Genomic DNA, 115,343 nt, shown 5'->3' with positions numbered 1-115,343 from the left:
TGAGTTCAGGCTGGAACGCACCTACCCACCGAGGGAACTTATTACCCAGTGGAGGGAATCCGACCTGCAGTTTATCCAGCGCATCCTGGCTGAGGACGGTATCTGGTTCCGCACCGGGGTGAACACCACCACCGGGCTCGATACGGTGACCTTTGCTGATAGCCAGCTGCAGTACCAGTTTCATGTTCAGCTTCCCTACCGGGAGCCGTCGGCGCTCCATGACGGTGCGGTCGAGGCCGTGTGGGATGCGCGGGTATGGCACAACACCGTCACCGGCAGCGTGGTTACCCGAGACTACAACTACCGCACCGCCACCACACCGATGGATGCTCGTGCCGAAGTGCGCAACGAAATGGCGACCACTGGCGAACACTACCGTTATGCCGCTCCTTACCGCGAGGCCGGTGATGACACCAGCGCTGAACCGGAGACCGAAAGCGGGGCGTTTTATGCCCGCATTCATCATGAGCGGGAACTGAATAAAGCCATCCGCCTGCATCTGTTCAGCAACGCCAGCCACCTGACGCCGGGCATGGTGCTGGAGACCGGTGACAGCGACGTGCCGGAGCTGAAAGAGGGGATGGTGATTACGCTCACCACCTTCCGCGCCGCCCGTGACACCCGTCTTCATGTCTCAGTATGGGGGATGCCTTACAGTGAGCAGTACTGCTTCCGCCCGAAAACGGCGCCGCGCCCGGCGATTGCCGGGACGCTGATGGCCCGCGTGGAGAGTGAAGAGAAGAATGACCCGTATGCGCACCTGGACAGCGAGGGCCGTTACCGGGTGAAGCTGGACTTCAGCCGTGAGGACGCAGAGCCCGGCAACAACTATCTGTGGATACGACAGGCGAAGCCGTATGCCGGGGAAACCTATGGCTGGCACACGCCGCTGATTGACGGTACGGAAGTGGGGATTGCCTTTGACGGCGGCGACCCGGACAGGCCGTACATTGCCCACGCTTTTCATGATTCAGAGCATGCGGACGTGGTCACCCGGGATAACCGCAGCCAGAACATTCTGCGGACAGCAGGTCGTAATGAACTGCGGATGGAAGACCAGCGTCAGGCAGAGCATATCGCGCTCATTACGCCGTTTGGGGCCACAGCGCTGAACCTGGGTCACGTCGTGGATGCCCGGAATGAACCCCGCGGTACCGGGTTTGAGCTGCGTACCGATGAATTCGGGGTTATCCGTGTGGCGAAAGGGCTGCTGGTGACGGCGACGGGTCAGACCAAAGCCGAAGGCGATGTGCTGAGCATGGATGAAGCCCTGAGAGAAATCGATATGGGCCGTCAGCGTCTGGCCCAACTGGCGGATGCAGAACGACAGGCGCTGGCGCTTGAAGCGGATGTGGCCAGCCAGATAGCGATGTTCAGTGAACGACTGAAACCGCTGAACGAGGTGATCCACTTCACGGCACCGGAAGGCATGGCGTTTACCAGTGATGAACACCTGCAGCTGACCGCAACCGACAATATCGGCGTCAATGCCGGTGGGGACATCAGCATCGGTTCACTGGGCAATACCGCGCTGCTGGCAGGACAGACCCTCGGGTTGTTTGCACAGAGCGGAAAGCTGAGTCTTATTTCTGACCAGGGCCCGGTACGGGTGCAGGCACAGAACGGTGCCCTGCATATGAGTGCGGCGCAAAAGCTCAGCATCAGCAGCATGAGCGACATCCTGTTTGCCGGCAAAAAGAAGGTGACGCTGATTGGCGGTGGCAGTTACGTGAAGATAGAGGCGGGGGGTATTGAGTACGGAACGGCACATACATACACACGTAATATCAAGCGCACGCATAAGCTGCGGCCAGCGAGCCTCCCTTTCCAGGCTATCGCAGGAAGTGGCATTTGCCTCAGTTGCCTGATGAAAGCAGCGATAAATGGCGACACTTTTGTTATTCGGGGGGAGTCATGAATATGAGTTTTACACTGTCTGCTTTGCTTCTTATGAACTCTCCGGAGCATTCGCTGTTTGCCCTAGTGGATGGTCTGCAATTTGAACGTTATTTCGGGAACGAATTGGAAGTGCAGCAACACAAAATTCTGCCTTTATTTGATAAATATCCGGATTCACGAATTGCTTTTGCGGGGCCATGGATTATGCAAATGAACCACTGTATGGCTGAATGGGAACGTTTAAATGAACTCGAAGCACAGTATCCAGCTGTTTCCTGGCTGCTTTCCAGGGCAACTTTACAGGAGTTGGTTACTCATTTTCAGAACGTAATGAACGTCATGATGCCTGACGGGAAGGTTGCACTGATGCGGTTGCAGGATCCACGGGTTCAGATTCGTATGGGCGAATTACTGGATGACGAACAACATCACAAATTAACCCGACTCATTGATGAGTGGCTGTCGCTGAGCGACGGCAGGATCTATTCACTGAAGAAAAAGGATTTCATATGCTGACATTCTCAGAGGAACAATGTGCAACGACCAGCCAGATGGAGGATGACGCGTTTGTCAGAGATACCGCCAGAAAACTTAAATCCCAGTATCCGGTGATTGTTGAATCAGACGATGTTTTTTACCCCCGGCTGAAAGCTGCACTGGCATTCGCCAATACGATCCCCATAAAAGAGATGAAAGCCCGGCGGGATTTTTTATTTCTGGAAGCTTTTTTTGTCAGTTTTTATTGTGTTCCTGAAGCGGATAATTGGTTGAGAACCTCTAATGGCTATTCGGCAGACCAGCGTCTGGAAGATCTGAAACATATTCTGATAAACAGGGAGAAGAGAAAATCATGGTAATGTTCCCTATAAATCCTACCGGGATGGCAGGGATGGCTGGCGCTGCTGGCGGCGCGATTGGTGCGTCATCGTATCCCGGAGCACAGCGTGCTCCGGCTCCCTGGGATTCAGATGACGGAAGCTGGGGAACAAGCCGTTCCCAATCCCCTTATAGTGGATTCACCTGGCAGGGAAAACGTTATGATCCCATTTTGAATCAGCCCATGGAAGTCAGTGCAGAAATGCATGGTAATTATTGGGAAGATGATATGGATTACAGCGAATCCGTGACGTACGAAGATGTTGGTTGTAAGACGACCATAACGGCAAAAAGTAAAAGCTGTCTGGCCTGCCCGCCGGATGGGAAGGTGGCGCCGATGGTGCGACGTTGTTCTCGCTGGAGTGAAGTCACCATCAGTTATCAAACCCGTATTTGTGGCACGTACTACAACCCTGAAACGAAACAGATTCAGGAGTTCAAATATTGTGGGGTGTCGTTTGACGGCTGGAAGGAAGCGTTGTGTCAATTTTGGGAAGCCAAGGCACGGTATGATCAGTTTTTTGACGTGTTTGGCGATCCTAAAGGATGGTGGAAAGGGTTTAAAAGTGGATTAAGTCAGGCTGCACGCCACCAGGCTGTTGCGACAGTGAATCAACCATTAAAAGTCGTCTGGGTTTTTATGCAACCAGTTAGCTATCGTTATTTTTCTAAAATGTTTAAAGACTTTAAAGATATAATTACAAGATGGGTGCCATGATGAGATTATCAGCGAATGCATACTATGAAGATGATCGCCTTCCTAGTGTTGAATTATGTCTGGATGAATTATTCTTTGTTTCTGAATTGTTAGATGTGTTATTAGGAACAAAAAAAAGATGGTATGAAAAGGGATACTCAAGAAAGCAGGCGTTAGAGCATGTGGTGTTCAATCATGACAAGGCTGAACCGAAGGTCGTTGAAAGATGGAGTAGTCGAATAAATAAAGAATATCCATTAATAATCGATGGCGTATGGGATGGTGAGGTTGATAGTAAGATATGTTCTATAAACTATATAAAAAAGCATGTTGATAATATAAAAAAGACCAACTTAGATATTAGTATTACTTGTGGTGAAACGGAAGTGAGTACAAATAAGGTTGTTGGTTTTTTAACTTCATTGGTGAATAATAAAGAACATATGTATGCATCCATAAATACAAATGGATATTGGAATAATGATGAGAATGTATTTCCCGACCGAATTCCTGTCGGATGGATGATTTATATTCCTGTTGTATTGCTGCCAGAGCTAATACCTGAGGCAGGTAGAGTAGTACCTGTAGTAGCTGCTGGAAAGCAAAAAGGAACTATTGTTGTCTCAACTACAGATATCTTTGATGGACGAAATAAAGAGCATATTAGTAAAGCTAATGATATGGAAATAAAACTTTTGGATCTCGGTTTGTTACCTCTAATGACTGAGCTGTAATTATACCTGTCCCTGGAACTCATCACCCAGTGGCGGGAATCCGACCTGCAGTTTATCCAGCGCACCCTGGCTGAAGACGGTATGCGCACCTGGACAGCGAGGGCCGTTAAGCCGGAAGTCAGTAGCGTGCTCAATGAGTGGCAGAAGATGCCGACCAGCAAATCATTTCCACCCTGCGCGCAGCATGCAATGGTGATAAAAGCATTAAAAAAGAGCGAAAAGGCAGGTTTATTATCGCTAATAGATAAGTAGATTTTTGCGCTTTATTACCTGAATGGTGGGAAGGTTATGCTTGAATCAGCCCGTCTAAAGGCAGTTTTACCTGAAGTGATAAAGGGGACGCACTCACTGGCTGATGTGCTGGCTCACTTTGAGAATGGATAATACCGAAAGGCAGTAAAGATTTTAAACCAGGAAAGTACAAGTGTTCGGCTAAAACGGAATAAAGATGATGGGATTTTTTAAAACCTTTAGCAAACTTGATAATGCTGTAAATCACGGCTACGCCCTCTGGGGAAAATGGATTTGGGGAAGCTTGCTGGCGATGATTCTGGCATACGGTGGGTGGTTAATCTGGGCATCCATCTGGGGACCACCGACTGGAGGGGTAACGCTAATTATTCACAGTGAAATTGACAGGCCAATTATGGGATTCAGTGTGAATGGCGTTGCTGGCCCAAATGCGTCTGCATATAAAAAAAATCCTTATTCAGGTGGCGGAGGAGCAGCTACTTGTTGCGGTAGCATCAGTGGGAAAACAGCAGAAGTCATCTGGACATTAAGCACTACACGTGCTCAGTATGATGCAGGACTTCGCAAAGAAACTCGTCGTGTGATAATGCCTTTGCCAGAAAGAAAGTGGGGAGAGAATGATCTACATGTACACTTTTTGCCTGGAGATAAAGTGCTACTGGGCTGGAGCGATAATGCCTGGTCGCCTTATGAAAAACGCCTCGATACTCCTGGTAAGGCTGCAAAGGAGGAGCAAAATTGATGGATATCGAAAGTATTATTGCAGCTGCAAATCGTGCTCAGCAGGCAGAGGATGCCGGACTGGGAAATTGTTCAAGTACCGTTTGTAAAGCAGGAGCATAACTGATGGGGCTTTTTAAAACCTTTGGTAATGTTGATAACGCAGTGAATCGCGGCTACGCGCGCTGGGGTAAATGGATTTGGGGAAGTCTGCTGGCGATAATCCTGGCATACGGCGGCTGGTTAATCTGGGCATCAATATGGGGACCGCCAACCGGCCCGGTCACATTAATTATTCACAGTGAAATCGACAGGCCAATTCTGGGTTTTAGCGTGAATGGTGTAGCGGGCGCTAATTCGGCTGCACATAACAAAAATAATCCATATGCTTCGGGGCCTGGTAAATCAACCTGCTGCGGCAGTATCAGTGGGAAAACTGCTGAGGTTATCTGGACGCTAAGTACTACCCGAGCCCAATACGATGCAGGGCTGCGCAAAGAAACCAGACGTGTTGTGATGCCATTGCCAGAGAGAAAATGGGAAGAAAATTATCTTCATGTTTACTTCTTTCAGGATGATAAAGTTCGTTTATGGTGGGGAACCGGGTTTATAAGCCCTAAAGCTGACGCTATTTTAATCAACCCCAACGCACGGGAATAATAATGGCTATCGAAAGTATTATTGCAGCTGCAAATCGTGCTCAGCAGGCAGAGGATGCCGGGCTGGGAAATTGTTCACGTACCTGGCATGTTGGTTTCTTTTTTGATGGCATTCATCGCAATATCGAGCAGGATGCTCCAGAACAACGTGTTAGTAACGTAGCTCGATTGTTTAGAGCGCATCCAGACCTCAAACGAAATACATCTCATGAAACATACGATGCATTTTATATTTCTGGCCTTGGAACTCCATTTCAGGAGAATCTCACGTCGAAACTTCATACTATTATGGATGGTGCAAAAAGTTCTGCGTTGGATGATCTCAAAGATCAACCCAAAGAGATGATGAAAGATGCCGGCATGGAGTTAATTAAGGGGGGGGGTGGGAGATTCTAAAAGATTCAGGAAAAAAATTGATTAACCCCACTGAGTGGAAGAAACTGACGACTGATACTGCTAAAAGCGCAGCCAAAAGGACGTTTATAGAAGCGACCCCTTGGTTACGCGATAATCCCACAATTGCCGATATGCTGGTTACTGGGGTTGATACAAGAATTATTTCCACAAAAGTGACGTTTGAAGAGGCATTCAAAGAGGCAAAAAATAAAGGCCCGGTAACCATTAAACTAATCTCCCTTTCTTTTTTTGGCTACGATCTTGGTGCAACACTTGCGCGTAAATTTATCGATACCTTGCTTAGTGATGTTTTTGAGAAACAAGGGGATAAATACTACTATCAGAAGATACCTGTAGATATTATCTTTACCGGATTATTTGATTGCGCACGTCATACTCCTGCCAGTAGCAATAATGGTGTGGACTGGTTTGTTTCCGCCTTTGGTGGACCGATAAGAGGCATCAGTGTTTTACTGGGTGATAAATCCATTGACCAGGAGTCGGCATTACCTGAAACCGTTAAAAATGCGCTTCATCTTGTCGCTGCTCATGAAAATCGCCCCTGGCGTAGCCTCTATTGCCGGGGTGGGAGTAATAACAAGCATAAGGAAGAACTGTTGCCTGGCTGTGCGGAAGACATAGGCGGCTGTCTTAAACCGAATGAGCAAAAACCAAGTGCGGAACTCTGTCGGGTAGCATTACACCGGATGTACCGGGCGGCGACCATGGCAGGAGTTCCTTTTCCAGACCTACAAACGCTCGACCAAATTGATACCGACGTAGCTGCCTATTTCGTTATGCAGGATAAGGTTGAGAATAAGTCAGTCGCACAATGGACGAAACGTTACCAGCAAGCGGTTCCTTTTAAAACAGTCAATATCGGTGCACAAAATCGTCACCTGGACAGTTATATAGAATGGCTGGGAAAACAATATTATCAGTATCGTTGTGAATGCATTCGATATGAAAAACTGCGTGGGAATGTTTTGGCTTCAGCCGGAGCATCCGCCGGGTTGCTGGGCATATCGACACAAGCTAAAGAATCTGCGGGCAACTATCAGAACGAACTGGATATTCTGAAAAAAAACTGGGGATGGCTGGAAGATGTCCATGATGCAGCAATCAAAATGAAAAACAGCATGGAGCTCAATCCTGATGATATGCGTCTCGAGATTGTGCCTGATATCTATGGGCCAGCATTGAGGCGAGCGAAACGTTTTCTCGATTATGCCAATGCAGCTTACCTCGGTCAGCCTCAACCTTTTCCCGAAGATAATGCCCCTTCTGAAATGTATGCCTGGTTTGTACACGATATTCAAAGAGTGGAAAAAGGTGCGTCGATTTCACAGGACTTTTTGGTCATTCGTTCACTGGAAAATCCTGAAGCATAGCCTCGTTTAGCAACACCAGCCACCTGACGCCGGGCATGGTGCTGGAGACCGGTGACAGCGACGTGCCGGAGCTGAAAGAGGGGATGGTGATTACGCTCACCACCTTCCGTGCCGCCCGTGACACTCGTCTTCATGTCTCAGTGTGGGGGATGCCTTACAGCGAGCAGTACTGCTTCCGCCCGAAAACGGCGCCGCGCCCGGCGATTGCCGGGACGCTGATGGCCCGCGTGGAGAGTGAAGAGAAGAATGACCCGTACCGGTGTCGATACACGATTAAATTCGGCAAAATTACGTTTTGAGCGTTTTTTTGAACGAGCCAAATCAAATAGTCGGGTAATGCGTTTCGTGCTCATGTTGGTGATAACGCGCACCATTATGGCGCGAAGCGAGCCAGTGAAGAAGTGGAGTATTTCAAGCGTGATAAGCCTGACTGGGTAGATGTGGGCGTCAGTGAGAGCAAATTTAGAGCGCTGGAAAATTTTAAGGAAAAAAATCTACAATAGATGGTTGGCCTGACATAAGTAGTACCAGTAAAAATCCTGCACTAAAAGGCAAATTTGATACTTTTGACAAATCCATGCAGGCTGTTGAAATTCCACCTGGCACGGTTATCTATCGTGTGGTTGATCCATCGTCGAGTGATAACAATATCTGCTGAATGCGTAAGGCTGAATTTGACAAGCTGACCAGTAAGAGTGACTGGCGGCGGCGTTTTGCTGTGTGGAAGAGTTGGAATGAGAATGGTGAGTTTGTCACCTATACCATTCCACCTGGGCAGCCCCTGAAGGTCTGGGAGGGACGTGCGGGCACGCAGATTAATCGTGAAGCCCCCGAATACTCACTGGAAGGAGGTGCTGTGCAGATTGTACTGGATCCGTCACAACTGAAAAAAGAGTACACCGGATCGAGGCAGAAAACAGGCTGGGGATATGGTGATGCGGCTAACGATCCTGCTTATCCGTATCAGGGATTACCAAAACTCGAAAATATCCATAACTGGTATGAACCAAAGGACAAAAGCTAATGGCCATCTTACATCCTCAGGAATGTTATTTACTTGAAAAATTTATTTCTCCTGAACATTACGCTGCCACGCGTGATGCAATTATTGCTTATATCGATGCTCATGAGGAAGCCTTTGCTCGCTATTTACGAGAAATGCCGTTAAACAGCCGTAAGCTTCCTTTGTGGCAACAGGCCGATATGGTGTGGGGGGATCGTGTTCTGCCCAATATTCGCTCTGCCAGAGAGCGTTATACAGAAGCATTTATTCTGCGAACCCATAATGACGTCAAGGCATTTAACATCGGTCATACCATGAGTAATATCAACAAAGGCATTGCCGAATGTTGGGATGGCTGGATGACAAAAGAAGAAATCGAAACGATATCTGAATTAGGACGTATAGCGTCAGTGCTGGATCGAAGGTTGTCAGTAACAATTAGAGGTAATTGGGATGAGGGGGATTTAACATATGATGGTTACGGTGACGAAGGTTACGGTATTTATAGTTACGATGATATTCCAGCCAAAATCCCACGTTATGAACTTGATACATCTATTCGCATAGAGTTAGGTGATAATCCCGAGGTGACTGGAATTTATTTGCCTGATATCGATTATGCGCCAGCTCGATTTATTTCAGCAAATTACGGGCAACCGGCATCAGCACTACAAGGTGTTCAGCGAAGTGAATACGTTTCTAGTGATGGGAAACGGAGCTATAGCTGGAAAGACTCTGAATGGGCCAAAACAGGCTGGACGCTGATCCGACGCATTGAAGGTGAATTTATTGATGTACCGCCAGAGGGTTTTTTCCCTGAAGGCAAGCCTGAAGAATTATACAACTGGCCGCAACGAGAAAAAGAACTCTTGCAGGAAAAAAGAGTGCGCATCACTTGCTGGAGTGGGGATGTCGCGCCATTCGATGGACGTTGGGCGAGCATCGTCAATGGAACGACTCAATACACTCATACTCGCGTTGGACAGGTGATGCCGGAATTTGAAGATAAGGACGGCAAGTACCACCAGTCCTGTTGGTCTTTGCTTGAAAGGAATGATGGCGGCAGTGTAATGATATCTAAGCCATAAATTTGGTAATAGTGTTTTACCAAAACTCGAAAATACCCATAACTGGTATGAACCAAAGGACAAAAGCTAATGGCCATCTTACATCCTCAGGAATGTTATTTACTTGAGAAATTTATTTCTCCTGAACATTACGCTGCCACGCGTGATGCAATTATTACTTATATCGATGCTCATGAGGAAGCCTTTGCCCGTTACTTGAGAGAGATGCCACTAAACAATCGCAAGCTGCCTTTGTGGCAACAGGCGGATATGGTGTGGGAGAATCGTGTTCTGCCCAATATTCGCTCCGCCAGAGAGCGCTATATCGAAGCATTTATTCTGCGGACCCATAATGACATCAAAGCATTTAATATCGGTCATACCATGAGGTATATCAGCAAGGGTATTACAGAATGTTGGGATGGCTGGATGACGAAGGAAGAGATCGAAGCGATATCTGAACTTCAAGGAATTGCATCCAAATTGGATGGCCGATTATCCACTACGTTGGATGCAACCTGGGATGAGGGTGATTTAACGTATGACAGCGAGCGCTTCTTTACTAGTGATGATATTCCTTCCAAGTTACCTAGGTATGAACTTGATCCTGCGGTTCGCATAGAATTAGGGGAGAACCCTGTACAGACAGGAATTTACCTACCAGATATTGATTTTGCACCAGCCCGATTTATCCCGGCAGATTTTGGTGAACCACCTGAAGCAAGACAGGGAATACAGCGAAGCGATTATGTTAGTAGAGATGGTAAACCTAGCTATAGCTGGAAAGACTCTGAATGGATCAAAACGGGTTGGACGCTAATCCGTCGCGTCGAAGGTGAATTTATCGATGTTCCGCCTGAAGGTTTCTTCCCCGAAGGAAAACCTGAAGAATTATACAATTGGCCACTGCAGGAAATAGAACTCTTGCAGGAAAAAAGAGTGCGTATCACCCGCTGGAGCGGTGATCTTGCTCCATTCGACGCTCGTCGGGGTACTACACTTAACGGTACGACACAATACACACAGACTCGCGCAGGACAGGCCATGCCTGAGTTTGAAGATAAAGGCGGCAAAATGCATCGTGCCTGCTGGTCGCTGCTTGAGAGGGATGATGGCGGCAGCGTGTTTACTGTGTCTCCAGAAGAGGAAGGTTGCTCATGACGCACACTTCGCCCTCACTATGTGAAATGCTTTACGGCAATTTTGTCGGTGATCTCGATCTTCACCTGGTCAGCGAAGAAAATCAGGTCATTCTGTCAGTTCTGGATAATATGCAACGTATCCTTAACTGTAGAGCAGGAACGCTGGCACACATTCCAGATTATGGTTTGCCAGATATGACCACCATTCTTCAGGGGTTGCCCGGTACCGCGCATAAGCTGATGTCCACACTCTCAGAAGTACTGCTCAAATACGAACCACGCCTGAAATCGATTAACGTGGTGTTGCTAGATCAGAAAATTCCCGGGGAACTGCATTATGCCATTGATGCTGAGCTGAAGGACATTGGCCTCGTGCGTTACGGCACCGAGTTTATGCCGGAAGGACGGGTTCTCCTGCGACATCTTAAGCAACAGCAGTATCTTGACACGACGACCCGTTTATAAGGCCAGAGAATACCATGTCAGTTAAATCACAGTTCCTCAAAAAACTACAGGCCAGACAGCCAGTCCCGGTCTCATTTGCCAGCAAGACTCAGGCGGATATTGCGGAATTTCGCCAGCGTATAACGCAACTTCAGGAACTGATGGACGCGTGGCTGGTGGATACCGGACTGACTGTAGAGGCGTTCATGGCATCCGTCACTGACCTGCTGGTGGAAGGCGGGGCTTTTGACATTGCCGGTATCGTCCTGCGTGTCGAGGACCGGGCCATAAAGTTTATGCCACTATTTTTGTACGGTCAGGGCGTGACCGGGTGCGTGGAGGTGACTTTTCATGATGGAGAACGCATGACTCCACTGGGGCGTTTATTCATGCGGTCAGGTATCGAGAACGACTGGACCTTTGCTCCGTCTGGGGCTCTATCCCGCCCTGGGCAAAGTTTTGATGAAAGTACATTTTATGGTCTGGCTTTAGTACTACTGCCATAGCGGGTACTGAAAGATGACTTGTTATCTTTACGTTGAGTCATTGCATATTTTTCTGACGAAACAGTTAATAGCTTTCAGATTATTTACCCCCAAAGTAGCGAAATAAATCACGGATATGGAAATGAGAAAATTAATCCTCCTTCTGATATTAGGAATGCTGTTTACGGCACAAGCCGACGCTGCGCGTGGAAGGCAGCCCTGCTCAGGCTCAAAAGGCGGGATATCGCACTGTACATCAGATGGCAGTTTTGTCTGTAATGACGGGAGCCTGAGTCAGTCAAAGCGATTTTGTTCCGGTTATGGTTCCTCAGAAGTGGGCAATCGGGTAAAAACGTCCACTTACACTCCAAAAACGCAGACGAAAAAGATGACAGCGGTGAAAAAGCAGAAATTGCAACCCGTTGCAGAAAACGACGAACCGGTCAGGGCACAACCCCGACAGCCCACATGCGCTCCCCTGTACATGGCTAATAAGCCCGGCTATACCCATTTACCGATTTGTTCAGGAAATCAGTATTAATACGATATGGTAAAGCATATTTTCCCGTTGTACAGATTAAATAATCAGGATTAAAAAAAAGGGAATAAATTAAAAAATGGCACGAAGAAAAAAAGATAACAATGCTGCGAGTATTATTCTGGTTATTCTTGGTGTGATTGCTTGGGGTGTTTATGTTGCGATAAGAGCATTAATTAATCTTAATGAGCGATTCATTGAGTCTGTATCGAATCCGGCTGGCATTATTGCTCTGTTCTTTGGTTTATTAATTGCCGTTGCGCTCATAGCGCGGATTCTCATTTATCGTGGGTTCAGGAAGAAGACAACGGAGCTCGAGCAGGCTGTGTCGGACCTGGCACAGAAAGAGAAAGCCTTTGACGAAACCGTCAGTACAGAAGTGGCTCGCGGTCTGTATCAGGGAAAGAAACAACTTTCCGGCCAATGGGATGATTTTCACAATGCCAGAAATAAAGCCTCCCGGGCACTGCAGCGTATTGTGGACTCCGCGTATAAATTCAAAGTCAAAACACTGCTTTCCGGCACCACGATAAATAACTGGCAAAGCAAGTATGACCAGCTCAGGAAGGAGAGAGGCGCTTACGCCGATATCAGCGAGAAAATCACTTTTCTGGAACTTGAAGATAATGCCGACTGGGAAGACGTAGAACAGCAGTTTCTGCATAAGGTCGCCCTGCTGGAAAAAGCGCAGGAAGAAAAAGAATATCAGGTAGAGCTTAAGCGTCAGATCCGGGAAGAGAAACAGCGACAGGATGAGCTGGAACAGCAGCAGCGCGAAGCGGAAGAGGAGGAGCAACGCCTTGCAGAGCAGCAGCGTTTACTGGAAGAAGCTCTGCTCGCCGCTGAAGGTGCTCACAGGGAAGAGCTGGAAAGACAGCGTCTGGAGCTGGAGCAGAAAATCCGGGACGTGCATCAGCAGTATGAACGCGCCAAATCCATGGCCCAGCTCACGAAGCAGGGACACGTATATGTGATTTCGAATATTGGCTCCTTCGGTGAAAACGTATTTAAAATCGGTATGACCCGACGACTGGAGCCTATGGAGCGCGTGAAAGAACTGAGCGGGGCAGCCGTGCCGTTTGATTTTGACGTCCACGCCATGATTTCCTGCGATGACGCCCCTGCGCTTGAAAAGACACTGCATGACCATCTGGAAAGATACCGGATTAACCGAGTCAACCTGCGTAAGGAGTTTTTCCGGGTCGAGCTCAGCCGAATAATTGATGAGGTGGAGCGTCATCACGGGCAGGTCGAATATATTGCTGACCCGGTGGCGCTACAGTTTCTGCAGAGTCTCGAATATGCAGAAAGCGAAGCCGCATAAACATTAATTTCGTCTGGTTCCAGCCACATCAAATGGATATATGGTCATGAAAGACATCACCCCGCGTACAATCAAAACCGGCGGCGACCCGCGCACGCTGCCGGACTATGCCGCTCTGCGCGATGAGCTCAGTAAGCTGACACATCCGGCTCGCCCCGATGTGAACTGGCAGTACGTCGAAAAACGCTGTCTCTCACTGTTTGAGCAGAACGGCGTGGAGCTACAGACGCTCTCCTGGTATACGCTGGCTCGAACGCAGCTGGCCGGGCTGCCCGGGCTCAATGAAGGGCTGGCGATACTGGAGGCGCTGATAAGCCACCAGTGGGGGACGCTGTGGCCGCAGCCGGTTCATGCCCGAATGGAAATCCTCAGCAGCCTGAGCCAGCGTCTGCAGCAACGGTTGCGCTCGCTTGCATTCAACTACAGCGACCTCAGAGAGCTCTATCAGGCTGAGCAACGCCTCACCGCGCTGGGGGAGGTGCTGCAGCGTCTCGAGCTTAAGCATCTCAGCCAGCTCGAGACGTTGCGTGTTCAGGTGCACAGCAGCGCAGTCCGACTGGAAAACAGCGATGGAGCGACGGTCCCAGCCAGCAGTCCGGTAGAGGAAAATATCGCCCGGAACGAAGCGGCAAAGTGGGTATACGTCGCGCAGCCGGAACACCGGGCGAATGTGGAAGTCCAGACGGCAATACCCGTTCAGGTGAATAGATGGAAATTCTTCATCGCCGGGATGTGTACCATGCTGACGATAAGCGCACTTGCAGTGTGGGGCTGGCAGTATCTTAACTACCCTGACCCGCTACAGGCTCAGCTTGCAGCCTCACTGTCACCCCTCCCAGCACCTCTTTCATCTGAACAGCTTAAAACGTTGCGGCAGCAATCTCCGCTACCGCAAACGGCGCTTGCGCAAACGCAGCAGCAGCTTGCCCTGCTGGATAAATTGCCTCCCGACTGGAGCATTACCTATAGTCGAAAACTCACCGAGCAGGCGGAGATACTGTGGCCGGAGCAGGCTAAGCCACTTGTAAAGCATTGGCAGCAACAGCGGAATGCCGCGGCGTTACCGGATGAACAACTGAACGGCTGGCACCAGGGCATGGCAACGCTGGAGACGCTGAGTCATCGCCTGAATGGCCTTGATGAGCAGAAGGGTAAATACATGACCGTGAGTGAGTTGAAGTCAGTCGTTTTTGCCGCCATGCAGTCATTTAATAAGTCGATACCGGCCGAAGAACAGCTGCGAAGGCTGTCGCAGACTCCTGCAGGAGATGCGCTTCCTGAAGCTAACAAGACGCAACTTGAACTGCATTTCAAACAGCTGTTAATGCGCTATGCCCAAATAAAACAGGATGCTTCTGCTCAATAGGTTGAAGGCGCAGTTTTGCGAAAAAGAGAGGGAGGTCAAAGTGTCCCCTGCAGGAATCGAACCTGCAACTAGCCCTTAGGAGGGGCTCGTTATATCCATTTAACTAAGGGGACGAGGCGGCACGAGTATAGCGTTATTTGCACTTTGCGTTAAGCGCATCGCCGCCTGACTGCTCAAAGAGTCACCGTTCAGCCCGTTTTTTTGCTGATTTATCCTCATTTTGCTGTGCCTTAAGCTCAGCTTTGCGTTTGTTCGACATGTCGTTACGTATTTGAGCATGGCTTAACAGCGCAAAGATAAACGTACCGCCGCAGATGTTTCCCGCCAGCGTCGGAAGGGCGAAAGGCCAGAAAAAATCGCTCCAGTGAAGCGTGCCGTTAAAGACCAGATAGAGGATTTCAACGGTACCAACCACAATATGCGTGGTGTCCGCCAGGGCAATCAGCCAGGTCATCAATATGATCACCACAATTTTGGCGCTCCCCGCCGAGGGAAACATCCAGACCATCGTGGCAATAATCCAGCCGGAGATGATGGCATTCGAGAACATCTCGACTGGGGTGTTTTTCATCACGTCCATGCCAATTTTCACAAAGGCATCCCGAGTGGGTTCATCAAAAATCGGCATATATTCAAATGCCCATGCCGCGATGCCGGTGCCGATCATATTACCCAGCAGGACCACGCTCCAAAGCCGCATCAATAAACCAAAATTGCCGAGGGTTGGGTTTTGCATTACCGGCAAAACGGCGGTCACCGTATTTTCGGTAAACAGCTGCTGGCGGGCCATGATGACAATAATAAAGCCGAAGGTATAGCCGAGGTTCTCCAGTAAAAATCCACCGGGGACGCCTTCCAGCTGGACATGAAATATCCCTTTTGCCAGCAGAGATGCGCCCATTGAGAGCCCGGCAGCGATGGCAGACCAGAAGAGGGCCATGGCATCGCGCTCCATCTCTTTTTCGCCATCCTGGCGTATATGCTCGTGGATGGCCATCGCGCGGGAGGGAAGGCGATCTTCATCAATTTCTATCTTCTCGCCGCGCGCTTTCTCCTCGCTTTCAATTTCAAGTTCCTCATTGCTCTCACCAATTTTTTCTTCACCAATGTCTTTCATATCTGCTCCCGGAGGTTGATCTTTTTGTTAAGCGTAGCGGCTTTTATCAGATTGCCTGTGGGGATGCTCTTAAATTGGCGGCAATGACAACAAAGGCGATACATCTCTTTCAAAGTCATTATAAAATTGGCAGCGAAACGAATTCCAAAAGCCAGGCTATGCTGAGATCAGAGTCACGGTGGTTACTGCCCGTAATTGTGCTCATAGACATCGGTAAACGTGCTGTTACAATCGCTTGCACGTTTACAGACGGAGCGCCAACGGCTCCGTTACGGATGGCAATCAACGATAGCCATACTGAACAGGGAGATATTTATGAAACTTCGGCTGTCGGCGCTTGCGCTTGGCGCGACGATGCTTGTGGGCTGCGCCAGCTCCGGTGAGCAAACGGGACGCTCCGATCCTCTCGAAGGATTTAACCGCTCCATGTATAACTTCAACTACAACGTACTGGACCCGTATGTGGTTCGTCCGGTGGCAGTAGCATGGCGTGATTATGTTCCGCAACCTGCGCGTAACGGGTTAAGTAACTTTACGAGCAACCTCGAAGAGCCTGCGGTAATGGTGAACTACTTCCTGCAGGGTAATCCGTATCAGGGGATGGTGCACTTTACCCGCTTCTTCCTGAACTCCATTTTGGGGATGGGCGGCTTTATTGACGTCGCAGGCATGGCGAACCCGAAACTGCAGCGTGAACAGCCGCACCGGTTCGGCAGCACGCTGGGACATTATGGCGTCGGATATGGCCCTTACGTGCAGTTACCGTTCTACGGTAGCTTTACGATCCGCGACGATGGTGGCGATATGGTGGATACGCTGTATCCGGTCCTGTCGTGGCTGACCTGGCCGCTGTCGGTGGGTAAATGGACGGTGGAAGGCATTGAAACCCGCGCGCAGTTGCTCGACTCTGATGGTCTGCTTCGCCAGTCTTCCGATCCATACATTATGGTGCGTGAAGCCTACTTCCAGAATCATGACTTTATTGCCAACGGCGGTAAGCTGAAGCCGGAAGAGAACCCGAACGCGAAGGCGATCGAAAACGAACTCAAAGATATCGATTCGGAGTAAATAAAAAAGGTGAGCGATGCTCACCTTTTTTGATTCAAGCGCGATTAGAACGCATAGTTGAAGTTCATGCCGTACAGCCAGGCTTTACCTTCGGAAGAGAACTCATAAGGACCTTCCTTAAAGTTAACTTTTTGACCGTGCATATAAGAGATGCCGGCATCAACAGAGGCGTCTTTGTTGAATGCATAAGTCGCACCCGCGCTCAGCCAGAAGCGGTCCTGATCGGGAATGGAAATAGAACGTTTGTCAGCGGGTACCGGACTGTCATCGAAGGCAATACCGGTACGGAAGGTCCAGTTGTCATCCATATAGTAGGTAGTCCCCAGCGCGATGCGGTAAGCATCACGGAAACTTTCATCTTTATAGAAGAGCGTGTCGCCGTTGCTGTTGGTCGCCTTAAGTTCCTGGAACTGGCTCCAACTGGTGTAGGTCAGGCTATAGTGGACAGCCCACTGTGGAGCCACTTTGTTATAACCTGACAGTTCCCACATTTCAGGGAGGTGCAGGCTCAGAGAGCCGCCAGTGGTTTGGCCATTGGTTCCCATCGGCAGACCGAAGTTGCCGAGGATCTGGTTATAAGCTGAAGGGAGGCTGCTCTTGTAATCGCCATCAAAGTCGATTTTAACTTCGGAACGGTAGGTAAAGCCGTAACGGTTGTTTTTATCGATTTCATAAAGGATACCGGCGTTCCAGCCAAAGCCCCACTCATCACCCTTCAGATACGCGATCTGAGTGTCTGCCGGGATACCCGCAACTTGACGCGCCAGGGCTGGCGGCAGTGCGCCTGAGCCCGCGACGACTTTGCCCAGGTCGCCCGCGTAGCGTTCGATCTTCGCTTTTGCATACACAGCGTCAAAGCCAACGCCAAAACTCCAGTGGTTATCCAGACGGTAAGCACCGCTCAGGTTCAGGTTCAGAGTTTCCAGGTCGGTTTTACCGCCGAAAGCCCCAGCTGCATAGTCGTTATTGAACTCGGTTGCTAAACCGTAGTTTGAGGTTACGGATGCGCCCCAGCCGAACTGGTCGTTAATCGGCGCCACGAAGTGCATGTTTGGAACCCATGCCGTTGGGGCAATGTTATCCGCTTTCAGATTGGCGCCTGTCGGTGAACGGCCAGAGATATCAACCCCTGGATCGACAAAAATAGCACCGGCAGAGAATGTCGGACGATCAAACATCATGATTAAAGCAGGGTTGCGACTCGCGTTACCCGCATCATCAGCAATAGCGCCTTCCCCGGAATACGCGCGGCCAAGGCCAGAGGAAGAAAATTCGTTTAACTGAAAGCCCGCTGACCAGGCGGAAGTGGAGACGAGTGCCACTGCGACTGCCAGCGCAGTCTTGTTGAACAGGGTTTTCTGGCTCATGACCATAACCTCATTGAGTTATTTTTATTCAATAATTGTTACATACCGTAACAGGAGCGCGAAGTGTAGGGTCTGAGGTATGACAGACAAATCAGACCAGTGGCCAGAGTATAGGTCCGACCAGCCTGAATGTTGCAAGTTTGTTTATTAATATTTTCAAACATGTTTCGTGAAACGAGATCTGGTTGGCAAAATTGTGACCATCGCGACTCACCCAAAAGGGTGGTTTTTGTTTTAGATCATTTTTTAGTGTGATATTGGTCACTTATCCGATTTTGCGCCATTAACGGCTGGAGAGAGCCCGCGCCGGGGCGTAAAATAGCAGCATCGTGTTTATCTCGCGCGCTGCGCGAATACAGAGGAAATTGAGCTATGAGTAAATGCAGTGCTGATGAAACCCCGGTTTGCTGCTGTATGGATGTTGGTACCATCATGGACAACACCGATTGCACCGCCTCTTACAGCCGCGTATTCACCAACCGCGCTGACGCGGAAGAAACCCTGGCCGCGCTGAGCAAGCGTGCGCGTGATGTTGAATCCGATCCATGTGAAATCAAGTCTACCTTTACCGAAGTGGAAGGCGGCGTGAAGCTGGACATCGACTTCGTCTTCGCCTGCGAAGCAGAAACGCTGATTTTCCAGCTGGGTCTGCGTTAATTTCTGCGGCCTGATGCCCTTACCCCGACCCTCTCCCACAGGAGAGGGCGCAAACATTAAAAACGGTAACCTACGGGTTACCGTTTTGCTTTTACCTCGGAGCATTTTCTTTTTCTTCTCTGTGTTTTAGCTCGCACTTTTTCGTTTCCCTGATTGGCTGAATGTAAAAAAATGGTTAAGACTATTATCAGGTCAGACCACTTTATATTTGCGTAAATTTTTTACAGGGGAGTGTTATGAGTCAGGCATTACCGCTTATTACCCGTCAGGGCGATCGCATTGCCATAGTCAGTGGATTGCGCACGCCCTTTGCGCGTCAGGCAACGGCGTTTCATGGCATACCGGCCGTCGACCTGGGGAAAATGGTAGTGGGGGAGATGCTGGCTCGCAGCGAAATTCCGCCGGAAGTTATCGAACAGCTGGTTTTCGGCCAGGTCGTACAGATGCCCGAAGCCCCCAATATTGCGCGGGAAATCGTCCTCGGTACCGGGATGAACGTGCATACGGACGCCTACAGCGTTAGCCGCGCCTGCGCAACCAGTTTCCAGGCCGTGGCTAACGTTGCCGAAAGCCTGATGGCGGGCACGATTCGCGCCGGGATTGCGGGTGGGGCAGACTCCTCTTCGGTGCTGCCAATTGGGGTCAGCAAAAAGCTGGCGCGCGTCCTGGTGGATGCCAACAAAGCCCGTACGACGGGTCAGAAACTCAAACTCTTCTCGCGTTTACGCCTGCGCGACCTCATGCCCGTACCGCCTGCCGTCGCGGAATATTCCACCGGCCTGCGCATGGGCGATACCGCCGAACAGATGGCGAAAACCTACGGCATTACCCGTGAACAGCAGGATGCCCTGGCGCATCGTTCACATCAGCTGGCGGCAAAAGCCTGGTCGGAAGGCAAGCTGACCGACGAGGTCATGACCGCCTACATCCCGCCCTATCGCGAACCGCTCGCTGAGGATAACAATATTCGCGGCACCTCAACGCTGGCGGATTACGCCAAACTGCGTCCGGCATTTGACCGCAAGCACGGTACGGTGACGGCGGCGAACAGTACGCCGCTGACGGATGGTGCCGCCGCCGTGATCCTGATGACCGAATCCCGCGCGAAAGAGCTGGGCATCACTCCTCTGGGCTATTTGCGCAGCTATGCCTTCACCGCGATTGACGTCTGGCAGGACATGCTGTTGGGACCGGCCTGGTCCACGCCGCTGGCGCTGGATCGCGCGGGGCTGACGCTGGCTGATTTAACCCTGATTGATATGCACGAAGCCTTCGCCGCACAAACCCTGGCAAACGTACAGCTGCTGGCAAGCGAGCGCTTCGCGCGCGATGTGCTGGGCCGCGCCCATGCCACGGGCGAAGTGGATCAGAGTAAATTCAACGTGCTTGGCGGGTCTATCGCCTACGGACATCCGTTTGCCGCCACGGGGGCGAGGATGATCACGCAAACATTACATGAACTCCGTCGCCGCGGCGGCGGGTTTGGCCTTGTTACCGCCTGTGCGGCGGGCGGCCTCGGCGCAGCAATGGTTCTGGAGGCTGAATAATGGATATGCCATCTGCATTTAATCTGACGGTTCGCCTCGATAACGTGGCCGTTATCACTATTGATGTGCCTGATGAAAAGATGAATACCCTGAAGGCCGAATTTGGCGTTCAGGTGCGCGCGATGCTAAAGCAGATCCGCGACAACAAAGCCATTCGCGGCCTGGTGTTTATCTCCGCCAAGCCGGATAACTTTATCGCCGGGGCCGATATCAACATGATTGCACGGGCGCAAAGCGCGCTGGAAGCCGAAGAGCTGGCGCGTCAGGGCCAGCAGGTGATGGCCGAGATCAACGGCCTGCCGATCCCGGTTATCGCAGCGATCCACGGCGCCTGTCTGGGCGGCGGACTTGAGCTGGCGCTGGCCTGCCACAGCCGCATTTGTACCGACGATGCGAAAACCATTCTCGGCCTGCCGGAGGTGCAGCTGGGCCTGCTGCCCGGCTCCGGCGGAACGCAGCGGCTGCCGCGCCTGGTGGGCGTCAGCACGGCGCTGGAGATGATCTTAACCGGTAAACAGCTGCGTGCCCGTCAGGCGCTGAAAGCCGGTCTGGTCGATGACGTCGTGCCGCAGTCCATTTTGCTGGAGGCCGCCGTTGAGCTTGCGCTGAAAGGGCGTCAGGCAAAACGTCCTCTGCCGGTTCGCGAGCGCGTGCTGGCCGGCCCGCTGGGGAGAGCGTTCCTGTTCAACATGGTGAGCAAAAAGACCGAACAAAAAACCAAAGGTAACTACCCGGCGGCAAAGCGGATCCTGGAGGTCATTGAGACAGGGTTGGCCCAGGGAAGCAGCAGCGGCTATGCCGCGGAGGCCAAAGCCTTTGGTGAACTGGCGATGACGCCGCAGTCCCGGGCGCTGCGCAGCATCTTCTTCGCCAGCACGGACGTGAAAAAAGATCCCGGCAGCGAGGCTGAACCCGCACCGCTGCGCGCCATTGGCGTACTCGGCGGGGGGCTCATGGGCGGCGGTATCGCGTTTGTTACCGCCAGCAAAGGCAAACTGCCTGTACGCATCAAAGACATTAATCCTAAGGGAATCAATCACGCGCTGCAGTACAGCTGGCAGAGCCTTGATCAAAAGGTCAAACGCCGCCATATCAAGGCAAGCGAGCGTGATAAAACCCTGGCGATGATCTCCGGTACGACGGATTACAGCGGTTTTGCGCGCCGCGACCTGGTGATTGAAGCCGTATTTGAAGATCTGGCGCTTAAGCAGCAGATGGTGGCAGACGTTGAGCAACGCTGCGCGCCGCACACCATTTTCGCCTCCAATACGTCGTCATTACCTATTGGCGATATCGCGGCAAACGCCGCGCGTCCGGAGCAGGTGATAGGGCTGCACTTCTTTAGCCCGGTCGAAAAAATGCCGCTGGTGGAGGTTATTCCCCACGCGACCACCAGCCCGCAAACCATCGCCACGGTGGTCAAGCTTGCCAAGAAGCAGGGCAAAACGCCGATCGTGGTCGCAGATAAAGCCGGCTTCTACGTTAACCGCATTCTGGCTCCCTACATTAATGAAGCCATGCGGCTGCTGACGGAAGGCGAGAAGATCGAGCACGTCGACGAGGCGCTGGTAAAGTTTGGTTTCCCCGTTGGCCCAATCCAACTTTTGGATGAGGTGGGAATAGACACCGGCACTAAAATTATACCTGTACTGGAGGCGGCTTATGGCGATCGTTTTAGCCCGCCTGCAAACATTGTTTCTGCGATTTTGAAGGACGATCGCAAAGGCAGAAAAAATGAACGCGGTTTCTATCTTTACGGCGCGAAAGGGCGTAAAAGCAAGAAACAGGTCGACCCTTCGGTTTATGGGCTTATTTCGACCAGCGGTCAGGGAAAACTGTCCGCCGTTCAGTGCGCTGAACGCTGCGTGATGATGATGCTCAATGAAGCGGCGCGCTGCTTTGGTGAAAAGGTCATCGGGAGCGCGCGCGACGGCGACATCGGCGCGGTATTTGGCATTGGTTTCCCGCCGTTTCTTGGCGGCCCGTTCCGTTATATGGATACGCTCGGCGCGGGTGAAGTGGTTGCGATCCTGCAGCGTCTGGCGTCGCAATATGGTCCGCGGTTCACACCGTGTGACGAATTATTGCAGATGGCGGAACGAGGCCAGACATTTTGGCCTGCAAGGGAAACTGTCCTCGTAAGCTGAGGTCAAAGAAGGGTAAATCCTAAAGTAAATGAACCTGTTCTGGCGATTTTGTAAACAGATATTGACTATACTTACGCCATTGAGGTAAAAAACAGCGTTTCATTCACCGAATGGATCAGGCACAATGCCCGGCCATCGGGTTTTCTACCTCATAGCATCTATCGCGGGTAGTTAACGCCGGTGATTCTGGTTAACAAAAGCGGTGCAATATGCAAGTTTTTATCATGCGTCACGGCGACGCGGCACTCGATGCCGCCAGTGACTCAGTACGTCCTTTGACCGTCTGTGGCTGCGACGAATCTCGTCTGATGGCGAACTGGCTTAACGGTCAAAAAGTGGACATCGAGCGCGTTCTGGTGAGTCCGTTCCTGCGTGCAGAACAGACGTTGGACGTGGTAGGGGAGTGTATGAACCTGCCGTCCAGCGTGGATGTTCTTCCTGAACTCACCCCTTGTGGCGATGTCGGCCTTGTCAGCGCTTATCTTCAGGCGTTGTGCAATGAAGGTGTCGCTTCCGCGCTGGTCATTTCCCACCTGCCACTGGTTGGCTATCTGGTATCTGAGCTGTGCCCGGGCGAGACCCCGCCGATGTTCACGACATCTGCCATTGCCAATGTTTCTCTCGACGAAACGGGCAAAGGTGTCTTCAACTGGCAAATGAGTCCGTGCAACCTGAAGATGGCAAAAGCGATCTGACGTGACGTGCGATAGGGCGGGGAGCAATCAGCTTCCCGCCGTGCTGTCAGGGCAACTCTGGCGGCTGCCACTCTTCTACTTCTATCAACACCAGCAATGCGGCATCTCCGCCGTACTCTTTCGTTGCCTGATGAAACGCCATCACGTGCGGGTGCTGAGCCAGCCACAGCGGCGTCTGCTGCTTAAGGATATGTTTACCGTGGCCGTGCATCACGCAGGCGCAAAAAACATGCTCGCGGCGACAGGCGGCGATCAATGCCCCCAGCTCCTGTTTGGCCTGCATCTGCGTTAACCCGTGCAGATCGAGAAACAGCTCCGGCGAATAATCCCCGCGACGTAATTTTTTCAGCTCAAAATGGCTGACGTCTTCGCGCACGTACTTCACCGCGCCCTGCGTATTCAGCAGCGGCTGAAATTCATCTGAAAAATAGTGGCTATTATCCGCCTGCTCCTGCAGCAGCCGTTTGACCGGGACTTCAGTGATTTTTTTACGCTGCGGGCGATGGACAATGGTGTCCTGCGCGATTTTACGCGTCCCGGTCATGAGCTGCCTGAACAGCGCCTGATCCTCCTCGCTGAGCGATGTTTTCTTTTTCATTCGTCATTCTCATCTCGTATTTCCGACAGTGTACCCGACTAAACGCATTTTTTAACCTCAAGCGGGACGCGTCATTGCTGATTTATCGCCGTCTTCATGGCAAACTAGCCGCCGAAAATTATGCGAGCATGCCCTGGAGGAAAGAGTGGATAAAATTTTTGTCGATGAAGCAGTAAACGAGCTGCATACCATACAGGACATGTTGCGCTGGTCGGTTAGCCGCTTCAGCGCTGCCAATATCTGGTACGGCCACGGTACCGACAACCCGTGGGATGAGGCCGTGCAGCTGGTGCTGCCGTCCCTCTATCTGCCGCTGGATATTCCGGAAGACATGCGCACCGCGCGCCTGACCTCCAGCGAAAAACACCGCATCGTTGAGCGCGTGATCCGCCGCGTGAACGAACGCATTCCGGTCGCCTACCTGACCAACAAAGCCTGGTTCTGCGGCCACGAGTTCTATGTTGACGAACGCGTGCTGGTGCCGCGCTCGCCGATTGGGGAGCTGATCAACAACCACTTTGAAGGCCTTATCGGCCATCAGCCGCAGCACATTCTGGATATGTGTACCGGCAGCGGCTGTATCGCTATCGCCTGCGCGTACGCCTTCCCGGAAGCGGAAGTGGACGCCGTCGATATCTCCACCGACGCGCTGGCGGTCACCGAGCACAACATTGAAGAGCACGGCCTGATCCACCACGTCACGCCAATTCGCTCTGACCTGTTCCGCGACCTGCCGACGCTGCAGTACGATCTGATCGTCACCAACCCGCCGTACGTCGATGCGGAAGATATGTCGGATCTGCCGAACGAATATCGACATGAGCCGGAGCTGGGTCTGGCGTCAGGATCTGACGGCCTGAAGCTGACCCGCCGCATCCTGGCCTGCGCGCCGGATTATCTGACCGACGACGGCGTTCTGATTTGTGAAGTGGGCAACAGCATGGTACATCTGATAGAGCAGTACCCGGATGTGCCGTTCACCTGGCTTGAGTTCGACAACGGCGGTGACGGCGTCTTTATGCTGACCAAAACGCAGCTGCTCGACGCGCGCGAACACTTCAGCATCTATAAAGATTAATCCAGCGGGCTTCGGCCCGTTTCACAACGCTCAAACACAAACAACAACATCGGAGCCGTGATGGCAGGAAACAGTATTGGACAGGTATTCCGCGTGACCACCTTCGGCGAGTCGCACGGGCTGGCGCTGGGCTGTATCGTTGATGGCGTACCGCCAGGCATCGAGCTGACCGAAGCCGATTTACAGCACGACCTTGACCGTCGTCGCCCGGGCACCTCTCGCTACACCACGCAGCGTCGCGAGCCGGACCAGGTCAAAATTCTCTCCGGGGTCTTTGAAGGCCGCACCACCGGGACCAGCATTGGCTTGCTGATCGAAAACACCGACCAGCGCTCCCAGGACTACGGCGCCATCAAAGACGTCTTCCGTCCGGGCCACGCCGACTACACCTACGAGCAAAAGTACGGCTTCCGCGACTATCGCGGCGGCGGACGTTCTTCCGCGCGTGAAACCGCGATGCGCGTCGCGGCGGGCGCCATTGCTAAGAAATACCTGCAGCAGAAATTTGGCATCGTTATTCGCGGCTGTCTGACCCAGATGGGCGACATTCCGCTGGCGATCAAAGACTGGGACCTGGTTGAGCAAAACCCGTTCTTCTGCGCCGATGCCGACAAGCTTGAGGCGCTGGACGAACTGATGCGCGGCCTGAAAAAAGAGGGCGACTCCATTGGGGCGAAAGTCACCGTGGTGGCGGACGGCGTCCCGGCGGGCTGGGGCGAGCCGGTGTTTGACCGTCTCGACGCCGACATCGCCCACGCGCTGATGAGCATCAACGCGGTGAAGGGCGTAGAGATTGGCGACGGCTTCGACGTGGTTGGGCTTCGCGGCAGCCAGAACCGAGACGAAATCACGAAGGCGGGCTTCCAGAGCAACCACGCGGGCGGCATTCTGGGCGGTATCAGCAGCGGGCAGCAGATTATTGCCAACATCGCGCTCAAGCCAACCTCCAGCATCACCGTGCCGGGCCAAACGATTAACCGCGATGGCGAAGAAGTTGAGATGATCACCAAAGGACGTCACGATCCGTGCGTGGGGATCCGCGCGGTGCCGATCGCAGAAGCGATGCTGGCGATCGTGCTGATGGATCACTTCCTGCGCCAGCGCGCGCAGAATGCGGATGTGACGACCACCATTCCACGCTGGTAAACATGAAAAAAACCGCAATTGCTCTGCTGGCGCTGCTCGCCAGTGGAGCCAGTCTGGCCGCGACGCCATGGCAAAAAATCACCCATCCGGTCGCGGGAAGCGCGCAGTCTATCGGCGCCTTTTCGAACGGCTGTATCGTCGGCGCGCAGGAGCTTCCGCTGCAGTCGGATACCTATCAGGTGATGCGTACCGACCAGCGCCGTTATTTCGGCCACCCTGACCTGGTATTGTTCATCCAGCGACTGGGAAATCAGGTGCACAACCTGGGGCTGGGGACGATGCTGATTGGCGACATGGGCATGCCTGCCGGCGGGCGCTTCAACGGCGGGCACGCCAGCCACCAGACCGGACTGGATGTCGATATCTTCCTGCAGCTGCCGAAGACGCGCTGGAGCTCCGCCCAACTGCTGAAGCCGCAGGCGCTGGATCTGGTGGCGAGCGACGGCAAGCGCGTGGTGCCGTCCCTGTGGACGCGGGACATATCCAGCATGATCAAGCTGGCGGCGGAAGATAACGACGTTACGCGAATTTTTGTTAACCCGGCCATCAAGCAGCAGCTCTGCCTGGATGCCGGAACCGATCGCGACTGGTTGCGCAAGGTGCGTCCGTGGTTCCAGCATCGTGCGCACATGCACGTTCGCCTGCGCTGCCCGGCGAACAGCCTGGAATGTGAAGATCAGCCGCTACCACCGCCAGGCGATGGCTGTGGGGCAGAACTGCAAAGCTGGTTTGAACCGGCAAAACCTGGAACCTCTAAGCCTGAGAAGAAGACACCGCCTCCGCTGCCGCCTTCCTGCCAGGCGCTACTGGATGAGCATGTACTTTAATGGATAATTTCGTCGATCTGTTTATGGTGTCACCGCTGCTGCTGGTGGTGCTGTTCTTTGTGGCGATGCTGGCCGGTTTTATCGATGCTCTTGCGGGCGGCGGCGGGTTGTTAACCGTCCCCGCGCTGCTGGCGGCGGGCATGAGCCCGGCGCAGGCGCTGGCCACCAACAAGCTGCAGGCCTGCGGCGGCTCGCTCTCGGCGTCGCTCTATTTTATCCGCCGCAAGGTGGTGAGCCTGGCCGACCAGAAGCTTAACATCCTGATGACCTTTATCGGCTCCACGTCGGGCGCGCTGCTGGTTCAGCATGTGCAGTCGGATATTTTACGCCAGATCCTGCCGGTTCTGGTCATCTGCATCGGGCTTTACTTCCTGCTGATGCCAAAGCTCGGTGAGGAAGACCGGCAGCGTCGCCTGCACGGCCTGCCGTTTGCCCTAATTGCCGGGGGCTGCGTCGGTTTTTACGACGGTTTCTTCGGCCCGGGGGCCGGCTCGTTTTACGCGCTGGCGTTTGTGACGCTGGCCGGGTTTAACCTCGCCAAATCCACCGCCCATGCCAAAGTGCTCAACGCGACCTCGAACGTCGGCGGCCTGCTGCTGTTTATCATTGGCGGCAAGGTCATCTGGGCAACCGGGTTTGTGATGATGGCAGGGCAGTTTCTCGGCGCGCGCGCGGGCTCGCGCCTGGTATTAAGCAAAGGGCAAAAACTGATTCGACCGATGATCGTTATCGTCTCGGCCGTAATGAGCGCCAAACTTCTTTATGACAGCCATGGACAGGAGATCCTCACCTGGTTGGGGATGCACTAATGAACAGTACGCATAAATACGAACAGCTGATTGAGATTTTCGACGGCTGTTTTGCTGACGATTTTAATACCCGTCTGATTAAAGGCGACGACGAACCGATCTATCTTCCTGCTGATGCAGAGGTTCCGTACAACCGCATCGTCTTTGCCCACGGCTTTTATGCCAGCGCGCTTCACGAGATTTCGCACTGGTGCATCGCCGGGAAAGCGCGTCGTGAGCTTGTGGACTTCGGCTACTGGTACTGCCCGGACGGGCGCGACGCCGCGACCCAGGGGCAGTTTGAGGACGTTGAGGTGAAGCCCCAGGCGTTTGACTGGCTGTTCTGCGTGGCGGCGGGGTATCCGTTTAACGTCAGCTGCGACAACCTCGAGGGCGACTTCGAGCCAGACCGTATCGTCTTCCAGCGCCGCGTGCACGCGCAGGTGATGGAATATCTTGATAAGGGCATCCCGGAACGCCCGGCGCGCTTTATCAAGGCCTTACAGAATTATTACCACACGCCGGAAATCACGGCGGAATGCTTCCCGTGGCCGGAAGATCTTTAACAGAGGAAAGAAGATGATCGCAGAATTTGAAGCACGCATTCTGGCGTTAATTGATGACATGGTGGAACACGCCAGTGATGATGAGCTGTTCGCCAGCGGTTATCTGCGTGGTCACCTGACGCTCGCGGTAGCCGAGCTGGAAGCGGGTGACGATCACTCTGCCGACGCCGTTCATGAGGAAGTGACCCGCAGTCTGGAGAAAGCCATTCTGGCCGGGGAACTCTCTCCGCGCGACCAGACTCTGGTGCTGGGCATGTGGGACAATTTGTTCGAGCAGGCTAAACGCTAGGTCATCATATTTCGCCCGGTGGCGCTGCGCTTATCGGGTCTACGAATATCCCCTCTCCCTGTGGGAGAGGGTTTGGGTGAGGGGACCAGACCGCACCCTATTTAACCGTCTTCCCCTTCAGCAGTTTCCGCACCCACAATCGATTGGGATTCAGTCCCGCAAGCGTAACCCTGTCCAGCGGTAACGGCTCGTTGCTCATTTGCGCGGCTAACGCTTCGGCCAGCAGCGGCGCAGAGCACAGCCCGCGGGAGCCCAGGCCGCCCAGCATATACAGCTCCGGATAGACCGGCGCGCTGACCGCTTTATCCCGGTTATCAGCAAGATCCTCATAGACCTCAAGCGTTGCCTCGTAGTCCGGCACGTTTCCCATCATCGGCAGGTGATCGCGGGTGGCGCAGCGCACGCCGCAGCGCGCGTCACCCGCGCTGACGTCAACCTCTTGCGCCCACGCCGCGTCCGGGAAGCAGTCAATCAGGCGCTGACGGTTTTGCGTCTGATCCCCCTCGCTGTAGCGCATTTCCGCCTCGCCGCGATGGTAGCTTGCCCCGATGCAGTGATGGCCGTTAGACGGGTTTTGCGGCGTCAGATAGCCGTCATAGCACAGCACCTGACGCAGCTGGCCGAGCTCAGGCGTGGTCGGGATATGGCTCACCTGGCCGCCAACCGGATACACCGGCAACGTCGCTGTCTGGGCAAACTGGCTGATGTGATGCCCGTTTGCCAACACGACGCTGGCATGGTTTGCCTCCTTGCCATCAGCAAAACGCAGGTGCCAGCGTTCTGTTCGGGACAGTGATTCAACCTTGTGGCCATACCGCACCGTCAGCCCGCGCGACTGCGCCAGGGCAATGACCGCCGCGGTCAGTTCAGCCGGGCACAGCCAGCCGCCGAGCGGATACTGTATGCCCCCACACCCGGTTTCCACGCCAGCGGTGTCTTTCACCTCCTGCGCGCTTACCGCGCGGGCGATCTCTTCGGGCAGGCCCAGCGACAGCATCTGCGTGATTTTTTGCTGGCTCTTTTCATCCCAGCCGAGCTGCGTGACGCCGCACCAGCTATGGTCGAACGCCACCGGGAGCGCGTCATACAGGCGACGGGCGAAGGTAAACGCCGCAGGGAAAAACCGGAACAGGGCCGGGTCGTGCGCGCTTAAAAGCGGATAGAGCGCCCCCTGACGGTTGCCGGACGCGCCGCTTGCTGGCGCATCGTCAGCACAGTAGAGCGTGACCTGCCAGCCACGCTGGAGAAGCGCGAGGGAGAGCAGGGCGCTGGCGATGCCTCCACCGACGATTGCCACCTCGCGGGCTGCGCTGGCGCGGCGAGCAAACCAGGGGGACTGAGCGGGAACGTCCAGCGTCTGTTCCATCCTGCCGACCAGCATGTCGCGCTTGCGGCCAAAGCCCTTGGTCTTCTGCATGGTAAAGCCCGCTTCCTGCAAGCCACGGCGAACAAATCCTGCCGAGGTGAAGGTGGCAAGCGTTGCGCCGGGGCGCGCCAGTCGCGCCATCGCGCTAAACAGATGCTGGCTCCACATGTCCGGGTTCTTCGCGGGGGCAAAGCCGTCAAGGAACCACGCGTCCACCGTCTGATTCATCGAATCATCGAGCGTATCGGTCAGGTCATTGATGTCGCCAAGCCATAAGTCCAGCGTCACGCGCCCGCCGTCCAGAATCAGACGATGGCAGCCGCCGATGTGTGGCGGCCACTGCGCCTGAAGCTGCTCCGCCCAGGGCGCAAGCTCAGGCCAGCGCTGGTGGGCAAGCCGCAGATCGTGCGCGGTAAGCGGGAATTTTTCGAAACTGATGAAATGTAATCTTTGTAGCGTAGCCTCAGGGTGAGCAGCGTGGAACTGATTAAACGCCTGCCAGAGGGTTAAAAAATTCAGCCCGGTGCCGAATCCACTTTCCGCGACCACAAACAGGCTGCGCGGGTGCGCCGGGAAGCGGGTGCTGAGCTGGTTTCCATCGAGGAAAACATAGCGAGTTTCTTCGAGTCCGTTATCATTAGAAAAATAGACGTCATCAAAATCTCGGGAAACAGGTGTACCCTCAGCGTTGAATTCGAGGTTGGCGGGTTGTATAGCGTTTTGTTTCACGTAAGTTACTCGTCTGACAGGCAGTGGCACGATCTTAACGATGTGAGTCCATCGGTGCAAATTTCCGCAGAAAATGTCTGATCGGACTTGTTCGGCGTACAAGTGTACGCTATTGTGCGACTCGAAACTTACTATAGTGCGACTTACAGAGGTATTGAATGAAACGTGCAGTGATTACTGGCCTGGGCATTGTTTCCAGCATCGGTAATAACCAGCAGGAAGTCCTGGCATCTCTGCGTGAAGGACGCTCCGGGATCACTTTCTCTGAAGAGTTTAAAGATTCAGGTATGCGCAGCCACGTATGGGGTAACGTCAAACTGGACACCACCGGTTTGATTGACCGCAAAGTGGTTCGTTTCATGAACGATGCCTCTATTTACGCTTATCTCTCCATGCAGGAAGCGATCAAAGATTCCGGCCTGAGTGAAGAGGTTTATCAGAACAACCCGCGCGTGGGTCTGATCGCCGGTTCCGGCGGCTCGTCAAAAGCGCAGGTATTCGGCGCTGACGCAATGCGTAGCCCGCGTGGTCTGAAAGCGGTAGGTCCGTACGTGGTTACCAAAGCCATGGGTTCTGCGGTTTCCGCGTGCCTGGCAACCCCATTCAAAATCCACGGTGTGAACTACTCCATCAGCTCCGCGTGTGCGACTTCCGCGCACTGCATCGGTAACGCGGTTGAGCAGATCCAGCTGGGTAAACAGGACATCGTATTTGCTGGCGGCGGCGAAGAGCTGGGCTGGGAAATGGCCTGTGAATTCGACGCGATGGGCGCACTGTCCACCAAGTACAACGAAACCCCGGACAAAGCCTCCCGTACCTATGATGCGCACCGCGACGGTTTCGTTATCGCCGGCGGCGGCGGTATGGTTGTGGTTGAAGAGCTGGAGCATGCCCTGGCGCGCGGCGCGCACATCTACGCTGAGATCGTGGGCTACGGTGCAACGTCTGACGGCGCCGACATGGTTGCGCCATCCGGCGAAGGCGCGGTGCGCTGCATGAAGATGGCGATGCACGGCATTGATACCCCAATCGACTACCTGAACTCCCACGGCACGTCTACTCCGGTAGGCGACGTGAAGGAGCTGGGTGCGATCCGCGAAGTCTTCGGCGACAACAGCCCGGCGATTTCCGCAACCAAAGCCATGACCGGTCACTCTCTGGGTGCGGCTGGCGTGCAGGAAGCGATCTACTCTCTGCTGATGCTGGAAAACGGCTTTATCGCGCCAAGCATCAACATTGACGAGATGGACGAGCAGGCTGCTGGCCTGAACATCGTGACCAAACCAATGGACGCGACGCTGACCACCGTCATGTCAAACAGCTTCGGCTTCGGTGGCACCAACGCCACGCTGGTTATGCGTAAGCTGAAAGCATAAGCGTTTGAATGTATAGTATAAGGGAACCGGAAGGTTCCCTTTTTTTATGCCTCAACACGGAGTTATGCATGACGGCCGCTATCCCGGATAAACGTATCCCTTCCGGTAACCTATCCCTTTTCCGTATCGCCTTTGCGGTATTCCTGACCTACATGACCGTAGGTTTGCCGCTGCCGGTGATCCCGCTGTTCGTCCATCAGGAGCTAGGCTATGGCAACACCATGGTCGGCATTGCGGTGGGCATTCAGTTTTTAGCCACGGTATTAACCCGCGGATACGCCGGACGGCTGGCAGATCAGCACGGTGCTAAACGCTCGGCGATACAGGGGATGTTTGCCTGTGGGCTGGCGGGCGGGGCGTGGCTGCTGGCGGCCCTTTTGCCGCTCGACGCCGCCTATAAATTTGCGCTGCTGGTGCTGGGCCGCTTAATCCTTGGCTTCGGCGAAAGCCAGCTGCTGACCGGCACCCTGACCTGGGGAATGGGGCTGGTGGGGCCTGCGCGTTCCGGCAAGGTCATGTCCTGGAACGGCATGGCCATCTACGGCGCGCTGGCCGCCGGCGCACCGCTTGGACTGCTCATCAACATCCAGTTTGGATTTGCGGCCCTGGCGGCAACGACCATGGTGCTGCCGCTGGTAGCGTGGGCGTTTAACGGCTCGGTGCGTAAGGTGCCCGCGCACAAAGGGGAGCGTCCTTCCCTGTGGAGCGTGGTTGGTCAAATCTGGCAGCCGGGCCTTGGCCTGGCGCTGCAGGGCGTGGGGTTTGCGGTCATTGGCACCTTCGTCTCGCTCTATTTCATGAGCCGCGGCTGGGCGATGGCCGGTTTTACGCTGACCGCATTTGGCGGCGCGTTTGTGCTGATGCGCGTGCTGTTCGGCTGGATGCCGGATCGCTTTGGCGGCGTGAAGGTGGCGGTGGCATCCCTGATGATTGAGACCGTGGGCCTGCTGCTGCTGTGGCAAGCGCCGGTTGCCTCCGTTGCGCTGCTGGGTGCCGCGCTCACCGGCTGCGGCTGCTCGCTGATTTTCCCGGCGCTGGGTGTGGAAGTCGTGAAGCGCGTTGCCCCGCAGGTGCGCGGGACGGCGCTCGGCGGCTATGCGGCGTTTCAGGATATCTCGTACGGCGTCACCGGCCCGCTGGCCGGGGTGTTAGCCACCTCGTTTGGCTATCCGTCCGTCTTCCTGGCCGGTGCGATTTCAGCGGTCGTGGGGATTGTGGTGACGCTGGTGGCGTTTCGCAGAACGTGAGCCGTTGTTGCCGGGGGCGGCTGCGCCTTGCCCGGCCTACGGTTCGAGCCGTTGTAGGCCCGGTAAGCGCAGCGCCACCGGGCAAATCCTCAGGCAACCAGCCAGAAAATCGCCAGCGCAACAAGCAGTGCAATAAACATCAGTCCCGGACGCGCAGAGAGCGTTCTGAACGTCTCGGCGACCGGCGCAAACAGCGGGCTGTAGATCGGCTGAACGTTTCTTACCTCGGGCACGCCGCCCTCACGTTCGGCGCGCCGTACGAAGATTTGGTTGAGCAAATCCTGCACCTGGGCGGTGGTCAGCACCGTCTGCGGCGTGGCCTGCCAGTTTTGCTGGGCGTAATCCCGAATCACCTCGAACTCGTGCGGCTCAAGCGGCTGCTTCAGCGCGGCCTGCACGGTATGCAGGGTAGGGGCGCTCTGGGTGCTGAGCGTCTGGCGCGCCTGAAGCCAGGTCACCAGATGGGTAAACTGTTTGGCCGGGATCAGCTCGCCCGCCTTCACGCCGGACAGCTCCAGCATGGATTGCCAGATGAGCTTCGTCGGCTCGCCGGTAGCCGCGGCCAGCTTGGTCACCATCTGCTTGAGCGTGTTGTGCTCGGCGGGCAGCAGCGGGCGCTCGGTCGCCGGGCGCACCTGAGGCTGTGGAATCGACAGCTCGTTGTTCTGCAGCAGCGTCAGCACGGTTTTAAGCTGGTTGGGCGTCAGCTGGCCAAGGGCGGTCTGACCATACTGCTGGCGGATAAAATCACTCACCGCCTGGCGGTTATTACCCTGGCCAAGCAGCTCCGTCAGCTGAGCGACAATCTGGCGCGTGGTGTGGTTTTGCTGAGCGGTCGTAATACGCTGGTTCAGGTTTTGCTCGGCCGCAGGGAAATGGCGCGACTGCAGCGGCGCGTCGTTTCTCACGCCTAAATCATGCTTTACCCCGGCCCAGACCTCTGCGTTTTGCTGTGAAGTCAGGGCAATCAGGCGCGTGATCAGTCGCTCCAGCACGGTGCGCTGTTGCGTGGAAAGCGGCTGTTCACCGGCAACGTTTGGCGTGACGGGGCCTTCACCCGGAGGGCGTGGCGGCGTACCTGAAATGGGCTGCATCGTCAAAAATCCTTAAAGTCAAAACTCAGCGTAAACCTGGCAGACGTATATGCCTGGCGGCCAGATTATGGCACACTTGGCAGGTTTTCTTCCTCTCAAACAGGTACTCAGACGTGAAAATCCTCGTTGATGAAAATATGCCTTATGCCCGCGAGCTGTTTAGCCGCCTGGGTAACGTTAAGGCTGTCCCTGGTCGCCCGATCCCGGTCAACGAACTGGATGACGCAGACGCGCTGATGGTGCGCTCGGTGACCAAAGTAAATGAGGCATTGCTCGCCGGTAAGGCGATTAAGTTCGTTGGTACCGCTACGGCAGGGACCGATCATGTGGACGATCGGTGGCTGGCGCAGGCCGGGATTGGTTTTTCCGCGGCGCCGGGCTGTAACGCGATTGCCGTCGTGGAATACGTTTTCTCCTCGCTGCTGATGCTGGCCGAGCGCGACGGTTTTGCGCTGAAAGAGCGCACCGTGGGGATTGTTGGCGTGGGTAACGTCGGCGGCCGCCTGCAAAAGCGCCTTGAGGCGTTAGGGATCCGCACGCTGCTGTGCGATCCGCCGCGCAAAGACAACGGCGACGACGGGGATTTCCGCTCGCTGGACGAGCTGGTTGAAGAGTGCGACGTGCTGACTTTCCACACGCCGCTGTTTAAAGAGGGGCCGTATAAGTCGCTGCATCTGGCCGACGCGGCGCTGATCCGCCGTCTGAAGGCTGGCACTATTCTGATAAATGCCTGCCGGGGGCCGGTGGTGGATAACGCCGCGCTGCTGGCGTGTCTGAACGAAGGACAAGACCTCAGCGTGGTGCTGGACGTCTGGGAGCCGGAGCCGGATCTCAACGTTGAGCTGCTTAACAAGGTGGACGTAGCCACCGCCCATATCGCCGGTTATACCCTCGAAGGGAAAGCCCGCGGCACGACGCAGGTCTTCGAAGCCTACAGCGCTTTTATCGGCCATCCGCAGCAGGTCGCGCTGGATACCTTACTCCCCGCGCCTGAGTTTGGCCGCATTACCCTGCACGGTCCGCTCGATCAGGCAACGCTGAAAAGGCTGGTGCATTTGGTGTATGATGTGCGCCGCGATGATGCGCTGCTGCGTAAAGTGGCGGGGATCCCGGGTGAATTTGACAAGCTGCGCAAGAACTATGTTGAGCGCCGCGAGTGGTCTTCCCTGTATGTAATGTGCGACGACGCGTCGGCGGCGACGCTGCTGCACAAGCTGGGGTTTAACGCCGTTCATCATCCGGCGCATTAATGTCTTCTTAATGCTCCCTGTTGGATACTCCGACAGGGACGCTTTTTTATTTCTGGAGTAAACCACCATGTCTGAAGGCTGGAACATTGCCATTTTAGGTGCCACGGGTGCCGTGGGCGAAGCCCTGCTCGAAACCCTTGCCGAGCGTCAGTTCCCGGTGGGCGATATCTATGCGCTGGCGCGTACCGATAGCGCGGGTGAGCATCTGCGTTTTAACAGTAAATCCGTGATGGTCCAGGATGCAGCAGAGTTTGACTGGACCCAGGCGCAGCTGGCGTTTTTCGCCGCGGGCGCTGAAGCCACTGCCGCGTACGTTGAAGAGGCGACCAACGCGGGCTGCCTGGTGATCGACCTGAGCGGCCTGTTCACCATGGAGCCGGACGTGCCGCTGGTGGTGCCGGACGTGAACCCGTTCGTGCTGGCTGACTACCGCAACCGTAACGTCATTGCGGTACCGAACAGCCTGACCAGCCAGCTGCTGACCGCCCTGAAACCGCTGATCGACGACGGCGGCCTCTCGCGCATTACCGTCACCAGCCTGCTGTCCGCCTCTGCTAACGGCAAAAAGGCCGTCGACGCGCTGGCCGGGCAGAGCGCGAAGCTGCTGAACGGCATCCCGATTGACGAAGATGACTTCTTTGGCCGCCAGCTGGCGTTCAACATGCTGCCGCTGCTGCCGGACCGCGAGGGTTCCGTGCGCGAAGAGCGTCGTATCGTCGATGAAGTGCGTAAAATTTTGCAGGACGATGGCCTGATGATCTCTGCAAGCGTCGTGCAGTCCCCGGTCTTCTACGGCCACGCGCAGATGGTCGGCTTCGAGGCGCTGCGTCCGCTGGCGGCGGAAGAAGCGCGCGATGCGTTTGGCCGCGGTGAGGACATTGTCCTCTCTGAAGAGAGCGAGTTCCCGACCCAGGTGGGCGATGCCACCGGCAGCGCGCATCTTTCCGTTGGCTGCGTGCGTAACGACTACGGTATGCCTGAGCAGGTTCAGTTCTGGTCGGTTGCCGACAACGTTCGCTTCGGCGGCGCGCTGATGGCGGTCAAAATCGCTGAAAAACTGGTGCAGGAGTACCTGTACTGATGTCAGACCTGGAACAAAAGCCGGTCCATAGAATTGCCCTCGGCATCGAGTACGACGGCAGTAAATATTATGGCTGGCAGCGTCAGAATGAGGTGCGCAGCGTCCAGGAAAAGCTGGAGAAAGCGCTCTCTCAGGTGGCAAACGAGCCGATTAACGTCCTGTGCGCGGGACGTACGGACGCGGGCGTTCACGGCACGGGGCAGGTGGTTCACTTTGAAACCACCGCCGTGCGCAAGGACGCCGCCTGGACGCTGGGTGTAAATGCGAATTTGCCTGGTGACATTGCGGTGCGCTGGGTGAAAGCTGTGCCGGATGATTTTCACGCGCGGTTCAGCGCCACGGCGCGCCGTTATCGCTACGTCATCTACAATCAGCGCCTGCGTCCGGCGGTGTTAAGCCAGGGCGTGACGCACTTTTATGAACCGCTCGACGCTGAACGCATGCATCGTGCGGCGCAGTGTCTGATTGGTGAAAATGATTTTACGTCGTTTCGTGCGGTGCAGTGTCAGTCCCGCACGCCGTGGCGTAACGTCATGCACATTCACGTCAGCCGTTTTGGCGCGTATGTGGTGGTGGATATCAAAGCCAATGCCTTTGTACATCATATGGTTAGGAATATTGTGGGTAGCCTGATGGAAGTGGGCGCCGGACACCAGCCGGAGAGCTGGATTGCAGACCTGCTGGCAGCGAAGGACAGAACGCTGGCGGCAGCCACGGCGAAAGCGGAAGGGTTGTATCTGGTGTCGGTAGACTATCCGGATCGGTTTGACCTGCCAAAACCGCCAATGGGCCCGCTATTTTTAGCGGACTAAACAAAGGTGCAATTAGGGCTTAGACAATATGGACGTAATTCGTTTTTTAATTGATTTCATCCTGCATATTGATGTTCACCTGGCGGAGCTGGTCGCGCAGTATGGCGTCTGGGTTTATGCCATTCTGTTCCTCATTTTGTTCTGTGAAACCGGGCTGGTTGTTACCCCGTTCCTGCCGGGGGATTCACTGCTGTTCGTTGCCGGGGCGTTATCGGCGTTACCGACTAACGATCTGAACGTGCATCTTATGGTGGTGCTGATGGTCATTGCCGCGATTATCGGTGATGCGGTCAACTATACGATTGGCCGGGTATTCGGTGAGCGGCTTTTCAGCAATCCTGATTCGAAAATTTTCCGTCGCAGCTATTTAGATAAAACCCATGCGTTTTATGAACGCCATGGCGGAAAAACCATTATCCTTGCGCGCTTTGTGCCTATTGTGCGTACATTTGCACCGTTTGTGGCGGGAATGGGGCATATGTCCTATCGTCATTTTGCGATGTATAACGTCGTGGGGGCGCTGCTGTGGGTGCTGCTATTTACCTATGCCGGCTACCTGTTTGGCGATCTTCCGATCGTTCAGGAAAATCTTAAGTTACTGATTGTAGCGATAATTGTGCTTTCCGTACTGCCTGGCGTTATCGAAATCATTCGTCACAAACGTGCGGCGGCTAAGCAAGCGAAGTAAATGCACGCTGGCGGTTCGACCACTTTTTTATCCAAAGTTTCGGGCTGTTATGTTTTAATGTGCAACATTCATGGTCTGTTGGAGGCAAAAATGGCATTATTCGCCTCTTATAGCAAAACTGGCATACGACCAGGTTCAGGCAGAAAGGTTATCAATGAGCTGGATTGAACGAATTAAAAGCAACATTACCCCAACGCGCAAAGCGAGCATTCCTGAAGGGGTATGGACGAAGTGTGACAGCTGCGGTCAGGTACTGTATCGCGCAGAGCTGGAACGCAACCTTGAGGTGTGTCCGAAGTGTGACCACCATATGCGTATGTCGGCGCGCAACCGCCTGCATAGCCTGCTGGACGAAGGCTCTCTGGTAGAGCTGGGCAGCGAGCTTGAGCCAAAAGACGTGCTGAAGTTCCGCGATTCCAAAAAATACAAAGATCGTCTGGCCTCTGCACAAAAAGAGACCGGCGAGAAAGACGCGCTGGTCGTCATGAAAGGCACCCTGCACGAGATGCCGGTTGTTGCCGCTGCGTTTGAGTTCTCCTTTATGGGCGGCTCAATGGGCTCCGTGGTCGGTGCGCGCTTCGTGCGTGCCGTTGAGCAGGCGCTGGAAGACAACTGTCCGCTGATCTGCTTCTCTGCCTCCGGCGGTGCGCGTATGCAGGAAGCGCTGATGTCGCTGATGCAGATGGCGAAAACCTCTGCAGCGCTGGCGAAGATGCAGGAGCGCGGTCTGCCGTACATCTCCGTGCTGACCGACCCAACCATGGGCGGCGTCTCCGCGAGTTTCGCGATGCTGGGCGACCTGAACATCGCTGAGCCAAAAGCGCTGATCGGCTTTGCCGGCCCTCGCGTTATCGAGCAGACCGTTCGTGAAAAGCTGCCGCCGGGCTTCCAGCGCAGTGAGTTCCTCATTGAGAAAGGCGCCATTGACATGATCGTCCGCCGTCCGGAAATGCGCCTCAAGCTGGCGAGCATCCTGGCGAAGCTGATGAATCTACCCGCGCCGAACCCGGATGAGCCGCGCGAAGGCGTGGTGGTACCGGATCAGGAACCCGAGGCCTGATAACTGAAAAGGGCAGGGCCGGTTGGCGCTGCCCTTTTGCTTTCTAATCTGTTAATGACAACCGGGCATTATGGAAAATAAAAGCATTCCCCAAGCCACGTCGCCCCTGGCCGCGTGGCTTTCTTATCTGGAAAACCTGCACAGTAAAACCATCGATATGGGGCTTGAGCGCGTGAGCCAGGTTGCGGCGCGTCTTGATGTGCTCAAACCGGCGCCTTTCGTGTTCACCGTCGCGGGGACCAACGGTAAAGGCACGACCTGCCGCACGCTGGAATCCGTCCTGATGGCGGCAGGTTACCGGGTTGGCGTTTACAGCTCTCCACATCTCGTCCGCTACACCGAGCGGGTGCGCGTGCAGAACCGCGAGCTGCCGGAATCCGCGCATACGGCGTCGTTCGCGGAAATTGAAGCCGCACGCGGTGAGATCTCATTAACCTATTTTGAATACGGCACCCTGTCGGCCCTGTGGCTGTTCAGGCAGGCTCAGCTGGATGTGGCGATCCTTGAGGTTGGTCTCGGCGGACGTCTTGATGCGACCAATATCGTGGATGCGGACGTGGCGGTGGTGACCAGCATCGCGCTGGATCATACCGACTGGCTGGGTCCCGATCGCGAAAGCATTGGCCGCGAGAAGGCCGGCGTTTTCCGGGCAAACAAACCCGCCGTGGTGGGCGAGCCGGATATGCCGCACACCATCGCGGACGTGGCGAACGAGAAGGGCGCGCAGCTGCTGCGCCGGGGCGCTGACTGGCGGTATGAGATTCAGGATAACGGCTGGCGCTTTAGCGATGCGCAGGGCGCCCTCGACAACCTGCCGCTGCCGCAGGTGCCACAGCCGAACGCGGCCACCGCGCTGGCGGCACTGCGCGCCAGCGGGCTCGCGGTTAGCGAGCAGGCGATCCGCGACGGCATTCAGAATGCTATTCTGCCCGGCCGTTTCCAGATCGTCAGCGAGTCACCGCGCCTGATTCTCGATGTGGCGCATAACCCGCACGCGGCGGCGTATCTCGCGGGACGTCTCAAATCGTTACCAAAAACCGGGCGCGTGCTGGCGGTTATCGGTATGCTTCATGATAAAGATATCGGCGGGACGTTGGCCTGCATGGAGAGCGTGGTCGATAGCTGGTATTGTGCTCCTCTGGAGGGGCCGCGCGGCGCGACGGCCGAGCAGCTGATGGAACATCTCGGCAAAGGCGGAATCTACAGTAGCGTGGCGCAGGCCTGGCATGCCGCGATGGCGGATGCTAAACCAGAAGATACCGTGCTGGTGTGTGGTTCATTCCACACGGTGGCACATGTCATGGAAGTGATGGATGCGGGGAGAACCGGTGGCGAGTAAGTTTCAGAACCGTTTAACAGGAACCATTGTGCTGGTCGCGCTCGGGGTGATTATTCTCCCGGGTCTGCTCGACGGGCAGAAAAAGCATTATCAGGATGAGTTTGCCGCGATTCCGCTGGTGCCGAAACCGGGTGACCGCGATGAGCCGGACATGCTGCCCGCGGCAACGCAGGCGCTGCCTGCTCAGCCACCGGAAGGGGCGGCGGAGGAGGTGCGCGCGGGCGATGCCGCCGCACCGTCGCTCGATCCGTCTCGCCTGGCGGCCGCGAGCAGCAGCGATATCGATCCTGTTCCGGTCGAGCAGCCTAAACCGGTTGAAAAACCGAAGCCGGTTGAGAAGCCGCAGCCGAAACCTCAGCGGGATAAAGCCGCAGAGCAGCTGGCTGCCGCGTCAGAGACCCCACCGCCGGCAAAACAAGACGCGGCACCGACCGGAAAAGCCTACGTGGTGCAGCTTGGCGCGCTGAAAAATGCCGATAAGGTCAACGAGGTCGTGAGTAAACTGCGCAGTGCGGGATACCGTGTTTACACTTCACCTTCCACGCCGGTACAGGGTAAAATTACCCGTATTCTCGTGGGGCCTGAAGCATCGAAAGACAAGCTGAAAGGGTCACTTGGTGAGCTGAAGGAGATCTCCGGCCTGAGCGGCGTGGTGATGGGCTACAGCGCGAACTGATAAGATCTCACCCCTCACCCTAACCCTCTCCCCTGAGGGGCGAAGGGATGGTTTGCTCCCTCTCCCTCTCCCTTGAGGGAGAGGGCCGGGGTGAGGGGGAGTAGACGTTCATAGAAACGTCAAAACGACCGGGGGCGTTGATTATTTTTTCAGCGCCTTTTTTATTTACGCGCGGGAAGGAAATCCCTACGCAAACGTTTTCTTTTTCTGTTAGAATTCGCCCCGAACTGGATGACAGGGCGTTAAATCGTGGGACATATATGGTCTGGATTGATTACGCCATCATTGCGGTGATTGGTTTTTCCTGTCTGGTTAGCCTGATCCGTGGCTTTGTTCGTGAAGCGTTATCGCTGGTGACCTGGGGTTGTGCTTTCTTTGTCGCCAGCCATTACTACACTTACCTGTCTGTCTGGTTCACGGGCTTTGAAGATGAACTGGTCCGAAATGGAATCGCTATCGCGGTGCTGTTTATCGCAACGCTGATAGTCGGCGCTATCGTGAATTACGTGATAGGTCAGCTGGTCGAGAAAACCGGTCTGTCAGGAACGGACAGGGTGCTCGGGATCTGTTTCGGGGCGTTGCGAGGCGTGCTGATTGTGGCCGCGATCCTGTTCTTCCTGGATACCTTCACCGGGTTCTCCAAAAGCGAAGACTGGCAGAAATCGCAGCTCATTCCTGAGTTCAGCTTCATCATCAGATGGTTCTTTGACTATCTGCAAAGCTCGTCGAGTTTTTTGCCCAGGGCATAAACCCTGAGATGTGGCTTAACGAGGAAAAGACGAATGTGCGGTATTGTCGGTATCGCCGGTTTCATGCCGGTAAACCAGTCGATTTATGACGCGTTAACGGTGCTTCAGCACCGTGGGCAGGATGCTGCGGGTATCATCACCATTGATGCAAACAACTGCTTTCGTTTACGCAAGGCGAATGGCCTGGTAAACGATGTGTTTGAAGCCCGCCATATGCAGCGTCTGCAAGGTAATATGGGGATCGGTCACGTTCGTTATCCTACTGCTGGCAGTTCCAGCGCCTCTGAGGCACAGCCTTTCTACGTCAACTCACCGTATGGCATCACCCTTGCTCATAACGGCAACCTGACCAACGCGCACGAGCTGCGTAAAAAGCTGTTCGAAGAGAAACGTCGCCACATTAACACCACCTCTGATTCTGAAATCCTGCTCAATGTGTTCGCCAGCGAGCTGGATAACTTCCGCCACTACCCGCTGGAAGCAGAAAACATCTTTGCTGCCATTGCCGCGACCAACCGTCAGATCCGCGGCGCGTACGCCTGCGTGGCAATGATCATCGGTCACGGCATGGTCGCCTTCCGCGATCCAAACGGCATCCGTCCACTGGTGCTCGGCAAACGCGACCTCGGCGATGGCCGTACTGAATATATGGTTGCCTCTGAGAGCGTGGCGCTGGATACCCTGGGCTTCGAATTCCTGCGCGACGTTGCGCCGGGCGAAGCGGTCTACATTACCGAGAAGGGCCAGCTGTTTACCCGCCAGTGTGCCGATAACCCGGTCAGCAACCCGTGCCTGTTTGAATACGTTTACTTTGCTCGTCCGGATTCCTTCATCGACAAGATCTCCGTCTACAGTGCCCGTGTCAACATGGGCACGAAGCTGGGCGAGAAGATTGCCCGTGAGTGGGACGATCTCGACATCGACGTCGTTATTCCTATCCCGGAAACCTCCTGCGATATCGCCCTGGAGATTGCCCGCATTCTGGATAAGCCATACCGTCAGGGCTTCGTGAAGAACCGCTACGTTGGCCGCACCTTTATCATGCCGGGCCAGCACCTGCGCCGTAAGTCCGTGCGCCGCAAGCTGAACGCCAACCGCGCGGAATTCCGCGACAAGAACGTCCTGCTGGTGGATGACTCTATCGTTCGCGGCACCACCTCTGAGCAGATTATCGAGATGGCGCGCGAAGCGGGTGCGAAGAAAGTTTACCTGGCCTCTGCCGCGCCGGAAATTCGCTTCCCGAACGTGTACGGTATCGATATGCCAACCGCCAACGAGCTGATCGCTCACGGTCGTGAAGTGGATGAAATTCGCCAGATCATCGGTGCCGACGGCCTGATTTTCCAGGATCTGAACGATCTCATCGACGCCGTGCGCGCCGAGAATCCGGAAATTCAGCAGTTTGAATGCTCCGTGTTCAACGGTATTTACGTGACTAAAGACGTTGACCAGCAGTACCTCGACTATCTTGATTCGCTGCGCAATGACGACGCCAAAGCCGTTCAGCTGCAAAACGATCTCGAAAGCTTAGAGATGCACAACGAAGGTTGATGCGCCTGCAGGTGAGGGCGTATGCCCTCGCTTGCAACTCCCCGCAAAATCCTGCACAGTCTGCCCTGAAATCAGTAAGGGCGAAAATCATGAAACGACTCATTGTTGGGCTCAGCGGCGCCAGCGGCGCCATTTACGGCGTACGTCTGCTACAGATTCTGCGTAACGTGGCGGATGTCGAGACCCATCTGGTGATGAGCCAGGCGGCGCGGCAGACCCTCTCTCTGGAAACCGATCTCTCCCTGCGCGATGTTCAGGCGCTGGCTGACGTGGTTCACGATGCCCGCGATATCGCCGCCAGCATCTCCTCTGGCTCGTTTAAAACCGCCGGCATGGTTATCCTGCCCTGTTCAATTAAAACGCTCTCCGGCATTGTGAACAGCTATACCGATACCCTGGTAACCCGCGCGGCGGATGTGGTGCTGAAGGAGCGGCGTCCACTGGTGCTCTGCGTGCGGGAAACGCCGCTGCACCTGGGTCATCTGCGCTTAATGACGCAGGCAGCCGAGCTGGGGGCCGTCATCATGCCGCCGGTCCCGGCGTTTTACCATCGCCCAGCCTCGCTGGATGATGTGATAAACCAGACCGTTAACCGCGTGCTGGATCAGTTCGACATCGAACTGCCTGAAGATCTCTTCACCCGCTGGCAGGGAGCCTGATTCTGTGCACAAGCAGCGTGCATAAAAAAAGACGTTGCCCTGTTTCAGGGCAATTATGCAACGGCGATCATATCCTCGACATTTAATTCGTTTTTTCCCTTTTTCTCTCTCCGGTTCGTTCGGCAGACCTGCTATCTTTCACCATTAAGGCAATATCGCAACGTTTTATTAACATATTTAACGTCGAAGTTTTGACCCGACGGCAATGTGGCATAAGACCTGCAAGATGAAGCCTGCAACACAACACACAACACAATACATAATAAAATCACGGTACTTGAGGGTAAATGTATGAAGAAGACGGTTCTGGCTCTGTCTTTGCTCGTGGGGTTAAGTGCGGCAGCAGGTAGCTACGCAGCGCTTCCACAGACGGTTCGTATCGGTACAGACGCAACCTACGCGCCATTCTCTTCTAAGGATGCGAAAGGCGATTTCGTGGGGTTTGATATCGATCTGGGAAATGAAATGTGCAAACGCATTGCGGTGAAATGCACATGGGTGGGCAGCGACTTTGACGCGTTAATCCCGTCGCTGAAGGCCAAGAAAATCGACGCCATTATCTCTTCTCTCTCCATCACCGAAAAACGCCAGCAGGAGATTGCCTTCTCTGACAAGCTGTACGCCGCGGATTCTCGCCTGATTGCGCCGAAAGGCTCCCCGATTAAGCCTACCATCGACTCGCTGAAGGGCAAGCACGTCGGCGTGCTTCAGGGCTCGACCCAGGAAGGCTATGCCAATGCCAACTGGCGCGAGAAGGGCGTCGACGTGGTGGCTTACCAGAACCAGGATCTGATTTACTCTGACCTGGCGGCAGGCCGTCTGGATGCGGCATTCCAGGATGAAGTCGCCGCGAGTGAAGGCTTCCTGAAGCAGCCTGCGGGGAAAGACTTCGCGTTTGCGGGCCCGTCGGTGAAAGACAAAAAGTACTTTGGTGACGGTACCGGGATTGGCCTGCGCAAGGATGATACCGAGCTGAAAGCCGCCTTTGACAAAGCCTTTGCAGAGCTGCGTAAAGACGGTACTTACGACAAACTGGCTAAGAAATACTTCGACTTCAACGTCTACGGTGAATAATGCCTGGCGGTGACGCACCGACACGGTGCGTTACGGGAGCGGTTGAACCAATACGATGCAAGTATTGCACCGTATTGGATCGCTTTGTGCATACTTACGCATTTATAATGCAAAAATTCCCGCCTGAAGGGCATTAATCTTTGCCTGACAGAGGGGATTAATGGCACATTAGCACCACCCCGTCGTCGTAAAAATCCCGTATGAAGACAGTTTGTTGAGGACAAATATGAAAAAACTCGTGTTGTCACTATCTCTGGTACTGGCCTTTTCCAGCGCCACCGCGGCATTCGCAGCCATACCGCAGAAAATTCGCATTGGTACCGATCCAACCTATGCGCCGTTCGAATCGAAGAATTCAAAGGGTGAACTGGTGGGTTTTGACATCGATCTGGCCAACGAGCTGTGCAAACGCATCAAAGCAGAATGTACCTACGTTGAGAACCCGCTGGATGCGCTGATCCCATCCCTGAAAGCGAAAAAAATCGACGTAATCATGTCCTCCCTCTCCATCACCGAAAAACGCCAGCAGGAGATTGCCTTCACCGACAAGCTCTACGCGGCCGATTCTCGTCTGGTGGTGGCAAAATCGTCTAACATTCAGCCAACGCTGGAGTCCCTGAAGGGCAAACGCGTCGGTGTGCTGCAGGGCACCACGCAGGAAACCTACGGCAACGAACACTGGGCGCCGAAGGGGATTGAGATCGTCTCCTATCAGGGCCAGGAAAATATCTACGCTGACCTGACGGCGGGCCGTATTGACGCGGCATTCCAGGATGAAGTCGCTGCAAGCGAAGGCTTCCTGAAAACGCCGCCAGGTAAAGATTACAAGTTTGGCGGCCCGTCCATTAAGGACGTGAAGCTGTTTGGCGTGGGCACCGGTATGGGCCTGCGCAAAGAAGACAACGAGCTGCGTGAGGCGCTGAACAAAGCGTTCGCTGAAATGCGCGCTGACGGCACGTACGACAAGCTGGCGAAAAAGTACTTTGATTTTAATGTTTACGGCGGCTGATCGCCCCGTCAAATAACGTGCGGCCCCTCCCGCAGCGGGAGGGGATAAGACACGGTTCCACCACTCACGATACGACAGGGCTCGCGGTATGCTGTACGGATTTTCTGGCGTTATTTTACAGGGCGCGCTTGTCACCCTTGAGCTGGCTATCAGCTCCGTGGTGCTGGCGGTGCTGATAGGTCTGGCGGGCGCAGGGGCAAAGCTTTCGGCTAACAAACCGCTGGCGCTGATTTTTGAAGGCTACACCACGCTTATTCGCGGGGTTCCCGATCTGGTGCTGATGCTGCTTATCTTTTACGGTCTGCAGATTGCGCTGAACAGCGTCACGGACGCGCTGGGTATGGGACAAATTGATATCGACCCGATGGTGGCCGGTATTATTACCCTCGGTTTTATCTACGGCGCCTACTTCACCGAAACCTTCCGCGGCGCTTATATGGCCGTGCCGAAAGGCCACATTGAGGCGGCAACGGCATTTGGTTTTACCTCTTCACAAACGTTTCGTCGGATCATGTTCCCGGCCATGATGCGCTATGCGCTACCGGGTATCGGCAACAACTGGCAGGTTATCCTCAAAGCGACGGCGCTGGTCTCGCTGCTCGGCCTGGAAGACGTCGTGAAAGCGACTCAGCTGGCGGGCAAGAGCACCTGGGAGCCGTTCTATTTCGCGGTGGTCTGCGGCGTGATCTATCTGGTCTTTACGACCGTCTCCAACGGCGTGCTGCTTCTGCTCGAGCGTCGCTACTCCGTGGGTGTGAAGAGGGCTGACCTGTGATTGAGATTATTCAGGAATACTGGAAATCGCTGCTGTGGACGGATGGCTACCGCTTTACAGGCGTTGCGATCACGCTCTGGCTGCTGATCTCCTCCGTGGTGATGGGCGGTATTCTGGCGGTGTTTCTCGCCATTGGCCGCGTGTCGAACAATAAATTTATCCAGTTCCCGATCTGGCTGTTTACCTACGTGTTTCGCGGTACGCCGCTGTACGTGCAGCTGCTGGTGTTCTATTCGGGAATGTACACGCTTGAGATCGTAAAAGGCACCGAGATGCTGAACGCGTTCTTCCGCAGCGGTCTCAACTGTACGGTGCTGGCCTTAACGCTCAATACCTGCGCCTACACTACCGAGATTTTCGCCGGGGCCATTCGCTCTGTGCCTTACGGTGAAATTGAAGCGGCGCGGGCGTACGGTTTTTCCTCCGTGAAGCTTTACCGCTGCATTATTCTGCCGTCGGCGCTGCGCATCGCCTTACCGGCGTACAGTAACGAAGTGATTTTGATGCTGCACTCCACCGCGCTTGCCTTTACCGCGACGGTGCCGGATCTGCTGAAAATCGCGCGCGATATTAACTCCGCGACCTATCAGCCGTTTACCGCGTTTGGCATTGCGGCGGTGCTCTACTTAATTATCTCTTATGTATTGATTAGCCTGTTCCGTAAGGCTGAAAAACGCTGGTTGCAGCATATAAAACCTTCTTCGACGCACTGAGAAAGATGATGGCTGAGAACAAATTAAACGTTATTGATTTGCACAAACGCTACGGCGAACATGAAGTGCTGAAAGGGGTGTCGCTGCAGGCTAACGCAGGCGATGTGATCAGTATCATCGGCTCATCCGGCTCGGGTAAAAGTACCTTCCTGCGCTGCATTAACTTCCTCGAAAAGCCGAGCGAAGGCTCGATTGTGGTGAGCGGGCAGAATATTAACCTGGTCCGTGACAAAGACGGCCAGCTGAAGGTCGCGGATAAAAACCAGCTGCGCCTGCTGCGTACGCGCCTGACGATGGTGTTCCAGCACTTCAACCTCTGGAGCCACATGACGGTGCTGGAGAACGTGATGGAAGCGCCGATTCAGGTGCTGGGCCTGAGCAAGCAGGAAGCCCGCGAGCGCGCGGTGAAATACCTGGCGAAAGTGGGTATCGACGAGCGCCAGCAGATAAAATACCCGGTGCATCTCTCCGGCGGCCAGCAGCAGCGTGTCTCCATCGCGCGCGCGCTGGCGATGGAACCCGAGGTGCTGCTGTTCGACGAACCGACCTCCGCGCTCGACCCGGAACTCGTTGGCGAAGTGCTGCGCATCATGCAGAAGCTGGCCGAAGAGGGCAAAACGATGGTGGTGGTGACGCACGAGATGGGCTTCGCCCGTAACGTCTCGAACCACGTCATTTTCCTGCATCAGGGGAAAATTGAAGAGCAGGGCCACCCGGATGAGGTCCTGGCGAACCCGCAAAGCCCGCGCTTGCAGCAGTTCCTTAAGGGATCGTTGAAGTAGGTAGGCCGCGGTGCCGCCTAATCGCCCGGTGGCGCTGCGCTTACCGGGCCTACTGGCTGGGTGTTCTCCCTCTCCCCGTGGGAGAGGGCCGGGGTGAGGGCATCAGGCCGCACCACACTCCAGCCGATACACCCAGTCGTCGTAACGCACGCCGTCAATCTCATATGCCTTTTCCAGCACCTGCGTGCGCACAAACCCCGCCTTCTCCAGCACCCGCACCGACCCGCCGTTGTCCGCCAGCACGTACGCGTTAATCGCCTTCACGCCGGTCTGGTTAAACGCGTAATCACACACCGCGCGCAGCGCCTCGCTGGCGATACCTTTTCCCTGCGCGGCTGGCACCACCGTATAGCCGATATCGGCCTCTTCACGATTCTCAGGGCTGATTTGCAGCCCGATATCGCCAAGCGGTGTCTCCTCATCCCGAAAACGGATCACGAAAACATGCTCGGCCATCAGGCGCGCGGCAAACACGCGTCGGGTCTCTTTTTCCGGCGCGATGGCGGCCATGTAGCGCATGATGCGGCGATCCTCACGCAGCGAGCGGAAGAAGGCCCAGTCGGTGGGTTCGAAAGGGGTGAGGTGAAGCCGGGGAGTGGTGAGGGTAGCCATTGTTACGCCATTTCTTCGGAACATGGCCTGTCACTGTACCATATTCACCGCACCACATCCCCCAGCGCTTCCTCTAATTCATACCAGCGGAACGCAAACCCGGCCGCTTCCAGCCGTTTGGGGAGCGCCCGTTGGCCGCCTAATACCAGCACGGACGCTTCGCCCATCATCAGGCGAATCACCGTGGCGGGCACGCGTAATATCGCCGGGCGGTGCAGAGCACGTCCCAGGGCATGAGCAAACTGTTCATTACGCACCGGATACGGCGCAACCATGTTAAACGGCCCGCGCAGATCGTTATCCAGCAGCCAGAGAATACCGTTGACCATATCGTCGATATGGATCCACGCCAGATACTGACGGCCGTTGCCAATGGGGCCGCCGAGTCCCAGCTTAAACGGCGGAAGCATTTTGCCCAGTATGCCGCCTTTCGGCGCAAGCACCACACCGGTCCGCAGCAGGCAGACGCGGGTACGATCGCTCTGCGCCGCACTGGCGATACGCTCCCACTGGGCGCAGAGCTTATGGGTAAATTCGTTATGGGGCGGCTCTTCCTCGGTCACCACCACCTCGCCGAGATCGCCGTAATAGCCCACGGCCGAGCCGGAAATCAGCACCGAAGGCGGCGTGTGGCTGTTGCGGATCAGCTCGACCAGCTTTTCGGTAATGTTCCACCGGCTGCTGCACAACAGCTGTTTTTGCTCTTCCGTCCAGCGCTTGTCGGCGATGGGTTCACCCGCGAGGTTAATGACGGCGTCAAAGCCGTCCAGATTTTGCTGCTCGGCCAGATTTTTCCAGATATCGACACCGGCCCCCAGCACCTGCCGCGCTTTCTCCGGGCTCCGCGTGACCACGGTGATGTCGTGATGCAGGGCCTGCAGACGCGCAATAAGGTGACGACCAATCAGGCCCGTACCGCCGGTCAGCAAAATCTTCATACAACCTCCAGGTTTACGCCTGGCGCCGCCAGCTTAACGTCATGGAGACGGAATCGGCGTAGCGCAGGGCGTGAAGTTTATCGATCTCAACTTCAGCATAAGTGACCCAGTGATGTTCGCGTGCGATATCGAGCACATCCTGAGTTAATTTTTCCAGCAGAGAGAAGCGGTTATTCTCCACAAACTGGATAATGTTTTTGGTGATTGTGCGGTAGTTCAGCGCGTCGTTGATGTCTTCGCTGGCCCGCGCTTTGTCTGCGGGGTAGTGGATCACCACGTTAATGACAATATCCTGGCGGTTAGCGATCTCTTCCTCTTTGATACCGATGAAGGTACGCAGGCGTAAATTTTTTATACGAATAATGGCGTCTGGCTGTGACATTGCAGGTCTTCTCCGTGTCAGTATTTCCTGCTCATCATACATGAGAGGTTCGCAGGCACCCAGCCTCATAGGGGGCTAAATTTGCTGGATTTTTTGCATCGCCCGCTCGGTGGCCGGGCGGGTCCGGATGCGCTCAAACCAGTTGTTCACCGCCGGGTAAGAGGTTAAGTCAATCCGGTGTTTTTCATGCGTATTCACCCACGGCCAGCAGGCGATATCGGCAATGCTGTAGTGATCGCCCCCGAGCCACGGCGTTTTCTCCAGTCGACGATTCAGAACGTCATAGAGCCGCTGAGTCTCGACCTGATAGCGCTCTATCGCGTATGGAATAGGCTGCGGGGCGTAGGCGGTAAAGTGATGATTTTGCCCCAGCATGGGGCCCAGCCCGCTCGCCTGCCAGAAAAGCCACTGCAGGGTATGGTGACGCTCGCGCAGTTCGCCGCTCAGCAGCTTGCCGGTTTTTTCCGCCAGGTAGAGCAAAATTTCCCCGGATTCAAACAGGCTCAGCGGTCTGCCTCCGTCCACCGGCTGGTTATCAATAATGGCCGGAATTTTATTATTCGGCGAGATAGCCAGAAAGAGAGGGCTGAACTGTTCGCCTTTGCTGATATCCACGCGAATGATCCTGTAATCCAGCTCGGCTTCTTCAAGAAAGAGGGTGATCTTATGGCCGTTTGGGGTTGGGGCATAATAAAGGTCGATCATTCTCAACTCCTGTCCATGCGAAGAGGGGTGCCATGAAAATGAGTATAGGTGGTTGTTGTAAATCGTGAGTTTTCATCAAGTGACAGCGAGGCAAAGAGATTATATGTTGAGTAAAAACCGATCAGCCGATGAGGATGTTATGAACCAGCCCGTAATCACGTTGTGGTCCGATGCGAATTTCTTTTCTCCGTATGTTATGAGCGTATACGTTGCGTTGGCCGAAAAAGGACTCACTTTTACGCTGAAGACCGTCGATCTTGACGGCGGTGAACACCTCAAACCGCAGTGGCAGGGCTATGACCTGACCCGACGGGTACCGGTGCTGGAGATTGACGGTTTCGCCCTGAGCGAATCGTCGGCGATCGATGAGTATCTGGAAGATCGGTTTGCCCCCCCGGAGTGGGAGCGCATCTATCCTCACGACCTGCAAAAACGTGCCCGGGCGCGGCAGATCCAGGCGTGGCTGCGAAGCGATCTGGTGCCGATTCGCGAGGAACGCTCGACGGACGTCGTGTTTGCCGGGGTGAAAAAGCCGGCGCTCAGCGCAGAAGGCCGTGAAAGCGCGCAAAAACTGATTGAAACCGCGACCTCGCTGCTTGCCCACGGCAACCCAAACCTGTTTGGGGAGTGGTGTATCGCCGACGCCGATCTGGCGCTGATGCTCAACCGCCTGATCCTCAACGGCGATGCGGTGCCGCAGCTGCTGGTGGATTACGCCGCGTTTCAGTGGCAGCGTGCCTCCGTGCAGCGCTATGTGGCACTCTCGGCCAAGCGCGCGGGCTGATAAGCCCTGACGCTTCAGGTATCATGGGGGCAGTCTGTTTTCCCAAGGAGTGACTGATGAAACTGATGTTCGCGTCGGATATCCATGGATCGCTGCCCGCGACCGAGCGTGTCCTCTCCCTGTTTGCACAAAGCGGCGCGCGGTGGCTGATTATTCTGGGAGATGTGCTCAATCATGGACCGCGCAACGCGCTGCCGGAGGGCTACGCGCCTGCGCAGGTGGCGGAAAAGCTTAACCCGCTTGACTCGCGCATTATCGCCGTTCGCGGCAACTGCGACAGCGAGGTGGACCAGATGCTGCTGCATTTTCCCCTTACCGCACCGTGGCAACAGGTGCTGCTCGAACAACGCCGCCTGTTTCTGACCCACGGGCATCTTTTCAGCCCGGATAATCTCCCGCCCCTCGCGGCTGGCGATGTCCTGGTTTACGGTCATACTCATATTCCGGTTGCGGAAAAACGCGGTGAGATTTATCACTTTAATCCGGGCTCTGTCAGTATCCCGAAAGGCGGATATCCTGCGAGCTACGGCATGCTGGATGGAAATACCCTGAGCGTTATCGCACTTAATGATCAGCAAGTTATTGCGCAGGTAGCGATTAATCCGTAAGTTACACCACAACTGCAAACGCGCCGAAAGAGCGCTTAGAAGAGAAGGTTTCCCGATGGTGGAGCAGAGTCATTTGGCAAGTACAGAGTGGGTTGACATTGTCAGCGAAGAGAATGAAGTGATCGCGCAGGCCAGCCGCGAACAGATGCGCGCGGAGCGTCTGCGCCATCGCGCAACGTACATCGTTGTGCATGACGGCATGGGAAAAATTCTGGTTCAGCGCCGCACGGATACCAAAGATTTTCTTCCGGGTATGCTGGATGCCACCGCGGGCGGCGTCGTCCAGGCGGATGAAGTTCTGCTGGATTCCGCGCGTCGGGAAGCAGAAGAAGAGCTAGGCATTGCCGGCGTGCCGTTTGCCGAGCACGGGCAGTTCTATTTCGAAGATGAAAACTGCCGCGTCTGGGGCGGGCTGTTTAGCTGCGTCTCCCACGGCCCGTTCGCCCTGCAGGAAGAAGAGGTGAGTGAAGTCTGCTGGATGACGCCGGAAGAGATTACCGCGCGCTGCGACGAGTTCACGCCGGATTCCTTAAAAGCGCTGGCGCTGTGGATGACCCGCAACGCCAAAAACGAATCGACTAAATCAGAGAAAGAGGAAGAGGCGGAGTAAGCTTCAGCAACTCTCTCTCACGCACAGACTGGACGCGATGGGCTTTTGATCGCGCCAGTCTCCGCCATTCAGGCGCTCCAGCAGCGCTTTCCCGGCCTCAATGCCAATCTTACGATGCGGTACCGCCATCGTCGTCAGCGGCGGCTGACAGACGCGGCTGACGTCGCTATCGCCAAAGCCAACCACAGCCAGATCGTCCGGCACTTTGATTCGCCTGCGCTGGCACTCGTACAGCGCGCCGCAGGCCAGCTCGTCGGAGACGCACACCAGCGCATCCAGCTCCGGCCACGCCAGCAGGAATTCAGGCAACTGCGCCGCGCCGGTTGAGAAGCTCGGCGGCATCGCCGCGTTAATGACCCGGTTCGGCGACATATGGTGGCGAAGCATGGCTTTGTACCAGCCCTGAAGATGCTGCTGGAAAATCCACTGCTCCTGGTTGGCGCACAGCAGGCCTATATTTTGATAGCCGCGCTTGATGACCATTTCCGTGAGCTCATACATGGCCGCCACGTTATCAATGCCGATGTTCATATCAATCGGATCGGCGCGCATGGCGCCCATCTCCATTACCGGAATAGAGGCATTTTTCAGCCAGTGGCGAACGGTATCGGTATGTTCAACGCTGAGCAGGATTGCGGCCGCAATGTTCGACGCCAGCAGCGTCTCCAGCAATTTCTCCTCCTGCTCAAGGCGATGCTGGGACTCTGCCAGCATAATCTGATACCCGGCAGGCTGCAGCACCTGCTGCAGCCCGGCGAACATCTCCGAGCAGCCGGCTTCGGAGAGGTTGGGTACGACCATGGCTATCGTCCAGGACGAGGCCGAGGCCAGCGCGCTGGCGGCAAGATTAGGCATATAGCCCAGCTCCTGTACGGCAGCGTCAATTTTTTCACGTAGTTTATCGGAAACCTGTTCGGGGGTGCGGAGTGCACGGGACACGGTCATCGTGCCCACACCGGCAAGCTGTGCGACATCGGCGAGTGTCACTTTACCAGTACTGCGCCGTTTTCGGGTTAGAGACATACACCTTCCTGCTGACCAGACGCGTTCTTCTTTTCCTTCGCTTCACGTGACAGGCAGTATACGCCTTAAATCCCTTTTTTTGCTGTGATTTAGCACCGTGATTGCAATTTGATAGCGCTATCACATTTCTGCATGTTAAGCATTGGTAGCGCTATCTTTGTGATCGCGATCGCAGTCAATTATCGATGCGTTGAATAAAGTTTGCTCATCTTAAGCGTGTCGCGGGAGTGAAAAGTGCTCAAAAAATGGATATATGATACAACCATCACGCTGCAGGAGAGCGTGGAAGACTGGCCGCAGGCGCTGGAACTCTGCGCGCAGCCGCTTTTGGATTTGCAGGTGATTGAGCCTGAATACGTCACGGCCATCATCCAGCAGCACCACGCGTTAGGACCCTATTATGTGCTGGCACCAGGGCTAGCCATGCCGCACGCGCGGCCGGAGGAAGGTGCCAAAGGACTGGGGCTGTCGTTATTAAAACTAAAGCAGGGCGTCTCGTTTGGTGCCGGTGAGTTTGACCCTGTCGACGTCATTATTATGCTCGCGGCACCCGACAAAAATAGCCATATCGAGATGATCTCATCTCTGGCTGAATTATTTTCCAGCGACGAAGATATGGAAAAACTGCATCAGGCGAATACCCTGGAGGAAATTAAAACGATTATTGACCGCTTCTGATTTAATTCTTTAATCCGATTATTCACAACATTACGCGTCGGCGTGATGGGGCGTACTCTACTCAAAATAAGGGGACAACAATGAAAATCATGGCTATTTGCGGTTCCGGCCTGGGCAGCAGTTTTATGGTCGAAATGAACATTAAAAAAGTGCTGAAAAAGCTGGAGATTGACGCTGAGGTTGAACATTCCGATCTCTCCTCAGCCACGCCGGGCGCGGCCGATCTGTTCGTGATGGCTAAAGACATTGCCGCCAGCGCCAGCGTCCCGGAAAGCCAGCTGGTGGTGATCAACAACATCATCGACATCAACGAGCTTGAAGCGCAGCTGCGCGCCTGGTTCGACAGACAATAACCCTGATAAGGCGAGGTGGATATGTTTATCCTTGAAACGCTGAATTTCGTTGTTGATATTTTAAAAGTCCCTTCGGTGCTGGTCGGTTTAATTGCGCTTATTGGTCTGGTTGCGCAGAAAAAAGCCTTTTCGGACGTCGTGAAGGGGACCATTAAAACCGTTCTGGGCTTTATTGTGCTGGGCGGCGGCGCCACGGTGCTGGTGGGGTCGTTAAATCCTTTGGGCGGCATGTTTGAGCACGCCTTTACGATCCAGGGCATTATTCCAAACAATGAAGCGATTGTTTCCATTGCACTGGAAAAATACGGTGCAGCGACCGCGCTGATTATGGCCTTCGGGATGGTGGCGAATATTATCGTCGCACGCTTTACCCGCCTGAAGTACATCTTCCTCACCGGACACCACACGTTTTACATGGCGTGCATGATTGGCGTGATCCTGACGGTCGCGGGCTTTGAGGGCGTGGGGCTGGTCTTTACCGGCTCGCTGATCCTCGGCCTGATCATGGCCTTCTTCCCGGCGATTGCGCAACGCTACATGAAGCGCATTACCGGCAACGATGAAATTGCCTTCGGCCACTTCGGCACGCTGGGCTACGTGCTGTCCGGCTGGATTGGCAGCAAGGTCGGCAAAGGATCCCGCTCAACGGAAGAGATGAACCTGCCGAAGAACCTGAGCTTCCTGCGCGACAGCTCGATCTCCATCTCCCTGACCATGATGATTATCTACCTGATCATGGCGGTGAGCGCCGGGCGCGAGTACGTTGAAGCCACCTTCAGCGGCGGCCAGAACTACCTGGTTTACGCCATCATCATGGCGATCACCTTCGCGGCAGGCGTCTTCATCATCCTGCAGGGCGTGCGCCTGATTCTGGCAGAAATCGTTCCGGCCTTTACCGGCTTTTCGGAAAAGCTGGTGCCAAATGCGCGCCCCGCGCTGGACTGCCCGGTGGTGTATCCGTATGCGCCAAACGCGGTGCTGATTGGCTTCCTGTTCAGCTTCCTCGGCGGAATTGTGGGTCTGTTCATCTGCGGCCAGTTTAGCTGGGTGCTGATCCTCCCGGGCGTGGTGCCGCACTTCTTCACCGGCGCAACGGCGGGCGTGTTCGGTAACGCCACCGGCGGACGTCGCGGGGCCATGATTGGCGCCTTTGCTAACGGCCTGCTGATCACCTTCCTGCCCGTTCTGCTGCTGCCGGTGCTGGGCGCCATTGGCTTTGCCAACACCACCTTCTCGGACGCCGACTTCGGCGCGGTTGGGATTGTGCTCGGCAACCTCGCGCGCTTCCTGTCGCCGCTTGCCATCACCGGGCTGGTTGTGGCGCTGTTCGCGCTGCTGGTGGCGTACAACGTCTTCGCAAAAAACAAACCTGCGGGCGGTAACGCGCAGGAAGACACCGGAGCCAAATCATGAATGAGAAAGAGATAACCGAACTCGCGCGTCAGATCCGTCTTGAGACGCTGAAATCCCTGACGCAGCTGGGCTTTGGCCACTACGGCGGCAGTATGTCGGTGGTTGAAACCCTGGCCGTGCTGTACGGCGCGGTGATGAAGATTGATCCGGCGGATCCGGACTGGCCGGAGCGAGACAACTTTGTCCTGTCGAAAGGCCATGCGGGCCCGGCACTGTACAGCACGCTGGCGATCAAGGGCTATTTCCCGGTGGAGGAGCTGAGCACCCTGAACCAGAACGGCACGCGCCTGCCGAGCCACCCGGACCGCCTTAAAACGCGCGGCGTAGATGCCACCACCGGTTCGCTGGGGCAGGGGATTTCCATTGCCGGCGGGATGGCGCTCTCGCACAGGCTCGCGGGGCGACCAAATCGGGTATTTTGCATCGTCGGTGACGGCGAGCTGAACGAGGGGCAGTGCTGGGAGGCCTTCCAGTTTATCGCGCACCATCGCCTGAACAACCTGACGGTGTTCGTGGACTGGAACAAACAGCAGCTCGACGGCGAGCTGGACGAGATCATCAGCGCGTTCGACCTCGAGGGGAAATTCCGTGCCTTTGGCTATGACGTGGTGACGGTGAAAGGGGATGACATCCCGGCATTGCTGGAGGTGACGTCGCGGGTACCGGAGGCCGATGCGCGTCCGCTGGTGGTGATCCTGGACAGCATCAAAGGGCAGGGGGTGCCCTACCTGGAGCAGCTCAGCAATTCGCACCACCTGCGGTTAACCCCGGAGAGCAAAGCGGCCCTCAACGAGACGATTCGCCAACTGGAGGCTTCACATGATTAAGGTTGCACCGGCAGGACAGAAAGACGCCGTTGAGATGCGTAAGGTCTACGCGGGCTTCGTGGCAAAGCAGATTGAGGCCGGAAGTGACATCATTGCGCTGGAAGCAGATCTGATGAGCTCGATGGCGATGGACGGCGTGGCGCGCGATTATCCGCAGCACGTGATTAACTGCGGCATTATGGAGGCCAACGTGATCGGCACCGCGGCGGGGCTGGCGCTTACCGGGCGTAAGCCGTTCGTGCACACCTTCACCGCGTTTGCCAGCCGCCGCTGCTTTGACCAGCTGTTTATGTCCCTGGACTATCAGCGCAACAACGTGAAGGTGATCGCCTCAGACGCGGGCGTGACGGCCTGCCACAACGGCGGAACGCATATGTCGTTTGAAGATATGGGCATCGTACGCGGTCTGGCGCACTCGGTGGTGCTGGAAGTTACCGACGCGGTGATGTTCGAAGACGTGCTGCGCCAGCTTATCGATCTCGACGGCTTCTACTGGGTGCGGACCATCCGCAAGCAGGCGCCGAGCGTGTATGCGCCAGGCTCCACCTTCACCATTGGTAAAGGCAACGTGCTGCGCGAAGGCTCCGATATTACCCTGATTGCCAACGGCATCATGGTGGTGGAAGCGCTGGAGGCGGCGCGACAGCTTGAGCAGGAGGGGGTCAGCGCGGCGGTCATCGACATGTTTACCCTCAAGCCCATCGACCGGATGCTGGTGAAAAACTACGCCGAGAAAACCGGGCGTATCGTCACCTGCGAAAACCACAGCATTCACAACGGGCTGGGCTCGGCGGTGGCGGAAGTGCTGGTGGAAACCTGCCCGGTTCCGATGCGGCGGGTGGGCGTCAAGGAGCGTTACGGCCAGGTGGGAACCCAGGACTTCCTGCAGAAGGAGTATGGCCTGACGGCGCATGACATTGTCTCGGCGGCGCGAGAGCTGCTGTAATAAAAAAGGCGACCCTTTGTGGTCGCCTTTCTTGCCGGATGGCGCTTCGCTTATCCGGCCTACAAAACCGTAGGCCCGGTAAGCGCTAGCGCCACCGGGCTTTAAACGTTACTGCTGCTGCGAAGACTGGATCGCCGTCAGCGCGATGGTATAGACGATATCGTCTACCAGTGCGCCACGAGACAGGTCGTTCACAGGTTTGCGCATGCCCTGCAGCATCGGCCCGATGGAGATCAGGTCGGCAGAACGCTGTACCGCTTTATAGGTGGTGTTACCGGTGTTCAGATCCGGGAAGATGAACACGGTAGCACGACCCGCAACCGGCGAGTTCGGCGCTTTGGATTTCGCAACGTCAGCCATAACCGCGGCGTCGTACTGCAGCGGACCGTCGATCATCAGGTCAGGACGTTTTTCCTGCGCCAGACGGGTCGCTTCACGCACTTTCTCTACGTCGCTACCTGCACCCGAGGTGCCGGTGGAGTAGGAGAGCATCGCCACGCGCGGTTCGATACCGAAGGCAATCGCGGAGTCCGCGGACTGGATAGCGATTTCTGCCAGCTGCTCTGCGGTTGGATCCGGGTTGATCGCGCAATCGCCGTAAACGTAAACCTGTTCAGGCAGCAGCATGAAGAACACGGAAGAAACCAGAGAGCTGCCCGGCGCGGTTTTGATCAGCTGCAGCGGTGGGCGAATGGTGTTTGCGGTGGTGTGAACCGCACCGGAAACCAGACCGTCAACTTCGTCCTGCTCCAGCATCAGCGTGCCGAGAACCACGTTGTCTTCCAGCTGCTCGCGCGCAACGGCTTCGGTCATGCCTTTGCTCTTACGCAGCTCAACCAGACGGGCAACGTAGCTTTCGCGAACCACTTCAGGGTCAACGATTTCGATACCCGCGCCCAGCTCAACGCCCTGAGAGGCCGCTACGCGGTTGATCTCGTCCGGGTTACCCAGCAGCACGCAGGTCGCGATGCCGCGCTCTGCACAGATAGCCGCCGCTTTAACGGTACGCGGTTCGTCGCCTTCTGGCAGAACAACGCGTTTGCCCGCTTTACGCGCCAGCTCGGTCAGCTGGTAACGGAAGGCTGGAGGAGACAGACGGCGGCTGCGCTCGGAGGTCGCGGTCAGGGATTCGATCCAGTCGGCGTTGATGTAGCCCGCGACGTATTCCTGCACTTTCTCGATACGCTCGTGGTCATCAACCGGCACTTCCAGGTTGAAGCTCTGCAGGCTCAGGGAGGTCTGCCAGGTGTTGGTGTTCACCATGAAGACCGGCAGGCCGGTGGCAAACGCGCGTTCGCACAGCTTGCTGACGCGTGGGTCCATCTCGTAGGCACCGGTCAGCAGAATCGCACCGATTTCCACGCCGTTCATCGCGGCCAGGCAGGCTGCAACCAGCACGTCAGGACGGTCTGCGGAGGTTACCAGCAGGGAACCCGCGCGGAAGTGTTCCAGCATGTGCGGAATGCTGCGCGCGCAGAAGGTCACGGACTTCACGCGGCGGGTGTTGATGTCGCCTTCGTTAACGATGGTCGCGTTCAGGTGACGCGCCATATCGATTGCACGGGTGGCAATCAGATCGAAGCTCCATGGCACCGCGCCCAGAACCGGCAGCGGGCTGGATTCCTGCAGCTTAGCCGGGTCAACTTTGATGACTTTCGCTTTGGAAGAGTCGTCGAAGATCTCGGACAGGTCAGGACGGGTACGGCCCTGCTCATCCACCGGTGCGTTCAGCTTGTTCACGATCACGCCGGTGATGTTGGTGTTTTTCGCGCCGCCGAAGCTGCTGCGCGTCAGTTCGATACGCTCTTTCAGCTGCTCTGGGGTGTCGGTGCCCTGAGACATCACGAAGACGATCTCTGCGTTCAGGGTTTTCGCGATTTCAAAGTTCAGAGACTGGGCAAACTGGTGCTTGCGCGTCGGGACCAGACCTTCAACCAGCACCACTTCCGCGTCCTGCGCGTTAGCGTGGTAGTTGGCGATGATCTCTTCCATCAGCACGTCTTTCTGGTTGCTGGACAGCAGCGACTCAACGTGGCTCATCTTCAGCGGTTCAGCCGCTGGCAGATTGGAGTTTTTGCGAACGATGGTGGTGGTCTGGTCTGGCGCATCGCCACCGGCACGTGGCTGGGCGATTGGCTTAAAGACGCTCAGACGAACGCCTTTGCGTTCCATAGCACGGATAACGCCAAGGCTGACGCTGGTCAGGCCGACGCTGGTTCCGGTAGGGATCAGCATAATAGTACGGGACACGGTTTATCCTCTTTCGTTACCGCCCAAATGGGGCGGGTTACAAAACAGCACCGCCAGCATTGCTGGCGGTGTGGAATCAGGCAGTCAGGCGGTGCGCGTCTTGCGCAATGACCAGCTCTTCGTTAGTTGGAATAACGAGAGCAGGGCGGGTACCTTCTTTGTTGATGAAGCCAGACTTGCCGAAGCGGGCAGCCAGGTTACGCTCGTGATCAACCTCGAAGCCCAGAACGCCCAGTTTGCCCAGGGACAGTTCACGAACCATTGCCGCGTTCTCACCGATACCACCGGTGAAGATAACCGCGTCCAGACGACCTTCCATCAGCGCAGTATAAGAGCCGATGTACTTCGCCAGACGGTGGCAGTAAACGTCCATTGCACGTTTAGCGTCAGCTTTCTCTGCGTAGTTGTCTTCAACGTAACGGCAGTCGCTGGTGACTTCGGTCAGACCCAGCAGGCCAGACTCTTTGGTCAGCATTTTGTTGATCTGGTCAACGCTCATGCCCAGGGTGTCGTGCAGGTGGAAGATGATCGCCGGGTCGATATCACCGGAACGGGTACCCATCACCAGACCTTCCAGCGGGGTCAGACCCATAGAGGTATCAACACATTTACCGTTGCGGATAGCGGAAACGGAACCACCGTTGCCCAGGTGGCAGGTGATGATGTTCACTTCTTCAACCGGCTTGTTCAGGACTTTTGCGGCTTCCTGCGTCACATAGAAGTGGCTGGTGCCGTGCGCGCCGTAACGACGTACGCCGTGTTCTTTATACAGGCTGTACGGCAGGGCATAGAGGTAAGACTCTTCCGGCATGGTCTGATGGAACGCGGTGTCGAATACGGCCACGTTTTTGTCTTTCAGATTCGGGAAGGATTTCAGCGCTTCAGCGATACCGATCAGGTGAGCCGGGTTGTGCAGCGGTGCGAAGGACGCAGAGTCCTTGATGCCCTGGATCACAGATTCGTCGATCACCACGGAGCTGGTGTATTTTTCGCCGCCGTGGACGATACGGTGACCAATCGCAGTCAGCTGAGCAGACAGTTCTGGTTTTTGTGCCAGAATAGTGTTAACGATAAAGTTCAGCGCTTCACTGTGAGCGGCGCCTGCACCTAAAGCCGCTTCTTGTTTGCTGCCGTCCATCTTCCACTTGATACGTGCTTCAGGCAGATGGAAACATTCGGCCAAACCAGAGAGGTATTCGTCACCGTTAAGCGCATCGATGATGGCGAATTTCAGTGAGGAGCTACCGCAGTTCAGAACCAGTACTAACTTACTCGACATGGAAGTACCTATTATTGATACGTGGCTAAAAAAACGTCAGTGAGTCTAACAGCGTAACGCAGGATGACTCAGACATTTATGATTAACATCATGCCAAACGAACATTGTGGCATGATGGAAGAAATAACTATGATTTTATGCCATTTTGCACAATTTTCAGCCAATGGCATAATGTGCAATAATTTGACGAGTTAATGATTCTCGTCTATGGCCCTATCAGGCTGGCACAGGATACCTGATACGGGGTAGGGATGACAAAATATTTTGAACGTTGTCATAGCCCGTTGTGGTTTTGCACGAAAATTTTAATTTTTATATGTGAAGTTGAGGTACAGCCATGTCGACACCTGAAAACCCGTCCGTCAATTTCTTTAGTCTGTTTCGTCGGGGACAGCATTATGCAAAGACGTGGCCAATGGAAAAGCGCCTTGCGCCGATGTTCATTGAGAATCGCACCATTCGCGCCACGCGCTATGCGATTCGCTTTATGCCGCCCGTCGCTGTCTTTACCTTGTGCTGGCAAATTGCGCTGGGTGGCCAGCTTGGCCCTGCGGTTGCGACGGCGCTTTTTGCGTTAAGCCTGCCGATGCAGGGTCTGTGGTGGCTAGGAAAACGCTCCGTCACGCCACTTCCACCTTCTATTTTACACTGGTTTTATGAAGTGCGCGGAAAACTGGAGGAGGCCGGGCAGGCGCTGGCTCCGGTTGAAGGCAAGCCCGATTACCAGGCGCTGGCGGACACGCTAAAGCGTGCTTTTAAGCAACTGGATAAAACATTCCTCGATGACTTGTGATTGATCATCGAAACGACGACGAAAAGAGGGCACAGTAACAATCAGTTACCGTGTCTTTTTTTTAAGTGCAATGCGCTACAGGAGTCGAAAGATGGAAATGACCCATGCTCAACGTCTGATTTTGTCCAACCAGTACAAGATGATGACTATGCTTGATCCCGATAACGCTGCGCGCTACAGCCGCCTGCAGACCATCGTTGAACGCGGTTTTGGTTTGCAAATGCGCGAACTGGACCGCGAGTTTGGCGAGCTGAAAGAAGAAACCTGCCGCATCGTGATCGACATTATGGAGATGTACCACGCGCTTCACGTGTCCTGGACGAATCTCAAAGACCAGCAGTCCATTGACGAGCGCCGCGTGACCTTCTTAGGCTTTGATGCGGCAACGGAAGCGCGCTATCTGAGCTATGTTCGCTTTATGGTGAATACGGAAGGGCGTTATACCCACTTTGACGCGGGCACCCATGGCTTCAACGCGCAGACACCAATGTGGGATAAATATCAGCGTATGCTGAGCGCGTGGCACGCCTGCCCGCGTCAGTACCATTTAAGCAGCAACGAAATTCAACAAATCATTAATGCCTGACGGAGGTGCGTGTGCAGTGTAGAGGTTTTCTGTTTGATCTGGACGGTACGCTGGTGGATTCGCTGCCGGTTGTGGAGCGTTCCTGGTGCCATTGGGCTGACAGACATGGCATTGACCATCAGGACGTGCTGAATTTCATCCATGGCAAACAGGCCATTACCTCATTGCGGCACTTCTTAGCGGGGCGTTCTGAGGAAGAGATTCAGGCGGAGTTCACATACCTGGAGCAGATTGAAGCCACCGATACCGATGGCATCACCGCGCTGCCCGGCGCACGCGAGCTGCTTGAGCACCTTAATGAAGCGCAGATCCCGTGGGCTATCGTCACCTCCGGCTCTGTTCCGGTTGCGCACGCCCGTCATAAGGCGGCCGGTTTACCAACGCCCGACGTGTTCATCACCGCAGAGCGCGTCAAGCGCGGCAAGCCAGAGCCGGATGCGTTTCTGCTTGGCGCTGAACTGCTGGGCCTCGCGCCCGCAGAGTGCGTGGTGGTGGAAGATGCGGCGGCAGGCGTACTGGCCGGGCTGAACGCCGGAAGCCACGTCATTGCTGTTAACGTTCCTGCCGGGTCTCCCCGACTGAATGAGGCAGACTTTGTGCTGGATTCCCTGACGGCGCTGGCGGTGTCAAAAGCGCCCGATGGCGTGGTCACCGTCTCGCTAAAAATGTAATCCCATGATTTAGCCCCACATTGCTGGGGCTTTATTATGGCAAAATTCCGCATCTTCCACTGACAAGGATAGGTTGTGAACGGTGAACTGATTTGGGTCCTGAGCCTGCTTTTAATCGCCATTCTTCTTTTTGCAACGGGCAAGGTACGCATGGATGCCGTCGCCTTGTTTGTCATCGTCGCGTTTGTACTAAGCGGCACGCTGACGCTCCCGGAAGCCTTCTCCGGGTTTAGCGATCCCAACGTTATCCTGATTGCCGCCCTGTTTATTATTGGCGACGGCCTGGTGCGTACCGGCGTAGCGACCATTATGGGGGCCTGGCTGGTGAAGGTCGCGGGCAGCAGCGAAACCAAGATGCTGGTCTACCTGATGGTCACCGTTGCCGGACTGGGGGCGTTTATGAGCTCCACGGGCGTGGTCGCCATCTTTATTCCTGTGGTACTGAGCGTCTCCATGCGGATGCAGATCTCGCCGTCGCGCCTGATGATGCCCCTGAGCTTCGCCGGTTTGATCAGCGGCATGATGACGCTGGTGGCCACGCCGCCGAACCTGGTGGTGAACAGCGAGATGCTCCGGGAAGGCTTTCAGGGCTTCAGCTTTTTCAGCGTCACCCCGCTTGGGCTGGTCATTCTGGTGATGGGCGTGGTTTACATGCTGCTGACCCGCTTTGCCCTGAAAGGTGAAAAACAGGATAAAAATAAAGAAGGCTGGAAGCGACGCACCTTCCGCGATCTGATTAAAGAGTACCGCCTTACCGGGCGCGCACGCCGTCTGGCTATTCGTCCCGGCTCGCCGATGGTGGGGCAACGGCTCGATGACCTGAAGCTGCGCGAGCGCTACGGCGCGAACGTGATCGGCGTGGAGCGCTGGCGCCGTTTTCGCCGGGTGATCGTCAACGTCAACGGGGTGTCGGAATTCCGCGCGCGTGACGTCCTGCTGATCGATATGTCCACCGCGGACGTGGATCTGCGCGAGTTTTGCAGCGAACAGCTGCTGGAGCCGATGGTGCTGCGCGGGGAGTATTTCTCCGATCGGGCGCTGGACGTGGGCATGGCCGAAGTGTCGCTGATCCCGGAGTCGGAACTGCTGGGTAAAACCGTGCGGGAGATGGGCTTCCGAACCCGCTATGGCCTGAACGTCGTGGGGCTGAAGCGCGACGGCGTGGCGATGGAAGGGGCGGTGGTGGATGAGCCGATCCTGCTGGGGGATATCTTCCTGGTGGTCGGTAACTGGAAGCTGATTAGCCAGCTCGGGCAAAAAGGGCGTGATTTTGTGGTGCTCAACATGCCGGTCGAGGAGAGCGATGCCTCTCCGGCGCACAGCCAGGCCCCGCATGCGATTTTTTGTCTGGTGCTGATGGTTGCGCTGATGCTGACCGATGAAATTCCAAACCCCATAGCCGCCATCATTGCCTGTTTGCTGATGGGGAAATTCCGCTGCATCGACGCCGAAAGCGCCTATAAAGCCATTCACTGGCCGAGCATTATTCTTATCGTCGGGATGATGCCCTTTGCCCTGGCGCTGCAAAAAACCGGCGGAGTGGATCTGATCGTTAAAGGCTTAATGGACGTGGGGGGCGGGTATGGGCCATACATGATGCTGGTCTGCCTGTTTATCATGTGCGCCACCATCGGCCTGTTTATCTCCAACACCGCGACGGCGGTGCTGATGGCGCCGATTGCGCTGGCGATGGCGAAGTCAATGGGCGTATCGCCGTACCCGTTTGCGATGATGGTGGCCATGGCGGCTTCCGCGGCATTTATGACGCCGGTTTCATCCCCGGTGAATACGCTGGTGCTGGGACCCGGGAATTACAGGTTCAGCGATTTTGTGAAGATTGGCGTGCCGTTCACCGTGCTGGTGATGGTGGTGTGCGTGGTATTGATCCCTGTCCTGTTCCCGTTTTAAGCGTGAGTGCAGAAGCGTAGGCCGGGTAAGGCGAAGCCGCCACCCGGCGAAAAATTACAACGGCGAATCCTGACTGATCTCATCCAACGATAAATGGAAGCTCGGTACAAACACCCGCATAAAGTAATCCATCTCTTCGCTGCGGCGGGATTCCAGCGTTTTTTCCAGACGCGTTTTTGCCAGTAAAAATTCGTTATTGCCCGCAGAGAGCTCTTCCAGACACTTCAGGTAGGCGCACAGCGCGTCCGCCTGTTTGACCAGCGATTTTTCCTCTTCCGTGTACTGATGCTCATCGATGAGCGGCTCGAAGATATCGCGCAGCTCTTCAGGCACCATGTCAATCAGCTTCTGCTGGGCAATCTTCTCGATGGCCTTATATTCCTGGGCAATTTGCGAGTTGAAATATTTCACCGGCGTCGGCAGGTCGCCGGTCAGCACTTCGGACGCATCGTGATACATCGCCAGCAGGGCGATGCGCTCTGCATTGACCTGACCGTTGAATTTGCGGTTTTTAATCGCCGCCAGCGCGTGGGCGACCATCGCAACCTGCAGGCTGTGCTCTGACACGTTTTCCGTGCGCACGTTTCGCATCAGCGGCCAGCGGTTGATGAGCTTCAGGCGGGAGAGGTGGGCAAAGAAATGACTCTGACTCATAGGTTACCTTTTGTCTTCACTGCGACAGGCGTTCATTGTGCGGGGAGGGGAGGGAAGATGCAAATCAGGCTACCTAAGTAGCCTGATTTTAAGATTACTGATGGTATCCAGAGAGGAAGCGCCCAAAGCGGCTGATGGCCATTTCGAGATCATCTTCACGCGGCAGCGTCACGATACGCACGTGATCCGGCCACGGCCAGTTAAACGCCGTGCCCTGAACCAGCAGCACTTTTTCCTGCAGCAGGAAATCAAGCACCATTTTCTGATCGTCATGGATATTGAAGCGCTTTGCGTCAATTTTCGGGAACATATAGAGCGCCCCATTCGGCTTCACGCAGGAGACACCCGGGATATCGTTGATCAGCTCCCACGCGCGGTTACGCTGTTCGTACAGGCGCCCGCCGGGAACGATAAACTCGCTGATGCTCTGGTAGCCGCCGAGCGCCGTCTGGATCGCGTGCTGGGCCGGTACGTTGGCACATAACCGCATGGAGGCCAGCATTTCCAGCCCTTCGATATAGCCTTTGGCGTGCTTTTTCGGGCCGTTGAGTACCATCCAGCCCTGACGGAAACCGGCCACGCGGTAGGTTTTGGACAGGCCGTTAAAGGTGACGGTCAGCAGATCCGGGGCCAGCGCGGCGATGGAGTGATGCTGCGCCGCGTCGTACAGGATCTTGTCGTAAATTTCGTCGGCGAAGATGATCAGGTTGTGCTGGCGGGCGATCTCAACGATCTCCATTAGCAGTTCTTTTGAGTACACCGCGCCCGTCGGGTTGTTCGGGTTAATGATCACGATGCCGCGGGTGCGGGGCGTGATTTTCGCGCGAATGTCATCGAGATCCGGGAACCAGTCAGAGGACTCGTCGCACAGGTAGTGCACGGCTTTACCGCTGGAGAGTGATACGGCGGCCGTCCACAGCGGATAGTCCGGCGCGGGTACCAGCATTTCGTCCCCGCTGTTCAGCAGCGCCTGCATCGCCTGCACGATAAGCTCGGAGACGCCGTTGCCGATATAAATATCTTCAACGGTAACATCGCGCATGCCGCGCGCCTGGTAGTGCTGCATGATGGCTTTACGCGCGGAGTAAAGCCCTTTTGAATCGCAATAGCCTTGTGCAGTAGGAAGGTTGCGGATCACATCAACCAGAATTTCATCCGGCGCTTCAAAACCAAATGGCGCAGGGTTACCAATGTTGAGTTTCAGAACCTTGTTGCCTTCTTCTTCAAGACGTTTTGCCTCTTTCAGAACCGGGCCGCGGATGTCATAACAGACGTTATCTAGCTTGCTGGATTTTTCGATAGGGGACATGAACCTTTAACCTTTTTGCTATTATTGCCACTCCCTGCCGTGGAAGTCAGCACGGAATAATGTACTCCCCCCTCGCTTCGTTTTGAAGGGTATGCAGTAGAAGATTTTGTGGTAGAGGGGATTCCCTGATAAATCTTTTTCGCTGCATGGTCGCTTTTTTACTGTCTTAAAGTTGTGCATGCAGCGCGATGTTGAGTTAAATGTGCTGTAAGTTTGTAGAAATCATGTATATTGTGCTGGTGAAAATAGGTGGTAAGCAGGACGAAGGTGGCAATCACCCTGAGTGACATTTCGTTAAACCTGAATGCTTGATGCAGGTTTCCGTAATAGCATGCTGTGGCTAAAAGTTACTCATGTGAAATTAATGTTAAGTGCCATTAATGAATGGTCTTAATCTAAATTAAAATTTATTTATTATTAACCTATAAAATGCAACTTTAGTTAATTTTAATAAAATTAGTTGAGAAGCTTAACATTCCTCTTTAATCCTCAATATTGCAATAAGACTTATAAATAAAGTGGATTTGGGTTAAGATGTCTTTCAGGAAAGCAGAGGGCAGAGGCACGTTTTTTGTATATCTGGCACTGGTTTTCCGAATTAATTGATTGTTATTGTTGGAGTTATCTCTGGCTGGAATGTGTTGAACATCTCCTGCTACGTTGACAGCGCTGCGATAAAGATGGCAGAAAAGGTGTTACACCTTTAATGTAATTTACATAAACCTGCGAACATCTAAATATCCTGAACGTTTAAGAGAATAAAAATAACGTCATGAAACGTGCTTTCTGACTGTTGATATAAAGCAGCACAATAACTATCTGTCAGGCAGTCTGCCGGGCCGGGATGCGAGGGAAAATCTTCAGAGGGAATTGCTTAACGGTATACACACAGCTTCAACCCGGGCAGCTCCGCACGAGCAACCTGAAAGTGAATAGATATGATAAATGCAAATCGTCCGATAATGAATCTCGACCTCGATCTGCTGAGAACGTTTGTTGCGGTCGCCGATCTCAACACTTTTGCAGCAGCTGCTGCCGCCGTTTGCCGAACTCAATCCGCCGTCAGCCAGCAAATGCAGCGGCTGGAGCAGTTGGTTGGTAAAGAGCTTTTTGCGCGTCATGGGCGTAATAAGCTCTTAACGGAACACGGTATTCAGCTTCTGGGTTATGCCAGGAAAATTCTTCGCTTTAATGATGAAGCATGTATGTCATTAATGTTTAGCAACCTGCAAGGGGTGCTAACGTTAGGCGCATCTGATGAGTCAGCGGATACTATATTGCCGTTTCTTCTCAATCGTATTAGTTCGGTTTATCCGAAGCTTGCGCTGGACGTTAGCGTAAAGCGTAATGCCTTTATGGTTGAGATGTTAAATGAGAACAAAGTCGATCTGGTGGTAACGACGCATCGTCCCGGGCAGTTTGATTGCCTGACGCTGCGTACATCGCCAACGCACTGGTACTGCGCAGCCGAATACGTGCTGCAAAAAGGGGAGCCGGTTCCGCTGGTCTTGCTGGATGACCCGAGCCCGTTTCGCGATATGGTGCTCACGGCGTTGAATGAGGCCAACATTCCGTGGCGTCTGGCGTATGTGGCGTCCACGCTGCCGGCGGTTCGCGCCGCCGTCAAGGCCGGTCTGGGCGTAACGGCCCGTCCGGTAGAGATGATGAGCCCCGATCTGCGCGTTCTGGGGAAATCCGATGGCCTTCCTGCGCTGCCGGATACGGAGTATCTGCTTTGCCACAATTCGTCCAGCCATAACGAATTGGCCAAAGTGGTGTTCGAGGCGATGCAAAACTACCATAACCCGTGGCAGTTCGAGCAAGTTACCTCCGAAGGGGGCGATGATTCCCTGATCGTTGAGGGGGATTTTGAGTGATCGATAGCTCAAAATTCTGGTAACAAAATGTAAGTGTAAAAAAAAGCCACTCGTGTGATTTTCACATGCAGTGGCTTTTTTTTAGCAACAATACCCATTTTCGGCGCGAGGGTTTTCAGGGGAGTCTCTATTTATCAATGAGATAAATGCTTTCGCTTAAAACTTATCCATTTCCCGTTCTAACTTCATCCATATCTCCCTCATGTTAAAAAAACAGGAAATATGTTGCTGTTTTCCAGGCCGAATTAACAAAAGCGTGTCGCAGATCAAGAAAATACTCCTATTTGGGGGGAGGAATCGTTGGCAAATCCTGTCAAAATAGGAGGGTTATTTTTTTTACTTCCGAAACGGACACGATTCAACAACATGCATTTGACGGAAAGTCATGTACCCACCAGGGTTAAAGGGCACCAAATGTTAATGAGAATCGCTCGATGTAATTTAATGTGAAGAAACCTTTGTTAAAGTTGACAATAGGTTATAGAAAGGAGTAAAAAACCCCATCATTTTGCTGTCTACGTCTCATTTCTGACAGTTGGTGTAAGGTTATTTGTTCCTCCCCATGAATCGATGTGATGCCCATCTGCCAGCAAGAGCAGTGTCGTAGGTATCACTTTTGATGAGTAAGCAATGAGTATGTCAACATCCACAGAAGTCATCGCTCATCACTGGGCATTCGCAATCTTTCTTATTGTAGCCATTGGCCTGTGCTGCCTGATGTTAGTCGGCGGCTGGTTCCTGGGCGGTCGCGCCCGTGCAAGGCACAAAAACACACCTTTCGAATCAGGTATTGATTCGGTCGGTTCCGCTCGCTTACGCCTGTCTGCCAAGTTCTATCTGGTAGCCATGTTCTTCGTCATCTTCGACGTGGAAGCGCTTTACCTTTTCGCATGGTCAACGTCCATCCGCGAAAGTGGTTGGGTGGGCTTTGTCGAGGCCGCAATTTTCATTTTAGTGTTACTGGCCGGTCTGGTTTATCTGGTGCGTATTGGCGCGCTTGACTGGACGCCTGCGCGTTCACGTCGTGAACACATCAACCCGGAAAACAGTATCTCTAATCGTCAGCAGTAACAGCGAGGCAATAAGATGGATTATACGCTCACCCGCATAGATCCTAACGGTGAGAATGACCGTTACCCCCTGCAAAAACAGGAGATCGTAACCGACCCCCTGGAGCAAGAAGTCAATAAAAGCGTGTACATGGGCAAGCTCGAACATGCCATGCACGATATGGTCAACTGGGGTCGTAAGAACTCTATCTGGCCGTACAACTTTGGCCTTTCTTGCTGCTACGTTGAAATGGTGACGTCATTCACTGCGGTGCATGACGTTGCGCGTTTTGGGGCAGAGGTACTGCGTGCTTCCCCACGTCAGGCTGACCTGATGGTGGTAGCCGGTACGTGCTTTACCAAGATGGCGCCAGTCATTCAGCGTCTCTATGACCAGATGCTGGAGCCTAAATGGGTTATCTCCATGGGCGCATGTGCTAACTCTGGCGGTATGTACGACATCTATTCCGTCGTGCAGGGCGTAGATAAATTTATTCCAGTGGATGTGTACATCCCGGGTTGTCCGCCACGTCCGGAAGCCTACATGCAGGCGCTGATGCTGCTGCAGGAGTCTATCGGTAAAGAACGTCGCCCACTGTCGTGGGTTGTTGGCGATCAGGGTGTGTATCGCGCGAACATGCAGTCTGAGCGCGAGCGTAAACGTGGTGAACGTATTGCCGTCACCAATCTGCGTACGCCTGACGAAATTTAATTTGCGCCTGTAGGCCTGGAGAACACCTTCGCATATCACTACTCAAATAGCGCGAAGCCAGGCTCAACAGTCACCACGGACCATTTGCAATGGTGAACAATATGACCGACTTAACCGCGCAAGAAGCCGCCTGGCAGACCCGGGATCATCTGGATGACCCAGTCATTGGCGAACTGCGCAACCGTTTTGGGCCGGATGCCTTTACCGTTCAGGCGACCCGCACCGGGGTACCCGTTGTTTGGGTGAAGCGTGAACAATTGCTGGAAGTTGTCGATTTCCTCAAGAAATTGCCAAAACCGTACGTCATGCTGTTTGATTTACACGGCATGGATGAACGTCTGCGTACCCACCGCCAGGGTCTCCCTGCTGCGGATTTTTCCGTTTTCTACCACCTGATCTCAATAGACCGCAACACGGATATCATGCTCAAGGTGGCATTGTCTGAAAACGACATGCATCTGCCGACCATCACCAAACTTTTCCCGAACGCGAACTGGTACGAGCGTGAAACCTGGGAAATGTTCGGCATGACTTTCGACGGCCACCCGCACCTGACGCGCATCATGATGCCGCAGACCTGGACCGGCCACCCGCTGCGTAAAGACTACCCGGCACGTGCCACCGAATTCGATCCGTTTGAGCTGACCAAAGCCAAGCAGGATTTGGAGATGGAAGCGCTGACCTTCAAGCCGGAAGACTGGGGCATGAAGCGCGGTACTGAAAACGAGGACTTCATGTTCCTCAACCTCGGTCCAAACCACCCGTCTGCGCACGGTGCATTCCGTATTATTCTTCAGCTTGATGGCGAAGAGATTGTCGACTGCGTCCCGGATATCGGCTACCACCACCGTGGTGCTGAGAAGATGGGCGAGCGTCAGTCCTGGCACAGCTACATTCCGTATACCGACCGTATCGAGTACCTCGGCGGCTGCGTCAACGAAATGCCTTACGTGCTGGCCGTTGAGAAGCTGGCGGGTATCGTTACGCCGGATCGCGTTAACGTGATTCGCGTCATGCTGTCTGAGCTGTTCCGTATTAACAGCCACCTGCTGTACATCTCCACGTTCATTCAGGACGTCGGCGCGATGACGCCGGTCTTCTTCGCCTTTACCGATCGTCAGAAAATCTACGATCTGGTGGAAGCGATTACCGGTTTCCGTATGCACCCGGCCTGGTTCCGTATCGGCGGCGTGGCGCACGATCTGCCGCGCGGCTGGGACCGTCTGCTGCGTGAGTTCCTCGACTGGATGCCGAAACGTCTGGCCTCTTACGAGAAAGCCGCGCTGCGTAACACCATCCTGAAAGGCCGTTCCCAGGGCGTTGCTGCCTACGGCGCGAAAGAAGCGCTGGAGTGGGGCACGACAGGTGCAGGTCTGCGCGCGACCGGTATTGATTTCGACGTGCGTAAAGCCCGTCCTTACTCTGGCTACGAAAACTTCGACTTTGAGGTCCCGGTGGGCGGCGGCGTGTCCGACTGCTACACCCGCGTGATGCTGAAAGTGGAAGAGCTGCGCCAGAGCCTGCGCATCCTTGAGCAGTGCCTCAACAATATGCCGGAAGGCCCGTTCAAGGCGGATCACCCGCTGACGACGCCGCCGCCGAAAGAGCGCACGCTGCAACATATCGAAACCCTGATCACCCACTTCCTGCAGGTTTCCTGGGGTCCGGTCATGCCGGCGCAAGAATCCTTCCAGATGATTGAAGCGACCAAGGGTATTAATAGTTACTACCTGACCAGTGACGGCAGCACCATGAGCTACCGTACACGCGTGCGTACGCCGAGCTTTGCGCACCTGCAGCAGATCCCGTCCGCCATTCGCGGCAGTCTGGTCTCTGACCTGATTGTGTATCTGGGTAGTATCGATTTTGTTATGTCAGATGTGGACCGCTAATTATGCACGAGAATCAACAACCACAAACCGAGGCTTTTGAGCTGAGTGAAGCAGAACGTGCCGCCATTGAGCATGAGATGCACCACTACGAAGACCCGCGTGCGGCGTCCATTGAAGCGCTGAAAATCGTTCAGAAACAGCGTGGTTGGGTGCCGGATGGGGCGATCTATGCGATCGCGGAAGTGCTGGGTATTCCGGCAAGTGACGTAGAAGGCGTGGCCACGTTCTACAGCCAGATCTTCCGTCAGCCGGTAGGCCGCCATGTGATCCGCTACTGTGACAGCGTTGTCTGCCACATCACCGGCTATCAGGGCATTCAGGCTGCGATTGAGAAGAAGCTCAATATCAAGCCGGGCCAGACCACGTTCGATGGACGCTTTACTCTGCTGCCAACCTGCTGCCTGGGTAACTGCGACAAGGGGCCGACCATGATGATTGATGAGGACACTCACAGCCATCTGACGCCGGAAGCGATTCCTGACCTGCTGGAGCAGTACAAATGAAAACTGTAATTCGTACTGCTGAGACGCATCCGCTGACCTGGCGTCTGCGCGATGACAAACAGCCGGTATGGCTCGACGAATACCAGAGCAAAAACGGCTATGCCGGTGCGCGTAAAGCCCTTGGCGGCATGGCGCCGGACGACATCGTTAACGCGGTGAAAGACGCTGGCCTGAAAGGGCGCGGCGGCGCGGGCTTCTCCACCGGTCTGAAGTGGAGCCTGATGCCGAAAGACGAATCCATGAACATCCGTTACCTGCTGTGTAACGCCGATGAAATGGAGCCGGGCACCTATAAAGACCGCCTGCTGATGGAGCAGCTGCCGCACCTGCTGGTGGAAGGCATGCTGATCTCCGCGTTTGCGCTGAAAGCGTACCGTGGCTACATCTTCCTGCGCGGCGAGTACATCGAAGCGGCAGAAAACCTGCGTCGCGCGATTGCCGAAGCCACCGAAGCCGGTCTGCTGGGTAAAAACATCCTGGGCACCGGCTTTGACTTCGAGCTGTTCGTGCACACCGGTGCCGGGCGTTATATCTGCGGTGAAGAAACCGCGCTGATTAACTCCCTGGAAGGCCGCCGCGCGAACCCGCGTTCCAAGCCGCCGTTCCCGGCAAGCTCCGGCGTATGGGGTAAACCGACCTGCGTCAACAACGTTGAAACCCTGTGTAACGTTCCGGCTATCCTCGCCAACGGCGTGGAGTGGTATCAGGGCATCTCCTCAAGCAAAGATGCCGGTACCAAGCTGATGGGCTTCTCCGGTCGCGTGAAAAACCCGGGCGTCTGGGAACTGCCGTTCGGTACCACCGCGCGCGAAATTCTTGAAGATTACGCGGGCGGCATGCGTGATGGCCTGAAATTCAAAGCCTGGCAGCCGGGTGGGGCAGGGACAGACTTCCTCACCGAAGCCCACCTTGACCTGCCGATGGAATTCGAAAGCATTGGTAAAGCAGGCAGCCGTCTGGGTACGGCGCTGGCGATGGCCGTCGACCACGAGATCGGCATGGTTTCGCTGGTGCGTAACCTGGAAGAGTTCTTCGCCCGCGAGTCCTGCGGCTGGTGTACACCGTGCCGTGATGGTCTGCCGTGGAGCGTGAAGATCCTGCGCGCGATCGAACGTGGCGAAGGCCAGCCTGGCGATATCGAGACGCTTGAGCAACTGTGTCGATTCTTAGGTCCGGGTAAAACCTTCTGTGCCCACGCACCGGGTGCCGTCGAGCCGCTGCAGAGCGCGATTAAATATTTCCGCGACGAATTCGAAGCAGGCATCAAGCAGCCGTTCAGCAATACCCATTCAATCAATGGGATTCAGCCGAACCTGCTGAAAGCACGCTGGTAAAGACAGAATTTTGATTAACGCTCGAAGCAATTCGAGCCAACTGGAAGCATGCTAATGGCTACGATTCATGTAGACGGCAAAGAATACGAAGTCAACGGGGCGGACAACCTGCTAGAAGCTTGTCTGTCTCTGGGCCTCGATATTCCGTACTTTTGCTGGCATCCGGCGCTGGGCAGCGTCGGTGCTTGCCGCCAGTGTGCGGTGAAGCAATATCAAAACGCGGAAGACACGCGTGGTCGCCTGGTGATGTCCTGTATGACGCCAGCCACCGAAGGCACCTTTATTTCGATTGATGACGAAGAAGCGAAACAGTTCCGCGAAAGCGTTGTGGAATGGTTGATGACCAACCACCCGCACGACTGTCCGGTCTGTGAAGAGGGCGGTAACTGCCACCTTCAGGATATGACCGTGATGACCGGCCACAGCTTCCGTCGCTATCGCTTTACCAAGCGTACCCACCGTAACCAGGACCTGGGGCCGTTCATCTCCCACGAAATGAACCGCTGCATCGCCTGCTACCGCTGCGTGCGTTACTACAAAGACTACGCGGACGGTCAGGATCTGGGCGTGTACGGCGCGCACGATAACGTCTACTTCGGTCGTCCGGAAGACGGGACGCTTGAGAGCGAATTCTCCGGTAACCTGGTAGAAATCTGCCCGACCGGCGTATTCACGGATAAAACCCACTCCGAGCGTTACAACCGTAAATGGGACATGCAGTTTGCGCCAAGCATCTGCCAGCAGTGTTCCCTCGGCTGTAACACCAGCCCGGGTGAGCGCTACGGCGAACTGCGTCGTATCGAAAACCGTTACAACGGTACCGTTAACCACTACTTCCTGTGCGACCGCGGTCGTTTCGGCTATGGCTATGTGAACCTGAAAGACCGTCCGCGTCAGCCGGTTCAGCGCCGTGGCGACGACTTCATTACCCTGAACGCCGAACAGGCGATGCAGGGCGCGGCAGATATTCTGCGCCAGTCGAAGAAAGTCATCGGTATCGGCTCCCCGCGCGCCAGCGTTGAAAGCAACTTTGCGCTGCGCGAGCTGGTTGGGGCTGAAAACTTCTACACCGGTATCGCCCAGGGCGAGCAGGAACGTCTGCAGCTGGTGCTGAAAGTGCTGCGTGAAGGCGGTATTCATACCCCTGCGCTGCGCGAAATTGAATCCTACGATGCGGTCCTGGTGCTGGGTGAAGACCTGACCCAGACCGGCGCACGCGCGGCTCTGGCGGTTCGTCAGGCGGTGAAGGGTAAAGCACGTGAAATGGCAGCGGCGCAGAAAGTGGCTGACTGGCAAATTGCGGCGATCCTCAACATCGGCCAGCGCGCGAAGCATCCTCTGTTTGTGACCAACGTCGACAATACCCGTCTGGACGATATCGCCGCGTGGACCTACTGCGCGCCGGTTGAAGATCAGGCCCGTCTCGGCTTTGCCATTGCCCACGCGCTGGACAACACCTCCCCTGCCGTTGAGCTGGATCGCGACCTGCAAAACAAGGTTGACGTGATTGTTCAGGCCCTGGCGGGTGCGAAGAAACCGCTGATTATTTCCGGTACTAACGCCGGCAGCGCGGAGATCGTTCAGGCGGCTGCAAACGTTGCTAAAGCCCTCAAAGGCCGCGGCGCGGACGTCGGCGTAACCATGATTGCCCGTGCGGTGAACAGCATTGGCCTGGGTATGATCGGCGGCGGCTCGCTGGAAGAAGCGTTAAGCGAGCTGGAATCCGGTGCCGCTGACGCCGTTGTGGTGCTGGAAAACGACCTGCATCGCCACGCCTCTGCCGCGCGCGTTGACGCTGCGCTCTCCAAAGCGCCGCTGGTCATGGTCATCGACCATCAGCGCACCGCGATCATGGACAAAGCGCACCTGGTGCTCTCGGCGGCAAGCTTCGCGGAAAGCGACGGTACGGTTATCAACAACGAAGGCCGCGCGCAGCGTTTCTTCCAGGTTTATGACCCGGCGTACTACGACAGCAACACCGTAATGCTGGAAAGCTGGCGCTGGCTGCACTCCCTGCACAGCACCGTACAGAGCCGTGAAGTGGACTGGACGCAGCTTGACCACGTTATCGACGCGGTGGTGGAAAAACTGCCTCAGCTGGCAGGCATTAAAGATGCCGCACCTGAAGCAAGCTTCCGCATTCGCGGCCAGAAGCTGGCGCGTGAACCGCACCGCTACAGCGGTCGTACCGCCATGCGCGCCAACATCAGCGTACACGAACCGCGCCAGCCGCAGGATAAAGACACCATGTTCGCCTTCTCCATGGAAGGGAACAACCAGCCGTCTGCGCCGCGTTCACAGATCCCATTCGCATGGGCACCGGGCTGGAACTCCCCGCAGGCATGGAACAAGTTCCAGGCTGAAGTGGGCGGCTCCCTGCGCCACGGCGATCCGGGCGTGCGTCTGATTGAAGCCTCCGAAACCGGTCTGGACTTCTTCACCACCGTACCGGCGAGCTTCCAGGCGCAGGACGGTAGCTGGCGCATCGCGCCGTACTACCATCTGTTCGGTAGCGACGAGCTGTCCCAGCGTTCACCGGTCTTCCAGACCCGCATGCCGCAGCCTTACATCAAGCTCAACCCGGCGGATGCCGCGAAGCTTGGCGTAAACGCGGGCGCGAACGTTGCCTTTAGCTATGACGGCCAGACCATCAGCCTGCCGCTGATTATCTCTGAAAGTCTTACGGCAGGGCAGGTCGGTCTGCCGATGGGTATGCCAGGCATTGCGCCGGTTCTGGCGGGCGCGCGTCTTGATAATCTGCAGGAGGCAAAAGCATGAGTTGGTTAACGCCGGATCTTATCGACATCCTGCTGAGCATTCTGAAAGCGATTGTTATCCTGCTGGTGGTGGTCACCTGCGGCGCGTTCATGAGCTTTGGTGAACGTCGTCTGCTCGGTCTGTTCCAGAACCGTTACGGACCGAACCGCGTGGGGTGGGGTGGTTCACTCCAGCTGGTCGCGGATATGATCAAGATGTTCTTTAAAGAGGACTGGATCCCGCGCTTCTCGGATCGCGTGATCTTTACTCTGGCACCGATGATCGCCTTCACCTCGCTGCTGCTGGCGTTTGCTATCGTGCCGGTCAGCCCGACCTGGGTGGTCGCTGACCTGAACATCGGCATTCTGTTCTTCCTGATGATGGCAGGCCTCGCGGTTTACGCGGTCCTGTTCGCAGGCTGGTCCAGTAACAACAAATACTCGCTGCTGGGTGCGATGCGTGCTTCCGCGCAGACCCTGAGCTACGAAGTGTTCCTGGGTCTCTCCCTGATGGGCGTAGTGGCGCAGGCCGGTTCATTCAACATGACCGACATCGTCAACAACCAGGTCGACATCTGGAACGTTATTCCGCAGTTCTTTGGGTTTATTACCTTTGCCATCGCGGGCGTGGCGGTGTGTCACCGTCACCCGTTTGACCAGCCAGAAGCCGAACAGGAACTGGCCGACGGTTACCACATCGAATATTCCGGCATGAAGTTCGGTCTGTTCTTCGTGGGCGAGTACATCGGTATCGTCACCATTTCCGCGTTGATGGTAACGCTGTTCTTCGGTGGCTGGCATGGCCCGTTCTTACCGCCGTTCATCTGGTTCGCGCTGAAAACCGCGTTCTTCATGATGATGTTCATTTTGATTCGCGCAGCGTTACCGCGTCCACGTTATGACCAGGTAATGTCCTTCGGCTGGAAAGTGTGCCTGCCGCTGACGCTCGTCAACTTGTTGGTAACGGCAGCTGTCATTCTCTGGCAGCAGCCATAAGGGGCTATAGACCATGACCTTAAAAGAATTACTGGTAGGCTTCGGTACCCAGGTACGCAGTATCTGGATGATCGGCCTGCACGCGTTTGCCAAACGCGAAACCCGGATGTACCCGGAAGAGCCGGTATATCTGCCGCCGCGCTACCGTGGCCGTATCGTGCTGACGCGCGACCCGGACGGTTCCGAGCGCTGCGTTGCCTGTAACCTGTGTGCGGTAGCGTGTCCGGTTGGCTGTATCTCTCTGCAGAAAGCAGAGACGGTAGACGGCCGCTGGTACCCTGAGTTCTTCCGCATCAACTTCTCACGCTGCATCTTCTGCGGTCTGTGTGAAGAAGCGTGCCCAACCACGGCGATTCAGCTGACTCCAGACTTCGAGTTGGGTGAGTACAAGCGTCAGGACCTGGTGTACGAGAAAGAGGATCTGCTGATTTCCGGTCCGGGCAAATACCCGGAATACAACTTCTACCGGATGGCGGGTATGGCAATCGACGGCAAAGATAAGGGCGAAGCAGAGAACGAAGCTAAGCCTATCGACGTCAAGAGCCTGTTACCGTAAGGAGAGGGCAATGGAATTCGCTTTTTATATCTGTGGCCTTATCGCCATCCTGGCTACGCTGCGAGTGATCACGCACACCAATCCGGTGCATGCGCTGCTGTACTTAATCATTTCGCTGCTGGCCATTTCAGGGGTGTTCTTCGCACTGGGCGCGCATTTCGCCGGTGCGCTGGAAATCATCGTCTACGCCGGGGCCATTATGGTGCTGTTCGTGTTCGTGGTGATGATGCTGAACCTGGGCGGCTCTGAAATTGAGCAGGAACGTCAGTGGTTAAAACCGCAGGTGTGGATTGGCCCGGCAATTCTGTCGGCCATCATGCTGGTGGTGATTGTTTACGCCATTCTTGGCGTCAACGATCAGGGCATCGACGGCACGCCGATCGGCGCGAAAGAGGTGGGTATCACGCTCTTTGGCCCATACGTTCTGGCGGTGGAACTGGCCTCAATGCTGCTGCTGGCAGGCCTGGTTGTTGCTTTCCACGTTGGTCGCGAAGAGCGCGCTGGCGAGGTGCTGAGCAACCGCACTGACGACCGCGCGAAAAGAAAAACGGAGGAGCGCGCATGATCCCCTTAACACATGGACTGATCCTCGCGGCGATTTTATTCGTTCTGGGTCTGACCGGTCTGGTTATCCGCCGCAATCTGCTGTTTATGCTGATCGGACTGGAAATCATGATTAACGCCTCCGCGCTGGCCTTCGTGGTCGCCGGAAGCTACTGGGGCCAGACCGATGGTCAGGTGATGTACATTCTCGCCATCAGCCTCGCGGCTGCCGAAGCGAGTATTGGCCTGGCGCTGTTGCTGCAGCTCCATCGTCGCCGCCAGAATCTGAACATCGATTCAGTAAGTGAGTTGCGTGGATGAACATGCTTGCCTTAACCATTATTTTTCCGCTGATTGGCTTCGTGCTGCTGGCGTTTTCTCGCGGCCGCTGGTCTGAGAATCTGTCTGCGACCGTGGGCATGGGCTCTGTCGGTCTGGCTGCGCTGGTCACAGCGTATGCGGGGATCGACTTCTTCAACAACGGACGTCAGCCGTTCAGCGTGCCGCTGTGGACCTGGATGTCGGTGGGTGACTTCAACATCGGCTTCAACCTGGTGCTGGACGGCCTCTCGCTGACCATGCTCTCCGTGGTCACCGGCGTTGGCTTCCTGATCCACATGTTCGCCTCCTGGTACATGCGCGGTGAAGAGGGGTACTCCCGCTTCTTCGCCTACACCAACCTGTTTATCGCCAGCATGGTGGTTCTGGTGCTGGCCGATAACCTGCTGCTGATGTATCTGGGCTGGGAAGGCGTAGGTCTCTGTTCTTACCTGCTGATCGGTTTCTACTACACCGATCCGAAGAATGGCGCAGCGGCCATGAAAGCGTTCGTCGTGACCCGCGTGGGTGACGTCTTCCTCGCTTTCGCGCTGTTCATTCTCTACAACGAACTGGGCACGCTGAACTTCCGCGAAATGGTGGAACTGGCGCCAGCGCACTTCGCCGCAGGCAACAACATGCTGTGGTGGGCAACGCTGATGCTGCTGGGTGGTGCCGTGGGTAAATCCGCGCAGCTGCCGTTGCAGACCTGGCTGGCGGACGCGATGGCGGGTCCTACCCCTGTCTCCGCGCTGATCCACGCCGCGACCATGGTGACCGCGGGTGTTTACCTGATTGCGCGTACCCACGGTCTGTTCCTGATGACCCCGGAAATTCTGCATCTGGTGGGTATCGTTGGTGCGGTAACGCTGGTGCTGGCAGGCTTTGCCGCACTGGTGCAGACCGACATCAAACGCGTTCTCGCGTACTCCACCATGAGCCAGATTGGCTACATGTTCCTGGCGCTGGGCGTTCAGGCGTGGGATGCGGCAATCTTCCACCTGATGACGCACGCGTTCTTTAAAGCGCTGCTGTTCCTCTCGTCCGGTTCGGTGATTCTGGCCTGCCACCACGAGCAGAACATCTTCAAAATGGGCGGTCTGCGTAAGTCTATCCCGCTGGTCTATGTCTGCTTCCTGGTAGGCGGCGCGGCGCTGGCGGCACTGCCGCTGATTACCGCGGGCTTCTTCAGTAAGGACGAAATCCTTGCGGGCGCCATGGCGAATGGTCATATCAATCTGATGGTTGCGGGTCTGGTCGGTGCGTTCATGACCTCCCTGTATACCTTCCGTATGATTTTCATCGTATTCCACGGTAAAGAACAAATTCACGCTCACGCAGGGAAGGGGATTACCCACCACCTGCCGCTGATTGTGCTGCTGGTACTGTCCACCTTCGTTGGCGCGATGATTGTGCCGCCGCTGCAGGGCGTACTGCCGGACACCACCGAGCTTGAGCACGGTCGCGTTCTGACGCTTGAAATCACCTCCGGCGTGGTCGCTATCGCGGGCATCCTGATCGCCGCATGGCTGTGGCTGGGCAAACGCACGCTGGTAACCGCCGTTGCCAACAGCGCGCCGGGCCGTCTGCTGGGTACCTGGTGGTACAACGCGTGGGGCTTCGACTGGCTGTACGACATGATCTTCGTTAAGCCGTTCCTGGGCATTGCGTGGCTGCTGAAGCGCGATCCGTTGAACAGCCTGATGAATATCCCGGCGATCCTTTCCCGCTTTGCAGGCAAAGGCCTGCTGTACAGCGAGAACGGTTACCTGCGCTGGTATGTGGCGTCCATGAGCATCGGTGCGGTTGTCGTGCTGGCGCTGCTGATGGTGTTGCGTTGATCGTTAAGTGAATTTTATTCGAATTCGTTGAAAATCAGGCCCCTGCTGGGGGCCTTAAAAAGGAATGTAAATCGCCATGTTACTACCCTGGCTAATATTAATTCCCTTCATCGGCGGCTTCCTGTGCTGGCAGACTGAACGCTTTGGCGTGAAGATGCCGCGCTGGATCGCGCTGATCACCATGGGATTGACGCTCGCGCTTGGCCTGCAACTGTGGTTGCAGGGCGGTTACTCACTGACCCAGTCTGCGGGCATTCCGCAGTGGCAGTCTGAGTTCATCCTGCCGTGGATCCCACGTTTCGGCATTACGATCCACCTGGCGATTGACGGTCTCTCACTGCTGATGGTGGTGTTGACCGGTCTGCTCGGCGTTCTGGCGGTACTCTGCTCCTGGCGTGAAATCGAAAAATACCAGGGCTTCTTCCACCTGAACCTGATGTGGATCCTGGGCGGCGTTATCGGCGTGTTCCTTGCCATCGACATGTTCCTGTTCTTCTTCTTCTGGGAGATGATGCTGGTTCCGATGTACTTCCTGATCGCGCTGTGGGGCCACAAGGCATCCGACGGTAAAACGCGTATCACGGCGGCAACCAAGTTCTTCATCTATACCCAGGCGAGCGGTCTGGTGATGCTGATTGCCATTCTGGCGCTGGTGTTTGTTCACCACAACGCGACCGGTACCTGGACCTTCAATTACGAAGACCTGCTGAAGACCCCAATGTCTCACGGCGTGGAATATCTTCTGATGCTGGGCTTCTTCATCGCGTTCGCGGTGAAAATGCCGGTGGTTCCGCTGCACGGCTGGCTGCCAGACGCGCACTCTCAGGCGCCAACGGCGGGTTCCGTTGACCTGGCGGGCATCCTGCTGAAAACCGCGGCCTACGGTCTGCTGCGTTTCGCGCTGCCGCTGTTCCCGAACGCCTCCGCAGAGTTCGCCCCAATTGCCATGTGGCTCGGCGTGATCGGTATCTTCTACGGCGCGTGGATGGCCTTCACCCAGTACGACATCAAGCGTCTGATTGCCTACACCTCCGTTTCCCACATGGGCTTCGTGCTGATTGCCATCTACACCGGCAGCCAGCTGGCGTACCAGGGGGCGGTGATCCAGATGATTGCGCACGGTCTGTCCGCAGCCGGTCTCTTCATCCTGTGCGGCCAGCTGTATGAACGTCTGCACACCCGCGACATGCGCATGATGGGCGGCCTGTGGAGCAAAATTAAGTGGCTGCCAGCGCTCTCAATGTTCTTCGCGGTTGCCACCCTGGGGATGCCGGGTACCGGTAACTTCGTCGGCGAATTTATGATTCTGTTCGGCAGCTTCAAAGTGGTGCCGGTGATTACCGTGATCTCCACCTTCGGTCTGGTGTTTGCTTCCGTCTACTCGCTGGCGATGCTGCACCGCGCTTACTTCGGTAAAGCGAAGAGCGAAATTGCCGCACAAGAACTGCCGGGGATGTCGCTGCGCGAGCTGTTCATCATCCTGCTGCTGGTCGTACTGCTGGTGCTGCTGGGCTTCTTCCCGCAGCCGATTCTGGATACCTCGCACAGCGCGATGGGCAACATCCAGCAGTGGTTTGTTAATTCTGCTTCTACTACAAGGCCGTAAATCGCCATGACAATAACTCCACAACAACTGATTGCGCTGCTACCGCTGCTGATCGTCGGATTGACGGTGGTGGTTGTGATGCTCTCCATTGCGTGGCGACGCAATCACTTCCTGAATGCCACGCTGTCGGTCATCGGCCTGAACGCCGCGTTAGTCTCTCTCTGGTTTGTTGGCCAGGGCGGGGCGATGGACGTCACCCCGCTGATGCGCGTTGACGGCTATGCCATGCTGTATACCGGTCTGGTGCTGCTGGCGAGCCTGGCGACCTGTACCTTTGCCTACCCGTGGCTCGAAGGCTACAACGACAACAAAGAAGAGTTTTACCTGCTGGTTCTGATTGCCGCGCTGGGCGGCATTCTGCTGGCGAATGCCAACCATCTGGCCGCGCTGTTCCTCGGCATTGAGCTGATCTCGCTGCCGCTGTTCGGCCTGATCGGTTACGCCTTCCGTCAGAAGCGCTCCCTGGAAGCAAGCATCAAGTACACCATCCTGTCTGCGGCGGCGTCCTCGTTCCTGCTGTTTGGTATTGCGCTGGTGTACGCACAGTCCGGTAACCTCTCCTTTATGGCGCTCGGCAAGAGCCTCGGTGACGGCATGCTGCATGAGCCGCTGCTGCTGGCGGGTCTGGGCATGATGATTGTTGGCCTTGGCTTCAAACTCTCTCTGGTGCCGTTCCACCTGTGGACGCCAGACGTTTACCAGGGCGCGCCAGCGCCGGTGTCGACCTTCCTGGCGACGGCGAGCAAAATCGCCATCTTCGGGGTGGTTATGCGTCTGTTCCTGTACGCGCCGGTGGGTGACAGTGAAGCGGTTCGCGTGGTGCTGGGCATTATTGCGTTCGTCTCCATCATCTTCGGTAACCTGATGGCGCTGAGCCAGACCAACATCAAACGTCTGCTGGGCTACTCGTCCATCTCTCATCTGGGCTACCTGATGGTGGCGCTGATTGCGCTGCAGAGCGGTGAGATGTCGATGGAAGCCGTGGGCGTGTATCTGGCCGGTTACCTGTTCAGCAGCCTCGGCGCCTTCGGCGTGGTGAGCCTGATGTCCAGCCCGTACCGTGGTCCGGACGCTGATTCACTGTTCTCCTACCGTGGTCTGTTCTGGCACCGTCCGATCCTGTCCGCGGTGATGACCGTGATGATGCTCTCTCTGGCGGGTATCCCGATGACGCTGGGCTTTATCGGTAAGTTCTACGTGCTGGCCGTTGGTGTGCAGGCACACCTGTGGTGGCTGACTGCGGGCGTGGTTATCGGCTCCGCGATTGGTCTCTACTACTACCTGCGCGTGGCCGTGAGCCTGTACCTGAGTGCGCCTCAGCAGCTCAACCGCGATGCGCCATCCAACTGGCAGTACAGCGCCGGTGGTATCGTGGTGCTGATCTCAGCCCTGCTGGTGCTGATCTTCGGTATCTATCCGCAGCCGCTGATTGATATCGTGCAGCGAGCGATGCCATTAATGTAAGGTAAAAGCAAAAAACCCGCCTCGGCGGGTTTTTTATTGCCCAGCGGCGCTGCGCTTGCAGGGCCTACGGGTTTTGTAGGTCGGGTAAGCGAAGCGCCACCCGACTACGCCAGCTGCTTGCGGCTAATCAGCGGCCCGTCAATCTTCTTCATCGAACGATCGAGCACTTCCTCAATCACCGACGACAGCTCGTTCAGCTCAAACTTAGCCACATACCCGTCGGCCTTCACCTTGCGAATATGGTCCTCGTTAGCGTTGCCGGAAAGGGAAGAGTGGATCACCACCGGAATATCCTTCAGTACCGGGTCGGTTTTGATTTTGCGCGTTAGCGTAAAACCGTCCATCTCCGGCATTTCGAGATCGGTCAGCACCAGGGCAATCTTATCGGTGATGGGTACGCCCTCTGCCTGCGCCTGTGCGGCCAGCACGCCAATTTTCTCCCACGCGTCTTTGCCGGTGATGTGCAGCTGTGCCGGGATCTCCATCGCCTGCAAACCTTTCTCCAGCATCGAGCGCGCCACTTTGGAGTCTTCCGCCACAATCGCCACAGAGCCCGGCTTGATGTTGAATTTCGTGGTCTTCAGATTGGTGGCGTGCAGGTCGTGGTTCGCTGGCGTGATGTCGTACAGGATCTGCTCAACGTCCAGCACCATCGCCAGATCGTTGGTATCGGTCTTCTCGTCGAGACACGCAATACTGGTGATGTAGCGACCGCTGACGGCGGTTTCCGCCGCGTGTACCTGCTTCCAGTCCAGACGCATGATGTTTTCAACCGACTCCACGGCAAACGCCTGCACGCTGCGCGCGTATTCGGTGATCAGCAGGATGTTCAGCCCGGTGGTGGGCTTACAGCCCGCGACGGCGGCCAGATCGATCACCGGGATCACCTGATCGCGAATATTCACCATTCCCATCAGCGGCGATTTCATCCCGGCGGGCTTTGTGAACTCCGGCATCGGCACGATTTCACGCAGCTTAAAGACGTTAATGCCAAACAGCTCGGATTTATTTTCGTTAAGAGACGTGCCGAGACGGAACAGCAACAGTTCAAAACGGTTCGACAGGGTCAGATTCGCCCTGTCATCAATATCTTTCTGGAAATTATCCATTCTACCCTCGAGAGAAATGCTGGCCTTTTAATCGTTATCGGCATCCTGAGGGAAAAGTGAAGGGCTAAACGCTGACCTGAGCGAAATCTTCGGCCAGCTCACATTCCGGGAACAATGCGCGGCACTCTGCCAGCAGGCTTTCGCACCCCCGCGCGTCGTAGCGCGAGCTGACGTGGGTGATAATGAGCCTCCCGACGCCCGCGTCACGGGCAAGCTGCGCCGCCTGGCGCGTGGAGCTATGGCCCCGGCTGTTGGCTTTCTCTTCCATTGCCGTTTCAAGCGTTGCTTCATGCACCATCACGTCCACGCTCCGGGCAAGCTCGAGCGCCGCCGGGCACGGGGCCGTATCGCCAAAAATCGCCAGCTTTTTGCCGGGCTGCGGGGCGGCGAGATAGTCCTGACCGTTGATGACGCGCCCGTCCTCCAGCGTGACGGTCTCGCCGTGCTTCAGGCGCTGGAACAGCGGCCCGGGTTTTACGCCATCGGCCATCAGCGCGGCGGCGTCCAGCGCGCCGGGCTTGTCATGCGCGTCAATACGGTAGCCATAGCACTCCACCGGGTGACTGAGCGGCCGAGCGCTGACGTTAAAGTCACCGTCATCGAAAACCAGGCCTTCGGTAATCTCTACGACTTCCAGCGGATAATCTGTCCACGAGCCGCTGAGGCGCAGCGTGGTTTCAACAAATTCCCGGACTCCCGCTGGCCCGTAAATCGTCAGCGGATTGGGGTTACCGGCCATCGAGCGGCTGCACAGCAGGCCGGGAAGGCCAAACAGATGGTCGCCGTGAAGATGGGTGATAAAAATTTTATCCAGCTTGCCGGGATGGTAAGCGGTATGCAGCAGCTGATGCTGCGTTCCTTCACCGCAGTCAAACAGCCACAGCCCGCCGCGGGTGGGGTGCTTCAGATCCAATAGGATCGCCGTCACGTTTCGTGAGCGGGTTGGCACGCCAGCGGACGTGCCCAGAAAAATCAGTTCCATAACGCAATCAGCCCTTTGCCGAACGGGGAGGGGTTTAGTATAACGTGATGAACCCCAGGAAGGAGACTGACATGATCCAGTGGCAAGATTTACACCATAGTGACCTCACCGTTCATTCACTTTACGCCCTGCTGAAGCTGCGCTGCGAAGTGTTCGTGGTTGAACAGACCTGCCCGTATCAGGACATCGACGGCGACGATCTGGTCGGCGAGAACCGACATATCCTCGGCTGGAGGAATAACGAGCTGGTGGCGTATGCGAGGATTCTGAAAAGCGAAGACGAATTCGAGCCCGTCGTGATTGGTCGGGTCATCATCAGCGGCAGCGCGCGCGGTGAAAAGCTGGGCTATCAGCTGATGGAGAAAACGCTGGAAGCGTGCCAAAAACGGTGGCCGGACAAGGCGTTATACCTGGGCGCGCAGGCGCATCTGCAGTCGTTCTATGCGCACTTTGGCTTCACGCCGGTAACGGAAGTGTACGATGAAGACGGCATTCCCCACATCGGCATGGCGCGGGAAGCGAAGCAGGCGTAATGGCGCGTCGTTGGCTATAGTTAGCGGACTGGTGCACTAACATGGAGAAAAATATGTCATTTCAATCCTGGGATACCCGTATCGACGACGACCTGGCCTTGCTGAGCGAAACGCTGGAAGAGGTGTTACGTTCCTCGGGCGACCCTGCCGATCAGAAATATATTGAGCTAAAAGCCCGTGCGGAACAGGCGCTGCATGAAGTGAAAAACCGCGTCAGCCATGCGTCGGATACCTACTACTATCGCGCTAAAAAAGCGGTGTATCGTGCCGATGATTACGTGCATGAGAAACCGTGGCAGGGTATCGGCGTGGGGGCTGCCGTAGGGCTGGTGCTGGGCCTGCTCTTAGCCCGTCGTTAACAGCGTTTTGAACGGTTAACCACTCCCTATACGTGGGTACTGATATTTCTTATGGTACCCCGTATAATATGCGGTTTTAACAGGGAGAGGTTCGCGTGAATTCGATTTTCCTCGCGCTGGAACAACTGCGTACCCAGCTTACGCAAGCGTTACCCGCAGCACCCGGCATGCGTCATTTCGACGTCACTTTCCCGTTAAACGACGCCTTCGATCCCCTTGCCTGGCTGGGCGCGCAGCAGTGCTACCCGCAGTTTTACTGGCAGCAGCGTAACGGCGACGAAGAGCTGGCCGCGCTGGGAGCCGTTGCCCACTTTTCCTCTCTTGCATTAGCCTGCCAGTTTTTACGTGACCAAAACGCGCCGGATGATACCCGTATCTGCGGTCTGAACGCCTTTAACCCGGAGCAGGGCAGCCTCTTTTTACCGCGACTGCTCTGGCGACGCACCGCCGGTAACGCCACGCTGCGCCTGCAGCTGTGGGGCAATAGCTCGCTTCAGGATGATGCCCGCGCCGCGCAGGTATTCTTACAGCAGCTGCTTGCGGCCAAACCGATCCGTCCGCTGTCCGTGCAGGTAGAACATGAAACGCATCTGCCGCAAAAATCGGCTTGGCTGAGTCTTATCAACAAGGCGACAGAGACTATCGCGCACGGCGATTTCGAAAAGGTGGTCCTCGCCCGGGCCACCGATCTGCAGTGTAAACAGCGCGTTAACCCTGTCGCGCTGATGGCCGCCAGCCGCGCCCTGAATCTCAACTGCTATCACTTCTGCATGGTATTCGACGCCAGCAACGCGTTTCTCGGCTCCACGCCCGAGCGTCTCTGGCGGCGGCGCGGCGCGCTGCTGCGCACGGAGGCGCTGGCGGGCACCGTTGCCAGCCACGCGGACGATAGCCAGGCGCAGCGCCTGGGCGAGTGGCTGCTGAACGATGATAAAAACCAGCGTGAAAATATGCTGGTCGTGGAGGATATCTGCCAGCGTCTTCAGCACCATACCCAGACGCTTGAGGTGCTGCCTGCGCAGGTCGTCCGCCTGCGTAAAGTCCAGCACTTACGACGCTGTATCTGGACCGAGTTAAAACAGGCGGACGACGCGCTGTGCCTGCACGTGCTCCAGCCGACGGCCGCCGTTGCCGGGCTCCCGCGCCAGCCCGCGCGCGAGTTTATCCAGGCCGTAGAGCCGTTTAACCGGGAATGGTACGCCGGTTCGGCCGGGTATTTATCCCCCGAACAGAGTGAGTTCTGCGTGGCGCTGCGCTCCGCGCGCGTTCGGGAAGACTCCCTGCGCCTCTATGCTGGCGCCGGTATTGTCAGCGGGTCCGATCCGGAGCAGGAGTGGCAGGAGATAGAAAATAAAGCGGCCGGATTGCGCTCTCTGCTCCTAAGGGATTAATACTGAATCGCGCAATCCCGATTCATATCAAAATTCCATTTTTTTCTATTATTTATACTGTGTCGCATTCTTGATACCGGACAATCTCATGTCAGTAAGTTCTTTTAACCGACGCTGGGCGGCGGTGATCCTTGAAGCCCTGACCCGCCACGGCGTCAGGCACGTGTGTATTGCACCGGGCTCTCGTTCAACGCCGCTAACGCTGGCGGCCGCCGACAACCGGGCGTTGATTCACCACACCCACTTTGATGAGCGCGGTCTCGGCCACCTGGCGCTCGGGCTGGCAAAGGTCAGCAAAGCGCCCGTGGCGGTGATCGTCACCTCCGGTACCGCCGTGGCGAACCTCTATCCGGCCCTGATTGAAGCCGGGTTAACCGGTGAAAAGCTGATCCTGCTGACGGCCGACCGTCCTCCTGAACTGATCGACTGCGGCGCCAATCAGGCCATCCGCCAGCCGGGGATCTTTTCTTCGCACCCTTCGCAGACGGTGTCGTTACCGCGTCCCACCCAGGATATTCCGGCAGGCTGGCTGGTCTCCACCGTCGATCACGCCATGGAGACACTGCGCAGCGGGGCGCTGCACATCAACTGCCCGTTCGCCGAGCCGCTCTACAGTGAGCTGGACGACACCGGTCTTGACTGGCAGCAGACGCTAGGCGACTGGTGGCAGAGTGAAAAACCGTGGCTGCGCGAACAGACGCACCTTGAGAGCGCGAAACAGCGCGACTGGTTCTTCTGGCGGCAGAAGCGCGGCGTGGTTATTGCCGGGCGCATGAGCGCCGCCGAAGGCAGGCGGGTCGCCGAATGGGCGCAAACCCTCGGCTGGCCGCTAATAGGCGACGTGCTTTCCCAGACCGGTCAGCCGCTGCCGTGCGCCGACCTCTGGCTCGGCAATGCGAAGGCGGTCACCGAGCTTTCGCAGGCGCAGATTGTGGTCCAGCTTGGATCGAGTTTGACCGGCAAACGCCTGCTGCAGTGGCAGGCGACCTGCACGCCGGAAGAGTACTGGCTGGTCGACCCGCTGGAAGGGCGGCTTGACCCGGCGCACCATCGAGGTCGTCGTCTGGTGAGCGGCATTGAGAGCTGGCTGGACCTGCATCCGGCGGAAAAACGTCAACCCTGGGCGGTGGCGATCCCGGACCTGTCGCGCCAGGCCTGGGAAATCACCAAAGCGCACTGTGAGACCTTCAGCGAAGCCGGGCTGGCGCACCGAATTCGCCAGTATCTGCCTGAACAGGGGCAGCTGTTTGTCGGCAACAGCCTGGTCGTACGTCTGATTGACGCCTTATCGAAGCTGCCCGCAGGCTACCCGGTGTACAGCAACCGCGGCGCCAGCGGCATCGACGGGCTGATCTCAACGGCGGCGGGCGTGCAGCGCGCCAGCGCGAAATCGACGCTGGCTATCGTGGGCGATCTCTCCGCGCTCTACGATCTCAACGCGCTGGCGCTGCTGCGCCAGGCCTCCGCGCCGTTTGTGCTGATTGTCGTGAATAACAACGGCGGACAGATTTTCTCCCTGCTGCCAACGCCCCAGAGCGAGCGCGAGCGCTTCTATTTGATGCCGCAGAACGTGCAGTTCGAACACGCCGCGGCGATGTTCAGCCTGAAATACCATCGCCCGGAGAGCTGGGAACAGCTGGACGCGGCGCTAAGCAATGCCTGGAAGCAGCCGGGCGCGACGCTGATCGAGCTGGTGGTGAACGATGCCGACGGGGCGCATGCCCTGCAAAGCCTGCTGGCACAGGTGAGCCAGCTGTGATCCTCTCCGGCGTGCAGCAGGCCGGAAAGCCAGGCTACCCCTGGCTGGTCTTTTTGCACGGTTTTTCCGGAGATTGCCGCGAGTGGCAGCCCGTTGGCGAGACGCTGAGCGACTATCCCCGACTCTATCTTGACCTGCCCGGGCACGGCGGATCCTGCAATATAAGCGTGGCGGGGTTCGAAGAGATGAGCGCGCTGCTCGCCAAAACCCTGCTTAGTTACAACATACTGAACTTCTGGCTCGTCGGGTACTCCCTCGGCGGCCGCATTGCGATGTTCCATGCCTGCCAGCGGCCAAAGGGGCTGCTGGGCGTGGCGGTAGAAGGCGGACATCCGGGCCTGCAGGATGCCGGGGCGCGACAGGCGCGGCGGGCATCCGACCGCCGCTGGGCAGAACGTTTTCGCCGCGAACCGCTGGAGAACGTGTTCAGTGACTGGTATCGCCAGCCCGTGTTCGCCTCCCTCACGGACGCCCAGCGCAGCGCGCTGATTACCCTGCGCAGCCAGAACAGCGGCGCGGCGCTGGCGAAAATGCTTGAGGCAACCTCGCTGGCCGTGCAGCCCGACCTGCGTGCCGCGCTCGGCGCACGCGATTTCTCTTTGGATTATCTCTATGGCGAACGTGATGAGAAGTTCGCGGCCCTTGCCGCCGAGCTGAACGCCGCTCGCCATGCAATTCCCAACGCCGGACACAACGCCCACCGGGAAAACCCCGATGCGGTTGCGGCGAGTCTGGCTCAGATACTGCGTCTTCGAACAAAGGACACTCTATGATCTATCCTGATGAAAACATGCTTTATGCCCCGGTTGAATGGCAAGACTGCTCCGAAGGCTACACCGACATTCGTTACCACAAATCCACCGACGGCATTGCCAAAATCACCATTAACCGCCCGCAGGTGCGTAACGCCTTTCGTCCGCTGACGGTGAAAGAGATGATTCAGGCCCTGGCGGATGCGCGCTACGACGACAACATCGGGGTGATTGTCCTGACCGGCGAAGGCGATAAAGCGTTCTGCTCCGGCGGGGATCAGAAGGTGCGCGGCGACTACGGCGGATACCAGGACGATGCGGGCACGCACCATCTGAACGTCCTCGATTTCCAGCGTCAAATCCGCACCTGTCCAAAACCGGTGGTGGCGATGGTAGCGGGCTACTCCATCGGCGGCGGCCACGTGCTGCACATGATGTGCGACCTGACCATTGCCGCCGAGAACGCCATCTTTGGCCAGACGGGTCCGAAAGTGGGCTCCTTCGACGGCGGCTGGGGCGCTTCCTACATGGCGCGCATCGTCGGGCAGAAAAAAGCGCGTGAAATCTGGTTCCTGTGCCGTCAGTACAACGCCCGGGAAGCGCTGGATATGGGCCTGGTCAATACCGTGGTCCCGATTGCCGATCTCGAAAAAGAGACCGTCCGCTGGTGCCGTGAAATGCTGCAAAACAGCCCGATGGCGCTGCGCTGCCTGAAGGCCGCGCTCAACGCCGACTGCGACGGTCAGGCGGGTCTGCAGGAGCTGGCGGGTAACGCCACCATGCTGTTCTACATGACCGAAGAGGGTCAGGAAGGGCGCAACGCGTTTAACGAAAAACGCCAGCCGGACTTCAGCAAATACAAACGGAACCCGTAATGCGTCGCGCGCAGGTTTACCGCTGGCAGATACCGATGGACGCGGGCGTGGTGCTGCGTGAACGGCGGTTGAAAACCCGTGACGGCTTCTTCGTGCATCTCCAGCAGGGCGAGCGGGAAGGCTGGGGCGAGATTTCACCGCTGCCGGGCTTTAGCCTGGAGTCGCTGGATGACGCCCAGGCCGCGCTGCTGGCGTGGGCAGACGCGTGGCGCGAAGGTGCGGATCCGGCTTTGCCGGACGTGCCGTCCGCGGCTTTTGGTATCAGCTGCGCGCTGGCGGAGCTGGACGGTAGCCTGCCGGAAGAGGCTAACTACCGCGCGGCACCGCTCTGCACGGGCGATCCTGACGAGCTGTTTGCGCTGCTCTCCGCCATGCCGGGCGAGAAGGTGGCGAAAATTAAGGTCGGCCTCTACGAAGCGGTGCGCGACGGCATGGTCGCCAACCTGCTGCTGGAGGCGATCCCCGATCTGCGCCTGCGTCTGGACGCCAACCGCGCCTGGACGCCGCTTAAGGCGCAGCAGTTTGCAAAGTACGTCAATCCGGCGTACCGCAGCCGCATTGCCTTCTTGGAGGAGCCGTGTAAAACCCGCGATGATTCGCGCGCGTTTGCCCGCGAAACGGGGATTGCCATCGCCTGGGATGAAAGCCTGCGCGAGGACGATTTTGAATTTGTCGCCGAGCCCGGCGTCAGCGCGGTGGTGATTAAACCGACGCTGACCGGCAGCCTGGCGAAGGTCCGCGAGCAGGTTGCCGCGGCGCATGCGCTGGGTCTGACGGCGGTGATCAGTTCGTCGATTGAGTCCAGCCTTGGGCTGACCCAGCTGGCGCGCATTGCCGCCTGGCTAACGCCGGATACCCTTCCCGGCCTCGACACGCTGAGCCTGATGCAGGCGCAGCTTATCCGCCCGTGGCCGGACAGCACGCTGCCGTGCCTTAACGTCGCGGCGCTGGAGCCGCTGCGATGAGCTTTACCGACTGGCCGTGGCGGCACTGGCGCGCGCAGTGTGCTGATAAACCGGCCCTGAGGCTGAACGACGAGGCGCTCAGCTGGCAGCAATTGTGCGCCCGCGTCGACCGCCTTGCGGCGGCATTTCATCGGCAGGGCGTGGCGGAGGGCAACGGCGTGCTGCTGCTGGCCCACAATCATCCGCAAACCCTGCTGGCTTGGCTGGCGCTGCTCCAGTGCGGCGCGCGTATTCTTCCCGTTAATCCCCAGCTGCCGCGCCCGCTGCTGGACGTGTTGCTCCCGCAGATGACGCTGCGCTTTGCGCTGGTGCTGGACGGCAGCTACGACGGACTTCCTGCCCTGAGCATGCGCGAGTCAGCCGATGCGTATTGCGCGGTGTGGCAACCGGCGCGGCTGGCCTCGATGACGCTGACCTCCGGCTCCACCGGGCTGCCGAAAGCGGCGGTCCATACCTGCGAGGCCCACCTTGCCAGCGCGCGCGGCGTGTTGTCGCTGATGCCCTACGGCGAAGACGACGACTGGCTGCTTTCGCTGCCGCTGTTTCACGTTTCCGGTCAGGGGATTTTATGGCGCTGGCTGCAGGCCGGCGCGCGGTTAACCGTGCGCGAAAAGCAGCCTCTGGAGCAGGCGCTGTGCGGCTGCACCCACGCCTCGCTGGTGCCGACCCAGCTCTGGCGTTTGCTTCATGCCCATCAGCCGGTCGCACTGAAAGCGGTGCTGCTGGGCGGGGCCGCCATCCCCGTGGAATTGACGCAGCAGGCGCGCGAGCAGGGGATTCGCACCTTCTGCGGCTACGGTCTGACCGAGTTTGCCTCTACCGTCTGCGCGAAAGAGGCGGACGGCGAGCCGGACGTGGGCTATGCGCTGCCGGGGAGAGAGGTGCAGGTCGTCGACGGGGAGGTGTGGATCAGGGCGCAAAGCATGGCCTCAGGCTACTGGCGCGACGGCGAGTTGGCTTCGTTGACCAACGCCCAGGGCTGGTTCGCCACCCGCGACCGCGGTGAATGGCATGAAGGTCGCCTGACGATCCTGGGCCGCATGGACAACCTCTTTTTCAGCGGAGGAGAAGGGATCCAGCCGGAATCGCTGGAGCGCGTTATCGCCACGCACCCGCAGGTTAACCAGGCGTTTATCGTCCCGCTGGACGACGCCGAGTTCGGCCAACGTCCGGTGGCGGTGGTGGAGTGCGAGCCGGGGGCGGATATCACCTGCTTACCTGACTGGGTGAGGGATAAGCTGGCGCGTTTTGAGCAGCCCGTCCGCTGGCTGCTGTTGCCGACCGAACTCAAAAATGGCGGCATTAAGGTCTCGCGCCGTGCGCTGCAGGCGTGGGTGAACGCAACGCTGAAGGGATAATAGCCGTTTCAAATAGTTACAATCTACCGGCCTGCCGCACGCAGAGTGCTTGATCCCCGGAAGACCCAGGTTAAAATCTCGCGGTTTTGGGACTTCTCTATAAAAATTGTGCGGGATCACGACAATGAAAAAAGTGGCATTACTGGGCTTAGGCCTGATGGTTGTATCTGCGGCGGCTAACGCCATCAGCTTTAACGGCTCGGCGGGTCAGGATTATACCCACCTGGGCTTTGGCATGGGGACCGAAACCTCCGGTCTGGCGATGACCGGCGGCTGGACGCATAACGATGACGATGGCGACGCGGCCAGCCTCGGCCTGGGTCTGAACGTGCCGCTTGGCCCATTCCTGGCCACCGTCGGCGGTAAAGGGGTTTACACCAACCCGAACGACGGTAGCGAAGGCTACGCGGCGGCAGTGGGCGGCGGCCTGCAGTGGAAGATTGGCGACAGCTTCGGCCTGTTTGGCGAGTACTACTACTCTCCGGACTCCCTCTCCAGCGGTATCGACAGCTACGAAGAGGCCAACGCGGGCGCGCGCTGGACCATCATGCGTCCTGTTACCATCGAAGCGGGCTATCGCTATCTGAACCTGGCGGGCAAAGACGGTAACCGCGACAACGCGCTGGCCGACGGTCCGTACGTTGGTGTGAGCGCTGGCTTCTAAGCACTCCGGCGCGGCGTTCCGTCGCGCCAGTTTCTCTCTTCTCCCTTCCGCGTTTGCGCTATAGTGTTTTCACCAAATAAGCGGGAGAACACAATGATTAACGTGGAGATGTTATCCACCGGTGACGAAGTGCTGCATGGACAAATTATTGATACCAATGCGGCCTGGCTTGCCGATCTTTTCTTTGAGCAAGGATTACCGTTAACGCGCCGCAATACGGTGGGCGACAATCTTGAGTCGCTGGTCAGCGTGCTGCGCGAGCGGAGCGAACAGTGTGACGTGCTGATTGTGAACGGCGGGCTCGGCCCCACCGGTGACGATCTCAGCGCGCTGGCCGCCGCAACCGCAAAAGGCGAAGGGCTGGTGCTGCACGAGGCGTGGCTTTCGCAGATGGAACGCTTTTTCTCCGAGCGTGGCCGCGTCATGGCCCCCAGCAACCGCAAGCAGGCTGAAATTCCCGCCAGCGCCGAGCTGGTCGATAACCCAGTCGGTACCGCGTGCGGGTTTGCCATGCAGCTGAACCGTTGCCTGATGTTCTTTACCCCGGGCGTGCCCTCAGAATTTAAGGTGATGGTCGAGCAGCAGATCCTGCCGTGCCTTCGCGATCGTTTTACCCTGCCGGAACCGCCGCTGTGCCTGCGTTTGACCACCTTTGGCCGCTCGGAAAGCGATCTGGCCCAGAGCCTCGATCGCCTCCCGCTGCCGCCGGGCGTCTCCATGGGCTACCGCTCCTCCATGCCGATCATTGAGCTTAAGCTCACAGGCCCGGCCGAACAGAAAGCGGCGATGCTGGCCCTGTGGCCCGAGGTGCAGCGCGTGGCGGGCGAAAGCCTGATCTTTGAAGGGACGGAAGGATTGCCCGCGCAGATTGCGACGCATCTCCAGACTCGCCAGCTGAGCGTCACCTTAAGCGAGCAGTTCACCGGTGGCCTGCTGGCGCTGCAGCTGTCGCGCGTCAACGCGCCGCTGCTGGCAAGCGAGGTGGTGCCGTTCCAGCAGGAGACCCTCGCGCAGACCGCCCGCTGGGCCTCCGAGAGAAGGGTGAAGCATTTTGCCGGCCTGGCGCTGTTTGTCGGCGGGCTGGACGAAGAACATCTCAACTTCGCGCTGGCCACGCCGGAAGGCACCTGGGCGCTGCGGGTAAAAATGAGCATTACCCGCCATAGCCTGGCGGTGCGTCAGGAGGTTTGCGCCATGATGGCGCTGAACATGCTGCGCCGCTGGCTGAACGGCAAAGAGGTGGCCAGCGAGCACGGCTGGATTAACGTTGTCGAGTCGCTGTTCGTGGAGTAACGCCTGTGCCGGGGCCTTGCGCCCCGGCCATATTCAGCCCAGCGCTTTCGCCAGTAGGGTAATCGGATGTTCGCAGCGCTTGCTGGTGGACATCTCAATCTGCCACCTGCAGGTTTCACAGTCCGTCACCACGATATCCGCGCCGCTCTCTTCAATCTGGCGGAACAGCGGGGCGCCGATCGCCTGTGACGTTTCGTAGTTTTCACGCTTAAAGCCGTAGGTTCCCGCAATTCCGCAGCAGCGCGAATCCAGCACCGTCAGCTCCAGGCCCGGGATTAGCCGCAGCAGCTCAAGCGTATAGAGCGACCAGCCCATCTTCTCCATATGACACGGCGTGTGGTACACCACTTTCAGGGGTAATTTGCCCAGCGGCAACGTCTGCCCGCCATCGAGCTTGCGCCACAGGAAGCGCGTCGCCAGCTCGATGTGATCGCGCAGGCCGGTATTATCTACGTCCAGCAGATGCGGATACTCATCGCGCAGGGTGAAGGTACAGGTGGACGAGGTCGCCAGCACCGGAATACCTTTATCGACAATCGCTTCGCGCAGGGAGGTGACATTGCTTTGAGCCTGCCTGCGCGCTTTATCGGTAAACCCGTTGGCAATCAGCGGTACGCCGCAGCACTTCTCTTTATTCAGTAGCTGAACGCCGGTTCCCATGGCGTTCAGCACCTTCAGCAGATCTTTTCCCAACTGCGGGTGGTTGTAATTCACGTAGCAGCCGTGGAAAAAGGCCACCTGGTCGGCATACTTCGCCTGCTCCGCCGCGACGGATTTGTACCAGCGGCGGAAGGTGCCGTGAGAATATTTTGGCAGGCTGCGGTGATGATCTATCTTCAGCGTGGCATCCAGCAGCTGGCGCACCGGCCTGAGTGCGGTCGCGGCATTCACCAGCGGGGCAAACGGCGTTGAGACGCTGCCCATCAGATCGGTATGGCTCAGGATCGCGTCCCGCAGCGACGGCTTTTGCGTGCCGTAGCGCGCCCGGGCGCGCTGGATGATATCGCCGATTTTCACATCCGACGGGCAGGCGACTTCGCAGCGTTTGCAGTTGATGCAGTATTTCAGCGCCTCGTCGTACAGCTTGCCGTCCTTTAGCCGCAGACGCTCGCCGTCAGGGCCAGCCTGCTTTGGCCCCGGATAGCGCGGGTTCACGCCGCTGACCGGGCAGACGGTGGTACAGACCGTGCATTTAATGCAGCTTTCAAATCGGGTGTCGTTCATTGTTCAGCCTCCATGCGCCGGCTAATCTGCTCTGCCACATGCAGCGCCGTGACGGCGCAGACTCCGCCACCGCATCCCTGGGCAATGGGATCGTACCCGCCCAGCAGCGAGCCGATGGCAAAGAGATTACTGACGGGCTTGCCGCAAAGCTGCGGATGCAGCCGGCTGTCGACAATCACGCCAAACTGCTGCCACGGCTGCGGCGAGAAGAAATCGCTCTGATACCAGTCCGCGCGGGAGGCGCCTTGCCGGACATCGAGCCCCATAATGGCTTCCCGGATGCCCTCCCGGCTGCTCAGCAGCCCGTTGCTGAAGAAGCTGCCGCTTGCCAGCACCGTATAGCGGGCGCGCAGCGGAATATCACCGTGGTTGCGGGTCCAGATTTCACTCACCGCGCCGTCGGTCAGGGTGACTTTTTTTACCTCGTCACCCGCCATCCACACGCCGCCCTGCGCCACAAACTGACGCTGGAGCTGGGTATGCAGGCGAATGCCGGGTACGGAAGGGGGCAGCGTGGGCAGCAGGCCGAGCGAGCAGGGCAGGCGGTCCGACAGCCAGCGCCAGAGCCGGTTGTCGCGTAAGCCAAAGCAGGCGGGCATCAGCAGCGCGTCGCACGTCTCGCCGATTGGCCTGAGCGCGTCGTACAGCAGCGGCCATTTGTCCTCGTTATCCAGAAAGCGGGCGATATTCACCGCGCGAAACTCGCTCGGGTTATCGCGCAGGACATCAAGCTCGGGCAGCTCTATCTCTGCCGTTTCGGCGTTAACGCCCTGGCGACAGAGCGACGCCGCCGCGAGATGGGGCTGAAAATCCAGAAAGCCGCTAATGCCCACCACCCGCACGCGCGCGGCAGTGAAGGGGGCAACGGGCACTTCTTCCGGGCTGAGCCAGGCGGAACGCAGGGTGCCCAGCGGCGTGACGCGCTGATGATTGAGCCGGGCGCTTCCCTTCAGGCGTGCGCCGCAGTCCGCCAGCAGCGCTTCGGTTTCCAGCGCAAAGCGGTCAATATGCTGCGCGCCGATCAGGTGATACGGGTGCTCCGGCGGCAGTTTGTCGCGGTAGGCTTCGTCCACCAGATCCAGCGAGCCCGACGAGAAGTGCAGGGCGCTCTGGCCCCGGGTGATAATGGCGCAGCGCAGACCCTGCTTCGTGAGCCTGATGCCACAAAGCAGGCCTGCCAGCCCGCCGCCGACAATCACGGTGTCAAATTTCATCGCGTTGCTCCTTCTCAAGACCGCAAAGCCCCTGGTATACCCAGCGGGTAAATTCGCTTTCGCGCAGGGCATCGCCCCAGGCGACAGGCTGAATGCCTTTCCAGCGCTCGTTTAAAAAGGCGCTGAGCTGATCGAGCGACTGGGTGGCGGTGGTGGTATGAAAACGCTGCAGCAGACCCGCCGCACGGCAGGCGCAGAGCTCGCCCTGGCAGGTGCCCATGCCGACGCGGGTGCGGCGGCGGAGATCGAGCAGGCTGTTGACCGTCAGGTTCTCCACCGCGTACTGCACCTCACCGGCGGTGACGGCTTCGCACTCGCACACCAGGCTGCGGCTCAGCCGGCCTTCTCCAAGCCAGACCGGCGTTCTGTCGCCGTGGCGGTAAATCGCGGATCCGCGCAGCGGCGCGGGCAGGGAGATAATTTTTTGCAGCGTTTTTTCCGTGGACTGACGCGATCCCGGCAGGGGCTGTTCTGCCGTGACGCACGGCTCGGTATTGCCCAGCTTGCGGCAAACGGCATCGGTCGCCCATTCGGCCATCAGGCGGTAGGTCATCAGCTTCCCGCCGGTGATGGTGATAAACCCGTCCATGCCGTCGCGCTCGGCGTGATCGAGCAGTACGATGCCCCGGCTGACGTTACGTCCGCTCGGATCGTTGTCGCTGGCGACCAGCGGACGCACGCCCGCGTAGGCGCGCAGAATGCGCGTCTGGGCCATCACCGGGGCCAGCTTCTCGCCTTCACGCAGCAGGATGTCGACCTCTTCGGCGGTCACGCGGTTGTAGTCAATCTCGCTGTAGTCCACGTGGGTGGAGGTCGTGCCGATCAGCGAAATGGTATCGCCCGGAACGAGGATATCGGCGTCGGAGGGTTTGCGGCAGCGGTTGATGACATGGTTATTGATGCGGTGGTCGAGGATCAGCAGCGAGCCTTTCGCCGGGAACATGCGCACCGACAGGTCGGCGTATTCCGCGATGCGCTGCCCCCAGATCCCCGCGGCATTAATAACGACGGAGGCAAACAGCTCGCCGTGTTCATGGTATTGCGTATCAAACACCCGCACGCCGCAGACGCGATGGCCTTCGCGGATAAGCCCGGTCACTTCGTGCCCGGTCAGGATGTGCGCGCCATGCTCGCGGGCGTCCAGCATATTGGCGGCGGTCAGGCGGAAGGGGTCAACGGTGCCGTCAGGCACTTTCACCGCGCCGATAAGCGCCGGGTTAACCGACGGTTCCAGCCGCCGCGCCAGCGCCGGGTCCATGGCCTCAGCCTGAATGCCCGCTGCGCTGCAGGCGGTAATAAAGGTGTCCTGAAAGGCGAGGTCATCTTCAGGAAGGGTAATAAAGAGGCCGTCGGTCGGCTCAATGCAGTGGCGGGCGATACGCTTGAGGATCTGGTTTTCGGCAATACATTCGCGCGCGGATTCACCGTCGGTAACCGCATACCGCGCGCCGCTGTGCAGCAGGCCGTGGTTACGTCCGGTTGCGCCCGTGGCGATATCATGACGTTCCAGAAGCGTGACGCTTAAGCCGCGAAGGGCGCAATCGCGTGCGATCCCGGCGCCGGTTGCGCCACCGCCAATGATTATCACATCGCTGTAGCGAGGATCGTGACTGGTCATTGTTTACCCTCTATGTTCGTTTTTTTATCATTTAGCCATATTAATTTTGTGGTTTGTTTGATTTCGAACATAAACGCGCGGAATTCGAAAGTGAAACGTGATTTCATGCGCTTTTTTGCGCATTCTGTCATATTTCTGTAACAATCTGTGCGTTGATTCACAGTAACAATCACCGTGATTTCTTAACATCCCCGCCTCTGGAATCCAGGTGCGAGCCACCTGCTCATTCATTTCAAGGCCACGGAGGCTGTTATGCTCAGTATCTTCAAACCTGCGCCGCACAGGGCGCGTCTGCCAGAGGCAGAAATAGATCCGCTCTATCGCCGTCTGCGTTGGCAAATCTTCCTGGGGATCTTCTTCGGGTACGCGGCGTACTACCTTGTACGTAAAAACTTCGCGCTCGCCATGCCGTACCTGGTGGAGCAGGGCTTTTCCCGCGGCGATCTGGGGTTCGCGCTGTCGGGGATCTCCATCGCCTACGGTTTTTCCAAATTCATTATGGGTTCCGTGTCGGATCGCTCGAATCCGCGCGTCTTCCTGCCCGCCGGTCTGATTCTGGCCGCGGCGGTGATGCTGTTCATGGGCTTTGTGCCGTGGGCCACCTCCAGCATTGCCGTTATGTTCGTGCTGCTGTTCCTCTGCGGCTGGTTCCAGGGGATGGGGTGGCCGCCGTGCGGACGCACCATGGTGCACTGGTGGTCGCAGAAGGAACGCGGCGGCATCGTGTCGGTGTGGAACTGTGCGCATAACGTGGGTGGCGGCATTCCGCCGCTGCTGTTCCTGCTGGGGATGGCCTGGTTCAACGACTGGCACGCTGCGCTCTATATGCCTGCCTTTGGCGCCATTCTGGTGGCGATTATTGCCTTCGCGCTGATGCGCGATACCCCGCAGTCCTGCGGCCTGCCGCCGATTGAAGAGTACAAAAACGACTATCCGGACGATTACAGCGAAAAGCACGAAGAAGAGCTGACCGCAAAACAGATCTTCATGAAGTACGTGCTGCCTAACAGGCTGCTGTGGTACATCGCGGTGGCGAACGTGTTTGTTTATCTGCTGCGCTACGGCATTCTGGACTGGTCCCCGACCTACCTGAAAGAGGTGAAGCACTTCGCGCTGGATAAATCCTCCTGGGCCTATTTCCTGTATGAATACGCGGGGATCCCGGGCACGCTGATTTGCGGCTGGATGTCCGACAAGGTGTTTAAAGGCAACCGCGGCGCGACGGGCGTCTTCTTTATGACCCTGGTGACCATCGCCACCGTCGTTTACTGGCTCAACCCGCCGGGTAACCCGTCAGTAGATATGGCCTGTATGATCGTTATCGGCTTCCTGATTTATGGTCCGGTAATGCTGATTGGTCTGCATGCCCTGGAGCTGGCGCCGAAAAAAGCGGCAGGCACGGCGGCAGGCTTTACCGGTCTGTTCGGCTATCTGGGCGGTTCGGTCGCGGCAAGCGCCATCGTGGGCTACACCGTTGACTTCTTCGGCTGGGACGGCGGCTTTATGGTGATGATCGGCGGCAGCGTGCTGGCTGTACTGCTGCTGATTGTCGTGATGATCGGGGAAAAACGTCACCACGCGCAAGTGCTGGCGCGTCGTCAATAAGGAGCATTGCGATGAAATTAACTCAGCTAGCAACCGGCCTGCTGCTGGCGGGCCTGATGACAGGCTCCGCGCTGGCGGCGGATAAAATCGTGATTGCCCACCGCGGCGCCAGCGGCTATCTGCCGGAGCATACCCTGCCGGCGAAAGCGATGGCCTATGCCCAGGGCGCGGATTATCTGGAGCAGGATCTGGTGATGACGAAGGACGACCAGCTGGTTGTCCTGCACGATCACTATCTGGACCGCGTGACGGACGTGGCGGAGCGTTTCCCGGACCGCGCCCGTAAGGATGGCCGCTACTACGCCATCGACTTCACCCTGGCGGAGATTCGCTCCCTGAAGTTTACCGAAGGCTTCGAGATTGAGAGCGGCAAGAAGGTGCAGGTCTATCCGGGTCGTTTCCCGATGGGCAAATCTGACTTCCGCATTCATACCTTCCAGGAAGAGATTGAGTTTGTTCAGGGGCTGAACCACTCGACCGGTAAAAATATCGGTATCTACCCGGAAATCAAAGCCCCGTGGTTCCACCATCAGGAAGGGAAGGACATTGCCGCGAAGACGCTGGAGGTGCTGAAGCAGTACGGCTACACCAGCAAAAAGGACAAGGTTTATCTGCAGTGTTTTGACGCCGCCGAGCTGAAGCGCATTAAAACCGAGCTGGAGCCGAAGATGGGGATGGACCTCAATCTGGTGCAGCTGATTGCCTACACCGACTGGAATGAAACCCAGGAGAAGCAGCCTGACGGAAAGTGGGTGAACTACAGCTACGACTGGATGTTCAAGCCGGGCGCGATGAAGCAGATTGCGCAGTACGCCGACGGAATCGGGCCGGATTACCACATGCTGGTGGCGGAAGGCTCAACGCCGGGCCACGTGAAGCTGACGGCAATGGTGAAAGAGGCGCATGAGAGCAAGATGCAGGTCCATCCGTACACGGTTCGCGCAGACCAGCTGCCGCCGTATGCCGCGGACGTGAATCAGCTTTATGAGGTGTTATACAATCAGGCGGGCGTGGACGGGCTGTTTACGGATTTCCCGGATAAAGCGGTCGAATTCATTCACCGGAAGTAGGTTTGGTAGGTCGGGTAAGGCGTAGCCGCCACCCGACAATCAGGCTCTGCGGCCTGTAACCCTCTCCCACAGGGAGAGGGAACCAGGGTAATCACATCTCGATCTCAATATCGCCTTTTGCCCGGCAGCAGCAGGGCAAAATTTCCCCTTCGTTGATAAAGGCCAGCGGCTCGGTCAGCCAGTCCACCTGGCCTGTGACCAGACGGCAGCGGCAGGAGCCGCAGTAGCCGGAACGACACTGGTACTCTACTTCTACCTGATGCGCCTCAAGCGCCACCAGCAGAGAAGGGTGCTCTTCCCGACACAGCACCTCGGTGCCGGAAAGACTTAGCGTTACGCGTGACATCAGAGCTGGAAGTCGCTCAGGTCGTCGGTGTTGACTTCAGAATCAATCTGACCGACCAGGTAAGAACTCACTTCTACTTCCTGCGGCGCGACCTGCACGTTATCGGACACCAGCCAGGTGTTGATCCACGGAATCGGGTTAGAGCGCGTCTGGAACGGCAGATCGAGACCGACGGCCTGCATGCGGATGTTGGTGATGTACTCAACGTACTGGCACAGGATGTCTTTGTTCAGGCCAATCATGGAGCCGTCGCGGAACAGGTAGTCTGCCCACTCTTTCTCCTGCTGGGCCGCCAGCACGAACAGGTCGTAGCACTCCTGCTTGCACTCTTCGGCGATTTCCGCCATCTCCGGATCGTCCGTGCCGCTGCGCAGCAGGTTCAGCATGTGCTGGGTACCCGTCAGGTGCAGGGCCTCGTCGCGGGCGATCAGGCGGATGATTTTGGCGTTGCCTTCCATCAGCTTGCGCTCGGCAAAGGCGAAGGAGCAGGCGAAGCTGACGTAGAAGCGGATCGCCTCCAGCGCGTTGACGCTCATCAGGCACAGGTACAGCTGTTTTTTCAGCGCGCGCAGGTTCACGGTAATGGTTTTACCGTTCACGCTGTGGGTGCCTTCGCCCAGCAGATGCCAGTAGCTGGTCATCTCGATCAGCTCATCGTAATAATGGGCAATGCCTTCCGCGCGCTTCTGGATCTGCTCGTTGGTGACGATATCGTCAAACACCACCGCCGGATCGTTCACGATGTTGCGGATGATATGGGTGTAAGAGCGGGAGTGGATCGTCTCGGAGAACGCCCAGGTTTCCACCCAGGTTTCCAGCTCCGGAATGGAGATCAGCGGCAGCAGCGCCACGTTCGGGCTACGGCCCTGGATGGAGTCCAGCAGCGTCTGGTACTTCAGGTTGCTGATAAAGATATGCTTTTCGTGATCCGGCAGCGACTGGTAGTCAATGCGGTCGCGAGAGACGTCCACTTCTTCCGGACGCCAGAAGAAGGAGAGTTGCTTTTCGATCAGCTTTTCGAAAATGTCATATTTTTGCTGGTCGTAGCGTGCCACGTTGACCGGCTGACCGAAGAACATCGGCTCTTTGAGCTGGTCGTTTTTCGTCTGTGAAAAGGTGGTATATGCCATGAGTGTGTCCTGTGAGAGATTTTGTCGGTTGGGCAAACAAAATCGTAGGCCGGGTAAGCGGAGCGCCACCCGGCATTTACATTAGATCTTACATGCGCCGCTTTCGCAGCCATCGTCCTGAATGGACGGAGCCAGGTCGTCCTGGGCGTCTTCCGCACCATCACGGGTGTTGTGATAGTACAGCGTTTTCACGCCAAATTTGTAGGCGGTCAGCAGGTCTTTCAGCAACTGCTGCATTGGCACCTTGCCGGACGGGAAGCGCGTCGGGTCGTAGTTGGTATTGGCAGAGATCGACTGGTCGATAAACTTCTGCATGATACCCACCAGCTGCAGGTAGCCGTCGTTGTTTGGCATTTCCCACAGCAGCTCGTACTTGTCACCCAGCGTCTCGTAATCCGGCACCACCTGACGCAGCACGCCGTCTTTCGACGCTTTGATGCTGACGTGGCCGCGCGGCGGCTCAATGCCGTTGGTGGCGTTGGAGATCTGCGAAGAGGTCTCGGACGGCATCAGGGCAGAGAGCGTGGAGTTACGCAGGCCGTGCGTTTTAATGGACTCGCGCAGGCCTTCCCAGTCGAGGTGCAGCGGCTCGCTGACGATCGCATCCAGGTCTTTCTTGTAGGTGTCGATCGGCAGAATGCCTTTCGCGTAGGTGGTTTCGTTGAACCACGGGCACGCGCCTTGCTCTTTTGCCAGCTCGTTAGAGGCTTTCATCAGGTAGTACTGAATCGCTTCGAACGTCTGGTGCGTCAGGTTGTTGGCGCTGCCGTCGGAGTAACGCTTGCCGTTTTTCGCCAGCCAGTAGGCGAAGTTGATCACGCCGATACCCAGGGTACGGCGGCCCATTGCGCCGCGTTTAGCCGCCGGGATTGGGTAATCCTGGTAGTCCAGCAGGGCGTCGAGCGCGCGAACCGCCAGCACGGCCAGCTCTTCCAGCTCGTCCAGGCTCTTAATTGCGCCCAGGTTGAACGCGGACAGCGTGCACAGCGCGATTTCGCCGTTTTCGTCGTTCACGTCTTCCAGCGGTTTGGTCGGCAGGGCGATCTCCAGGCACAGGTTAGACTGGCGCACTGGCGCAACGACCGGATCAAACGGGCTGTGGGTGTTGCAGTGGTCAACGTTCTGGATGTAGATACGGCCGGTAGAGGCACGTTCCTGCATCATCAGGGAGAACAGATCGACCGCCTTCACGCGCTGCTTGCGGATGCTGTCGTCTTTTTCGTATTTGGAGTACAGACGCTCGAACTCGTCCTGATCGGCGAAGAACGCGTCATACAGGCCCGGCACGTCGGACGGGCTGAACAGGGTGATGTCTTCACCCTTCAGCAGACGGGTGTACATCAGCTTGTTGATCTGCACGCCGTAGTCCATGTGGCGCACGCGGTTGCCTTCCACGCCGCGGTTGTTTTTCAGGACCAGCAGGCTTTCTACTTCCAGGTGCCACATCGGGTAGAACAGGGTCGCCGCCCCGCCGCGCACGCCGCCCTGAGAGCAGGATTTCACCGCCGTCTGGAAGTGCTTATAGAACGGGATGCAGCCGGTGTGGAACGCTTCGCCGCCGCGAATCGGGCTGCCCAGCGCGCGAATACGACCGGCGTTGATGCCGATACCGGCACGCTGGGAAACGTATTTCACGATGGCGCTGGAGGTGGCGTTGATGGAATCCAGGCTGTCGCCACATTCGATCAGCACGCAGGAGCTGAACTGACGGGTAGGGGTACGCACGCCGGACATGATTGGCGTCGGCAGAGAAATTTTAAACGTGGATACCGCATCGTAGAAACGCTTCACGTAGTCCAGACGGGTGTCACGCGGGTAGTTAGAGAACAGGCAGGCGGCCACCAGAATATAGAGGAACTGGGCGCTTTCGTAGATCTCACCGGTTACGCGGTTCTGAACCAGGTATTTGCCTTCGAGCTGCTTCACCGCCGCGTAGGAGAAGTTCATGTCGCGCCAGTGATCGATAAACCCGTTCATCTGCTCGAACTCTTCTTCCGTATAGTCTTCCAGCAGATGCGTGTCGTATTTGCCCAGCTCAACCATTTTCACTACGTGATCGTAAAGCTTCGGCGGCTCAAACTGGCCGTAGGCTTTTTTACGCAGGTGGAAAATCGCCAGACGTGCAGCCAGGTACTGATAATCCGGTGCTTCGCGGGAGATCAGGTCTGCCGCTGCTTTAATAATCGTTTCGTGAATATCAGACGTTTTGATGCCGTCGTAGAACTGAATGTGGGAACGCAGTTCAACCTGGGAGATAGATACGTTGTTCAGTCCTTCTGCTGCCCAGTCGAGAACTCGATGGATTTTGTCCAGATTGATACGCTCGGTAGTACCGTCGCGCTTTGTCACCAGCAGACTCTGATTCATGTGGGGTTTACCTGTCCGTGAAATAAAAAATATCCCCCGCTTATCCACAGATCCGTCTTGTGACTAACTCTGTGGATAAATACTACATATAGGGGGTTTGCGATAAGAGAAACGCTATATGGTGAGTATTCTAGTATCGAATCTTTTCAGCACAAGGGTTGATTTTGACGTTAAATTGAGGTTGTGAAAGGGTAAAAAAGGCTAAGTCCTCGTACCGTAAGGCCTGGAAGAGATGTCAATAATTAAGAAAAAAAATTCAAAATTTGATCGAGTGCTGATTTCTTCAACGGGAGGTCAGAATTGCGCAACATGATGTCGCGCAATCTTTATAAGAATAACGAATGACGTTAGTCGTTTTTGGCGGTTGTGTGCAACATATAGTTAACATCAACGCCCGGCGCGAGCTTGAATTTATCGGTCAGCGGATTGTAGTGCAGGCCGGTAATGTGCTGCTCTTTGAGCCACGTCTGGTCGACCCAGGTTAATAGCTCCGCAGGCTTAATGAATTTCTTCACGTCGTGCGTCCCTTTCGGCACCATGCGCAGCACGTACTCCGCGCCGACGACGGCCATCAGCCAGGCTTTACCGTTGCGGTTGATGGTGGAGAAGAAGACCTGGCCGCCCGGTTTCACCAGCTTTGCACAGGCGTGCACCACCGACTGCGGATCGGGAACGTGCTCCAGCATCTCCATGCAGGTCACCACGTCGTACTGATGGGCATGTTTAGCCGCGTGCTCTTCCACGGTTTCCTGCACGTAGTCGACCTGAATGCCGGACTCCAGGGCGTGAAGGCGGGCAACCTGCAGCGGTTCAAAGCCCATATCCAGGCCGGTGACATTCGCTCCTTCGCGCGCCATGCTCTCCGCCAGGATGCCGCCGCCGCACCCGACGTCGAGCACCTTCTTACCGAACAGACCGCCGGAACGCTCCGCGATATAGCCCAGACGCAGCGGGTTAATGCGGTGCAGCGGTTTGAACTCACCTTCGAGATCCCACCAGCGGGACGCCACCGCTTCAAATTTGGCAATCTCTTCGTGGTCAACGTTGTGGGCCACCGGGGATTTTTCGGCATTCATGGGCGCTTTTACTCCTTATTTAGCAAGACAAAGGAGTATATCAGGCAATCCCGGCGAATAAAGCGTATAGGTTTACCTCAATCACCTCGGCTGTGTTATAATTTGCGACCTTTGAATCCGGGATACAGTAGAGGGATAGCGGTTAGATGAGCGACCTTGCGAGAGAAATTACACCGGTTAACATCGAGGAAGAGCTGAAGAGCTCCTATCTGGACTATGCGATGTCGGTCATTGTTGGCCGTGCGCTGCCGGACGTCCGCGATGGCCTTAAGCCGGTACACCGTCGCGTACTATACGCCATGAACGTATTGGGCAATGACTGGAATAAAGCCTATAAAAAATCTGCCCGCGTCGTCGGTGACGTCATCGGTAAATATCACCCGCATGGTGATACCGCCGTGTATGACACCATCGTTCGTATGGCGCAGCCATTCTCCTTGCGCTACATGCTGGTAGATGGTCAGGGTAACTTTGGTTCAGTCGACGGCGACTCCGCTGCGGCGATGCGTTATACGGAAATCCGTATGTCGAAAATCGCTCATGAGCTGATGGCCGACCTGGAAAAAGAGACCGTTGATTTCGTCGATAACTACGACGGCACCGAGCGCATCCCAGATGTGATGCCCACCAAGATCCCGAACCTGCTGGTTAACGGTTCGTCCGGTATCGCGGTCGGTATGGCAACCAACATTCCGCCGCACAATATCACCGAGGTGATCAACGGCTGCCTGGCCTATATCGACGATGAAGACATCAGCATTGAAGGGCTGATGACCCACATCCCGGGCCCGGACTTCCCGACGGCGGCGATCATCAACGGTCGTCGCGGTATTGAAGAAGCGTACCGCACCGGCCGCGGCAAGATTTACATCCGTGCCCGCGCCGAAGTGGAAGCGGACGCCAAAACCGGCCGTGAAACCATCATCGTTCACGAGATCCCGTATCAGGTGAACAAAGCGCGTCTGATTGAAAAAATCGCCGAGCTGGTAAAAGAAAAACGTGTTGAAGGCATCAGCGCGCTGCGCGACGAGTCTGATAAAGACGGCATGCGCATCGTGATTGAGATCAAACGCGACGCGGTGGGCGAGGTTGTCCTGAACAACCTGTACTCCCAGACTCAGCTTCAGGTCTCCTTCGGTATCAACATGGTTGCGCTGCACCATGGCCAGCCGAAGATCATGAACCTGAAAGAGATCCTGAGCGCGTTCGTCCGTCACCGCCGTGAAGTGGTGACCCGCCGTACCATCTTCGAACTGCGTAAAGCCCGCGATCGTGCGCATATCCTGGAAGCGCTGGCGGTTGCGCTGGCCAACATCGACCCGATCATCGAGCTGATCCGCCGTGCGCCAACGCCTGCAGAAGCGAAAGCCGCGCTTATTTCCCGTCCGTGGGATCTGGGCAACGTTGCCGCGATGCTGGAGCGCGCAGGCGATGACGCGGCGCGTCCTGAGTGGCTGGAACCGGAATTCGGCGTGCGTGACGGTCAGTACTACCTGACTGAACAGCAGGCCCAGGCGATTCTGGATCTGCGTCTGCAGAAACTGACCGGCCTTGAGCACGAAAAACTGCTCGACGAATACAAAGAGCTGCTGGAACAGATTGCCGAGCTGCTGCACATTCTGGGTAGCGCAGAGCGTCTGATGGAAGTGATCCGCGAAGAGCTGGAGCTGGTCCGCGATCAGTTCGGCGATGAGCGTCGCACCGAAATCACCGCGAACAGCTCTGATATCAACATTGAAGATCTGATCAACCGCGAAGACGTGGTGGTCACCCTGTCTCACCAGGGCTATGTGAAGTATCAGCCGCTGACCGACTACGAAGCACAGCGTCGTGGCGGTAAAGGTAAATCTGCAGCACGTATTAAAGAAGAAGACTTTATTGACCGCCTGCTGGTGGCCAACACCCACGACACGATCCTCTGCTTCTCCAGCCGCGGTCGTCTGTACTGGATGAAAGTCTACCAGCTGCCGGAAGCGAGCCGCGGCGCGCGTGGTCGTCCAATCGTTAACCTGCTGCCGCTGGAAGCGAACGAACGTATCACCGCTATCCTGCCGGTACGCGAGTACGAAGAGGGCGTGAACGTCTTTATGGCGACCGCCAGCGGTACCGTGAAGAAAACCGCGCTGACCGAATTCAGCCGTCCGCGTTCTGCCGGTATTATCGCCGTGAACCTGAACGAAGGCGACGAGCTGATTGGCGTGGATCTGACCTCCGGTTCTGATGAAGTGATGCTGTTCTCTGCGGCCGGTAAAGTGGTGCGCTTTAAGGAGAACGCGGTGCGCGCAATGGGTCGTACGGCGACCGGCGTTCGCGGCATCAAGCTGGCGGGCGAAGACTCCGTCGTTTCCCTGATCGTTCCGCGTGGCGAAGGTGCAATCCTGACCGTCACCCAGAACGGTTACGGTAAACGTACCGCGGAAAGCGAATACCCGACCAAGTCTCGCGGCACGCAGGGCGTTATCTCTATCAAGGTGACCGAGCGCAACGGTTCCGTTGTCGGCGCGGTGCAGGTGGACGATGCCGACCAAATCATGATGATCACCGATGCCGGTACGCTGGTGCGTACCCGCGTGTCTGAGATCAGCGTGGTGGGTCGTAACACCCAGGGCGTGATCCTCATCCGTACAGCGGAAGATGAAAACGTGGTGGGTCTGCAGCGCGTGGCCGAGCCGGTGGATGACGAAGAGCTCGATTCCATCGACGGCAGCGTCGCGGAAGGTGACGATGAAATCGCGCCGGAAGCGGACACCGACGATGACGCAGCGGATGACGCTGACGAGTAATGTCTCCTGATGCAAAAAGGGCCGGATTCCGGCCCTTTTCTTTTACGTAAGCAGACAAGTGAACGTTGCGGCAAGCCGCGTTTACCGCTACCTTAACCACATTCTTTTGACCCCGACGGCGGAGCCTCGCCCCCTTGAAATACCTCGTCTCCTTTCGTACTACGCTGAAAGTCTCTCGCTATCTGTTCCGGGCGCTGGCGCTCCTGCTTTGGCTGCTGGTGGCCCTGTTGTCGGTGTTTTACATCGTTAACGCCCTGCACCAGAAAGAAGCGGAGATCCGCCAGGAGTTTAACTTAAGCTCCGACCAGGCCCAGCGCTACATTCAGCGAACGTCTGACGTGATGAAGGAGCTGAAGTACATTGCCGAAAATCGTCTGACGGCGGAAAACGGCATCCTCGCGCTTCGCGGGCGTAATGACAAAACCGAAGTCCCGGACTTCCAGCCGCTGTTCCCGGACTCCGATTGTTCTAACATGAGCAACACCTGGCGCGGGTCGCTGGAATCCCTTGCCTGGTTTATGCGCTACTGGCGCGACAACTTCTCCGCCGCCTATGACCTGAACCGCGTATTCCTGATAGGCAGTGAAAATCTCTGCATGGCTGACTTTGGCCTGCGCGACGTGCCCGTTGAGCGCGACGATGCGCTGAAAAGCCTGCATGAACGTATTGTGAAATATCGCAATGCGCCCCAGGACGAGCGCGGAAATAACATCTTCTGGGTGAGCCAGGGGCCGCGTCCGGGCGTGGGCTATTTCTATGCCCTGACGCCGGTCTATCTCGGCAATCGCCTGCAGGCGCTGCTGGGTATTGAGCAGACCATTCGCATGGAAAACTTTTTCACCCCGGGCAGCCTGCCCATGGGGGTGACCATTCTGGATGAAAACGGTCATCAGCTGATCTCGCTTGCCGGGCCGGATAACCGGTTAAACGTCGAACCGCACTGGATGCAGGAGCGGTCGTGGTTTGGCTATACCTCAGGCTTCCGCGAGCTGGTGCTGAAGAAGAGCCTGCCGCCTTCGTCGCTGAGTATCGTCTATTCGCTGCCGGTGGACATGGTCCTTGAGCGGATACGCATTCTCATCATGAATGCCATTCTGCTGAACCTGATCGCGGGTGGGGCGCTGTTTACGCTGGCGCGCATGTATGAGCGGAAAATCTTTATTCCCGCCGAAAGCGACGCGCAGCGGCTGGAAGAGCACGAGCAGTTTAACCGGAAGATTGTCGCATCGGCGCCGGTGGGGATCTGTATTCTGCGTACCCAGGACGGAACCAATATCCTGAGTAACGAGCTGGCGCATAACTACCTGAACATGCTGACGCACGAGGACCGGCAGAGGCTAACGCAAATTATCTGCGGCCAGCAGGTTAACTTTGTCGACGTGCTGACCAGCACGCACACCAACCTGCAGATCAGCTTTGTCCATTCCCGCTATCGTAATGAAAACGTGGCGATTTGCGTGCTGGTGGATGTTTCCGCGCGCGTGAAGATGGAAGAGTCGCTCCAGGAGATGGCGCAGGCTGCCGAGCAGGCCAGCCAGTCTAAATCCATGTTCCTTGCGACGGTCAGCCACGAGCTGCGTACGCCGCTGTACGGCATCATCGGTAACCTCGATCTGCTGCAGACCAAAGAGTTGCCGAAAGGGGTCGACAGGCTGGTGACGGCGATGAACAACTCCTCCAGCCTGCTGCTGAAGATCATCAGCGATATTCTCGACTTCTCGAAAATTGAGTCCGAGCAGCTAAAAATCGAGCCGCGCGAGTTCTCCCCGCGCGAGGTAATGAACCATATCAGCGCCAACTACCTGCCGCTGGTGGTGCGTAAACAGCTCGGGCTTTACTGCTTTATCGAGCCGGACGTGCCGATAACGCTGCATGGCGATCCGATGCGCCTGCAGCAGGTCATCTCTAACCTGCTCAGCAACGCCATTAAATTCACCGACGTGGGCTGTATCGTGCTGCACGTCTGCCGGGCGGGAGATTACCTGAGCATTCGCGTGCGCGACACGGGCGTCGGCATCCCGGCGAAGGAGGTGGTGCGTCTGTTCGACCCGTTCTTCCAGGTCGGGACCGGCGTGCAGCGTAACTTCCAGGGGACCGGCCTGGGGCTGGCGATCTGTGAGAAGCTCGTCAGCATGATGGACGGTGATATCTCCGTGGATACCGAGCCCGGCATGGGCAGCCAGTTCACCATCCGTATTCCGCTCTATTCCGCGCAGTATCCGGCAAAAGCGACGGTGGACGGGCTGAGCGACAAGCGCTGCTGGCTGGCGGTGCATAACGCCTCGCTGAATGACTATCTTACGGCGCTCCTCACCCGCAGCGGGGTGAGGGTGTGTCGCTATGAAGGCCAGACGCCGGACGTGGACGACGTGCTGATCGCTGACGAGGCGCTGGAACAGCCGTGGCAGGGGAGAGGGTCGGTGCTCTTCTGCCGTCGCCACATCGGCATTCCTGTCGAGCGTGCGCCTGGGGAGTGGGTACACAGCGTCGCCACGCCGCACGAGCTGTTAAGCCTGCTGGCGCGCATCTACAAAGTGGAGCTGGAAGAGCGCGACGGCGCGGGCGGATTGCCGTCACCGGAGTCTCTGGCGTCGGTGAATGACGATATGATGATTCTGGTGGTGGATGACCATCCGATTAACCGCCGCCTGCTGGCTGACCAGCTTGGATCGCTGGGCTACCAGTGCAAAACGGCCAATGACGGCGTGGATGCGCTGAATGTGCTGAGTAAAAACCATATCGATATCGTGCTGAGCGACGTCAACATGCCGAACATGGACGGCTATCGTCTGACGCAGCGTATCCGCCAGCTTGGCCTGACGCTGCCGGTAGTGGGCGTCACGGCGAACGCCCTGGCGGAAGAGAAGCAGCGCTGTCTGGAGTCGGGGATGGACAGCTGCCTGTCGAAACCGGTCACGCTGGACGTGCTGAAGCAGACTCTGTCGATTTACGCCGAGCGCGTGAGAAAAACGCGGATATAAAAAAGGCCCGGAAGGGCCTTTTATGTTTTTCGCTCTCTCCCTGTGGGCTGAGAGATCCCCAGTAATATTTTTACCTGAAGCGATGAACGTTTCTTCGGAAAAATTCATGACTTACAGCGATGCCCTGGTCCGGCTGTAAATCGCCGAAGCGTTTCCTGCAGGCCGGGGCGAGGCGCATGGATGCGCCGAGAGGGCGGGCT

Annotated in this window: 107 protein-coding genes, 1 tRNA gene and 1 pseudogene (1 of these 109 running past the window's edge); 85 read left to right on the top strand and 24 right to left on the bottom strand. The window is 56.5% G+C overall.

Annotation, left to right across the window (positions count from 1 at the left end; translation table 11 throughout):
- From L6R44_RS15135 to L6R44_RS15060, 17 genes and pseudogenes are all read left to right on the top strand, one after another.
- Positions 1 to 1,918, top strand: the 3' portion of a protein-coding gene (locus L6R44_RS15135; RefSeq protein WP_237424655.1) for a type VI secretion system Vgr family protein. Its footprint begins 416 nt before the window's first position; the window shows 1,918 of its 2,334 coding nt (coding positions 417-2,334); its start codon lies beyond the left edge, outside the window; the stop codon is at positions 1,916 to 1,918.
- Positions 1,919 to 1,920: 2 nt separating this feature from the next.
- Positions 1,921 to 2,415 (top strand): DUF4123 domain-containing protein, encoded by a 495-nt coding sequence (locus L6R44_RS15130; RefSeq protein ID WP_077064477.1) that lies wholly within the window; start codon positions 1,921 to 1,923, stop codon positions 2,413 to 2,415.
- Positions 2,409 to 2,756, top strand: a complete 348-nt coding sequence (locus tag L6R44_RS15125; RefSeq protein ID WP_077064464.1) for a hypothetical protein — start codon at positions 2,409 to 2,411, stop codon at positions 2,754 to 2,756. Before L6R44_RS15130 ends, L6R44_RS15125 begins: the two co-directional genes overlap by 7 nt.
- On the top strand, positions 2,750 to 3,493 hold the full coding sequence (locus L6R44_RS15120; protein ID WP_237424654.1) for a Tox-REase-5 domain-containing protein: 744 nt from the start codon (positions 2,750 to 2,752) through the stop codon (positions 3,491 to 3,493). Before L6R44_RS15125 ends, L6R44_RS15120 begins: the two co-directional genes overlap by 7 nt.
- Positions 3,490 to 4,206, top strand: a complete 717-nt coding sequence (locus tag L6R44_RS15115; RefSeq protein ID WP_077064466.1) for an Imm52 family immunity protein — start codon at positions 3,490 to 3,492, stop codon at positions 4,204 to 4,206. Before L6R44_RS15120 ends, L6R44_RS15115 begins: the two co-directional genes overlap by 4 nt.
- Positions 4,207 to 4,657: 451 nt before the next feature.
- Complete coding sequence (locus L6R44_RS15110; RefSeq protein ID WP_237424676.1) at positions 4,658 to 5,200, top strand: DUF3304 domain-containing protein; 543 nt, start codon at positions 4,658 to 4,660, stop codon at positions 5,198 to 5,200.
- A gap of 104 nt (positions 5,201 to 5,304) precedes the next feature.
- Entirely contained in the window at positions 5,305 to 5,838 is a 534-nt protein-coding gene (locus L6R44_RS15105) for a hypothetical protein (protein WP_237424653.1), read from the top strand.
- A gap of 2 nt (positions 5,839 to 5,840) precedes the next feature.
- Entirely contained in the window at positions 5,841 to 6,233 is a 393-nt protein-coding gene (locus L6R44_RS24940) for a hypothetical protein (RefSeq protein ID WP_337249849.1), read from the top strand.
- A gap of 17 nt (positions 6,234 to 6,250) precedes the next feature.
- Positions 6,251 to 7,624 carry a hypothetical protein gene (locus tag L6R44_RS15100; RefSeq protein WP_337249848.1) on the top strand — a complete coding sequence of 458 codons (1,374 nt, stop codon included), beginning with the start codon at positions 6,251 to 6,253 and terminating at the stop codon, positions 7,622 to 7,624.
- Between the two features lie 5 nt (positions 7,625 to 7,629).
- A pseudogene (locus L6R44_RS15095) lies at positions 7,630 to 7,881 on the top strand (type VI secretion system Vgr family protein); the annotation flags it as partial.
- A gap of 401 nt (positions 7,882 to 8,282) precedes the next feature.
- Positions 8,283 to 8,648 carry a hypothetical protein gene (locus L6R44_RS15090; RefSeq protein ID WP_237424652.1) on the top strand — a complete coding sequence of 122 codons (366 nt, stop codon included), beginning with the start codon at positions 8,283 to 8,285 and terminating at the stop codon, positions 8,646 to 8,648.
- Complete coding sequence (locus L6R44_RS15085) at positions 8,648 to 9,715, top strand: type VI secretion protein ImpA (RefSeq protein ID WP_237424651.1); 1,068 nt, start codon at positions 8,648 to 8,650, stop codon at positions 9,713 to 9,715. Before L6R44_RS15090 ends, L6R44_RS15085 begins: the two co-directional genes overlap by 1 nt.
- Positions 9,716 to 9,784: 69 nt before the next feature.
- Positions 9,785 to 10,855 carry a type VI secretion protein ImpA gene (locus L6R44_RS15080; protein WP_237424650.1) on the top strand — a complete coding sequence of 357 codons (1,071 nt, stop codon included), beginning with the start codon at positions 9,785 to 9,787 and terminating at the stop codon, positions 10,853 to 10,855.
- Positions 10,852 to 11,301 (top strand): type VI secretion system baseplate subunit TssE, encoded by a 450-nt coding sequence (tssE, locus tag L6R44_RS15075; RefSeq protein ID WP_077064471.1) that lies wholly within the window; start codon positions 10,852 to 10,854, stop codon positions 11,299 to 11,301. Before L6R44_RS15080 ends, tssE begins: the two co-directional genes overlap by 4 nt.
- Before the next feature lie 14 nt (positions 11,302 to 11,315).
- Positions 11,316 to 11,786 (top strand): hypothetical protein, encoded by a 471-nt coding sequence (locus L6R44_RS15070; protein WP_077064472.1) that lies wholly within the window; start codon positions 11,316 to 11,318, stop codon positions 11,784 to 11,786.
- Between the two features lie 596 nt (positions 11,787 to 12,382).
- Complete coding sequence (locus tag L6R44_RS15065) at positions 12,383 to 13,627, top strand: GIY-YIG nuclease family protein (protein WP_237424649.1); 1,245 nt, start codon at positions 12,383 to 12,385, stop codon at positions 13,625 to 13,627.
- 46 nt (positions 13,628 to 13,673) lie between these two features.
- The gene (locus tag L6R44_RS15060; RefSeq protein ID WP_237424648.1) at positions 13,674 to 14,993 is read left to right on the top strand and encodes a VasL domain-containing protein; all 1,320 of its coding nucleotides are present in this window, start codon (positions 13,674 to 13,676) and stop codon (positions 14,991 to 14,993) included.
- Positions 14,994 to 15,034: 41 nt separating this feature from the next.
- On the opposite strand, the gene L6R44_RS15055 is transcribed toward L6R44_RS15060, so the two are convergent.
- Both L6R44_RS15055 and L6R44_RS15050 read right to left on the bottom strand, forming a co-directional pair.
- Positions 15,035 to 15,106, bottom strand: a tRNA-Arg gene (locus L6R44_RS15055).
- Between the two features lie 68 nt (positions 15,107 to 15,174).
- On the bottom strand, positions 15,175 to 16,110 hold the full coding sequence (locus tag L6R44_RS15050) for a formate/nitrite transporter family protein (RefSeq protein ID WP_032642040.1): 936 nt from the start codon (positions 16,108 to 16,110) through the stop codon (positions 15,175 to 15,177).
- Positions 16,111 to 16,425: 315 nt separating this feature from the next.
- Here L6R44_RS15050 and mlaA point away from each other — a divergent pair, with 315 nt between their 5' ends.
- Entirely contained in the window at positions 16,426 to 17,178 is a 753-nt protein-coding gene (mlaA, locus tag L6R44_RS15045) for a phospholipid-binding lipoprotein MlaA (RefSeq protein ID WP_032642039.1), read from the top strand.
- 44 nt (positions 17,179 to 17,222) lie between these two features.
- Here the strand turns inward: mlaA and fadL are convergent, their stop codons facing one another.
- Entirely contained in the window at positions 17,223 to 18,545 is a 1,323-nt protein-coding gene (fadL, locus tag L6R44_RS15040; protein ID WP_032642038.1) for a long-chain fatty acid transporter FadL, read from the bottom strand.
- A 372-nt stretch (positions 18,546 to 18,917) separates the two neighbouring features.
- Here fadL and L6R44_RS15035 point away from each other — a divergent pair, with 372 nt between their 5' ends.
- From L6R44_RS15035 to sixA, 4 genes are all read left to right on the top strand, one after another.
- On the top strand, positions 18,918 to 19,202 hold the full coding sequence (locus L6R44_RS15035) for a YfcZ/YiiS family protein (RefSeq protein WP_032642037.1): 285 nt from the start codon (positions 18,918 to 18,920) through the stop codon (positions 19,200 to 19,202).
- A gap of 236 nt (positions 19,203 to 19,438) precedes the next feature.
- A complete protein-coding gene (gene fadI / locus L6R44_RS15030; protein ID WP_237424647.1) occupies positions 19,439 to 20,749 on the top strand; it encodes an acetyl-CoA C-acyltransferase FadI in 1,311 nt (436 codons plus the stop codon).
- Complete coding sequence (fadJ, locus tag L6R44_RS15025; RefSeq protein ID WP_237424646.1) at positions 20,749 to 22,896, top strand: fatty acid oxidation complex subunit alpha FadJ; 2,148 nt, start codon at positions 20,749 to 20,751, stop codon at positions 22,894 to 22,896. The genes fadI and fadJ overlap by 1 nt, the downstream gene beginning before the upstream one ends.
- A 209-nt stretch (positions 22,897 to 23,105) precedes the next feature.
- Entirely contained in the window at positions 23,106 to 23,591 is a 486-nt protein-coding gene (sixA, locus tag L6R44_RS15020; protein ID WP_024907662.1) for a phosphohistidine phosphatase SixA, read from the top strand.
- Between the two features lie 46 nt (positions 23,592 to 23,637).
- Here the strand turns inward: sixA and smrB are convergent, their stop codons facing one another.
- Positions 23,638 to 24,189: an endonuclease SmrB gene (smrB, locus tag L6R44_RS15015; RefSeq protein ID WP_237424645.1), complete on the bottom strand. Its 552-nt coding sequence runs from the start codon at positions 24,187 to 24,189 to the stop codon at positions 23,638 to 23,640.
- A gap of 145 nt (positions 24,190 to 24,334) precedes the next feature.
- Here smrB and prmB point away from each other — a divergent pair, with 145 nt between their 5' ends.
- The 6 genes from prmB to L6R44_RS14985 are packed head-to-tail and all read left to right on the top strand — an operon-like array spanning position 24,335 to position 28,883.
- Complete coding sequence (gene prmB, locus L6R44_RS15010; protein WP_237424644.1) at positions 24,335 to 25,267, top strand: 50S ribosomal protein L3 N(5)-glutamine methyltransferase; 933 nt, start codon at positions 24,335 to 24,337, stop codon at positions 25,265 to 25,267.
- Positions 25,268 to 25,327: 60 nt separating this feature from the next.
- A complete protein-coding gene (gene aroC, locus L6R44_RS15005; protein ID WP_237424643.1) occupies positions 25,328 to 26,413 on the top strand; it encodes a chorismate synthase in 1,086 nt (361 codons plus the stop codon).
- A 2-nt stretch (positions 26,414 to 26,415) separates the two neighbouring features.
- On the top strand, positions 26,416 to 27,240 hold the full coding sequence (gene mepA / locus L6R44_RS15000) for a penicillin-insensitive murein endopeptidase (RefSeq protein ID WP_237424642.1): 825 nt from the start codon (positions 26,416 to 26,418) through the stop codon (positions 27,238 to 27,240).
- A complete protein-coding gene (locus tag L6R44_RS14995; protein WP_008502609.1) occupies positions 27,240 to 28,049 on the top strand; it encodes a sulfite exporter TauE/SafE family protein in 810 nt (269 codons plus the stop codon). Before mepA ends, L6R44_RS14995 begins: the two co-directional genes overlap by 1 nt.
- On the top strand, positions 28,049 to 28,594 hold the full coding sequence (locus L6R44_RS14990; protein ID WP_032642025.1) for an elongation factor P hydroxylase: 546 nt from the start codon (positions 28,049 to 28,051) through the stop codon (positions 28,592 to 28,594). The genes L6R44_RS14995 and L6R44_RS14990 overlap by 1 nt, the downstream gene beginning before the upstream one ends.
- Before the next feature lie 13 nt (positions 28,595 to 28,607).
- The gene (locus L6R44_RS14985; protein ID WP_237424641.1) at positions 28,608 to 28,883 is read left to right on the top strand and encodes a YfcL family protein; all 276 of its coding nucleotides are present in this window, start codon (positions 28,608 to 28,610) and stop codon (positions 28,881 to 28,883) included.
- Positions 28,884 to 28,980: 97 nt separating this feature from the next.
- Here L6R44_RS14985 and mnmC read toward each other — a convergent pair whose 3' ends face one another.
- Positions 28,981 to 30,978 carry a bifunctional tRNA (5-methylaminomethyl-2-thiouridine)(34)-methyltransferase MnmD/FAD-dependent 5-carboxymethylaminomethyl-2-thiouridine(34) oxidoreductase MnmC gene (gene mnmC / locus L6R44_RS14980; RefSeq protein WP_237424640.1) on the bottom strand — a complete coding sequence of 666 codons (1,998 nt, stop codon included), beginning with the start codon at positions 30,976 to 30,978 and terminating at the stop codon, positions 28,981 to 28,983.
- 158 nt (positions 30,979 to 31,136) lie between these two features.
- Between mnmC and fabB the strand changes: the two genes are divergently transcribed.
- Positions 31,137 to 32,354 carry a beta-ketoacyl-ACP synthase I gene (fabB, locus tag L6R44_RS14975; protein WP_237424639.1) on the top strand — a complete coding sequence of 406 codons (1,218 nt, stop codon included), beginning with the start codon at positions 31,137 to 31,139 and terminating at the stop codon, positions 32,352 to 32,354.
- Positions 32,355 to 32,422: 68 nt separating this feature from the next.
- Complete coding sequence (locus L6R44_RS14970; RefSeq protein ID WP_237424638.1) at positions 32,423 to 33,601, top strand: MFS transporter; 1,179 nt, start codon at positions 32,423 to 32,425, stop codon at positions 33,599 to 33,601.
- 89 nt (positions 33,602 to 33,690) lie between these two features.
- Here L6R44_RS14970 and flk read toward each other — a convergent pair whose 3' ends face one another.
- Positions 33,691 to 34,695, bottom strand: coding sequence for a flagella biosynthesis regulator Flk (flk, locus tag L6R44_RS14965; RefSeq protein WP_237424637.1), 1,005 nt, complete (start codon positions 34,693 to 34,695; stop codon positions 33,691 to 33,693).
- Positions 34,696 to 34,808: 113 nt separating this feature from the next.
- On the opposite strand from flk, the gene pdxB reads away from it, so the two are divergent.
- From pdxB to hisP, 15 genes are all read left to right on the top strand, one after another.
- A complete protein-coding gene (gene pdxB / locus L6R44_RS14960) occupies positions 34,809 to 35,945 on the top strand; it encodes a 4-phosphoerythronate dehydrogenase PdxB (RefSeq protein WP_237424636.1) in 1,137 nt (378 codons plus the stop codon).
- Between the two features lie 67 nt (positions 35,946 to 36,012).
- Complete coding sequence (locus L6R44_RS14955) at positions 36,013 to 37,026, top strand: aspartate-semialdehyde dehydrogenase (RefSeq protein ID WP_237424635.1); 1,014 nt, start codon at positions 36,013 to 36,015, stop codon at positions 37,024 to 37,026.
- On the top strand, positions 37,026 to 37,838 hold the full coding sequence (gene truA / locus L6R44_RS14950; RefSeq protein WP_032642017.1) for a tRNA pseudouridine(38-40) synthase TruA: 813 nt from the start codon (positions 37,026 to 37,028) through the stop codon (positions 37,836 to 37,838). Before L6R44_RS14955 ends, truA begins: the two co-directional genes overlap by 1 nt.
- Positions 37,839 to 37,866: 28 nt before the next feature.
- Positions 37,867 to 38,526 (top strand): DedA family protein, encoded by a 660-nt coding sequence (locus L6R44_RS14945; protein WP_237424634.1) that lies wholly within the window; start codon positions 37,867 to 37,869, stop codon positions 38,524 to 38,526.
- A 154-nt stretch (positions 38,527 to 38,680) separates the two neighbouring features.
- Positions 38,681 to 39,586, top strand: coding sequence for an acetyl-CoA carboxylase, carboxyltransferase subunit beta (gene accD, locus L6R44_RS14940; RefSeq protein ID WP_032642015.1), 906 nt, complete (start codon positions 38,681 to 38,683; stop codon positions 39,584 to 39,586).
- Positions 39,587 to 39,656: 70 nt separating this feature from the next.
- The gene (gene folC / locus L6R44_RS14935) at positions 39,657 to 40,925 is read left to right on the top strand and encodes a bifunctional tetrahydrofolate synthase/dihydrofolate synthase (protein ID WP_237424633.1); all 1,269 of its coding nucleotides are present in this window, start codon (positions 39,657 to 39,659) and stop codon (positions 40,923 to 40,925) included.
- On the top strand, positions 40,915 to 41,601 hold the full coding sequence (gene dedD, locus L6R44_RS14930) for a cell division protein DedD (protein WP_237424632.1): 687 nt from the start codon (positions 40,915 to 40,917) through the stop codon (positions 41,599 to 41,601). The genes folC and dedD overlap by 11 nt, the downstream gene beginning before the upstream one ends.
- 260 nt (positions 41,602 to 41,861) lie before the next feature.
- On the top strand, positions 41,862 to 42,350 hold the full coding sequence (gene cvpA / locus L6R44_RS14925; RefSeq protein ID WP_000262116.1) for a colicin V production protein: 489 nt from the start codon (positions 41,862 to 41,864) through the stop codon (positions 42,348 to 42,350).
- 33 nt (positions 42,351 to 42,383) lie between these two features.
- Positions 42,384 to 43,901, top strand: coding sequence for an amidophosphoribosyltransferase (gene purF / locus L6R44_RS14920; RefSeq protein ID WP_077064395.1), 1,518 nt, complete (start codon positions 42,384 to 42,386; stop codon positions 43,899 to 43,901).
- Between the two features lie 89 nt (positions 43,902 to 43,990).
- Positions 43,991 to 44,560 (top strand): UbiX family flavin prenyltransferase, encoded by a 570-nt coding sequence (locus L6R44_RS14915; protein WP_237424631.1) that lies wholly within the window; start codon positions 43,991 to 43,993, stop codon positions 44,558 to 44,560.
- A 291-nt stretch (positions 44,561 to 44,851) separates the two neighbouring features.
- Positions 44,852 to 45,634 (top strand): lysine/arginine/ornithine ABC transporter substrate-binding protein ArgT, encoded by a 783-nt coding sequence (gene argT / locus L6R44_RS14910; protein WP_032642008.1) that lies wholly within the window; start codon positions 44,852 to 44,854, stop codon positions 45,632 to 45,634.
- A 226-nt stretch (positions 45,635 to 45,860) separates the two neighbouring features.
- Positions 45,861 to 46,643, top strand: coding sequence for a histidine ABC transporter substrate-binding protein HisJ (hisJ, locus tag L6R44_RS14905; protein ID WP_237424630.1), 783 nt, complete (start codon positions 45,861 to 45,863; stop codon positions 46,641 to 46,643).
- 88 nt (positions 46,644 to 46,731) lie between these two features.
- Positions 46,732 to 47,418, top strand: coding sequence for a histidine ABC transporter permease HisQ (locus L6R44_RS14900; protein WP_032642004.1), 687 nt, complete (start codon positions 46,732 to 46,734; stop codon positions 47,416 to 47,418).
- Positions 47,415 to 48,131 (top strand): ABC transporter permease, encoded by a 717-nt coding sequence (locus L6R44_RS14895; RefSeq protein WP_008502590.1) that lies wholly within the window; start codon positions 47,415 to 47,417, stop codon positions 48,129 to 48,131. The genes L6R44_RS14900 and L6R44_RS14895 overlap by 4 nt, the downstream gene beginning before the upstream one ends.
- 8 nt (positions 48,132 to 48,139) lie before the next feature.
- The gene (gene hisP / locus L6R44_RS14890; RefSeq protein ID WP_237424675.1) at positions 48,140 to 48,913 is read left to right on the top strand and encodes a histidine ABC transporter ATP-binding protein HisP; all 774 of its coding nucleotides are present in this window, start codon (positions 48,140 to 48,142) and stop codon (positions 48,911 to 48,913) included.
- Positions 48,914 to 49,015: 102 nt separating this feature from the next.
- On the opposite strand, the gene L6R44_RS14885 is transcribed toward hisP, so the two are convergent.
- The 4 genes from L6R44_RS14885 to yfcG all read right to left on the bottom strand — a co-directional run bounded on the left by L6R44_RS14885 (position 49,016) and on the right by yfcG (position 51,550).
- Positions 49,016 to 49,525, bottom strand: coding sequence for a GNAT family N-acetyltransferase (locus tag L6R44_RS14885; RefSeq protein WP_237424629.1), 510 nt, complete (start codon positions 49,523 to 49,525; stop codon positions 49,016 to 49,018).
- Between the two features lie 44 nt (positions 49,526 to 49,569).
- Positions 49,570 to 50,463: a TIGR01777 family oxidoreductase gene (locus L6R44_RS14880; RefSeq protein WP_237424628.1), complete on the bottom strand. Its 894-nt coding sequence runs from the start codon at positions 50,461 to 50,463 to the stop codon at positions 49,570 to 49,572.
- Positions 50,464 to 50,476: 13 nt separating this feature from the next.
- Positions 50,477 to 50,845: a dihydroneopterin triphosphate 2'-epimerase gene (gene folX / locus L6R44_RS14875; protein WP_023616057.1), complete on the bottom strand. Its 369-nt coding sequence runs from the start codon at positions 50,843 to 50,845 to the stop codon at positions 50,477 to 50,479.
- Positions 50,846 to 50,920: 75 nt separating this feature from the next.
- The gene (gene yfcG, locus L6R44_RS14870; RefSeq protein ID WP_237424627.1) at positions 50,921 to 51,550 is read right to left on the bottom strand and encodes a GSH-dependent disulfide bond oxidoreductase; all 630 of its coding nucleotides are present in this window, start codon (positions 51,548 to 51,550) and stop codon (positions 50,921 to 50,923) included.
- Positions 51,551 to 51,689: 139 nt separating this feature from the next.
- Between yfcG and yfcF the strand changes: the two genes are divergently transcribed.
- From yfcF to yfcD, 3 genes are read left to right on the top strand one after another with little or no spacing between them, the layout of a single operon-like run.
- Positions 51,690 to 52,334 (top strand): glutathione transferase, encoded by a 645-nt coding sequence (yfcF, locus tag L6R44_RS14865; RefSeq protein WP_237424626.1) that lies wholly within the window; start codon positions 51,690 to 51,692, stop codon positions 52,332 to 52,334.
- Between the two features lie 56 nt (positions 52,335 to 52,390).
- Positions 52,391 to 52,942 carry a phosphodiesterase gene (gene yfcE, locus L6R44_RS14860; protein ID WP_237424625.1) on the top strand — a complete coding sequence of 184 codons (552 nt, stop codon included), beginning with the start codon at positions 52,391 to 52,393 and terminating at the stop codon, positions 52,940 to 52,942.
- A 55-nt stretch (positions 52,943 to 52,997) separates the two neighbouring features.
- Positions 52,998 to 53,552 carry an NUDIX hydrolase YfcD gene (gene yfcD, locus L6R44_RS14855; RefSeq protein WP_032641987.1) on the top strand — a complete coding sequence of 185 codons (555 nt, stop codon included), beginning with the start codon at positions 52,998 to 53,000 and terminating at the stop codon, positions 53,550 to 53,552.
- Between the two features lie 3 nt (positions 53,553 to 53,555).
- Here yfcD and L6R44_RS14850 read toward each other — a convergent pair whose 3' ends face one another.
- Positions 53,556 to 54,575: a LacI family DNA-binding transcriptional regulator gene (locus L6R44_RS14850; RefSeq protein WP_237424624.1), complete on the bottom strand. Its 1,020-nt coding sequence runs from the start codon at positions 54,573 to 54,575 to the stop codon at positions 53,556 to 53,558.
- Between the two features lie 234 nt (positions 54,576 to 54,809).
- On the opposite strand from L6R44_RS14850, the gene L6R44_RS14845 reads away from it, so the two are divergent.
- The 5 genes from L6R44_RS14845 to L6R44_RS14825 all read left to right on the top strand — a co-directional run bounded on the left by L6R44_RS14845 (position 54,810) and on the right by L6R44_RS14825 (position 58,792).
- Positions 54,810 to 55,253 carry a PTS sugar transporter subunit IIA gene (locus tag L6R44_RS14845; RefSeq protein WP_032641980.1) on the top strand — a complete coding sequence of 148 codons (444 nt, stop codon included), beginning with the start codon at positions 54,810 to 54,812 and terminating at the stop codon, positions 55,251 to 55,253.
- An 80-nt stretch (positions 55,254 to 55,333) separates the two neighbouring features.
- Positions 55,334 to 55,606 (top strand): PTS sugar transporter subunit IIB, encoded by a 273-nt coding sequence (locus L6R44_RS14840; protein ID WP_006176530.1) that lies wholly within the window; start codon positions 55,334 to 55,336, stop codon positions 55,604 to 55,606.
- 21 nt (positions 55,607 to 55,627) lie between these two features.
- On the top strand, positions 55,628 to 57,019 hold the full coding sequence (locus L6R44_RS14835; protein WP_237424623.1) for a PTS ascorbate transporter subunit IIC: 1,392 nt from the start codon (positions 55,628 to 55,630) through the stop codon (positions 57,017 to 57,019).
- Positions 57,016 to 57,846, top strand: a complete 831-nt coding sequence (locus L6R44_RS14830; protein ID WP_237424622.1) for a transketolase — start codon at positions 57,016 to 57,018, stop codon at positions 57,844 to 57,846. The genes L6R44_RS14835 and L6R44_RS14830 overlap by 4 nt, the downstream gene beginning before the upstream one ends.
- Positions 57,839 to 58,792, top strand: coding sequence for a transketolase family protein (locus L6R44_RS14825; RefSeq protein ID WP_237424621.1), 954 nt, complete (start codon positions 57,839 to 57,841; stop codon positions 58,790 to 58,792). The genes L6R44_RS14830 and L6R44_RS14825 overlap by 8 nt, the downstream gene beginning before the upstream one ends.
- Positions 58,793 to 58,900: 108 nt before the next feature.
- On the opposite strand, the gene pta is transcribed toward L6R44_RS14825, so the two are convergent.
- Entirely contained in the window at positions 58,901 to 61,042 is a 2,142-nt protein-coding gene (pta, locus tag L6R44_RS14820) for a phosphate acetyltransferase (protein WP_237424620.1), read from the bottom strand.
- A 76-nt stretch (positions 61,043 to 61,118) separates the two neighbouring features.
- Positions 61,119 to 62,321, bottom strand: coding sequence for an acetate kinase (gene ackA / locus L6R44_RS14815; protein ID WP_032641971.1), 1,203 nt, complete (start codon positions 62,319 to 62,321; stop codon positions 61,119 to 61,121).
- 337 nt (positions 62,322 to 62,658) lie between these two features.
- Between ackA and yfbV the strand changes: the two genes are divergently transcribed.
- From yfbV to L6R44_RS14795, 4 genes are all read left to right on the top strand, one after another.
- On the top strand, positions 62,659 to 63,114 hold the full coding sequence (gene yfbV, locus L6R44_RS14810; RefSeq protein ID WP_032641969.1) for a terminus macrodomain insulation protein YfbV: 456 nt from the start codon (positions 62,659 to 62,661) through the stop codon (positions 63,112 to 63,114).
- A 91-nt stretch (positions 63,115 to 63,205) separates the two neighbouring features.
- Positions 63,206 to 63,700 carry a YfbU family protein gene (locus L6R44_RS14805; RefSeq protein ID WP_008502874.1) on the top strand — a complete coding sequence of 165 codons (495 nt, stop codon included), beginning with the start codon at positions 63,206 to 63,208 and terminating at the stop codon, positions 63,698 to 63,700.
- An 11-nt stretch (positions 63,701 to 63,711) separates the two neighbouring features.
- On the top strand, positions 63,712 to 64,371 hold the full coding sequence (locus L6R44_RS14800; RefSeq protein WP_237424619.1) for a sugar phosphatase: 660 nt from the start codon (positions 63,712 to 63,714) through the stop codon (positions 64,369 to 64,371).
- A gap of 75 nt (positions 64,372 to 64,446) precedes the next feature.
- On the top strand, positions 64,447 to 66,279 hold the full coding sequence (locus tag L6R44_RS14795) for an SLC13 family permease (RefSeq protein WP_237424618.1): 1,833 nt from the start codon (positions 64,447 to 64,449) through the stop codon (positions 66,277 to 66,279).
- Between the two features lie 54 nt (positions 66,280 to 66,333).
- Here L6R44_RS14795 and yfbR read toward each other — a convergent pair whose 3' ends face one another.
- Positions 66,334 to 66,933, bottom strand: coding sequence for a 5'-deoxynucleotidase (gene yfbR / locus L6R44_RS14790; protein ID WP_237424617.1), 600 nt, complete (start codon positions 66,931 to 66,933; stop codon positions 66,334 to 66,336).
- A 94-nt stretch (positions 66,934 to 67,027) separates the two neighbouring features.
- Positions 67,028 to 68,242: an alanine transaminase AlaA gene (gene alaA, locus L6R44_RS14785; RefSeq protein WP_003861471.1), complete on the bottom strand. Its 1,215-nt coding sequence runs from the start codon at positions 68,240 to 68,242 to the stop codon at positions 67,028 to 67,030.
- A gap of 938 nt (positions 68,243 to 69,180) precedes the next feature.
- On the opposite strand from alaA, the gene lrhA reads away from it, so the two are divergent.
- The 14 genes from lrhA to nuoN all read left to right on the top strand — a co-directional run bounded on the left by lrhA (position 69,181) and on the right by nuoN (position 85,689).
- Complete coding sequence (lrhA, locus tag L6R44_RS14780) at positions 69,181 to 70,119, top strand: transcriptional regulator LrhA (protein WP_032641961.1); 939 nt, start codon at positions 69,181 to 69,183, stop codon at positions 70,117 to 70,119.
- Positions 70,120 to 70,749: 630 nt separating this feature from the next.
- Positions 70,750 to 71,190, top strand: a complete 441-nt coding sequence (gene nuoA / locus L6R44_RS14775; RefSeq protein WP_014171000.1) for an NADH-quinone oxidoreductase subunit NuoA — start codon at positions 70,750 to 70,752, stop codon at positions 71,188 to 71,190.
- 15 nt (positions 71,191 to 71,205) lie between these two features.
- On the top strand, positions 71,206 to 71,880 hold the full coding sequence (gene nuoB, locus L6R44_RS14770; RefSeq protein WP_003861482.1) for an NADH-quinone oxidoreductase subunit NuoB: 675 nt from the start codon (positions 71,206 to 71,208) through the stop codon (positions 71,878 to 71,880).
- An 89-nt stretch (positions 71,881 to 71,969) separates the two neighbouring features.
- Complete coding sequence (nuoC, locus tag L6R44_RS14765) at positions 71,970 to 73,772, top strand: NADH-quinone oxidoreductase subunit C/D (RefSeq protein WP_014884637.1); 1,803 nt, start codon at positions 71,970 to 71,972, stop codon at positions 73,770 to 73,772.
- A gap of 2 nt (positions 73,773 to 73,774) precedes the next feature.
- A complete protein-coding gene (gene nuoE, locus L6R44_RS14760; protein WP_003861486.1) occupies positions 73,775 to 74,275 on the top strand; it encodes an NADH-quinone oxidoreductase subunit NuoE in 501 nt (166 codons plus the stop codon).
- Positions 74,272 to 75,609, top strand: a complete 1,338-nt coding sequence (nuoF, locus tag L6R44_RS14755) for an NADH-quinone oxidoreductase subunit NuoF (RefSeq protein WP_032641959.1) — start codon at positions 74,272 to 74,274, stop codon at positions 75,607 to 75,609. Before nuoE ends, nuoF begins: the two co-directional genes overlap by 4 nt.
- A gap of 54 nt (positions 75,610 to 75,663) precedes the next feature.
- Positions 75,664 to 78,387: an NADH-quinone oxidoreductase subunit NuoG gene (gene nuoG / locus L6R44_RS14750; RefSeq protein WP_237424616.1), complete on the top strand. Its 2,724-nt coding sequence runs from the start codon at positions 75,664 to 75,666 to the stop codon at positions 78,385 to 78,387.
- On the top strand, positions 78,384 to 79,361 hold the full coding sequence (nuoH, locus tag L6R44_RS14745; RefSeq protein ID WP_237424615.1) for an NADH-quinone oxidoreductase subunit NuoH: 978 nt from the start codon (positions 78,384 to 78,386) through the stop codon (positions 79,359 to 79,361). The genes nuoG and nuoH overlap by 4 nt, the downstream gene beginning before the upstream one ends.
- A 13-nt stretch (positions 79,362 to 79,374) precedes the next feature.
- Positions 79,375 to 79,917 (top strand): NADH-quinone oxidoreductase subunit NuoI, encoded by a 543-nt coding sequence (gene nuoI / locus L6R44_RS14740; protein ID WP_003861491.1) that lies wholly within the window; start codon positions 79,375 to 79,377, stop codon positions 79,915 to 79,917.
- Between the two features lie 10 nt (positions 79,918 to 79,927).
- Positions 79,928 to 80,482, top strand: coding sequence for an NADH-quinone oxidoreductase subunit J (nuoJ, locus tag L6R44_RS14735; RefSeq protein ID WP_008500212.1), 555 nt, complete (start codon positions 79,928 to 79,930; stop codon positions 80,480 to 80,482).
- Positions 80,479 to 80,781, top strand: a complete 303-nt coding sequence (nuoK, locus tag L6R44_RS14730) for an NADH-quinone oxidoreductase subunit NuoK (protein ID WP_003861496.1) — start codon at positions 80,479 to 80,481, stop codon at positions 80,779 to 80,781. The genes nuoJ and nuoK overlap by 4 nt, the downstream gene beginning before the upstream one ends.
- Positions 80,778 to 82,619: an NADH-quinone oxidoreductase subunit L gene (gene nuoL / locus L6R44_RS14725; protein WP_023325763.1), complete on the top strand. Its 1,842-nt coding sequence runs from the start codon at positions 80,778 to 80,780 to the stop codon at positions 82,617 to 82,619. Before nuoK ends, nuoL begins: the two co-directional genes overlap by 4 nt.
- 76 nt (positions 82,620 to 82,695) lie before the next feature.
- Positions 82,696 to 84,225: an NADH-quinone oxidoreductase subunit M gene (gene nuoM / locus L6R44_RS14720; protein ID WP_023312532.1), complete on the top strand. Its 1,530-nt coding sequence runs from the start codon at positions 82,696 to 82,698 to the stop codon at positions 84,223 to 84,225.
- A 6-nt stretch (positions 84,226 to 84,231) separates the two neighbouring features.
- Positions 84,232 to 85,689 (top strand): NADH-quinone oxidoreductase subunit NuoN, encoded by a 1,458-nt coding sequence (gene nuoN, locus L6R44_RS14715; protein ID WP_032641954.1) that lies wholly within the window; start codon positions 84,232 to 84,234, stop codon positions 85,687 to 85,689.
- A gap of 104 nt (positions 85,690 to 85,793) precedes the next feature.
- Here the strand turns inward: nuoN and L6R44_RS14710 are convergent, their stop codons facing one another.
- Both L6R44_RS14710 and rbn read right to left on the bottom strand, forming a co-directional pair.
- The gene (locus L6R44_RS14710) at positions 85,794 to 86,798 is read right to left on the bottom strand and encodes a chemotaxis protein (protein ID WP_116338576.1); all 1,005 of its coding nucleotides are present in this window, start codon (positions 86,796 to 86,798) and stop codon (positions 85,794 to 85,796) included.
- A gap of 64 nt (positions 86,799 to 86,862) precedes the next feature.
- Entirely contained in the window at positions 86,863 to 87,780 is a 918-nt protein-coding gene (gene rbn / locus L6R44_RS14705; protein WP_237424614.1) for a ribonuclease BN, read from the bottom strand.
- Between the two features lie 71 nt (positions 87,781 to 87,851).
- On the opposite strand from rbn, the gene L6R44_RS14700 reads away from it, so the two are divergent.
- The 10 genes from L6R44_RS14700 to L6R44_RS14655 all read left to right on the top strand — a co-directional run bounded on the left by L6R44_RS14700 (position 87,852) and on the right by L6R44_RS14655 (position 97,729).
- Positions 87,852 to 88,313, top strand: coding sequence for a GNAT family N-acetyltransferase (locus L6R44_RS14700; protein ID WP_237424613.1), 462 nt, complete (start codon positions 87,852 to 87,854; stop codon positions 88,311 to 88,313).
- A gap of 53 nt (positions 88,314 to 88,366) precedes the next feature.
- Entirely contained in the window at positions 88,367 to 88,672 is a 306-nt protein-coding gene (gene elaB / locus L6R44_RS14695; RefSeq protein ID WP_008500219.1) for a stress response protein ElaB, read from the top strand.
- Positions 88,673 to 88,767: 95 nt separating this feature from the next.
- Positions 88,768 to 90,063 carry an isochorismate synthase MenF gene (gene menF, locus L6R44_RS14690; RefSeq protein WP_237424612.1) on the top strand — a complete coding sequence of 432 codons (1,296 nt, stop codon included), beginning with the start codon at positions 88,768 to 88,770 and terminating at the stop codon, positions 90,061 to 90,063.
- Positions 90,064 to 90,151: 88 nt separating this feature from the next.
- The gene (menD, locus tag L6R44_RS14685; RefSeq protein WP_237424611.1) at positions 90,152 to 91,822 is read left to right on the top strand and encodes a 2-succinyl-5-enolpyruvyl-6-hydroxy-3-cyclohexene-1-carboxylic-acid synthase; all 1,671 of its coding nucleotides are present in this window, start codon (positions 90,152 to 90,154) and stop codon (positions 91,820 to 91,822) included.
- Positions 91,819 to 92,595, top strand: coding sequence for a 2-succinyl-6-hydroxy-2,4-cyclohexadiene-1-carboxylate synthase (gene menH, locus L6R44_RS14680; RefSeq protein WP_237424610.1), 777 nt, complete (start codon positions 91,819 to 91,821; stop codon positions 92,593 to 92,595). Before menD ends, menH begins: the two co-directional genes overlap by 4 nt.
- The gene (gene menB / locus L6R44_RS14675) at positions 92,592 to 93,449 is read left to right on the top strand and encodes a 1,4-dihydroxy-2-naphthoyl-CoA synthase (RefSeq protein ID WP_032641939.1); all 858 of its coding nucleotides are present in this window, start codon (positions 92,592 to 92,594) and stop codon (positions 93,447 to 93,449) included. The genes menH and menB overlap by 4 nt, the downstream gene beginning before the upstream one ends.
- Positions 93,449 to 94,414 carry an o-succinylbenzoate synthase gene (gene menC, locus L6R44_RS14670; protein WP_237424609.1) on the top strand — a complete coding sequence of 322 codons (966 nt, stop codon included), beginning with the start codon at positions 93,449 to 93,451 and terminating at the stop codon, positions 94,412 to 94,414. The genes menB and menC overlap by 1 nt, the downstream gene beginning before the upstream one ends.
- Entirely contained in the window at positions 94,411 to 95,772 is a 1,362-nt protein-coding gene (gene menE / locus L6R44_RS14665; protein WP_237424608.1) for an o-succinylbenzoate--CoA ligase, read from the top strand. The genes menC and menE overlap by 4 nt, the downstream gene beginning before the upstream one ends.
- A gap of 124 nt (positions 95,773 to 95,896) precedes the next feature.
- Entirely contained in the window at positions 95,897 to 96,436 is a 540-nt protein-coding gene (locus L6R44_RS14660; protein WP_032641931.1) for a YfaZ family outer membrane protein, read from the top strand.
- A 93-nt stretch (positions 96,437 to 96,529) separates the two neighbouring features.
- A complete protein-coding gene (locus tag L6R44_RS14655; RefSeq protein WP_237424607.1) occupies positions 96,530 to 97,729 on the top strand; it encodes a nicotinamide mononucleotide deamidase-related protein YfaY in 1,200 nt (399 codons plus the stop codon).
- A 33-nt stretch (positions 97,730 to 97,762) separates the two neighbouring features.
- Here L6R44_RS14655 and glpC read toward each other — a convergent pair whose 3' ends face one another.
- The 3 genes from glpC to glpA are packed head-to-tail and all read right to left on the bottom strand — an operon-like array spanning position 97,763 to position 101,785.
- Entirely contained in the window at positions 97,763 to 98,953 is a 1,191-nt protein-coding gene (glpC, locus tag L6R44_RS14650) for an anaerobic glycerol-3-phosphate dehydrogenase subunit GlpC (protein WP_237424606.1), read from the bottom strand.
- A complete protein-coding gene (glpB, locus tag L6R44_RS14645) occupies positions 98,950 to 100,167 on the bottom strand; it encodes a glycerol-3-phosphate dehydrogenase subunit GlpB (protein ID WP_237424605.1) in 1,218 nt (405 codons plus the stop codon). Before glpB ends, glpC begins: the two co-directional genes overlap by 4 nt.
- Complete coding sequence (gene glpA, locus L6R44_RS14640) at positions 100,157 to 101,785, bottom strand: anaerobic glycerol-3-phosphate dehydrogenase subunit A (protein WP_237424604.1); 1,629 nt, start codon at positions 101,783 to 101,785, stop codon at positions 100,157 to 100,159. The genes glpB and glpA overlap by 11 nt, the downstream gene beginning before the upstream one ends.
- A gap of 252 nt (positions 101,786 to 102,037) precedes the next feature.
- On the opposite strand from glpA, the gene glpT reads away from it, so the two are divergent.
- Together glpT and glpQ are read left to right on the top strand one after the other, a co-directional pair.
- Positions 102,038 to 103,390 (top strand): glycerol-3-phosphate transporter, encoded by a 1,353-nt coding sequence (gene glpT / locus L6R44_RS14635; protein WP_237424603.1) that lies wholly within the window; start codon positions 102,038 to 102,040, stop codon positions 103,388 to 103,390.
- A gap of 11 nt (positions 103,391 to 103,401) precedes the next feature.
- Positions 103,402 to 104,460, top strand: coding sequence for a glycerophosphodiester phosphodiesterase (gene glpQ / locus L6R44_RS14630; RefSeq protein ID WP_237424602.1), 1,059 nt, complete (start codon positions 103,402 to 103,404; stop codon positions 104,458 to 104,460).
- A gap of 91 nt (positions 104,461 to 104,551) precedes the next feature.
- On the opposite strand, the gene yfaE is transcribed toward glpQ, so the two are convergent.
- The 4 genes from yfaE to ubiG form a co-directional block, all read right to left on the bottom strand.
- Positions 104,552 to 104,806, bottom strand: a complete 255-nt coding sequence (gene yfaE, locus L6R44_RS14625) for a class I ribonucleotide reductase maintenance protein YfaE (protein WP_032641917.1) — start codon at positions 104,804 to 104,806, stop codon at positions 104,552 to 104,554.
- Positions 104,806 to 105,936, bottom strand: a complete 1,131-nt coding sequence (gene nrdB, locus L6R44_RS14620) for a class Ia ribonucleoside-diphosphate reductase subunit beta (protein WP_045327964.1) — start codon at positions 105,934 to 105,936, stop codon at positions 104,806 to 104,808. Before nrdB ends, yfaE begins: the two co-directional genes overlap by 1 nt.
- An 81-nt stretch (positions 105,937 to 106,017) precedes the next feature.
- Positions 106,018 to 108,303: a class 1a ribonucleoside-diphosphate reductase subunit alpha gene (nrdA, locus tag L6R44_RS14615; protein WP_237424601.1), complete on the bottom strand. Its 2,286-nt coding sequence runs from the start codon at positions 108,301 to 108,303 to the stop codon at positions 106,018 to 106,020.
- 347 nt (positions 108,304 to 108,650) lie between these two features.
- Positions 108,651 to 109,379, bottom strand: coding sequence for a bifunctional 2-polyprenyl-6-hydroxyphenol methylase/3-demethylubiquinol 3-O-methyltransferase UbiG (gene ubiG / locus L6R44_RS14610; protein ID WP_032641911.1), 729 nt, complete (start codon positions 109,377 to 109,379; stop codon positions 108,651 to 108,653).
- 146 nt (positions 109,380 to 109,525) lie between these two features.
- Between ubiG and gyrA the strand changes: the two genes are divergently transcribed.
- Together gyrA and rcsC are read left to right on the top strand one after the other, a co-directional pair.
- A complete protein-coding gene (gene gyrA, locus L6R44_RS14605; RefSeq protein WP_045327968.1) occupies positions 109,526 to 112,162 on the top strand; it encodes a DNA topoisomerase (ATP-hydrolyzing) subunit A in 2,637 nt (878 codons plus the stop codon).
- A 134-nt stretch (positions 112,163 to 112,296) separates the two neighbouring features.
- Entirely contained in the window at positions 112,297 to 115,143 is a 2,847-nt protein-coding gene (gene rcsC / locus L6R44_RS14600) for a two-component system sensor histidine kinase RcsC (RefSeq protein ID WP_032641907.1), read from the top strand.
- Positions 115,144 to 115,343: the final 200 nt, after the last annotated feature.

It is taken from the genome of Enterobacter cloacae complex sp. ECC445 (assembly GCF_021892025.1).
Lineage (GTDB): Bacteria > Pseudomonadota > Gammaproteobacteria > Enterobacterales > Enterobacteriaceae > Enterobacter > Enterobacter chengduensis.
Note: the sequence above shows the minus strand (reverse complement) of the source record. Positions and strands in the feature narration are given on the sequence as shown.

Coding starts and splice junctions, on each gene's coding strand:
- flk (WP_237424637.1), bottom strand. CDS start 34,695: ATGCAGCCCATTTCAGGTACGCCGCCACGCCCTCCGGGTGAAGGCCCC.
- nuoH (WP_237424615.1), top strand. CDS start 78,384: ATGAGTTGGTTAACGCCGGATCTTATCGACATCCTGCTGAGCATTCTG.
- L6R44_RS14700 (WP_237424613.1), top strand. CDS start 87,852: ATGATCCAGTGGCAAGATTTACACCATAGTGACCTCACCGTTCATTCA.
- L6R44_RS15130 (WP_077064477.1), top strand. CDS start 1,921: ATGAGTTTTACACTGTCTGCTTTGCTTCTTATGAACTCTCCGGAGCAT.
- folC (WP_237424633.1), top strand. CDS start 39,657: ATGGAAAATAAAAGCATTCCCCAAGCCACGTCGCCCCTGGCCGCGTGG.
- nuoB (WP_003861482.1), top strand. CDS start 71,206: ATGGATTATACGCTCACCCGCATAGATCCTAACGGTGAGAATGACCGT.
- purF (WP_077064395.1), top strand. CDS start 42,384: ATGTGCGGTATTGTCGGTATCGCCGGTTTCATGCCGGTAAACCAGTCG.
- rbn (WP_237424614.1), bottom strand. CDS start 87,780: ATGGAACTGATTTTTCTGGGCACGTCCGCTGGCGTGCCAACCCGCTCA.
- mepA (WP_237424642.1), top strand. CDS start 26,416: ATGAAAAAAACCGCAATTGCTCTGCTGGCGCTGCTCGCCAGTGGAGCC.
- nuoF (WP_032641959.1), top strand. CDS start 74,272: ATGAAAACTGTAATTCGTACTGCTGAGACGCATCCGCTGACCTGGCGT.
- L6R44_RS15080 (WP_237424650.1), top strand. CDS start 9,785: ATGGCCATCTTACATCCTCAGGAATGTTATTTACTTGAGAAATTTATT.
- nuoA (WP_014171000.1), top strand. CDS start 70,750: ATGAGTATGTCAACATCCACAGAAGTCATCGCTCATCACTGGGCATTC.
- L6R44_RS14900 (WP_032642004.1), top strand. CDS start 46,732: ATGCTGTACGGATTTTCTGGCGTTATTTTACAGGGCGCGCTTGTCACC.
- nrdB (WP_045327964.1), bottom strand. CDS start 105,936: ATGGCATATACCACCTTTTCACAGACGAAAAACGACCAGCTCAAAGAG.
- yfbR (WP_237424617.1), bottom strand. CDS start 66,933: ATGAGTCAGAGTCATTTCTTTGCCCACCTCTCCCGCCTGAAGCTCATC.
- nuoN (WP_032641954.1), top strand. CDS start 84,232: ATGACAATAACTCCACAACAACTGATTGCGCTGCTACCGCTGCTGATC.
- L6R44_RS14945 (WP_237424634.1), top strand. CDS start 37,867: ATGGACGTAATTCGTTTTTTAATTGATTTCATCCTGCATATTGATGTT.
- yfcD (WP_032641987.1), top strand. CDS start 52,998: ATGGTGGAGCAGAGTCATTTGGCAAGTACAGAGTGGGTTGACATTGTC.
- nuoI (WP_003861491.1), top strand. CDS start 79,375: ATGACCTTAAAAGAATTACTGGTAGGCTTCGGTACCCAGGTACGCAGT.
- nuoG (WP_237424616.1), top strand. CDS start 75,664: ATGGCTACGATTCATGTAGACGGCAAAGAATACGAAGTCAACGGGGCG.
- nuoK (WP_003861496.1), top strand. CDS start 80,479: ATGATCCCCTTAACACATGGACTGATCCTCGCGGCGATTTTATTCGTT.
- L6R44_RS15060 (WP_237424648.1), top strand. CDS start 13,674: ATGAAAGACATCACCCCGCGTACAATCAAAACCGGCGGCGACCCGCGC.
- fadL (WP_032642038.1), bottom strand. CDS start 18,545: ATGAGCCAGAAAACCCTGTTCAACAAGACTGCGCTGGCAGTCGCAGTG.
- aroC (WP_237424643.1), top strand. CDS start 25,328: ATGGCAGGAAACAGTATTGGACAGGTATTCCGCGTGACCACCTTCGGC.
- L6R44_RS14825 (WP_237424621.1), top strand. CDS start 57,839: ATGATTAAGGTTGCACCGGCAGGACAGAAAGACGCCGTTGAGATGCGT.
- L6R44_RS14885 (WP_237424629.1), bottom strand. CDS start 49,525: ATGGCTACCCTCACCACTCCCCGGCTTCACCTCACCCCTTTCGAACCC.
- L6R44_RS14995 (WP_008502609.1), top strand. CDS start 27,240: ATGGATAATTTCGTCGATCTGTTTATGGTGTCACCGCTGCTGCTGGTG.
- fadI (WP_237424647.1), top strand. CDS start 19,439: ATGAGTCAGGCATTACCGCTTATTACCCGTCAGGGCGATCGCATTGCC.
- fabB (WP_237424639.1), top strand. CDS start 31,137: ATGAAACGTGCAGTGATTACTGGCCTGGGCATTGTTTCCAGCATCGGT.
- menE (WP_237424608.1), top strand. CDS start 94,411: ATGAGCTTTACCGACTGGCCGTGGCGGCACTGGCGCGCGCAGTGTGCT.
- L6R44_RS14970 (WP_237424638.1), top strand. CDS start 32,423: ATGACGGCCGCTATCCCGGATAAACGTATCCCTTCCGGTAACCTATCC.
- L6R44_RS15105 (WP_237424653.1), top strand. CDS start 5,305: ATGGGGCTTTTTAAAACCTTTGGTAATGTTGATAACGCAGTGAATCGC.
- menD (WP_237424611.1), top strand. CDS start 90,152: ATGTCAGTAAGTTCTTTTAACCGACGCTGGGCGGCGGTGATCCTTGAA.
- L6R44_RS15110 (WP_237424676.1), top strand. CDS start 4,658: ATGGGATTTTTTAAAACCTTTAGCAAACTTGATAATGCTGTAAATCAC.
- L6R44_RS15035 (WP_032642037.1), top strand. CDS start 18,918: ATGAGTAAATGCAGTGCTGATGAAACCCCGGTTTGCTGCTGTATGGAT.
- elaB (WP_008500219.1), top strand. CDS start 88,367: ATGTCATTTCAATCCTGGGATACCCGTATCGACGACGACCTGGCCTTG.
- L6R44_RS14880 (WP_237424628.1), bottom strand. CDS start 50,463: ATGAAGATTTTGCTGACCGGCGGTACGGGCCTGATTGGTCGTCACCTT.
- hisJ (WP_237424630.1), top strand. CDS start 45,861: ATGAAAAAACTCGTGTTGTCACTATCTCTGGTACTGGCCTTTTCCAGC.
- yfaE (WP_032641917.1), bottom strand. CDS start 104,806: ATGTCACGCGTAACGCTAAGTCTTTCCGGCACCGAGGTGCTGTGTCGG.
- mlaA (WP_032642039.1), top strand. CDS start 16,426: ATGAAACTTCGGCTGTCGGCGCTTGCGCTTGGCGCGACGATGCTTGTG.
- accD (WP_032642015.1), top strand. CDS start 38,681: ATGAGCTGGATTGAACGAATTAAAAGCAACATTACCCCAACGCGCAAA.
- argT (WP_032642008.1), top strand. CDS start 44,852: ATGAAGAAGACGGTTCTGGCTCTGTCTTTGCTCGTGGGGTTAAGTGCG.
- L6R44_RS15120 (WP_237424654.1), top strand. CDS start 2,750: ATGGTAATGTTCCCTATAAATCCTACCGGGATGGCAGGGATGGCTGGC.
- hisP (WP_237424675.1), top strand. CDS start 48,140: ATGGCTGAGAACAAATTAAACGTTATTGATTTGCACAAACGCTACGGC.
- L6R44_RS14915 (WP_237424631.1), top strand. CDS start 43,991: ATGAAACGACTCATTGTTGGGCTCAGCGGCGCCAGCGGCGCCATTTAC.
- glpB (WP_237424605.1), bottom strand. CDS start 100,167: ATGAAATTTGACACCGTGATTGTCGGCGGCGGGCTGGCAGGCCTGCTT.
- ackA (WP_032641971.1), bottom strand. CDS start 62,321: ATGTCGAGTAAGTTAGTACTGGTTCTGAACTGCGGTAGCTCCTCACTG.
- L6R44_RS14840 (WP_006176530.1), top strand. CDS start 55,334: ATGAAAATCATGGCTATTTGCGGTTCCGGCCTGGGCAGCAGTTTTATG.
- lrhA (WP_032641961.1), top strand. CDS start 69,181: ATGATAAATGCAAATCGTCCGATAATGAATCTCGACCTCGATCTGCTG.
- nuoE (WP_003861486.1), top strand. CDS start 73,775: ATGCACGAGAATCAACAACCACAAACCGAGGCTTTTGAGCTGAGTGAA.
- yfcF (WP_237424626.1), top strand. CDS start 51,690: ATGAACCAGCCCGTAATCACGTTGTGGTCCGATGCGAATTTCTTTTCT.
- alaA (WP_003861471.1), bottom strand. CDS start 68,242: ATGTCCCCTATCGAAAAATCCAGCAAGCTAGATAACGTCTGTTATGAC.
- ubiG (WP_032641911.1), bottom strand. CDS start 109,379: ATGAATGCCGAAAAATCCCCGGTGGCCCACAACGTTGACCACGAAGAG.
- L6R44_RS14830 (WP_237424622.1), top strand. CDS start 57,016: ATGAATGAGAAAGAGATAACCGAACTCGCGCGTCAGATCCGTCTTGAG.
- gyrA (WP_045327968.1), top strand. CDS start 109,526: ATGAGCGACCTTGCGAGAGAAATTACACCGGTTAACATCGAGGAAGAG.
- L6R44_RS15090 (WP_237424652.1), top strand. CDS start 8,283: ATGCGTAAGGCTGAATTTGACAAGCTGACCAGTAAGAGTGACTGGCGG.
- fadJ (WP_237424646.1), top strand. CDS start 20,749: ATGGATATGCCATCTGCATTTAATCTGACGGTTCGCCTCGATAACGTG.
- L6R44_RS14805 (WP_008502874.1), top strand. CDS start 63,206: ATGGAAATGACCCATGCTCAACGTCTGATTTTGTCCAACCAGTACAAG.
- nuoC (WP_014884637.1), top strand. CDS start 71,970: ATGGTGAACAATATGACCGACTTAACCGCGCAAGAAGCCGCCTGGCAG.
- L6R44_RS15085 (WP_237424651.1), top strand. CDS start 8,648: ATGGCCATCTTACATCCTCAGGAATGTTATTTACTTGAAAAATTTATT.
- L6R44_RS14835 (WP_237424623.1), top strand. CDS start 55,628: ATGTTTATCCTTGAAACGCTGAATTTCGTTGTTGATATTTTAAAAGTC.
- L6R44_RS24940 (WP_337249849.1), top strand. CDS start 5,841: ATGGCTATCGAAAGTATTATTGCAGCTGCAAATCGTGCTCAGCAGGCA.
- L6R44_RS14710 (WP_116338576.1), bottom strand. CDS start 86,798: ATGGATAATTTCCAGAAAGATATTGATGACAGGGCGAATCTGACCCTG.
- menC (WP_237424609.1), top strand. CDS start 93,449: ATGCGTCGCGCGCAGGTTTACCGCTGGCAGATACCGATGGACGCGGGC.
- L6R44_RS15065 (WP_237424649.1), top strand. CDS start 12,383: ATGGCACGAAGAAAAAAAGATAACAATGCTGCGAGTATTATTCTGGTT.
- nuoL (WP_023325763.1), top strand. CDS start 80,778: ATGAACATGCTTGCCTTAACCATTATTTTTCCGCTGATTGGCTTCGTG.
- menB (WP_032641939.1), top strand. CDS start 92,592: ATGATCTATCCTGATGAAAACATGCTTTATGCCCCGGTTGAATGGCAA.
- cvpA (WP_000262116.1), top strand. CDS start 41,862: ATGGTCTGGATTGATTACGCCATCATTGCGGTGATTGGTTTTTCCTGT.
- L6R44_RS14660 (WP_032641931.1), top strand. CDS start 95,897: ATGAAAAAAGTGGCATTACTGGGCTTAGGCCTGATGGTTGTATCTGCG.
- L6R44_RS15050 (WP_032642040.1), bottom strand. CDS start 16,110: ATGAAAGACATTGGTGAAGAAAAAATTGGTGAGAGCAATGAGGAACTT.
- folX (WP_023616057.1), bottom strand. CDS start 50,845: ATGTCACAGCCAGACGCCATTATTCGTATAAAAAATTTACGCCTGCGT.
- smrB (WP_237424645.1), bottom strand. CDS start 24,189: ATGAAAAAGAAAACATCGCTCAGCGAGGAGGATCAGGCGCTGTTCAGG.
- L6R44_RS15070 (WP_077064472.1), top strand. CDS start 11,316: ATGTCAGTTAAATCACAGTTCCTCAAAAAACTACAGGCCAGACAGCCA.
- nrdA (WP_237424601.1), bottom strand. CDS start 108,303: ATGAATCAGAGTCTGCTGGTGACAAAGCGCGACGGTACTACCGAGCGT.
- yfbV (WP_032641969.1), top strand. CDS start 62,659: ATGTCGACACCTGAAAACCCGTCCGTCAATTTCTTTAGTCTGTTTCGT.
- glpA (WP_237424604.1), bottom strand. CDS start 101,785: ATGACCAGTCACGATCCTCGCTACAGCGATGTGATAATCATTGGCGGT.
- yfcE (WP_237424625.1), top strand. CDS start 52,391: ATGAAACTGATGTTCGCGTCGGATATCCATGGATCGCTGCCCGCGACC.
- L6R44_RS14655 (WP_237424607.1), top strand. CDS start 96,530: ATGATTAACGTGGAGATGTTATCCACCGGTGACGAAGTGCTGCATGGA.
- L6R44_RS14990 (WP_032642025.1), top strand. CDS start 28,049: ATGAACAGTACGCATAAATACGAACAGCTGATTGAGATTTTCGACGGC.
- tssE (WP_077064471.1), top strand. CDS start 10,852: ATGACGCACACTTCGCCCTCACTATGTGAAATGCTTTACGGCAATTTT.
- glpT (WP_237424603.1), top strand. CDS start 102,038: ATGCTCAGTATCTTCAAACCTGCGCCGCACAGGGCGCGTCTGCCAGAG.
- L6R44_RS14850 (WP_237424624.1), bottom strand. CDS start 54,575: ATGTCTCTAACCCGAAAACGGCGCAGTACTGGTAAAGTGACACTCGCC.
- nuoM (WP_023312532.1), top strand. CDS start 82,696: ATGTTACTACCCTGGCTAATATTAATTCCCTTCATCGGCGGCTTCCTG.
- L6R44_RS15115 (WP_077064466.1), top strand. CDS start 3,490: ATGATGAGATTATCAGCGAATGCATACTATGAAGATGATCGCCTTCCT.
- L6R44_RS14985 (WP_237424641.1), top strand. CDS start 28,608: ATGATCGCAGAATTTGAAGCACGCATTCTGGCGTTAATTGATGACATG.
- nuoJ (WP_008500212.1), top strand. CDS start 79,928: ATGGAATTCGCTTTTTATATCTGTGGCCTTATCGCCATCCTGGCTACG.
- yfcG (WP_237424627.1), bottom strand. CDS start 51,550: ATGATCGACCTTTATTATGCCCCAACCCCAAACGGCCATAAGATCACC.
- L6R44_RS15125 (WP_077064464.1), top strand. CDS start 2,409: ATGCTGACATTCTCAGAGGAACAATGTGCAACGACCAGCCAGATGGAG.
- L6R44_RS14955 (WP_237424635.1), top strand. CDS start 36,013: ATGTCTGAAGGCTGGAACATTGCCATTTTAGGTGCCACGGGTGCCGTG.
- sixA (WP_024907662.1), top strand. CDS start 23,106: ATGCAAGTTTTTATCATGCGTCACGGCGACGCGGCACTCGATGCCGCC.
- truA (WP_032642017.1), top strand. CDS start 37,026: ATGTCAGACCTGGAACAAAAGCCGGTCCATAGAATTGCCCTCGGCATC.
- glpQ (WP_237424602.1), top strand. CDS start 103,402: ATGAAATTAACTCAGCTAGCAACCGGCCTGCTGCTGGCGGGCCTGATG.
- glpC (WP_237424606.1), bottom strand. CDS start 98,953: ATGAACGACACCCGATTTGAAAGCTGCATTAAATGCACGGTCTGTACC.